The sequence below is a fragment of the Streptomyces sp. NPDC091287 genome (assembly GCF_044768525.1).
Lineage (GTDB): Bacteria > Actinomycetota > Actinomycetes > Streptomycetales > Streptomycetaceae > Streptomyces.
This window is the reverse complement of sequence record NZ_JBIVUV010000016.1, coordinates 1-104,194: the sequence shown is the minus strand read 5'-3', so window position 1 is coordinate 104,194 and position 104,194 is coordinate 1. Positions and strand designations below refer to the sequence as shown.

At 69.8% G+C, this 104,194-nt stretch carries 89 protein-coding genes, 1 tRNA gene and 6 pseudogenes; 51 read left to right on the top strand and 45 right to left on the bottom strand.

The annotated features are described in order from the left end of the window. Window positions 1-258: 258 nt before the first annotated feature. The gene (locus tag ACIQRW_RS26235; protein ID WP_403764564.1) at window positions 259-1,968 is read left to right on the top strand and encodes a serine/threonine-protein kinase; all 1,710 of its coding nucleotides are present in this window, start codon (window positions 259-261) and stop codon (window positions 1,966-1,968) included. Here the strand turns inward: ACIQRW_RS26235 and ACIQRW_RS26230 are convergent. Then, the gene (locus tag ACIQRW_RS26230) at window positions 1,950-3,224 is read right to left on the bottom strand and encodes an MFS transporter (RefSeq protein ID WP_403764562.1); all 1,275 of its coding nucleotides are present in this window, start codon (window positions 3,222-3,224) and stop codon (window positions 1,950-1,952) included. The two genes, ACIQRW_RS26235 and ACIQRW_RS26230, sit on opposite strands and share 19 nt — an antisense overlap. A 162-nt stretch (window positions 3,225-3,386) precedes the next feature. Between ACIQRW_RS26230 and ACIQRW_RS26225 the strand changes: the two genes are divergently transcribed. Together ACIQRW_RS26225 and ACIQRW_RS26220 are read left to right on the top strand one after the other, a co-directional pair. After that, complete coding sequence (locus tag ACIQRW_RS26225; protein WP_403764560.1) at window positions 3,387-3,962, top strand: TetR/AcrR family transcriptional regulator; 576 nt, start codon at window positions 3,387-3,389, stop codon at window positions 3,960-3,962. A gap of 79 nt (window positions 3,963-4,041) precedes the next feature. After that, window positions 4,042-4,488: a MarR family winged helix-turn-helix transcriptional regulator gene (locus ACIQRW_RS26220; protein ID WP_403764558.1), complete on the top strand. Its 447-nt coding sequence runs from the start codon at window positions 4,042-4,044 to the stop codon at window positions 4,486-4,488. A gap of 161 nt (window positions 4,489-4,649) precedes the next feature. Here ACIQRW_RS26220 and ACIQRW_RS26215 read toward each other — a convergent pair whose 3' ends face one another. Together ACIQRW_RS26215 and ACIQRW_RS26210 are read right to left on the bottom strand one after the other, a co-directional pair. Beyond that, a complete protein-coding gene (locus tag ACIQRW_RS26215; protein ID WP_403764556.1) occupies window positions 4,650-5,063 on the bottom strand; it encodes a DMT family transporter in 414 nt (137 codons plus the stop codon). Window positions 5,064-5,179: 116 nt separating this feature from the next. Continuing rightward, entirely contained in the window at window positions 5,180-5,500 is a 321-nt protein-coding gene (locus ACIQRW_RS26210) for a multidrug efflux SMR transporter (RefSeq protein ID WP_274031743.1), read from the bottom strand. A 319-nt stretch (window positions 5,501-5,819) separates the two neighbouring features. Here ACIQRW_RS26210 and ACIQRW_RS26205 point away from each other — a divergent pair, with 319 nt between their 5' ends. Beyond that, on the top strand, window positions 5,820-6,437 hold the full coding sequence (locus ACIQRW_RS26205; RefSeq protein ID WP_403764554.1) for a GNAT family N-acetyltransferase: 618 nt from the start codon (window positions 5,820-5,822) through the stop codon (window positions 6,435-6,437). On the opposite strand, the gene ACIQRW_RS26200 is transcribed toward ACIQRW_RS26205, so the two are convergent. After that, the gene (locus ACIQRW_RS26200; RefSeq protein WP_403764552.1) at window positions 6,426-6,833 is read right to left on the bottom strand and encodes a hypothetical protein; all 408 of its coding nucleotides are present in this window, start codon (window positions 6,831-6,833) and stop codon (window positions 6,426-6,428) included. The two genes, ACIQRW_RS26205 and ACIQRW_RS26200, sit on opposite strands and share 12 nt — an antisense overlap. Before the next feature lie 156 nt (window positions 6,834-6,989). On the opposite strand from ACIQRW_RS26200, the gene ACIQRW_RS26195 reads away from it, so the two are divergent. Both ACIQRW_RS26195 and ACIQRW_RS26190 read left to right on the top strand, forming a co-directional pair. Then, window positions 6,990-7,826 (top strand): Scr1 family TA system antitoxin-like transcriptional regulator, encoded by an 837-nt coding sequence (locus tag ACIQRW_RS26195; RefSeq protein ID WP_403764550.1) that lies wholly within the window; start codon window positions 6,990-6,992, stop codon window positions 7,824-7,826. Then, entirely contained in the window at window positions 7,823-8,059 is a 237-nt protein-coding gene (locus ACIQRW_RS26190; protein ID WP_403764548.1) for a DUF397 domain-containing protein, read from the top strand. Before ACIQRW_RS26195 ends, ACIQRW_RS26190 begins: the two co-directional genes overlap by 4 nt. 87 nt (window positions 8,060-8,146) lie before the next feature. On the opposite strand, the gene ACIQRW_RS26185 is transcribed toward ACIQRW_RS26190, so the two are convergent. Then, entirely contained in the window at window positions 8,147-8,527 is a 381-nt protein-coding gene (locus tag ACIQRW_RS26185) for a hypothetical protein (RefSeq protein ID WP_403764546.1), read from the bottom strand. A 140-nt stretch (window positions 8,528-8,667) separates the two neighbouring features. Here ACIQRW_RS26185 and ACIQRW_RS26180 point away from each other — a divergent pair, with 140 nt between their 5' ends. Further along, window positions 8,668-9,657 (top strand): transcriptional regulator, encoded by a 990-nt coding sequence (locus ACIQRW_RS26180; RefSeq protein ID WP_403764544.1) that lies wholly within the window; start codon window positions 8,668-8,670, stop codon window positions 9,655-9,657. A 123-nt stretch (window positions 9,658-9,780) separates the two neighbouring features. Next, window positions 9,781-10,335, top strand: a complete 555-nt coding sequence (locus ACIQRW_RS26175; RefSeq protein ID WP_403764542.1) for a hypothetical protein — start codon at window positions 9,781-9,783, stop codon at window positions 10,333-10,335. Here the strand turns inward: ACIQRW_RS26175 and ACIQRW_RS26170 are convergent. Together ACIQRW_RS26170 and ACIQRW_RS26165 are read right to left on the bottom strand one after the other, a co-directional pair. After that, window positions 10,325-14,269 carry a hypothetical protein gene (locus ACIQRW_RS26170; protein ID WP_403764540.1) on the bottom strand — a complete coding sequence of 1,315 codons (3,945 nt, stop codon included), beginning with the start codon at window positions 14,267-14,269 and terminating at the stop codon, window positions 10,325-10,327. The genes ACIQRW_RS26175 and ACIQRW_RS26170 overlap by 11 nt on opposite strands. A gap of 72 nt (window positions 14,270-14,341) precedes the next feature. Continuing rightward, entirely contained in the window at window positions 14,342-15,802 is a 1,461-nt protein-coding gene (locus tag ACIQRW_RS26165; RefSeq protein WP_403764770.1) for a helix-turn-helix domain-containing protein, read from the bottom strand. A 434-nt stretch (window positions 15,803-16,236) separates the two neighbouring features. Here ACIQRW_RS26165 and dnaN point away from each other — a divergent pair, with 434 nt between their 5' ends. Next, window positions 16,237-17,364, top strand: a complete 1,128-nt coding sequence (dnaN, locus tag ACIQRW_RS26160; RefSeq protein ID WP_403764538.1) for a DNA polymerase III subunit beta — start codon at window positions 16,237-16,239, stop codon at window positions 17,362-17,364. A gap of 117 nt (window positions 17,365-17,481) precedes the next feature. On the opposite strand, the gene ACIQRW_RS26155 is transcribed toward dnaN, so the two are convergent. Further along, window positions 17,482-18,366 carry a glycoside hydrolase family 19 protein gene (locus ACIQRW_RS26155; protein ID WP_403764536.1) on the bottom strand — a complete coding sequence of 295 codons (885 nt, stop codon included), beginning with the start codon at window positions 18,364-18,366 and terminating at the stop codon, window positions 17,482-17,484. 305 nt (window positions 18,367-18,671) lie between these two features. Beyond that, the gene (locus ACIQRW_RS26150) at window positions 18,672-19,556 is read right to left on the bottom strand and encodes a glycoside hydrolase family 19 protein (protein ID WP_403764768.1); all 885 of its coding nucleotides are present in this window, start codon (window positions 19,554-19,556) and stop codon (window positions 18,672-18,674) included. 250 nt (window positions 19,557-19,806) lie between these two features. Between ACIQRW_RS26150 and ACIQRW_RS26145 the strand changes: the two genes are divergently transcribed. Next, on the top strand, window positions 19,807-21,246 hold the full coding sequence (locus ACIQRW_RS26145) for an MFS transporter (RefSeq protein ID WP_403764534.1): 1,440 nt from the start codon (window positions 19,807-19,809) through the stop codon (window positions 21,244-21,246). Between the two features lie 90 nt (window positions 21,247-21,336). Here ACIQRW_RS26145 and ACIQRW_RS26140 read toward each other — a convergent pair whose 3' ends face one another. Further along, on the bottom strand, window positions 21,337-22,620 hold the full coding sequence (locus ACIQRW_RS26140) for an adenylosuccinate synthase (protein WP_398612543.1): 1,284 nt from the start codon (window positions 22,618-22,620) through the stop codon (window positions 21,337-21,339). A 186-nt stretch (window positions 22,621-22,806) separates the two neighbouring features. On the opposite strand from ACIQRW_RS26140, the gene ACIQRW_RS26135 reads away from it, so the two are divergent. The 3 genes from ACIQRW_RS26135 (at window position 22,807) to ACIQRW_RS26125 (ending at window position 24,502) form a co-directional block, all read left to right on the top strand. After that, complete coding sequence (locus ACIQRW_RS26135) at window positions 22,807-23,688, top strand: diacylglycerol kinase (RefSeq protein WP_403764532.1); 882 nt, start codon at window positions 22,807-22,809, stop codon at window positions 23,686-23,688. Window positions 23,689-23,721: 33 nt separating this feature from the next. Next, window positions 23,722-23,994, top strand: a complete 273-nt coding sequence (locus ACIQRW_RS26130; protein WP_403764530.1) for a DUF1876 domain-containing protein — start codon at window positions 23,722-23,724, stop codon at window positions 23,992-23,994. Window positions 23,995-24,160: 166 nt separating this feature from the next. Beyond that, window positions 24,161-24,502, top strand: a complete 342-nt coding sequence (locus ACIQRW_RS26125; RefSeq protein ID WP_403764528.1) for a hypothetical protein — start codon at window positions 24,161-24,163, stop codon at window positions 24,500-24,502. A gap of 30 nt (window positions 24,503-24,532) precedes the next feature. Here the strand turns inward: ACIQRW_RS26125 and ACIQRW_RS26120 are convergent, their stop codons facing one another. From ACIQRW_RS26120 to ACIQRW_RS26040, 17 genes are all read right to left on the bottom strand, one after another. Next, window positions 24,533-25,738 (bottom strand): cytochrome P450, encoded by a 1,206-nt coding sequence (locus ACIQRW_RS26120; protein WP_403764526.1) that lies wholly within the window; start codon window positions 25,736-25,738, stop codon window positions 24,533-24,535. A 40-nt stretch (window positions 25,739-25,778) separates the two neighbouring features. Beyond that, a complete protein-coding gene (locus tag ACIQRW_RS26115) occupies window positions 25,779-26,447 on the bottom strand; it encodes a response regulator transcription factor (protein WP_018961803.1) in 669 nt (222 codons plus the stop codon). Next, window positions 26,444-27,790 carry a sensor histidine kinase gene (locus ACIQRW_RS26110; protein WP_403764523.1) on the bottom strand — a complete coding sequence of 449 codons (1,347 nt, stop codon included), beginning with the start codon at window positions 27,788-27,790 and terminating at the stop codon, window positions 26,444-26,446. Before ACIQRW_RS26110 ends, ACIQRW_RS26115 begins: the two co-directional genes overlap by 4 nt. 129 nt (window positions 27,791-27,919) lie before the next feature. After that, complete coding sequence (locus ACIQRW_RS26105) at window positions 27,920-28,747, bottom strand: NAD(P)H-binding protein (protein ID WP_403764521.1); 828 nt, start codon at window positions 28,745-28,747, stop codon at window positions 27,920-27,922. Window positions 28,748-28,934: 187 nt separating this feature from the next. Then, complete coding sequence (locus ACIQRW_RS26100; RefSeq protein ID WP_403764519.1) at window positions 28,935-29,840, bottom strand: alpha/beta hydrolase family protein; 906 nt, start codon at window positions 29,838-29,840, stop codon at window positions 28,935-28,937. Between the two features lie 122 nt (window positions 29,841-29,962). Then, a complete protein-coding gene (kynU, locus tag ACIQRW_RS26095; protein WP_403764517.1) occupies window positions 29,963-31,189 on the bottom strand; it encodes a kynureninase in 1,227 nt (408 codons plus the stop codon). Beyond that, entirely contained in the window at window positions 31,182-32,030 is an 849-nt protein-coding gene (locus ACIQRW_RS26090; protein ID WP_403764515.1) for a tryptophan 2,3-dioxygenase family protein, read from the bottom strand. Before ACIQRW_RS26090 ends, kynU begins: the two co-directional genes overlap by 8 nt. Before the next feature lie 137 nt (window positions 32,031-32,167). After that, on the bottom strand, window positions 32,168-32,581 hold the full coding sequence (locus ACIQRW_RS26085) for a DUF3151 domain-containing protein (protein WP_007452918.1): 414 nt from the start codon (window positions 32,579-32,581) through the stop codon (window positions 32,168-32,170). An 87-nt stretch (window positions 32,582-32,668) separates the two neighbouring features. Then, a complete protein-coding gene (locus tag ACIQRW_RS26080; protein WP_403764513.1) occupies window positions 32,669-34,171 on the bottom strand; it encodes a DHA2 family efflux MFS transporter permease subunit in 1,503 nt (500 codons plus the stop codon). A 246-nt stretch (window positions 34,172-34,417) separates the two neighbouring features. Further along, entirely contained in the window at window positions 34,418-35,581 is a 1,164-nt protein-coding gene (locus tag ACIQRW_RS26075; protein WP_403764511.1) for a MalY/PatB family protein, read from the bottom strand. Window positions 35,582-35,675: 94 nt separating this feature from the next. Further along, window positions 35,676-36,707 (bottom strand): class II fructose-bisphosphate aldolase, encoded by a 1,032-nt coding sequence (gene fbaA / locus ACIQRW_RS26070; protein ID WP_403764509.1) that lies wholly within the window; start codon window positions 36,705-36,707, stop codon window positions 35,676-35,678. A 145-nt stretch (window positions 36,708-36,852) separates the two neighbouring features. Further along, window positions 36,853-37,392, bottom strand: a complete 540-nt coding sequence (gene pyrE / locus ACIQRW_RS26065; protein ID WP_228921781.1) for an orotate phosphoribosyltransferase — start codon at window positions 37,390-37,392, stop codon at window positions 36,853-36,855. Between the two features lie 48 nt (window positions 37,393-37,440). Next, window positions 37,441-38,247, bottom strand: a complete 807-nt coding sequence (locus tag ACIQRW_RS26060) for an aldose 1-epimerase (protein ID WP_403764507.1) — start codon at window positions 38,245-38,247, stop codon at window positions 37,441-37,443. A gap of 71 nt (window positions 38,248-38,318) precedes the next feature. Continuing rightward, complete coding sequence (locus ACIQRW_RS26055; RefSeq protein WP_403764505.1) at window positions 38,319-39,314, bottom strand: SRPBCC domain-containing protein; 996 nt, start codon at window positions 39,312-39,314, stop codon at window positions 38,319-38,321. A gap of 102 nt (window positions 39,315-39,416) precedes the next feature. Then, window positions 39,417-41,015 (bottom strand): polyamine aminopropyltransferase, encoded by a 1,599-nt coding sequence (locus ACIQRW_RS26050; RefSeq protein WP_403764504.1) that lies wholly within the window; start codon window positions 41,013-41,015, stop codon window positions 39,417-39,419. 67 nt (window positions 41,016-41,082) lie between these two features. Continuing rightward, entirely contained in the window at window positions 41,083-41,604 is a 522-nt protein-coding gene (locus ACIQRW_RS26045; protein WP_403764502.1) for a DUF2617 family protein, read from the bottom strand. 320 nt (window positions 41,605-41,924) lie between these two features. Continuing rightward, a complete protein-coding gene (locus ACIQRW_RS26040) occupies window positions 41,925-42,191 on the bottom strand; it encodes a hypothetical protein (RefSeq protein WP_403764500.1) in 267 nt (88 codons plus the stop codon). Between the two features lie 137 nt (window positions 42,192-42,328). Here ACIQRW_RS26040 and ACIQRW_RS26035 point away from each other — a divergent pair, with 137 nt between their 5' ends. Beyond that, entirely contained in the window at window positions 42,329-43,525 is a 1,197-nt protein-coding gene (locus ACIQRW_RS26035) for a pyridoxal phosphate-dependent aminotransferase (protein WP_403764498.1), read from the top strand. Window positions 43,526-43,609: 84 nt separating this feature from the next. On the opposite strand, the gene ACIQRW_RS26030 is transcribed toward ACIQRW_RS26035, so the two are convergent. Further along, on the bottom strand, window positions 43,610-44,155 hold the full coding sequence (locus ACIQRW_RS26030) for a YbjN domain-containing protein (RefSeq protein ID WP_403764496.1): 546 nt from the start codon (window positions 44,153-44,155) through the stop codon (window positions 43,610-43,612). Window positions 44,156-44,359: 204 nt separating this feature from the next. After that, a complete protein-coding gene (clpB, locus tag ACIQRW_RS26025; RefSeq protein ID WP_403764494.1) occupies window positions 44,360-46,945 on the bottom strand; it encodes an ATP-dependent chaperone ClpB in 2,586 nt (861 codons plus the stop codon). Window positions 46,946-47,078: 133 nt separating this feature from the next. Between clpB and ACIQRW_RS26020 the strand changes: the two genes are divergently transcribed. Next, the gene (locus ACIQRW_RS26020) at window positions 47,079-47,480 is read left to right on the top strand and encodes a TIGR03618 family F420-dependent PPOX class oxidoreductase (protein ID WP_403764492.1); all 402 of its coding nucleotides are present in this window, start codon (window positions 47,079-47,081) and stop codon (window positions 47,478-47,480) included. Window positions 47,481-47,604: 124 nt separating this feature from the next. Here ACIQRW_RS26020 and ACIQRW_RS26015 read toward each other — a convergent pair whose 3' ends face one another. Further along, entirely contained in the window at window positions 47,605-47,925 is a 321-nt protein-coding gene (locus ACIQRW_RS26015; RefSeq protein WP_003967571.1) for a hypothetical protein, read from the bottom strand. A 349-nt stretch (window positions 47,926-48,274) separates the two neighbouring features. Here ACIQRW_RS26015 and ACIQRW_RS26010 point away from each other — a divergent pair, with 349 nt between their 5' ends. Together ACIQRW_RS26010 and ACIQRW_RS26005 are read left to right on the top strand one after the other, a co-directional pair. Further along, the gene (locus tag ACIQRW_RS26010; RefSeq protein ID WP_403764489.1) at window positions 48,275-49,309 is read left to right on the top strand and encodes a helix-turn-helix transcriptional regulator; all 1,035 of its coding nucleotides are present in this window, start codon (window positions 48,275-48,277) and stop codon (window positions 49,307-49,309) included. A 143-nt stretch (window positions 49,310-49,452) separates the two neighbouring features. Continuing rightward, window positions 49,453-49,977, top strand: a complete 525-nt coding sequence (locus ACIQRW_RS26005) for a hypothetical protein (RefSeq protein WP_403764487.1) — start codon at window positions 49,453-49,455, stop codon at window positions 49,975-49,977. A gap of 159 nt (window positions 49,978-50,136) precedes the next feature. Here the strand turns inward: ACIQRW_RS26005 and ACIQRW_RS26000 are convergent, their stop codons facing one another. The 4 genes from ACIQRW_RS26000 to dnaK form a co-directional block, all read right to left on the bottom strand. Beyond that, window positions 50,137-50,589, bottom strand: a complete 453-nt coding sequence (locus ACIQRW_RS26000; RefSeq protein ID WP_381748323.1) for a heat shock protein transcriptional repressor HspR — start codon at window positions 50,587-50,589, stop codon at window positions 50,137-50,139. Between the two features lies 1 nt (window position 50,590). Next, entirely contained in the window at window positions 50,591-51,784 is a 1,194-nt protein-coding gene (dnaJ, locus tag ACIQRW_RS25995; protein ID WP_403764485.1) for a molecular chaperone DnaJ, read from the bottom strand. Window positions 51,785-51,880: 96 nt separating this feature from the next. Beyond that, window positions 51,881-52,531 (bottom strand): nucleotide exchange factor GrpE, encoded by a 651-nt coding sequence (grpE, locus tag ACIQRW_RS25990; protein WP_215109771.1) that lies wholly within the window; start codon window positions 52,529-52,531, stop codon window positions 51,881-51,883. Next, a complete protein-coding gene (gene dnaK / locus ACIQRW_RS25985; protein WP_359615946.1) occupies window positions 52,528-54,381 on the bottom strand; it encodes a molecular chaperone DnaK in 1,854 nt (617 codons plus the stop codon). Before dnaK ends, grpE begins: the two co-directional genes overlap by 4 nt. Before the next feature lie 675 nt (window positions 54,382-55,056). Here dnaK and ACIQRW_RS25980 point away from each other — a divergent pair. The 4 genes from ACIQRW_RS25980 (at window position 55,057) to ACIQRW_RS25965 (ending at window position 60,566) form a co-directional block, all read left to right on the top strand. Further along, window positions 55,057-55,671, top strand: coding sequence for a sugar transferase (locus tag ACIQRW_RS25980; protein WP_403764482.1), 615 nt, complete (start codon window positions 55,057-55,059; stop codon window positions 55,669-55,671). A 95-nt stretch (window positions 55,672-55,766) separates the two neighbouring features. Next, window positions 55,767-58,034 carry a (Fe-S)-binding protein gene (locus ACIQRW_RS25975; RefSeq protein WP_403764480.1) on the top strand — a complete coding sequence of 756 codons (2,268 nt, stop codon included), beginning with the start codon at window positions 55,767-55,769 and terminating at the stop codon, window positions 58,032-58,034. A 278-nt stretch (window positions 58,035-58,312) separates the two neighbouring features. Further along, window positions 58,313-59,467, top strand: coding sequence for an FG-GAP repeat domain-containing protein (locus ACIQRW_RS25970; protein ID WP_403764478.1), 1,155 nt, complete (start codon window positions 58,313-58,315; stop codon window positions 59,465-59,467). Between the two features lie 118 nt (window positions 59,468-59,585). Next, on the top strand, window positions 59,586-60,566 hold the full coding sequence (locus ACIQRW_RS25965) for a Yip1 family protein (RefSeq protein ID WP_403764476.1): 981 nt from the start codon (window positions 59,586-59,588) through the stop codon (window positions 60,564-60,566). Window positions 60,567-60,738: 172 nt separating this feature from the next. On the opposite strand, the gene ACIQRW_RS25960 is transcribed toward ACIQRW_RS25965, so the two are convergent. Continuing rightward, the gene (locus ACIQRW_RS25960; protein ID WP_026291049.1) at window positions 60,739-61,239 is read right to left on the bottom strand and encodes a phosphoribosyltransferase; all 501 of its coding nucleotides are present in this window, start codon (window positions 61,237-61,239) and stop codon (window positions 60,739-60,741) included. 6 nt (window positions 61,240-61,245) lie between these two features. Continuing rightward, the gene (gene dcd / locus ACIQRW_RS25955) at window positions 61,246-61,821 is read right to left on the bottom strand and encodes a dCTP deaminase (RefSeq protein ID WP_050358434.1); all 576 of its coding nucleotides are present in this window, start codon (window positions 61,819-61,821) and stop codon (window positions 61,246-61,248) included. A gap of 632 nt (window positions 61,822-62,453) precedes the next feature. Between dcd and ACIQRW_RS25950 the strand changes: the two genes are divergently transcribed. From ACIQRW_RS25950 to ACIQRW_RS25940, 3 genes are all read left to right on the top strand, one after another. After that, window positions 62,454-62,527: transfer RNA gene (locus ACIQRW_RS25950), tRNA-Gly, on the top strand. Window positions 62,528-63,049: 522 nt separating this feature from the next. After that, a complete protein-coding gene (locus ACIQRW_RS25945) occupies window positions 63,050-64,717 on the top strand; it encodes a hypothetical protein (protein WP_403764473.1) in 1,668 nt (555 codons plus the stop codon). Next, a complete protein-coding gene (locus tag ACIQRW_RS25940) occupies window positions 64,714-65,100 on the top strand; it encodes a hypothetical protein (RefSeq protein WP_179886932.1) in 387 nt (128 codons plus the stop codon). Before ACIQRW_RS25945 ends, ACIQRW_RS25940 begins: the two co-directional genes overlap by 4 nt. Before the next feature lie 84 nt (window positions 65,101-65,184). On the opposite strand, the gene ACIQRW_RS25935 is transcribed toward ACIQRW_RS25940, so the two are convergent. The 3 genes and pseudogenes from ACIQRW_RS25935 to ACIQRW_RS25925 form a co-directional block, all read right to left on the bottom strand. Beyond that, a complete protein-coding gene (locus ACIQRW_RS25935) occupies window positions 65,185-66,333 on the bottom strand; it encodes a tyrosine-type recombinase/integrase (protein WP_403764471.1) in 1,149 nt (382 codons plus the stop codon). Beyond that, window positions 66,333-66,551, bottom strand: a complete 219-nt coding sequence (locus ACIQRW_RS25930; RefSeq protein ID WP_070204304.1) for a helix-turn-helix domain-containing protein — start codon at window positions 66,549-66,551, stop codon at window positions 66,333-66,335. Before ACIQRW_RS25930 ends, ACIQRW_RS25935 begins: the two co-directional genes overlap by 1 nt. 188 nt (window positions 66,552-66,739) lie before the next feature. Continuing rightward, window positions 66,740-66,907 (bottom strand): annotated as a pseudogene (locus ACIQRW_RS25925) (transcriptional regulator); the annotation flags it as partial. A gap of 60 nt (window positions 66,908-66,967) precedes the next feature. Here ACIQRW_RS25925 and mobC point away from each other — a divergent pair. Beyond that, window positions 66,968-67,477 (top strand): plasmid mobilization relaxosome protein MobC, encoded by a 510-nt coding sequence (gene mobC / locus ACIQRW_RS25920; protein WP_403764468.1) that lies wholly within the window; start codon window positions 66,968-66,970, stop codon window positions 67,475-67,477. Further along, window positions 67,474-69,177 carry a relaxase/mobilization nuclease domain-containing protein gene (locus ACIQRW_RS25915; protein ID WP_403764466.1) on the top strand — a complete coding sequence of 568 codons (1,704 nt, stop codon included), beginning with the start codon at window positions 67,474-67,476 and terminating at the stop codon, window positions 69,175-69,177. Before mobC ends, ACIQRW_RS25915 begins: the two co-directional genes overlap by 4 nt. 32 nt (window positions 69,178-69,209) lie before the next feature. Here the strand turns inward: ACIQRW_RS25915 and ACIQRW_RS25910 are convergent, their stop codons facing one another. After that, complete coding sequence (locus tag ACIQRW_RS25910) at window positions 69,210-70,052, bottom strand: DUF1932 domain-containing protein (RefSeq protein ID WP_403764464.1); 843 nt, start codon at window positions 70,050-70,052, stop codon at window positions 69,210-69,212. A gap of 300 nt (window positions 70,053-70,352) precedes the next feature. On the opposite strand from ACIQRW_RS25910, the gene ACIQRW_RS25905 reads away from it, so the two are divergent. The 7 genes from ACIQRW_RS25905 (at window position 70,353) to ACIQRW_RS25875 (ending at window position 77,049) form a co-directional block, all read left to right on the top strand. After that, complete coding sequence (locus tag ACIQRW_RS25905) at window positions 70,353-71,582, top strand: helix-turn-helix domain-containing protein (RefSeq protein ID WP_266410457.1); 1,230 nt, start codon at window positions 70,353-70,355, stop codon at window positions 71,580-71,582. Between the two features lie 283 nt (window positions 71,583-71,865). Beyond that, complete coding sequence (locus tag ACIQRW_RS25900) at window positions 71,866-72,084, top strand: hypothetical protein (RefSeq protein ID WP_366846068.1); 219 nt, start codon at window positions 71,866-71,868, stop codon at window positions 72,082-72,084. Next, entirely contained in the window at window positions 72,081-72,290 is a 210-nt protein-coding gene (locus ACIQRW_RS25895; RefSeq protein ID WP_366846069.1) for a hypothetical protein, read from the top strand. Before ACIQRW_RS25900 ends, ACIQRW_RS25895 begins: the two co-directional genes overlap by 4 nt. Before the next feature lie 97 nt (window positions 72,291-72,387). Next, window positions 72,388-73,620 carry a hypothetical protein gene (locus ACIQRW_RS25890; RefSeq protein ID WP_403764766.1) on the top strand — a complete coding sequence of 411 codons (1,233 nt, stop codon included), beginning with the start codon at window positions 72,388-72,390 and terminating at the stop codon, window positions 73,618-73,620. A 106-nt stretch (window positions 73,621-73,726) separates the two neighbouring features. Next, window positions 73,727-75,049 carry a UDP-glucose dehydrogenase family protein gene (locus ACIQRW_RS25885; RefSeq protein ID WP_403764461.1) on the top strand — a complete coding sequence of 441 codons (1,323 nt, stop codon included), beginning with the start codon at window positions 73,727-73,729 and terminating at the stop codon, window positions 75,047-75,049. A gap of 26 nt (window positions 75,050-75,075) precedes the next feature. After that, on the top strand, window positions 75,076-75,405 hold the full coding sequence (locus ACIQRW_RS25880) for a MazG-like family protein (protein ID WP_403764459.1): 330 nt from the start codon (window positions 75,076-75,078) through the stop codon (window positions 75,403-75,405). Between the two features lie 516 nt (window positions 75,406-75,921). Next, complete coding sequence (locus ACIQRW_RS25875; protein WP_403764457.1) at window positions 75,922-77,049, top strand: helix-turn-helix domain-containing protein; 1,128 nt, start codon at window positions 75,922-75,924, stop codon at window positions 77,047-77,049. 136 nt (window positions 77,050-77,185) lie between these two features. Here ACIQRW_RS25875 and ACIQRW_RS25870 read toward each other — a convergent pair whose 3' ends face one another. Next, the gene (locus ACIQRW_RS25870; RefSeq protein WP_403764455.1) at window positions 77,186-78,220 is read right to left on the bottom strand and encodes a DUF4365 domain-containing protein; all 1,035 of its coding nucleotides are present in this window, start codon (window positions 78,218-78,220) and stop codon (window positions 77,186-77,188) included. Window positions 78,221-78,491: 271 nt separating this feature from the next. On the opposite strand from ACIQRW_RS25870, the pseudogene ACIQRW_RS25865 reads away from it, so the two are divergent. The 15 genes and pseudogenes from ACIQRW_RS25865 to ACIQRW_RS25795 form a co-directional block, all read left to right on the top strand. Next, a pseudogene (locus ACIQRW_RS25865) lies at window positions 78,492-78,653 on the top strand (IS5/IS1182 family transposase); the annotation flags it as partial. A 183-nt stretch (window positions 78,654-78,836) separates the two neighbouring features. Further along, complete coding sequence (locus ACIQRW_RS25860; protein WP_403764452.1) at window positions 78,837-79,085, top strand: hypothetical protein; 249 nt, start codon at window positions 78,837-78,839, stop codon at window positions 79,083-79,085. Further along, window positions 79,082-79,483 carry a PIN domain-containing protein gene (locus tag ACIQRW_RS25855; RefSeq protein ID WP_403764450.1) on the top strand — a complete coding sequence of 134 codons (402 nt, stop codon included), beginning with the start codon at window positions 79,082-79,084 and terminating at the stop codon, window positions 79,481-79,483. Before ACIQRW_RS25860 ends, ACIQRW_RS25855 begins: the two co-directional genes overlap by 4 nt. Window positions 79,484-79,877: 394 nt before the next feature. Continuing rightward, window positions 79,878-80,339, top strand: a complete 462-nt coding sequence (locus ACIQRW_RS25850) for a hypothetical protein (RefSeq protein ID WP_403764448.1) — start codon at window positions 79,878-79,880, stop codon at window positions 80,337-80,339. Continuing rightward, window positions 80,336-80,989 (top strand): hypothetical protein, encoded by a 654-nt coding sequence (locus ACIQRW_RS25845; protein ID WP_403764446.1) that lies wholly within the window; start codon window positions 80,336-80,338, stop codon window positions 80,987-80,989. The genes ACIQRW_RS25850 and ACIQRW_RS25845 overlap by 4 nt, the downstream gene beginning before the upstream one ends. Window positions 80,990-80,992: 3 nt before the next feature. After that, on the top strand, window positions 80,993-85,726 hold the full coding sequence (locus ACIQRW_RS25840; RefSeq protein ID WP_403764444.1) for a putative T7SS-secreted protein: 4,734 nt from the start codon (window positions 80,993-80,995) through the stop codon (window positions 85,724-85,726). An 80-nt stretch (window positions 85,727-85,806) separates the two neighbouring features. After that, entirely contained in the window at window positions 85,807-86,235 is a 429-nt protein-coding gene (locus tag ACIQRW_RS25835; RefSeq protein WP_403764442.1) for a hypothetical protein, read from the top strand. A gap of 277 nt (window positions 86,236-86,512) precedes the next feature. Beyond that, window positions 86,513-86,893: a hypothetical protein gene (locus ACIQRW_RS25830; protein WP_403764764.1), complete on the top strand. Its 381-nt coding sequence runs from the start codon at window positions 86,513-86,515 to the stop codon at window positions 86,891-86,893. Continuing rightward, window positions 86,785-87,761: pseudogene (locus ACIQRW_RS25825) on the top strand (RHS repeat-associated core domain-containing protein); the annotation flags it as partial. The gene ACIQRW_RS25830 and the pseudogene ACIQRW_RS25825, both read left to right, overlap by 109 nt. 1,620 nt (window positions 87,762-89,381) lie before the next feature. Further along, window positions 89,382-94,181: a DUF6531 domain-containing protein gene (locus ACIQRW_RS25820; RefSeq protein ID WP_403764763.1), complete on the top strand. Its 4,800-nt coding sequence runs from the start codon at window positions 89,382-89,384 to the stop codon at window positions 94,179-94,181. 8 nt (window positions 94,182-94,189) lie between these two features. Further along, window positions 94,190-94,561, top strand: a complete 372-nt coding sequence (locus tag ACIQRW_RS25815) for a DUF6193 family natural product biosynthesis protein (RefSeq protein ID WP_403764440.1) — start codon at window positions 94,190-94,192, stop codon at window positions 94,559-94,561. Window positions 94,562-94,711: 150 nt separating this feature from the next. Continuing rightward, window positions 94,712-94,801 (top strand): annotated as a pseudogene (locus ACIQRW_RS25810) (hypothetical protein); the annotation flags it as partial. Window positions 94,802-94,840: 39 nt separating this feature from the next. Continuing rightward, window positions 94,841-95,038, top strand: a pseudogene (locus tag ACIQRW_RS25805) (hypothetical protein); the annotation flags it as partial. 5 nt (window positions 95,039-95,043) lie between these two features. Continuing rightward, complete coding sequence (locus tag ACIQRW_RS25800) at window positions 95,044-95,343, top strand: hypothetical protein (protein ID WP_403764438.1); 300 nt, start codon at window positions 95,044-95,046, stop codon at window positions 95,341-95,343. Window positions 95,344-96,136: 793 nt separating this feature from the next. Beyond that, a complete protein-coding gene (locus ACIQRW_RS25795; RefSeq protein WP_403764436.1) occupies window positions 96,137-97,516 on the top strand; it encodes an FAD-binding oxidoreductase in 1,380 nt (459 codons plus the stop codon). Window positions 97,517-97,678: 162 nt separating this feature from the next. Here the strand turns inward: ACIQRW_RS25795 and ACIQRW_RS25790 are convergent, their stop codons facing one another. Both ACIQRW_RS25790 and ACIQRW_RS25785 read right to left on the bottom strand, forming a co-directional pair. Further along, the gene (locus ACIQRW_RS25790; RefSeq protein WP_403764434.1) at window positions 97,679-98,437 is read right to left on the bottom strand and encodes a hypothetical protein; all 759 of its coding nucleotides are present in this window, start codon (window positions 98,435-98,437) and stop codon (window positions 97,679-97,681) included. Further along, a pseudogene (locus ACIQRW_RS25785) lies at window positions 98,434-98,892 on the bottom strand (RNA polymerase sigma factor); the annotation flags it as partial. The pseudogene ACIQRW_RS25785 and the gene ACIQRW_RS25790, both read right to left, overlap by 4 nt. Between ACIQRW_RS25785 and ACIQRW_RS25780 the strand changes: the two are divergent. Then, window positions 98,801-99,376, top strand: coding sequence for a hypothetical protein (locus ACIQRW_RS25780; RefSeq protein ID WP_403764776.1), 576 nt, complete (start codon window positions 98,801-98,803; stop codon window positions 99,374-99,376). The pseudogene ACIQRW_RS25785 and the gene ACIQRW_RS25780 sit on opposite strands and share 92 nt — an antisense overlap. 188 nt (window positions 99,377-99,564) lie before the next feature. Here ACIQRW_RS25780 and ACIQRW_RS25775 read toward each other — a convergent pair whose 3' ends face one another. Then, window positions 99,565-100,737: an MFS transporter gene (locus tag ACIQRW_RS25775; RefSeq protein ID WP_403764432.1), complete on the bottom strand. Its 1,173-nt coding sequence runs from the start codon at window positions 100,735-100,737 to the stop codon at window positions 99,565-99,567. 60 nt (window positions 100,738-100,797) lie between these two features. On the opposite strand from ACIQRW_RS25775, the gene ACIQRW_RS25770 reads away from it, so the two are divergent. After that, entirely contained in the window at window positions 100,798-101,697 is a 900-nt protein-coding gene (locus tag ACIQRW_RS25770; protein ID WP_403764761.1) for an ArsR/SmtB family transcription factor, read from the top strand. Between the two features lie 162 nt (window positions 101,698-101,859). Next, window positions 101,860-102,366, top strand: a complete 507-nt coding sequence (locus ACIQRW_RS25765; protein WP_403764430.1) for an NUDIX hydrolase — start codon at window positions 101,860-101,862, stop codon at window positions 102,364-102,366. Window positions 102,367-102,398: 32 nt separating this feature from the next. Here the strand turns inward: ACIQRW_RS25765 and ACIQRW_RS25760 are convergent, their stop codons facing one another. After that, window positions 102,399-103,916: a serine hydrolase domain-containing protein gene (locus tag ACIQRW_RS25760; RefSeq protein WP_403764428.1), complete on the bottom strand. Its 1,518-nt coding sequence runs from the start codon at window positions 103,914-103,916 to the stop codon at window positions 102,399-102,401. Between the last annotated feature and the right edge of the window lie 278 nt (window positions 103,917-104,194).

The window sequence follows — 104,194 nt, the reverse complement described above, 5'->3', positions numbered from 1 at the left end:
AGTGCGGGCCCGATCCTCGAACGCCGGACGGGCTGAAGAGTGCGGGCCCGATCCTCGAACGCCGGACGGGCTGAAGAGTGCGGGCCCGATCCTCGAACGCCGGACGGGCTGAAGAGTGCGGGCCCGATCCTCGAGCGTCGGAAGCCCTGGAGGGGGGAACCAAGGGGGCGGGGTGTCGTGTCCTGAGACGGGGAGGCGGGGGCGGCGGCGAGGGGCGGCGTTATCCTCGTGCGGGCCGCACGGGGGAGGAAGCGCACCATGGACAAGCTCGGGTCCGACGACCCGCACCGCATCGGTGCGTACCGCCTCCTCGGCCGCCTGGGCGAGGGCGGCATGGGCCAGGTCTTCCTCGCCCGCTCCGACCGCGGCCGCACCGTCGCCCTCAAGCTCGTCCGCCGCGAGCTCGCCGAGCAGCCCGAATTCCGGGCCCGCTTCCGCCAGGAGGTCCGTGCCGCGCACCGCGTCGGCGGGGCCTGGACCGCACCGGTGCTGGACTCCGACACCGAGGCCCCCGTCCCCTGGGTCGCCACCGGATACGTCGCCGGGCCCTCCCTCCAGCGCATCGTCTCGGGCCGCCCCGGCGCCCCGGTCACGGACTCGGGGGCGTACGGGCCGCTGCCGTTGCGTTCCGTACGGTTCCTCGGCTCCGGGCTCGCCCACGCGCTCCAGCACATCCATGGGGCCGGGCTCATCCACCGGGACCTGAAGCCCTCCAACGTCCTGATGACCATCGACGGCCCACGGGTCATCGACTTCGGCATCGCCCGCGCCCTGGATTCCGTGCCCGAGGGCGATCTGACCCGCACCGGGGCCCTGGTCGGCTCCCCCGGCTTCATGGCCCCCGAGCAGGTGCGCGGCGAGCGCGTGACCACCGCGTGCGACGTGTTCTGCCTCGGGTCCGTCCTCGCGTACGCCGCGTCGGGCCGGCTGCCGTTCGGTACGACGGAGAGCGGCGGGGTCCACGCCCTGATGTTCCGGATAGCCCAGGAGGACCCGGACCTGACCGGGGTTCCGGAGGGGCTGGCCGGCGTCGTCCGGGACTGCCTGGCGAAGGACCCGGCGGCCCGCCCCGGCACCGGCGAGATCCTGGCCCGCCTGGGCGAGGCGGAGGCGGACGAACCCTGGCTGCCCGCGACCCTGATCGCCCAACTCGGCCGCCATGCCGTGGGGTTGCTCGACGCGGAGGACCCGGAGGACCCGCAGCACTCGCAGCACCCGCACCCGCAGGCCGCCCCGACGAGCCCGGAGACGGCGGGTAGCCCCGCACGGCCGCCCGTCGCCCCGATACCGCCCGGGCCCCACCCGTACGCTCCGCAGCACTCGCCGTACGGCACCCCCGCCGCCCCGCAGCCCGCCCCGCAGCCGACCCCCGCCCGTACCACCGAACAGCCCTTCCCCCCGGCCTACTTCGTGCCCACCCCTCCCCCACCCGCCCGGGAGCGCCGCTCCGCCGGGGCCACCGCCGCGCTGGTCGCCGTCGCCGTGGTCGTGGCGATCGGGGCGGGCGGATCGGTGTACGCGTTCATGAACGGCACCGCCCCGGGGACGACCGCCTCCCCCGGCCCCTCGGGCTCCGCCGAAACCGGCGGCGGGCAGCAGGGCGGCGAGGGAGCCGTCCCGAAGGGCTTCCTGGGGACCTGGACCGGCTCCATACCCGGCGAACAGGGCGCTTCCTCAAGGACGTTGACCATCCGGCAGGGGAAAGTGGGCGACCAGGTCCTCGTCCTCACCGCCGAGGGGCCCCTCGCCTCCGGATCCACGTACCACTGCGAGTTCACCGCCCCCCTCTCCGACCGGCCCGCCGGGGACGGCCCGGTCCGTATCGGACCCTCCACGGTGTCCTCCGGCCGCCCGGCCTCCTCCTGCACGCCCGGGAAGCCCACCGAACTGACCCTGCTCCCGGACGGGGACCTGCGCCGGTCCACGGCCGGGACGGGCGAGAGCCTGATCTACACCAGGTCGGACTGAGAGGCTCCGGGAACCGGTGCACCGGACTGCTCCACGCCCGCCCCGGAGGACGGCGTCCGCAGCGCCCGGGTGATCAGCGCCGCGCCGCCCAGCAGCACGAGCACCACCACCATCGCGTTCCGCAGCCCCACGTGGTCGGCCAGGAAGCCCAGCGAGGGCGGGCCGACCAGGAACGCCGCGTAGCCCGCCGTCGACACCGCCGCGACCCGGGCCGAAGCGTTCCGCACGCCCTCGCCCGCCGCCGAGATCGTGACCGGGAAACCGAGCGAGGCGCCGAGGCCCCACAGCACCACGGCCGCCCCGGCGAGCAGCGCGTTGTCGGAGAAGACCACCAGGGCCACGCCGGCCGCCGCCACCAGGGCGCTGGCCCGGACCACGGCCGCCGGGCCGTAGCGCACCAGCAGGGGCCCGCCGGTGAACCGGCCCGTCGTCATCGCGACCGCGAACAGCATGAACGTCAGCGAACCGGCCGTCGCACTCGTCCCGTGGCCGTCCACCATCAGCAGCGGCAGCCAGTCGTTGGCGGAGCCCTCCGCGAAGGCCATGGCCAGCACGATGAGACCGATCAGCACCAGCCGACGGTCCCGCCAGACCGCCACCTGCGCGCGCACGCCTCCGGTCCGCGCCCCGCCACCGTTCTCCCCGTCACCGGCCGCCGCCCCCTCCTGCCCCGTGCCCGCCGGCACCGCCCGTACGGTCCACACCCCGGCCGCCGCGACGGCGGCGGCTATCGCCGCCAGGTGCCAGCCGACCGGGAACCGGACCGCCGTCAGCCCCATCCCGACCAGCGCGCCGACCACGGTCCCCAGGCTGAAGCAGCCGTGCAGCACCGGCAGGACCGGGCGGCCCAGGGTCCGTTCGACGGCCGCGCCCTCGATGTTGAACGCCACCTCCGCCAGGCCCATCCCGGCGCCGAACAGCGCCAGTCCGCAGAACACCCCGGCCGACGCCTCCAGTGCCGCGCCCCCGGCGACCACCAGCAGCCCGGCCACGAGGAGCCCCGCCCCGGCGGCGATCACCGGCCGCCCGCCGCGCCTGCGCACCAGCCCGCCGGAGACCAGCACCCCGGCCATCGACCCGATGGAGAGCCCGAACAGCACGAGGCCCATCGATCCGGTCGTCACGTCCAGGGCGTCCCGGACGGCCGGGGTGCGGGCGACCCAGGACGCCATGCTCACCCCGGTGGCGAGCATGAAGAGGAAGAGCGCCGCGCGCCAGCGGCGGGTGGTGGCGTCCATGACCGGCGGGTTCTTCATGGGGGTCGGGCCTCGACAGACAGGTGGGGAGCGTTTCCGGCGTAGAAGCGTACGCCCGGAGCGTACGCTCGTACATTCCCTTCGGCGACCCGTCGGCCGCACGGCCGCCGCTCCCCCGCGCTCTATGCTGCGAGGAGGACCCGAGCCCACCGAGGAGGCCGCGTGGCGACAGGGCGCACCGACCCCGAACGGCGGGACCGCATCATCGACGCCGTGCTGGACCTCATCGTCGACGAGGGCGTCGCGGGTGTCTCGCACCGTAAGGTCGCCGCCCGCGCGGGCGTTCCGCTCGGCTCGATGACGTACCACTTCTCCGGCATGGACGAGCTGCTGCACGAGGCGTTCACACGCTTCTCCGGCACGATCGTCGCCGTCTTCGAGGAACGCCTCGGCGCCGCGAGCACCCCCGACGAGGCGCGCGGGGCCGTCGCCGATCTCGTCCACCACCTCTCCGGCGGCAACCAGCGCGAGCTGATCCTCACCCACGAGCTCTACACCCTCGCCGCGCGCCGGCCCGCCTACCGCGAGCTCACCCGCACCTGGATGGGCCGCAGCCGCCGCGCCCTGGAATGGCACTTCGACCCGGCCACCGCCCGTCAGCTCGACGCGCTCATCGAGGGCCTGTCCATCCACCGAGCCCTGGAGACCGAGCCCCACGAGCGCGCCCTGACGGTCGAGGCGATCGCGCGGATCACGGCGCCGGACCCCGCGGGGCCCCAGGGGACGGAACGCGACTGAGGCGTCCCGGCCTTTCCCGCCCAGTGTTTGCATGGGCATGTATCTTGTTGCTTATCGCAGTCAAGAAGGGGAGCCGTCCGTGACGATCCGCCAGCAGCCGCGCGCCGCCTCCGACCAAACCATGTGGGAGGCCGTCCTCGGCCTGCACACTTTCGTGGAGCGCCAGCTCGCGCACACCCTTCAGCGCCGCTTCGGCGTCGGCCTCTCCGAGTACCGCGCTCTGGAGGCCCTCACCCGGGCCGAGAGTGGCGAATACCGCATGCAGGAGCTCGCGGACCGCGTCGGCCTGAGCCAGAGCTCCGTGACCCGCCTGGTGGGGCGGCTGGAAAGCGCAGGCTACGCCTACAAGGACCACTGCGCCGACGACAAGCGCGGCGTCTACGCCGTCATCACCGACGAGGGCCGCAAGCACTACCAGGACGCCCGCGCCACGTACGCCGAGATCCTCAGTTCGGCCCTCAACACCGCGAGCGCCGACGACCAGCTCGCCCGCGCGGTGCAGGCACTGCGCGGCGCCGCCGCCTGACACGACCGCGCCGGACGGCGGGACCCGCCACCATCGGGAACGACCGCCGGGCCGGCATCGCCCCCGTACGCCGAACGACTCCGACCGGTACGCCACAGGCGCCCGCCCACCCCGTCACGAGGGGGTGGGCGGGCGCCTGTGGCGTACCGGTCGGAGAAGTGTCAGACCTGAAGTGCGCCTGTCCGGTCGGCGATCGGCCCGGAACTGGGTGCGGCCGCCGTCTCGGGCTTCGTACGGTCGGCGAGCTTGAGCCAGATGACCCCGACGATGATGACGGCGAGCCAGATGCCCTTGGCCGGGGTGAGGGTCTCGTCGAAGAAGAGCGGGCCGAGAACCGCGGCGCCGACCGCGCCGATCCCCGCCCAGACGGCATAGCCGATGCTCACGTCGATCGTGCGGAGAGCGAGGCTCAGCGCGTAGAGCGTGAGCAGGAAGAACACCACGGCGACCAGGGACCAGGTCAGGACGGTGAAGCCTTCACTGCCGCCGACGGCGAGCGCGTACCCGATCTCGAAGACTCCGGCGAGAAGGAGGGAGAGCCAGGCGTTGGTGGAGCTCTTGGCCGTGTTGGACATGGGAGGTGAGTCCTCTCAGGGATGTCTGCGATGTCGTCGGGTGGTTGCACGGTGTGCGCGAGGCGTGCGAGGTGTGCGGGGCGTGCGAGGTCAGGAGTCGGGTGCCGAGCTCCGGCTCAGGCGGAACCGCTCAGCTGGAGGCCGACGACGCCACCGATGACGAGGAGAATGCCGATCGCCTTGTTCGCGTTCAGCCGCTGGCCGAAGAACAGCGCGCCGAGGACGGTGATGCCGACGCCCGCGACGGACGTCCACAGGGCGTAGCCGACGCCGACGTCGAACGTCAGCAGCGCCTTGCTGAGGAAGAAGGTCGCGGCGGCGCCGCTGGCCAGGGTGATGCCGGTCCACTTGCGGTTCTTGAAGCCCTCGGCCTTTCCGGCGGCGATGGCGACCAAGATCTCGAAGGCGACGGCGATGGCGAGGTGGAGCCAGTGCATGGGAGGTCCTTCCGTGCGGTGAGTTGAGCGACCTGAGCATAATTGCCTGCACATGCAAGAAAATGCTGGGCGTAAGACTGCGCCGCAGCGGCTCGGCCCAGGGCATTAATATTGCATGTGCAAGTAATCAGTGTCAAGCACGTCTCTACGAAGGGGAGTTGTCCAGCGCCGAGCCTCCCCGCCGTCGCCGGGACGGCAGACAGGGAGCCGCCCGTAAGCGGCCGGAAGCGGCGGGAAGCGGCGGGAAGCGGCGGGAAGGTGCGGGAAGTGGCGGGGAAACCCCTTGCGGGAGCGCTCCCGCACCTGAAAGATCCCGCGCATGACTTCTCCGTCGCCCGTGCTGCGCCCGTACCGCCCCGAGGACCGCGAGGCCCTCTTCGACATCTGCGTACGCACGGGGCACGAGGGCGGGGACGCCCGCCACCTCTACCCGGACCCGGGCCTGCTGCCGAACATCTTCGCCGCGCCCTACGTCGCCCTGGAGCCGGAGCTGGCCTTCGTGATCGAGGACGGCGGGCGCGCGGTCGGCTACATCCTCGGTACGGCGGACACCGCGTCCTTCGTCGACCGCTACCGCGCCCAATGGCTCCCCGGCCTCGCCGAGCGCTACCCGGCCCCCGTACGCGAACCCGCCTCCCCCGCCGAGCGGATGACCGCCCTGATGCACGACCCCGAGGCCATGATCGTGCCGGAGCTGGCCGACTATCCGGCCCACCTGCACATCGACCTGCTCCCGACGCACCAGCGGTCCGGACACGGGCGACGGCTCATGGAGGCCTTCCTCGCCGCCCTGAACGAACAGGGCGTCCAGGCCGTTCACTTGGGCATGCTCACCGTCAACACCCGGGCCCGCGCCTTCTACGACCGCGTCGGCTTCCACGAGATCGCGGTTCCGGACGCGGGGCCCGTGACATATCTCGGTCGCTCAACTCAGTAACGCGTACGCCGCGTTGAACAGAATCAGCGTGTGCACGAACCGACCCGGGCGCGTGGGCGGGTACCGCCACATCAGCGGCCAGGTGTCACCCCCGATCGCCGGTACGGGAACGTAACTGATCCGGCCCGTGGCCGCGTTGAACGTCGTCACCGCGCGCGGCCACGGCCGCCCGGCCGTGGAGCCCGCCGGGACGAGAAAGTACACCCCGCGCCGGCCGTTCGACTCGGTGACGACGGGTCCCGGTTCGCCGCCGACCAACTCCTCCATCAGGTCGGCCAGCCGCCGCCCGTCGTCGCCGTCCACGCGGATTGCGTCGAATTGCACGCCCGCCTTGCGGAGATGAAATCCGGAGTCCGGAATCCACTCGGCCCTCAGCCCACCATTAAGTGCGTTCACGAGACGATTGTGACCCCGATCACCTAGCGTTCTCCGTACCTGCCGAGGTGCGTCGTACAGCCGTTGACCTGCTCGAACTTCTCTGAAGTGGGGTGGATTTCAACGACTTCGAGTAATGACCGGTTGAGTTCGGTTGAGTCGAAATGAGATCGCGTAATGGCGAGTGCTGAGAACAAGCAGACCGCGAGCCCGATGGCCCTCATGGTGGCGGAAGTGGCCCGGACGTTGCGTATCCAGCGGGGGTGGACACAGGAACAGCTCGGCCTGGAGATCGGCTACTCGGCAGCGGCCGTGAGCGCCATGGAGACGTGCGCGCAGCCGGCGAGCGACGCGATGCTGGTGGAGCTCGAACGCGTACTCGGCAACGGGACCGGCGTGTTCGAGACCGCGCGGCGGTTCATGCGGATGGAGAAGTACCCGCGTCAGTTCCAGGACTACGCGCTGCTGGAGCAGGCGGCGGTCAGCCTCCAGCTGTTCGCGACGAACGTCATCCACGGGCTGTTCCAGACGGAGGCGTACGCGCGTGCGCTGATCGGCGGCGGCTACCCGCCGCTCTCCGACCAGCGCGTGGAGGAGCTGGTCCAGCTGCGGATGGAGCGCAAGGCCCTCTTCGACCGCGACCCGCTCCCGATGATCGAGATCATCATCGACGAGGCCGTCCTGCGCCGGGTCATCGGCAGCGAGGAGATCATGCGGGAGCAGCTGCTCCACCTCGTGGAGTGCGCACGCCGCCGCAATGTAACGCTGCTGGTGCTGCCGCTGGACGCCGGGAAGTATGGGGAGTACGCAGGAGCTCGCGGATCGATGAACCTGCTGGAGACTCCGGCGCACGAGCACCTCGTCTATCTGGAGCCGCAGGACGAGAGTCTGCTGATCAGTGACCCGGCAAAGGTGAGCACGTACGCTCAGCGCTATGCGAAGATCCGGTCACAGGCCCTGGGTCCTCGTGAATCGCTGGACCTCATCAAGCGGTTGGCAGGAGTAGCGGAATGAGCAGCACCCTCCGATGGTTCAAGTCGAGCTACAGCAGCGACAGCGGCGGTGACTGCATCGAGGTCGCCTTCGCCTGGCACAAGTCCTCCTACAGCAGCGGCAGCGGCGGCGAGTGCATCGAGGTGGCCACCTGCCCCCACGCCGTCCACGTCCGTGACTCCAAGGTCCCCGAAGGCCCCGCCTTCGCCGTCGCGCCCGACGCGTGGTCCGCGTTCCTCGGCTGGACGGGCTGACAGCCCGGCGTCACCGCTCCAGTGGTCTGCCTCCCGGTGTGCATCGCCACGCCAGGAGGCAGTCCACTCACATACGGCGTGACTCCGTCACGCGGCCAGCTTCACGGAGTTGATCGGCGTGAAGTCGTAGTCGTAGTACGTGCCGGCCGCCTGGTTGCCCCCGCAGCCGGTGCCGTTGGAGCCCGTGCACCGGTACGCCTTGGCCCCGCCGGTCTGGTTGTTGAACCAGCGCTTCATGCCGATCTGGTCGTAGATCCTGTGGGTCCCGTACGAGTAGAACGCGTGGCTCGGCCTGTCGCCGTTCCAGCTTGCGTTGGGGTACAGACAGACCGCCCCGGACGGGCAGCCGTGGATCGTGGCCGCCGCTTCCACCGCGGTGGCCGATCCGCCCAACGTGAGGACGGCGCCGGTGGCGAGTGCCGTGGCGGCCATCGCTGTCCTCTTGATGGTGCTCCGAAACTGACGCATGCGCACTTTCCCCCATCTGGTCGGTCTTGGGTCCTTCTTCGCCCCTTTAGGGGCTTCTCCAACGATGATGAAGAGGCCCGTGAAGACGGGTCCAAGGGTTTTCAGCAGACGGCAAACGGATGCGTTCATTCGGGGGACCCATGAAACTCCGTATCCATTTCACAGCAGACGACCTGACACGCATCACGGTGGCTCCCCACCCCGATCCCATGTGGGAGCTGGTCACCAGCCTGCACGCACTCCGGGCCCCGCGGGCCGCCCCCGGCCACACGCCGTGGCTGGAGCACGTCCGCGGACGGCTGGCCAGAAGCGACCTGAGAGATCCGATCCGGCTGCTCACCACGCTTGTTCCGGCCCGGGGAACATTCCCCGACTTTCTGACCCCACCCCACAAGGGCGGGATGGAGGTCGCCCGTGACCTGATTCTCGCCACGCCGACGGATCGCGTGCGCGCCGAGCTTGCCGCATGCTGCAAGCAGCGGACGCCGCCCGACCGGCTCCGGCGGCTCGCGGAAGGCGACCGTGCTGCCCGACAGGAGCTCGACGCCGCCCTTACCGTCTACTTCCGCGAACTCCTCTCCCCACAAAGGCAACTGATCGACGACGCGGTGCACAACGACCGCGCGCATCACAGCCGGGACCTGCTGGAAGGGGGCGCCGAACGGCTGCTGACCACGCTGTCGCCCTGCATCCGCTGGGAGCCGCCGACGCTGGTCGCCGACTATCCGCGCGACGGCGACCTCCACCTGCGGGGGCGGGGTATCTCGCTGATCCCGTCCTTCTTCTGCACGGGGCGCCCCATCACTCTCATCGACCCCGGCCTCCCCCCGGTGCTGGTCTACCCCGCGAGCCGTCGCCCCGACCGTGCGGACACCCTCGACGCCCTGCCCGAACTGCTGGGCCGCACCCGGGCCATGGCCTTGTGCGCTCTGGCCTCACCGTGTTCGACGGGCGAACTGGCCGTGCGGATCGGTGTGTCGATCGCGAGCGCGAGCAAGCACGCGTCGGTACTGCGCAAGGCGAGGCTCATCACCAGTACGCGCAGGGGCTGCGAAGTGGTGCACGCCCTCACCCCGCTCGGGCGTGAGGTGGCGCAGGGGCGAAGGCGCGGATCGTGGTGCGGTGAGTGACGTCCCGTTGTGGGCACGGCTGGTGCCGGGTTGCCCGTCCCCCTGAGAATGGTGCGGTTCGATACGGCAGCTCGATACGACCAGTTCGATACGGGCGACTCTGGGCGAGGAGACGACGACACCGTGGATCCGATCACGCTGGCAGGCATCACGGCCGTGGCACTGAACGAGGGCGTCAGGTTCCTTTACGACCAGGCGGGCGAGGTCCTGCGGAACTACCGCGAGCGGCGCGCGGCCACCACGGAGCTGCCCCCGGAGCTGTTCGAGTCGTCATCGGCCGAGGCCGGGGAGTCCGGGGAGTCCGGGGAATCCAGGGAACTCGTCGCCGACCTGGACACGGTCGCCCGGCTCGAATCCGAGCTGCGTGGCCTCCGCCGCGACCTGGGCGAGTACGGACAGGGCGTGGACCTCGTCGACCCGCGGGACTCCGAGGTCCTCGCGCTCGTGGACGGGCTGCGCCGCACCCTTGAGGCGGTCTACGGGGCGCCCATCGTGTTCCTCGGGGAGCCGCGGCCGGACGCGGTCCGGATCCGCGGTGGGGTGGAGGTGCAGGAGGTCCGCGGTTACGTGGCGGGGGTCCGCGGCCTGCCCGCCTCCGGCGGGGACATCACGGGCACGGTGCGTGCCGACACCGTCGAGGAGGGTGGCCGGGCGATCGGCGTCGACCTCACGGAGTGACCCCGGCCCGGTACGACGGATCGCCGGGGCCGACGGGCGTGCCGGGTCCGGTGAGCAGCCGCGCCTCCACCTCGGCCCCCGGGACGAGGACCGCGAACGCCGCGATCAGGTCCACGTGGTCGAGGTCGGCCAGCCGCGGTGAGCCCAGGATCCCCTCCAGCGCCCGGCGCGCGTCCGCGGCGTCCGGGCCGCCGCGCAGCACGGTCACGACGAGGGTCTCGGCCACGTCGCCGAGGGAGGCGCCGTGCGTCCGGGCGGCCTCGGGCCACAGCAGCCGCAGGTCCTCGTACCGGCCCAGGCGCGCCGCCGTCCCGGCCAGTTCGGTGAACGCCTGGGTCCGCTGTCCGAGGCCTTCGATCTCCCAGGCGCTGCGGACGGCGCCGGCCAGCTCGGACGTGGCCCGCCTGTCGTCGCCGGCCTCGTGGAAGGCCTCGGCCAGTCCGGCCGACGTCTGGACCCTGCGTCGCAGCGTGGCGTCGAAGTCGTCACGCTCCTGCGCCTCGCGCGGATGGTGGGCACCGACGAAAAGGAGGGAACTCCCTTTGAACAAGGCTCGGGAGAGGGCCTTGCCCCGCTCTCGGGACGCTTCCCGGACGGCTTCGGGCCAACCGAATCGGGTGGCCTGGAGCAGGCACCAGACCGCCCCCTCCTCGTCGCTGCCGTGGAGCCACACGTCCTCCGGCAGCCCCGCGAGCCGCCCGAGGATCCCGTCGACGGTGGAGCGCAGAGCCGCGCGGGCCTCCTCGAACGCCCAGTGGTCGTCGCCGGCCCGCAGGACGCGGGCCGCCAGTTCCTGATCGTACGGAGAGTCCCCGCGCGGCGGCGCACCTGAAGCGGGCGCCTGGTGGAGTGGCTGCGGCAGCAGCGCCAGCTCCGCGAACTCGCCGTGGACCGCCAGCACATGCCGTACGTCGCCCAGGTGCATCAGAACGGTGGGCTCAAAGCGTGACGTAGGCGTTCGGGCCACCGTGACGGCCTCGGCGGGCAGTCGGGCCCGCAGCAGGTTCTTCACGAGACGGTCGGCGTCGCGCCGGCGGCGCCGCTCCTGGGGCAGTGCCGTGAACCAGGCGGCGGCCTCGGCGCCGAGGGCCTCGGCGCGCTCCCGGTCGCCGCGTACGTGCGCCGCCCAGGCCAGCGCCGCCCGGGCCGGCCCGACCGCCTCGGTCCCGCGCCCTCCGCGGACCACCGTACGGGCCACCGCGTCCGCCAGACGGTCACGGCCGCCGTCGGCGAGGACCAGGGCGGCCTGGGCCCACAGGTGGTACGGGATCCGGTCGGCGGCCTCGCGGGCGGCGACGGTCAGCGCCTCGCGGCGCTCGGGCCGGATCTCGGCGCGGGCCGACCAGGCCAGGGCCCGGACGTGTTCGGAGGGGTGGTCCTCGCGCAGCCGGCCGGCCTCCTGCCGGGCCCGGTCGGTCTGCCCGGCAGAGGCCAGGGCCCGTACGACGGCCAGCCGTATCCCGACGTTGCACAGGCCGTGGAAGGCGTCGACATGCCCGGCGTGCAGGTCGTCGTCCCCGGTGTGCGAGGCCGTCACGAGGGCGTTGAGCAGTGCGGGGGCCGCCGGATCGCCGATGTGGGCCATGAAGGTGGTGTGGTGCAGCAGGACCCGGATGTCTCCGGGATCCTGGTGCACCAGGGCCGCTTCTCCCGCCGCGCGCGCCGTGGCGATACCGTCCGGGCCGAGGCGCGCCGCCTGGACGATCCGGGCCAGCAGGACGGCGCTGTCGGAGAGCCCTCCCCCGCCCGGGCCCCTCCGCTCGACGAGCCGGGGCAGGTGCGCCTCCAGTTCACCCCGGGCGGCGTGCACCAGCAGCACGGAGTCGGCGACGTCCGACCTGAACAGCAGCGATGACCAGGCATGCTTGTCGTCCCACGGCGGGAGGTGGCCGGCCGCCATCGAACTGCCCAGCCGGTCGAGCAGATCCGGGTCCCGCTCCCCGGACGCCGTGAACGCCGCGAGCGCCGCGTGGGTGAGGATTCCGGTGAACGCGCGGGCGCGGGCGATGTCTTCGCGGATCCGCAGTGCCGGTCCCGTAGCCGCCTCGGGTCCGGCCTCCTCCAGGAGGAACGCCGCGAGGTGGCCGAGGAACTCGTCGTCGGCGACGTCCAGGACGGGGGCGAACTCCTCCTTGCCGAACCGGACCGCCAACGGGGCCAGCAGCACGGCGACGGCCGGGGACCAGTCGTCGCCGGTCTCACCGAATCCACCGTGAGCGACCTCGTGCAGGGCGGCCGCGGCGTCGCCGGGCGAGCGGGCCCCCAGAGCGGCCACGATCATCAGCAGCCACAGCAGGGCGGCATCCTGCGGATAGGTGCGGGCCTTGGCGATCCCTGCCGCCGTCCCCCACCGCAGGGCGGCCCGCACCGGGGTCACGGCGTCGGCCTCCCGGCGGGCGCGCACCAGATCGAGGGCCAGAGCGGCTGCCCGGGGGTGGGTGTGGGCGGCCAGGGCGGCCTCCAGCGCGAGGCGGAGCGTGTCCAGGTGCGGCTCCCTGCCGGGCGCGTCCGCACGCTGCGCGGCGAGGTAGGCCGGGGAGCTCGCCAGAGCGTGGAGGCGGTCCCGGGACACCCTGCTCCGGGCCGGGCTGCCCGCCGCGGCCTCGACGGCGGTCATCAGGTGGTCGGGGAGGTGCCGCAGCAGGTACGGGTCGTCGCAGCCGCCCCAGTCGTCCGCCCACACGGCGAACGCGTGGTCGGCGATGCGCCGATGGCCCTCGCCCGCGTCGATGAAGGGGTCGTCCCCCGCGTGCAGGAACTCCGCGAACGACCGGTGGAAGAGCGTCCACGGTCCGCGCGGTCCGCCGGCCCGCAGGAACTGCCCGAGGACGCCGACGGCGTCGAGCACCTCCTGCTCCGTGCGGTCGAGCAGATCAGCCAGCCGTGCGGCGGTGAAGCCGTCCTCCCGGGCGGCGGTGAAGCCGTCCTCCCGGGCGGCGGCCAGCAGCGCGAGGACCGGACGGAAGACGGTACGCCAGCGTTCCTCGGCTTCCATGCTGCCGGCCGGACGGACCTCCCGGACCATGAACTGGCGGTAGACGCCATGGAGTTCGCGCGGGAGCGCCCCCGTGCCGCCCGACCCAAGCTCCTGCCCGATGTCGGCCGGCGGCTCCTCCGTGAGGTGGCGCACGTAGAGGTAGTTGCCCGCGCCGAAGTCGGCCAGCTTCCGGGCCAGGGCCTCCTGCTCCGGCCCGGCGAGCCCCGTGCCCCGTAACCGCACGCGGGCGTACGCCAGGAGGTCGGCGGTGGGATCCGGGGCATCGTCCACCAGGTCGAGCACGACGGCGTCGGGCAGGGTCCGAACGGCGGCGGTGACCCGGGTGTCGTGCCGCGAGGTGAGCACGAAGCGCAGCGGGATCCGGTCCGTGCCGTCGAGGACGAGCTCGGCGATCGTCCGGCGGCCCCGGTAGGTGAGCGATTCGTCCAGCGCGTCGACGACGGCCACCGGCCGGTCCGTCGGGGCGAGAAGTTCGAGCGGCCGGCACACCAGTTGCTCGAAGGCCTCGTCGGCGGTGGTTCGGGAGAAGGTGACTCGCATCCCGATCACGCTCGCGCCCGGATGGACCGTACCGGCGCTGGCGGTGCCTTTGATGATGCGCAGCTCCCCGGCACTCCCCGAACGCTCCTGCGCCACCCTGGCCAGGGCGTCGGCGAACCCCGGTACCGTCACGCTGAACTGCTCGGCGAGCGACTCGGCGAAGCGCACCGGATCGCAACTGCTGCGGCTGGCCGCGCGGCACCGGTACACCGCCGCGCCCGCGACCGGCGTGTCGCCCCAAAGATGTTGTACGGCAGCGGACTTGCCGGTTCCGGGTGCTCCGGTGAGGAACAGATGGCCGGACTCGGTCGCGGTCCAACGCCGTACGGCGTCGGAGAGCCAGCCACGCCCGACGAACGCGGCGACACCATCGCGCGACGACGGATCGGCAGCCATGCCCGAAGGGTACGCGGGGAGTGTCCGGCGTGTCCGGCGCGTCCGACGGATCAGCGCCGGGCGGCACAGCCCTCAGGCCGCCGCGGCCAGGTCCCGGGCCCTCAGCGCCAGCCACAGGTCGTAGCGGGCGCTCGGGGGCCGGAGCAGCGAGCGCTGGAGGACCGTTTCGAGGCGGGTCAGGCGTTTGCGGGCGCCGGGCACGCTGATGCCCAGCTCGGCGGCGGCCGGCCCCAGGCGGCCCTCGCAGCGCAGCCAGGTGCGCAGGGTCTCCTCGGCCCCGAGGACGGGGGCCAGTTGCTGGTCCGCCCAGTGCAGTACGGCGGGGCAGAGCAGGACCTCGTCGAGAGCCCGCTCCGCCTCTCGCGCACCGGATCCGGTGGGGGCGTACGGGGCGGGCTCGGGGGTGCACGCCGGGGCGGGGGTGGCGCGGACGCGCAGCGCCAGGTCGAGGGCGGCCTGGTCGGCCAGCCGGTGCAGGTCGAGGCCGAGCAGCTCGCCGATGAGCCGCAGCCGGGCGGCCAGGGTGTTGCGGTGGACCTTGAGGTGGTCGGTCGCGTGCGACGAGAACGCCAGCCAGGAGCCGGCCGTGGCCGCCAGCTCCTGGGCTCCGGGGTCCTGCGCGCGGCGCGGCAGATGGGTCAGCAGCGGGGCCAGCAGGTCGTGCGCCCACTGCCGCCCGGCCGGTCCGACGACGAACGCGGGATCCGGCGAGATCCCGAACCGGGCGTGCCGGGAAGGCAGTTCGCGGGCGACGGCCAGGGCGTGGAAGGCCTGGCGGTAACCGGTCGCGGTGTCGGCAAGCGGCACGGGTTCGCTGACGCCCACGACGCAGTCGCCGACCTGGGCGGCGACGGCCTCGTCGGTCGGGGCGGCCCCCTCCGCCGGCTCCTCCGCGGGCATCACCAGGATGAGGTGGCGGGCGTAGACGGGGCACCGCACGATCCAGGACCGGGCGCCGTCCGCGTCCACGCAGACCCGGGCCACCTCGTCGCGGCCGTCGCCCGAGCACTCCACGACACACACCCGTACCGGATCGGGCAGCCGCGGGCGCAGCGCTCCGGCGACCTGCCGGGCGGTGGAGAGCTGGCCCGTCATCAGCAGGTGCAGCACCGCCTCCCGGCCCCGGGACTCGGCGAGGTCGACCCGGCGGCGCTTGCGCTCCAGGGTCTCGGCCTGCCGGCACACGGACAGCGGCAGGACCACGTCGGCCAGCAGCGTGGCGAGCCCGGCGGCCACGGGCCGGGGGGTGACGACGGCGAGCACGGGGGCCGCGCGGTCGTCGGCGCTCAGGGGGAACAGCAGGGCGGTGTGCGCGCCGGTGTCGAGGGAGTACGCCTGGGCCCCGCGCTCCGTGAGGGCGCTCGCGCCCTCGGCGACGAGCCCCGCGATGTCGGGGACCACCGCCCGTGCCGTACGGGCCGCCGCGTGCAGCACCGTCCCGTCCGGGCCGACGAGCCCGGCCCAGCCGCCGGCCCGCCCGGCCAGCCAGCGCAGCAGCTCGGCGGTTCCGCCGGTGCGGGCCAGCCGGTGCATCAGCAGAAGGTCGTCCGCACGCTCCCGTGCTCGCACCTGTTTCCCCGTTCCCGCCCTGGACACGGCCGTAGCGCCGGTGGACCGCCCCGCACGACTGACTGTGCGGACCGATACCCCCGCGGCCGCCCCACTGGGCGCATTGAATCTCCCGTCTCCCTACCCTGCGTTCTATCGTCCGAACGTGTTCCAGCCCGTCGGGGGGCGGCTCCGGAAAACAGGGGGACGCGGGGGCGCGGGGATACGGGGACACGGGGACACGGGGACACGGGGGCACGGGGATACGGGGGCACGGGGGAAAGCGGCGGCAGCGGCTCACGGGGGTGGTCGCTGTCGTCGGCTCCCGCCCCGCGTCGATTGTCAGTGGTGCCTCTTATCGTCGTCGTCATGGGAGCCGGTCTCCGGCTCCGGCTTTCGACGTGCCAGGAAAGGCCCCCATGGAGTTCCGTATCGAACGCAGTGCCCTGACCGACGCCGTGTCCTGGGCGGCCCGTGTCCTGCCCGTGCGCTCGCCCGTCCCCGTGCTGGGCGGGCTGCTGCTGGACACGGAGAGCGGGGGCCGGGGCGAGGGCGGGCCGCTGAGGATCTCCGGGCTCGACTACGAGGCGTCCGCGCGCATCGACGTGGACGCCGAGGTCGTGCGGCCCGGGAAGGTGCTCGTCATGGGGCGGCGGCTGCTGGACATCTGCAAGGTGCTGCCCGAGGGGCCCGTGGAGTGCTCTGTGGAGGGCTCGCGGTTCACGGTGTCGGGCGACGGGGCCCGGTTCGGCCTCTCCGTGCTGCCGCTGGACGACTACCCCGCTCTGCCCCCGCTCCCGCAGGTCCGGGGCGCGGTGGACGCGGGGCTGTTCGCGGCGGCCGTGGCCGATGTGGCGGTGGCCGCGGGGCGCGACGACACGCTGCCCGCGCTCACCGGAATCCGGCTGGGGCTCGACGGCGACACGATGACGCTCGCCGCGACCGACCGGTACCGCTTCGCCGTACGGACCCTCCCGTGGAAGGCGACCACGCCCGGCGAGGCCGCCGACGTCATCGTCTCCGCCCGCCGCCTCACCGAGATCGCCCGCTCGCTGGGCCGGTCCGGGCTCGTGAGCGTCGCTCTGGACGCCGGTTCGGCGGGCTTCGAGCACTCCGGGATGCGGACCACGGTGCGGCTGCTGGAAGGCCGACTGCCGCGCCACGAGAAGCTGTTCGCGATGACGGACCCGTCGGTCGCGGTAGTGGACCGGGCCCGGCTGACGGAGGCCGTCAAGCGGGTCTCCGTCGTCGCCGACGGGGACAGCCCGGTGCAGATGACCTTCTCCCGCGCCGACGCGTCCGTAACTCTCCGCGCGGGTTACGAGGACGACGTGGCGTCCCAGCGGCTGCCGGCCGCCCTGGAGGGGGCCGAGGAGCTGACCGTGGCCTTCAACCCCGGCTATCTGGCGGACGCCCTGACGTCCTTCACGGACCCGTCCCTGCGGCTCCTGCTGCTGGGGGCCGGACAGCGCGCGATGATCACGGACGAGGCGGGCACGGACGTCCACCGGCACCTGCTGATGTCGGTGAAGCCGCAGTTGGGGTGACGGGCATCGGACACCGAAGCGGGGGCGCGCCCGGCGTGAGCCGGACACACCCCCGTTCGGGTGGGGTCCTCGGGGATCCTCAACGGCCCTCACGGGCAGCTGAGTCGGGGTACGGAATCAGCAGCTCAGGTTCGGGCCGGTGGTGGTGCCGAGGATCTGGGTGAACTGCGTGAACTTGTTGATGCGGCTCTGGACCTGCGCCGGGTTCCCGCCGTTGCACTCCAGAGCGCCGTTGATCGAGCGGATCGTCTCGCCGAAGCCGGCGTTGTTGACGATGGCGTTGTGCGGGGTCATGGTGCCGGGGCCGTTCTGGGTGTTCCAGTACCAGAGGCCGGTCTTCCACGCCACGGCGGCGTCCTGCTCCACCAGGTACGGGTTGGCGAGCAGGTTGATGCCCAGGGCGTCACCGGCGGCCTTGTAGTTGAAGTTCCAGCTCAGCTGGATCGGGCCGCGGCCGTAGTAGGCGGCCTGGCCGGCCGGGCAGCCGTACGACTGCGTGGTGTCGCAGTAGTGCGGGTAGTTCGCCTCGTTGACTTCCTTGATGTAGAACAGCCCGCCGGTCTCGTGGCTGACGTTGGCGAGGAAGGCCGCGGCCTCGCGCTTCTTCACTTCGTCGCTGCCGGTGTTGGCGAAGGCCGGGTAGGCGCTCAGGGCGTCGGTGAGGCCCTTGTACGTGTAGAAGGCGTTCCGGTTCGGGAACATCTGGTTGAACTGCGCCTCGCTGACGACGAAGCCGTTGTTCTCGCCCGGGTTCTCGCCGCCGGTGCCACAGGCGCCCTTGTCGGCCCAGACGTCCGACGTGCCCGGACGCTCGTTCTGGGTCCACCACTTCGCGGTGTAGTTGCGGCCGTTGTACGAGACCGCGCCACCGTTCGTGTAGACGGAGGAGGAGCTCCAGGCCGTGGCGCAGGTGGCTGCCTGCGCGGTGGTGGCGGGAAGAACGATGAGCGCCGCGACGATCGCGGCGAGCGCGACCAGCAGACTCATGACACGTCGGATCACGTGATCACACTCCTTGGACGCGGCGCGACGTCCGGCCTGCGCCGCAGTGGGGGTGCCGACACTCAAGCGAGGATGGTCTGGACCTGTCAAGGTCTAGACCATCCTCGAAGAAGGTGGTGGTCCCACCGGTTTCGGCCGCCGCCGCGCGGGGCGATCGCGTCAAGAGGGCCCTCAACAGCGCCTATTCCGGAGGGAGTCCATCCGGATCACCCGCGAACAGGAAGGGAACCGAAGGTAAAATCTTCCGGCCCGCCCAGCATGCGGACGGTTCCGGATGCCCCGTGGACACCCCGGAACCGGCGCGCTCAGCAGGTGAGTCCGGCTCCCGGGGCCACCCCGACGATGCCGGTGATGCGCTCGTACCGCTCCACCCGCGCGGTCACCGACCCCGGGTTGCCGCCGTCGCACTCCAGGGCCCCGTTGAGCGAACGGATCGTCTCGCCGAATCCGGCGCCGCCGACCATCGCGTCGTGGGACGTCATGGTGCCGGGGCCGTTCTGGGTGTTCCAGTACCAGAGGGCGGTGGCCCAGGCGACGGACGGATCCCGCTCGACCAGCCAGGGATCGTTCAGCAGGTCGAGCCCGAGGGCGTCCCCGGCGGCCTTGTAGTTGAAGTTCCAGCTGAACATGATCGGGCCGCGCCCGTAGTACGCCTCGCGCCCCGCCGGGCAGCCGAAGGGCTGGGTGTCGTCGCACTTGCGCCAGTAGTTGGCCTCGTTGATCTCCTTGACGTACTTCAGCCCCACCGACTCGAAGTCCGCGTGCGTCAGGAACGCCGCCGCCTCCCGGGCCCGCGTCTGCGGCGTACCGACGTTGGCGAAGCGGGGGTAGGCGTGCAGCGCGTCGATCAGACCCTGGTACGTGTAGAAGGGGTCGCGGTCCGGGAAGATCTCGTCGAACCGCTGCTCGCTGATGACGAAGTCGGAGACCCCTCCCGTACAGGCGCCCCGGTCCGACCAGGCGGATCCGGCGCCCGGATTCTCGCCCCGCGTCCACCACTTGGCGCTCCAGTTGCGCCCGTGGTGGGAGACGGTGTCCCCGGCGCGGTAGTCGGCCGAGGCGCTGTGGAGCGGCGCGCAGGGCCCCTCGGCGGGTGCGGCGGCCGACGCGGCGGGGGCCGCCGTCACGAGAGCGGCGGCGAGGGTGACCAGGGCCGCCGGGACGGTCAGGAACCTCTTGGCACGAGCGATGTGATCGATGCGGTTCAGGGCTGCTCACTCCTTCGGCGCGGCACACCGAGCACCCCGGCAGGCCGACATGACGGGCCACCACCCAAGCCCGCCTGGTCTGGACCTGTCAAGGTCTAGACCAGCCACGGCGAAGCCGCGCCCGGATCCCGCCGGAACCCCGCCCGGCTCCATCCGGGGCTGGATACCCACCCCGGGTATATGGCCGGTCAAACCATTGCGGCGAGTGACGCCCCCTCCATAGCGTCATCGGGTGATAACCGCGCACCCCCGCCGACAGGCCGCACTCGTCGTTCTCTGCTTCGTCCAGTTCATGCTGGTGCTGGACGACACCGTCGTGAACGTCGCCCTCCCCAGCATCAGGAGCGACCTCGGCTTCAGCACCACGGACCTGACCTGGGTCGCCAACGCGTACTTCCTCGCCTTCGGCGGACTGCTGCTGCTCTTCGGCCGCCTCGGCGACCTGATCGGCCGCCGCCGGGTCTTCCTCTGGGGCGTGACCCTGTTCGGCGTCGCGAGCCTGCTCTGCGGACTCGCCCAGGAGCCCTGGCAGCTCGTGGCCGGACGGTTCGCCCAGGGGGCGGGCGCGGCCATGGCCAGCCCGGCGGCCCTGGCACTGATCACCCTGCTCTTCCCCGGCCGCAAGGAGCGCGCCAAGGCGCTCAGCATCTGGGGCGCCATCGCCGGTCTGGGCGGCACCACCGGCGTGGTGATCTCCGGGGCGCTCACCGGGCTGGCGTCCTGGCGCTGGATCTTCCTGATCAATCTGCCGGTCGCCGTCCTCGCCCTGGTGCTCCTGCCGCGCCTGGTCGGCGAGAGCCGCACCGACCGCCCCACCCGGCTGGACGTCCCCGGCGCGCTGCTGGGCACCGGCGCCGTCGTCTCCCTGGTCTACGCCCTGCTCCAGACCGAGCAGGCGGGCTGGAGCGACCTGCCGGTCCTGGCACCGCTGCTGCTCGGCATCGCCCTGGGGGCCCTCTTCCTCGTGGTCGAGGCACGCACGGCGGATCCGCTCATCCCGCTGTCCTTCCTCGCCGTCAGGATCCGCGTGGTCTCCAACGCCGCGGGCCTGCTCTTCGCCGCCGCCTTCTTCTCCCTGTCCTTCCTGCTGATGCTGCACTTGCAGACGGTGCTGGGATACGGCCCGCTCAAGGCCGGCTTCGGCTTTCTGCCCTACGGCGCGGGCATCCTCACCGGCGTCTGGTGCTCCTCCCGCCTGGCGGTCGGGCTCGGGCTGCGGTGGGCCCTGGTGCTGGCGTTCCTGATCAGCGCGGGCGGACTCCTGCTGCTCTCCGGGGTGTCGCCGAACGACAGCTACGCGACCGGTGTGCTGCCCGGCATGCTGGTGGTGAGCTTCGGCTCCGGCCTCGGCTTCCCCGCCCTCGCCATCGCCGGGGTCTCCGGCACCGACGAGGAGAACGCCGGCCTCGGCTCGGCGATCCTCAGCTCGGTGCAGCAGATCGGCGGCGCCGTGGGGCTGGCCGTCCTGGTCTCCGTGGCCACCCGGCGCAGCGAGGAGCTGACCGGTTCCGTCGGCCCGTCGCGCGCGGCGACGGAAGGGTTCTCCCTGACGCTCACCATCGCCGCCGGGCTGCTCGTTCTCGGCGCCGCGCTCATCGCCGTACTGCTCGCCAAGGACAGCGCGGCACAGCCGGAATCCGCCGCGCGGGAGCCGTCACCGAAACCGGTGTAGCGCTGGAGCGGGAGGGCGTGAACGCGCGCGGCGGCGGACAGCGGGTCATCCCCGTCGTCCGCCGCCGCCGCGGTGTCGCTCGCCCGTTCCCTACAGGAACGAGTTGATCTCGATGGTCTCGGTCCGGCCGGGGCCGACGCCGATCGCGGAGATCGGAGCGCCCGACATCTCCTCCAGGGCCTTCACGTACGCCTGCGCGTTCTTCGGCAGGTCGTCGAAGGTCTTGGCCTTGGTGATGTCCTCGGACCAGCCCGGCAGGTTCTCGTAGATCGGCTTCGCGTGGTGGAAGTCGGTCTGGTTGTACGGGAGTTCCTCGACGCGCTTGCCGTCGATCTCGTACGCCACGCAGACCGGGATCTGCTCCCAGCCGGTGAGGACGTCCAGCTTGGTGAGGAAGAAGTCGGTCAGGCCGTTGACCCGGGTCGCGTACCGCGCGATCGGGGCGTCGAACCAACCGCAGCGGCGGTCACGGCCGGTGGTGACACCGCGCTCGCCGCCGATGCGCCGCAGCGCCTCGCCGTCCTCGTCGTGCAGCTCCGTCGGGAACGGACCGGCCCCGACCCGCGTCGTATAGGCCTTGAGGATGCCGATGACCCGGCTGATCTTCGTCGGGCCCACGCCGGCGCCGGTGCAGGCGCCGCCCGCGGTCGGGTTCGACGAGGTGACGAAGGGATACGTGCCGTGGTCGACGTCGAGCAGGGTGCCCTGGCCGCCCTCGAAGAGGACGACCTTGCCCTCGTCGATGGCATCGTTCAGGATCAGGGTCGTGTCGGCGACGAACGGCTTGATCTGCTCCGCGTACTGGAGCATGTCCTCGACGACCTTGCCGGCCTCGATGGCCCGGCGGTTGAAGACCTTGGCCAGGAGCTGGTTCTTCTGCTCCAGGGCCGCCTCCACCTTCTGCACCAGGATCGACTCGTCGTAGAGGTCCTGGACGCGGATCCCCACCCGGTTGATCTTGTCGGCGTACGTCGGACCGATACCCCGGCCCGTCGTGCCGATCTTGCGCTTCCCCAGGAAGCGCTCGGTCACCTTGTCGAGCGTGACGTTGTACGGAGTGATCAAATGAGCGTTGCCGCTGATCAGAAGCTTGGACGTGTCGACGCCTCGCTCGTTCAGACCGCTCAGCTCGGAGAGCAGGACCGCCGGGTCGACCACGACACCGTTCCCGATGACCGGGGTACACCCCGGCGACAGGATTCCGGAGGGGAGGAGATGCAGTGCGTACTTCTGGTCGCCCACGACGACCGTGTGACCGGCGTTGTTACCGCCTTGGTATCGCACGACATAGTCCACGGATCCACCGAGGAGGTCGGTGGCCTTCCCCTTGCCCTCGTCACCCCACTGAGCACCGAGCAGCACAAGTGCGGGCACAGGCGTACACCCCTTCCGGGCGGGGCATGTCCAAGGTCAGGGGGCGTACGTAAAGGTCGTACCTGCCGTACGACGATGTACGACAAAGCCTGAGCCGTCGAACCGGGTGCCCCGGAATAGACGAAGCCCCTGGCGCAATAGCGCAAGGGGCTCTTGCACCAAGATGCTACCCGAGGAAGGACCGAGGTGTCGGCTGCAGAGCCCCCCGGCGACGGCGACGACCAGCTCCTGGTGGTCATCGACCCGGTCGCCCGCCGGACCGACGGCGAGTCCGTGCGCATCGCCAAGGACGTGCTGAGCGCCGGCTCGCACGCCAAGATCTGCCTTCCGGACACCCCCGAGGAGTTCGCGCGGGCCCTGTCCCGGCGGGGTTCGCGCAGGCCCGTGGTGGTCGGCGACGATCACGCGCTGCTGCGCGCGGTGGCCCAGCTCCACCGCGAACGGGAGCTGGCCGACGGCGTCCTCTCCCTGATCCCCGTCGGCGCGGCGCACGCCCTGGAGGTGGCCCACGCCCTCGGCGTCCCCCGGGGCCCGGTGGCGGCCGCACGGACCGCGCTGGACGGCGCGGTGCGACGCCTGGACCTCCTGGTCGACGACAGCGACGGCGTCGTCCTCGGCCGCCTCCGCATCCCCGCCCCGGCCCCGCCGTCCGGCTCGGGGGGCCCGCACACGGGCGTCACGGCCGTCTGGGACACCTGCCGCTCACTGATGACGTCCCTGGTCCGCCCGGCCCCGGTCGCCGCCAACACGCACCCGGGCACGCACCGGCTGCGCGTCGAGGCGGACGGGGTGCTGCTGAGCGACCTGGACACGCCGGTACGCGGCGTCCAGGTGACCTCCCAGGGCGGCGGGGGCCTGGCCGACGTCGTCGTCCGCACCACCTCGGGCGAGGACGTCACGGCGGAGGCCAAGGCCGTCACGGTCTCCGGCGCGGACTTCCGCTACCGGGCGGACATACAGACCGCGGGGCCGGTGCGCACCCGGACCTGGACGGTCCGGGCGGGCGCCTGGGGGCTGATGCTGCCGGACCCGGCGAGCGCGGACGGGACAGCGGGCGCACGCTGGTAGAAGACGGCCCGAGACGTCCCGGAGGTGACCGTCATGACCAGGATCGCTGTCGGATGGCACATCGACCTCGCATTCGAGGAGGACACCCACCGCACCCGCGCGGCGGCGCTCGTCCGCCTCTCCGACGGAACAGAGGTACGCGCCCACGGCTACGCCAGCCGCCACCCCACGGACTCCGACCAGCAGCGGGTCGGCGAGGAGATCGCGGGGGCCAGGGCGCTCAACGAACTGGCGATGAAACTGCTGACCAAGGCGCACGACGAGATCGACGAGGCGTCGGGCAGGTCGTCGTACCCGCTGACGTGACACCGGGGCTCCGCCCCGCACCCCGCTCCTCAAACGCCGGAGGGGCTGAGTGGCGCAGGCGGCGGGAGACCCATTTCCAGCCCCTCCGGCGTTTGAGGAGCGGGGGCCCGGGGGCAGCGCCCCCGGAAGCGGAACCGGGCCCGCACCCCGCCGCGTCCCTCGGAGCATGGAGACCGAGAACCCGCGCCGCGAAGCCCTCGTCGGAACCGCCGGCTGCCTGACGGCCTTCGCCGGAGCGCTCGCGGGCATCGTGCTCTGGGCCCCGCACGGCAAGGGCGGCCTCCTCGACGGCTTCGAGGGCGCCTCCAACTGGAACGTGCTCTGGGTCGGCCTGCCCCTCATGATCCTGGGCGGGATCGCGGCGGCCCTGGCCGTGTTCTTCCTGGTCCGGGGCGACTGGAAGCGGGCGGTCGGTCTCGTCGCGGCCGTCGCCGTCCTCTTCGGGCTCGGCGTCGGTGTGGACGCGCTGGCCGGAGCGCCGAGACCGGAGTGCTACGACCCCTGCTGAGCCCGGGGCCGTAGGAGCCGCAGGCACGCGCTACACCTCCGCCCGCAGCTCCTTCAGCCCCCGGATCACATACCCCGGCTGCCACTCGGGTTCGGCCGTCATCCGCAGCGCGGGCGCCTTCCGCAGCAGCTCTCCGAAGGAAGCGGCCAGCTCCAGCCGGGCCAGCGGGGCGCCCAGGCAGAAGTGGATGCCCGCGCCGAAGGTGATGTGCGGGTTGTCCTCCCGGGACAGGTCCAGCGTGTCCGGGCGCGCGAACCGCTCCGGGTCCCGGTTGGCCGAGCCGAACAGCAGCGCCACCTCCGCGCCCCGCCCGATCACCTGGCCGTCGATCTCGATGTCGTCGAGCACCCAGCGCTCGAACATCTGCAACGGGGTGTCGTAGCGCAGGAGTTCCTCGACAGCGGTGGGCAGCAGCGCGGGGTCGGCGCGCAGGGCGGCCAGCTGCTCCGGGTGGTGGAAGAGCGTGCGCCAGCCGTTGACGGTGGTATTCACCGTCGCCTCGTGGCCCGCGTTCAGCAGGAGCACACAGGTCGAGATCATCTCCTGCTCGGTCAGCCGCTCGCCCTCGTCGTGGGCGGCGATGAGCGCCGAGACCAGGTCCTCGCCGGGGTCGGCGCGCCGCTCGGCGATGAGCCCGCGCAGATACGCGGAGAAGTCGACGGAGGCCCGGACGGCGGCCTCGGCCGTCTCCTCGGAAGGGTTCAGCTCGAACATCCCGCAGATCGCCGCCGACCAGGGCCGCAGCAGGCCCCGGTCCGCCTCCGGGACACCCAGCATCTCCGCGATCACGGCGACCGGCAGCGGCTCCGCGACCTCCGCGAGAAGGTCCCCGCCGCCCTTCGCCACGAAGGCGTCGACCAGCTCGGCCGCCAGCCGCCGTACGGTCGGGGCGAGGTTCTCGACCGTACGCGGGGTGAACGCCTTGGAGATCAGCCGCCGGATCCGGGGATGGTCCGGGGCCTCCAGATCGAGGATGCCCTGCCCGTTGAGCGTGGTGAACGGCTCGTGCGCGGCGGGCGGCGGGGTCCGGCCGAACTCCTCGTGGCTGAAGCGGTGCAGATACGTCCGGCCGAGGCGGCGGTCGCGCAGCAGAGCCGATACGTCGGAGTGGTGCGGGATCAGCCACTGCCCCGTCGGCTCGAACCAGTGCGCCCGGCCGGCGGCGCGCAGCGCGGTGTAGGCGGGGTAGGGATCGGCGACGAACGCGGGCGACCAGGGGTCGAAGGACACGTGCATGACCCGACGCTACCCGCGCCCGCCGCCACCGCAAGGGGTGCTACCCGGGTGTCACCAGCCGCGCCTCGTACGCGAACACCGCCGCCTGGGTCCGGTCGCGCAGCCCCAGCTTCACCAGGATGCGGCTGACGTGCGTCTTGATCGTGGACTCGGCGACGATCAGATGCGAGGCGATCTCCGCGTTGGAGAGCCCCTGCGCGATCAGGACGAGCACCTCCGTCTCGCGTTCGGTGAGATCGCCGATCCGGGCCAGGGCGGGCGGGCGCGGGGTCTCCGCGAGCTTGGAGAACTCGGTGATCAGCCGCCGGGTCACCGTCGGGGCGAGCAGCGCCTCGCCCGAGGCCACCACCCGTACCCCGTCGGCGAGCTGCCGGGCGGACGCGTCCTTGAGGAGGAAGCCCGAGGCCCCGGCCCGCAGCGCCTGGTAGACGTACTCGTCGAGGTCGAAGGTCGTCAGCACCAGCACCTTCGCGTCGGCGTCCCGCGCGACGATCTCGCGGGTCGCCTCGATGCCGTTCATCTCCGGCATGCGGATGTCCATCAGGACCACGTCCGGGCGGAGGGCGGCGACCTGGGCGAGGGCCTGACGCCCGTCGACCGCCTCGCCGACGACGGTGATCCCCGGCATCGCGTTGAGCAGGACCGAGAAGCCCTCGCGGACCATCATCTGGTCGTCGACGATCAGGACCCGGATGTCGGTGTCGCTCATGCGCCGCCGCCCCGTTCGACGACGACCGTGTCCGCGTCGCCCGTGGCGTCCGTCGTGCCGCCGGCCGTCTCCCGTGGCTCCGGCCCGTCCGACAGCGGTACGGGGAGGAACACGGCGATCTCGTATCCGCCGTCCTCCGTCGCCCCTGCCGTCATCTCGCCGTTCAGCATCGCGACCCGCTCCCGCATCCCGGTGATCCCGTGCCCGGCCCCCGGCGAGGGCTTGACCAGGCCGCGCGGGGGTCCGTTGACCACGCGCAGGCCGAGCCCGCCGAGGACATAGCCGAGCTCGACCCGGGCGGAGGCGCCCGGCGCGTGCCGCAGGCTGTTGCTCAGGGCCTCCTGGACGATCCGGTACGCCGACAGCTCGACGCCCTGCGGCAGTTCGCGGACGGCCCCGGTGATCACCTTCTCCGTCTCCAGGCCCGTCTCGCGGACGTTGTCCAGGAGCCCGTCGAGCGCGGCGAGGGTGGGCTGCGGGGCGTCGGGGGCCTCGTAGTCCTCCGCCCGGACGACCCCGAGGACGCGGCGCAGCTCGGTGAGGGCGGCCACCGCGTTCTCCCGGATGGTGACGAAGGCCTGCTCCAGCTCGGGCGGCGGGTTCTCGACCCGGTAGGGGGCGGCCTCGGCCTGGATCGCGACGACCGACATGTGGTGGGCCACCACGTCGTGCAGCTCCCGGGCGATGGTGGTGCGCTCCTCCAGCAAGGTGCGCCGGTCCCGCTCGACGGCGGTGACGGTGCGCTGCACGGTGACCTCGCGCTCGGCGTCGCGCCGGATCTGGACCACGGCGACGACGAGCAGCGCGAAGGCGGAGAGCGTCGCCAGGGGCGCGGTGATCGACGGGTCGCCGGCCTCCACCAGCACCCCGAACAGCAGGGTCAGGAGCCACATCCAGGCGGCCGTACGGGGCCGGGTCCGGGCGGCCACGACCACCATGACCACCACCTGGGCCGCGAAGGTGCTCGGCCCCCAGAGCTCGCTGCCCAGGATCCCGCAGAAGACGGTCGCCAGCATCGAGGCCCAGAACGCGGCGACCGGCCTGATGAGGGTCATCGCGACCGGGATCGCGGGCACCACGCCCATCAGGAAGCGGTAGTCCCACTCGGCGAACCCGGCCATCATCACGAGGAAGGCGGCGAACAGCACCAGGGCGTGCGGGGTCCAGACGACGAGCCTGCGCATTCCCTCGGGCAGCCGCCGGACCACCCGTCCGTCGGGACTGAGCGGTGGCAGGGGGCGGTAGGCGAACACCTGGCGCAGGAGGTCGTTCCGCAGGCCGTCTATCGCCCCTGCGGCCGCCCGGAACTCCGGGCTACTGGTCTTTGTCTGGGTCTCGGTCACGCTTCCACGGTAGGCGGCGGCGGACGGCGGGTCGTCAGCATCGCTACGGATTCCGGGGCGTCCGTCTCAAGGACTACCCGCCTCCGCCGTACCGCTCCAGGGGCCGGAAAACCCCTGGTGGCAACCTTCTCAGGCTCCCGCGCGGAAGTGGTCCGCGTGCTCCTCGGCCCACTGGGCGAAGGTCCGGGCCGGCCGCCCGGTGACCTTCTCCACCGTGTCGGTCACGGTCCGGCCCTCCGGCGGGGTGTCCCGGTAGACGTCGATCAGGAACGCGATCACGTCCTCCGTCATGCCCTGGCCCCGCCAGGTCTCCAGCGCCTGCTCCTCGGTCAGCTCGACCAGCTCCACGTCCGCGCCCCGCGCCGCCGCGACGGTCGCCGTCTTGTCGCCGACGGTCAGCACCTGCGGCCCGGTGATCAGGTACTCCTGGCCGCCGTGACCGTCCTCCGTGAGGGCCGCCGCCGCCACCGCCCCGATGTCCGCCTCGTGGACCATCGCGCTCAGCCGGCCGACGAAGGGCTCGCGCACCACGCCCTCGCTCCTGATGCCGGGCGCCCACTCCAGGGCGTTCGCCATGAACTCCACCGGCATCACGACGGCCCAGGCGAAGTCGCTCGCGCGCACCGCCGCCTCCATGGGGGTCTCGCCGCCGCCGTGCAGCACGGTCACCCTGCGCACGCCCGCCTTCCGGGCCAGGGCGAGGATCTCCTCACCGGTCCCCAGCGGGGCGAAGAACTCGCCGCCGAAGGTGATGAGGTGCAGCCCGCTCACCCCGTCCAGCGCGGGGCCCAGCGACGCCGGGTCCGTGAGGTCGCCTCCGACGACGTCGACCCCGTCCGGGAGCTCCGCCCGCGCCGGGTCGCGGGTCAGCGCCCGGACGTGCTCGCCGCGCTCCAGCAGCTGCTCGACCACGCGGCGGCCGACCGTTCCCGTGGCTCCGGTCACCAGGATCGTCATGAGGTTCCCCTTCGTCGGTACCAGCTCCGTCCGAGCGGCAACAGGACCAACGTAAGGACCCTTGCGGACACCTTCCGGCCGCAATCACCTTCCGGCCGCGATCGCGTCCCGTCCGGATCACGCCCAGTCCGGATCACGCCCCGTCCGGATCACGCCCCGTCCGCGATCGGGCGGGGCCCGAAGCGATTCACCAGGCGAGCTGGGTGATCTCCTCGGCCACGACGGCGCAGGCGTCGGCGGCCGGATCGATCAGCGGGAAGTGCCCGACGCCGCCGAGCAGCGTCAGCCCCACCATCTCGCCGGACCTGGCCGCCGCGTCGACGTACGCCTCGGAGACGGCCTGCGGCACGACGATGTCCTCGACGCCCTGCACGATCGCGGTGGCGATCCCGGTCGGCACCAGCACCCCGGGGTCGGACTGCGCCGCCCGGCCCCCGAAGTCGTCTTCCCCGCCCAGGAGTTGAGCGACCGCACCGCCGCACACCCCCAGCTCGACCGCCGTCGTGAAGTCCGCGATCGGGGCCAGGGCGACGACCCCGCGCAGCGGCGGCGGGGCGGGCAGCCGCCATGGCGACCCCTCGGGCAGGACGTGCCGCGCCGCCGCCCACAGGGCGAGGTGCCCGCCCGCCGAGTGCCCGGTGACCACGATCCGCCGCACATCGGCCCCGGGCAGCTCGCGGGCGGCCAGCACGGGCATCGCGTCCATCGCCGCGGCCACGTCGTCAAAGGTCTCCGGCCAGCGCCCCGCGACGGGGTCGGCGCCGCCCGGCCGGGCCTTCTCCCCGCCGCCGCGCTGCTGCGGGATGTCGTCGCCGCCGCGCCGGTACTCCACGCTCGCCACGGCGAAGCCCCGGCGGGCCAGGAAGTCCGCGAGCGGGGAGACATGGGCCCGGTCGTACGGGGCCCGCCAGGCGCCGCCGTGCAGGAGGACGACGAGCGGGGCGCCGGTGCGGCCGTCGCGCGGGGCGTAGAAGTCGATGACCTGGTCGGGGTGGTCCCCGTAGGCGGCGGACCGGTCGGGCGCGACCTCCGGATGCGCGAGCGCCGACTCCGTCTCGGCGACGTCCCGATCACGCGCGGCAGAATCCGACATGCTGCTCAACCGTCCTATGCCTGTGTCCAGTGCCTGTGTTCTTGCCCAACTGGGCTGACCTGCGGGGACGGTACCAGCACTCGGCACCGTCCCCGCCCGGTCGAACAGACCGTGACGGCCCGTCAGCCGACGGTATCCCCGGCGAGCACCTCGGCGAGAATCCGCGCCGCCCGTTCCGCGTCGGCGAACCCCACGTACAGCGGGGTGAAGCCGAACCGCAGCACGTCCGGCCGCCGCAGATCGCCGACGACGCCCCGCTCGATCAGCCGGCGCATCACGGGCTCGGCCGCGTCGCAGCGCAGGGCGACCTGGCTGCCGCGTTCGGCGTGCGCGGCCGGGGTGACGGAGGTGACCCGACCCGCCGGGACGTACGCCTCGACGCACTCCAGGAAGAAGTCCGTCAGGGCGAGGGACTTGGCCCGCACCACGTCGACGGAGACCCCGTCCCACACGTCGAGCGCCGCCTCCAGCGTCAGCATGGAGACGATGTCGGGCGTGCCGACCCGGCCCCGTACGGAACCGTCCGCGGGGGCGTAGTCGGGGGTCATGCCGAACGGGTCGGCGTGCGAGTTCCAGCCCGGCAACGGCGAGTCGAAGGCGGCCTGGTGGCGCTCGGCGACGTACAGGTACGCGGGCGAACCGGGGCCGCCGTTCAGGTACTTGTAGGTGCAGCCGACCGCGAGGTCCACCCCGTGCTCGTCCAGTCCGACGGGCAGCGCGCCGGCGCTGTGGCAGAGGTCCCACACCACGACCGCCCCCGCCGCGTGGACGGCGGCGGTCAGTCCGGGCAGGTCGTGCAGCCGGCCGGAGCGGTAGTCGACGTGGTTGAGCAGCACGGCGGCGGTACGCGGCCCGAGCGCGGCCGGGACGTCGGCGGGGGCGACGGGCACGATCCGGTGACCGGTGAGCCGGGCGGCGGACGAGGCGATGTACCCGTCCGTGGGAAAGGTCGTCGCGTCAACCAGGATCTCGTCGCGTCCCTCCCCCGCGAGCCGGCCCGCGGCGACGACGGCCTTGAAGACGTTCACGCTGGTCGAGTCACCGACGACGATCTGCCCGGCGGCGGCCCCGACGAGCGGGGCGATCCGGTCGCCGATCCGCTCGGGCGCGGTCCACCAGCCGCTCTCGTCCCAGGACCGGATGCGCAGCTCGCCCCACTGGCGGGTGAGGACGTCCTGGACGCGGGCGGGGACGTGGACGGGCAGCGCGCCCAGCGAGTTGCCGTCGAGGTAGACGCCGTCGTCGAGGGCGAAGAGCTTCCGTCGCGCGGCGAGCGGATCGGCGGCGTCGAGAACGGCGGCGCGCTCGCGGAGGTCTGCCGTCGTGGTCGTGGTCGTGGTCTCAGACATGGCTGCGCGCCGTCCACAGCTCGGGGAACACGTTCTTCGTGGCGCGCTTCTCCAGCCAGGCCACCCCGGCGGAACCGCCGGTGCCGGTCTTGGAGCCCATCGCGCGCCGGGTGGCGACGAGGTGATCGTTGCGCCAGCGCCAGACGAGCTCGCCGACGTCGGTGAGCAGCTCGCCGAGGCGCACCAGCTCGTCGTTCTGGTCATCGGAGGCGTAGATCTCCGCCCACACCGCCTCGACCTCGGGCGACGGCTCGTACCGCTTGGTCAGGTCCCGGCCGGTGACCGACTCGGGGATGGCATAGCCGCGCCGGGCCAGCAGGGCGAGGGTCTCGTCGTACAGGCTGGGCTCCCCGAGCGCCTTCTCCAGCTCGGCGTACACGCGGGGCGCGCCCCGGTGCGGCACCAGCATGGAGGCGGACTTGTCGCCGAGCAGGAACTCCATCCGCCGGTACATGGCCGACTGGAACCCGGAGCCCTCGCCGAGGGAACCCCGGTAGGAGTTGAACTGGGCGGGCGTGAGTCCGGCCAGCGGCCGCCAGGAGTCGTTGAGCGCCTCCAGCTCGCGCAGCGAACGCTTCAGGGCGTCGCGCGCGACGGGTATGCGGTCCTCGCGCAGGGCGCGGGTCGCGGTCTCCCACTCATGGACGATGACCGTGAACCACAACTCCATGACCTGGGTGGTGACCAGGAAGACCATCTCGCCGGGATCGTCCGAGCACAGGTGCTGGAGGTGGGTCAGGACATCCGCCTGGACATAGTCCTCGTACGGAGTCGTTCCCTCGAAGTCCAGGTGCGGGGTGTCCGCACCGGTGGCTTCGGGGTCGGGGTGATTCGTCGACATTTCTGTCTCCTCGACACGAGCTTCCGGGTAGCGGTCCGCCCCTTCCGTGAGGTGATGGAGCTCCGGTCCCCTGTTCGCATACTAAGCCGCTCCCCGCCCGATGTGCTTGGGCAGGGAGCGGCTCAGGGGAGGACTGCTCAGCTCAGGATGTCGGCGGCGGTCGGCGAGGAGTCGCGCAGGAACGTCGAGCAGCGCTCGTGCTCCTCGGTCTCCCCGATCGACCCGGCGGCCCGCGCCAGGGCGTGCAGGGCGCGCAGGAAGCCGCGGTTCGGCTCGTGCTCGAACGGGACGGGCCCGTGGCCCTTCCAGCCGGCCCGGCGCAGGGAGTCGAGGCCGCGGTGGTAGCCGGTACGGGCGTACGCGTACGACTCGACGACCCGGCCGCCCTCGAACGCCTCGTCGGCGAGCTGCGCCCAGGCGAGCGAGGAGGTGGGGTACTTCGCGGCGACCTCGGCGGGCGGGGTGCCGGCGGCGAGCAGCTCGCGCGGCTCCGGGTCGTCGGGGAGGTGGGTCGGGGCAGGGCCCCCGAGCAGGTTCTCGTGGATGGACATGGCTCAAGTGTGCCTGCCGCGACGCCCCGGCGGCACCGCACCCCGACTCGGCCGCCCGGGCTCCGGGGCCTGTCCCGCGGGCGTACGTCATCCCTCGCGGCGCTCCGGCTCCAGTGGTGGGGCGACCACCCCGCAGTGCACCGCGCACTCGGGCCGCTCGCCGCGGACGGCGGCGGTGGCCGGGGTGCGCACCGTCCACCAGGCGATGACCGCGCCGACCACCAGCAGCCCGGCGCACATCGGCATCGCCCGCCGGAAGGTCGCGGCGAACTCGCCCGCGTCCCGGTACGCCTCGGGCCCCATCCCGGCGAGCAGCGGCAGGGCCGCCACCGCGATGAGCCCCGCGGCCCGCGCGGCGGCGTTGTTGATGCCGCTGGCCAGCCCCGCCCGCCCGGCGTCCACGGCGGCCAGGACGGTCGCGGTGAGCGGCGCGACGACCACGACGAGCCCGGCGCCGAGCACCGATACGGCGGGCAGCACCTCACCGACGTACGAACCGACGGACGGGGTGCCGGGCCCCACCCGCAACATCAGGAGCATCCCGGCGGCGGCCAGCAGCGGCCCCACGGTGAGGGGGATACGCGGCCCGATCCGCCGCCCCAGCTCCCCCGACCAGGCGGAGAACAGCAGCATGAGGACCGTGGTCGGCAGCAGCGCGGTACCGGCCCCCAGCGCCGAGTATCCGGCCACCACCTGGAGCTGGATCGCGGAGAGGAAGAAGAAGCCGCCGAGGGCCGCGTAGACGCAGAAGGTCACCAGGTTGACCGAGGTGAACAGCCGGGAGCGGAAGATCGACGGCGGCAGCATGGGATCCGCCCGCCGGCGCTCGACCAGGACGAACGCCACTCCGAGGGCCACCCCACCGAGGGCCGACCCGACCACCACCGGCGACGCTCCCCGCCCCGGGGCCTCGATAAGGGCGTACGTCACCCCGGCGAGCGCCAGCGCCCCGAGAACGGCCCCCAGCACGTCGAACCGGCCGTGCGCCGCAGGATCCCGCGACTCCGGTACGTGCCGGAGCGCGACGGGCACGCAGATCGCGGCGAGCGGCAGATTGAGCAGGAAGACCCACCGCCACCCGGGCCCGTCGACGAGCCACCCGCCCACGAAGGGCCCCACAGCCGCCCCGACCCCACCGAACCCGGACCAGAGCCCCACGGCCCGGGCCCGGTCGTCCGGATGGAAACTCGCCTGGATGAGCGCGAGGGACCCCGGAGTGAGCAGCGCGCCGCCAACCCCTTGCAAGGCCCGGGCGGCGATGAGAACCTCCGCGTTCGGCGCGATCCCGCAGAACAACGAGGCCACCGCGAACCACACCACCCCCACCACGAACACCCGCCGCCGCCCGTACCGGTCCCCGAGCGCCCCGCCGAGGAGGATCAGCCCGGCGAGCGTGAGCATGTACGCGTTGACGGTCCACTGGAGCGCGGCCATGTCGGTGCCGAGGTCCTCGCCGATGCGAGGCAGGGCCACGTTGATGACCGTGGAGTCCAGCATCGCCATGCTGGAGCCGAGCACGGTGGTCAGCACGACCCACCGCCCGACGGACGAGGCGACCCGAATCTCTCCGGGTGCGGGGGCAGCAGCCATGGGAGCAGCATGCCCCGATTCACGCCTTTCGGCGCATTCCCAGCCCCTCCGGCGATTGAGGAGCGGGGGCGCGGGGGCAGCGCCCGCACTCCACGGACCCGGGCAAATCCAGCCCCTCCGGCGATTGAGGAGCGGGGGCACGGGACCGAGGCCCGCATTTCCAGCCCCTCCGGCGATTGAGGAGCGGGGGCGCGGGGGCAGCGCCCCCGCAACGGGGGCACGGGGGCAGCGCCCCCGCAACCACCCCTACCGCACGGCCCCCACCGCCCGCACCAACGCCGCCACCCCCCGCACCACCTTCTCCCGAGGACACCCCACGTTCAGCCGGACGAACCCGGGCGCCCCATAAACGGAACCCCCCATGATCGCCACCCCCTCCCGCTCCACCAGCACCCGCTGCAACGCGGCGTCGTCCACCCCCAGCGGCCGCAGGTCGATCCAGGCCAGGTACCCGGCCTGCGGCGGCGCCCATCCCAGCTCCGGGAATGCCTCGCCCAGCCGCTCCGCGACGTAACCGAGGTTCCCCGCCACATACGCCCGTACCGCGTCCAGCCACGCCGCCCCCTCCCGGTACGCCGCGATGTGCGCGGTCAACGACAGAACGGCCGGCGACGCCAGCCCCTCCCCCGTCTCCATCCGGCGCACATACTCCGCCCGGTCCGCCGGATCACCGATCAGCCCGTACGACCCGGTCAGCGCTGGAAAGTTGAACGCCTTCGACCCGGAGGAGATGAGCGCCCAGCGCCCGGCGCCCGCCACCCGCGTCCACGGCACATGGCCACGCCCCGCATGCTCCTCGTGCACGAAGTCCGCGTGGATCTCGTCGCTGATCACCGCGACCCCGTGCCGCTCCGCGAGCTCCGCCGTCCGGGCCAGCTCGTCGGCCGTCCACACCCGCCCCGTCGGGTTGTGCGGCGAACACAGCACCAGGACCTTCGCGTCCGCCCGCGACAGCTCGCGCTCCAGCGCCTCCTCGTCCCCCACCGGCACCCCCCGCAGCTCGCGCCCGAGCCCGGTGATCGCCTTGCGGAAGCCGTCGTACGTGGGGGTGTGGACGACGACTCCGTCCCCTTCCTCCGTCCACATCCGGAGCAGCTGGGAGAGCTGGTTGAGCACGGACGGACCGTAGACCAGCTGCCCGGTGTCGATCGTGGTGTCGTACCGGGTCGCGTACCAGTGGGCTATCGCCGAGCGGAAGTCGTCCTGCTGCCAGGTGGTGTAGCCGAACACCCCGTGTTCCAGGCGGTCCCGGAGCGCGGCCAGGACCTCGGGGGCCGTGGCGAAGTCCATGTCGGAGATGGTGAACGGCAGCAGCCCGTCGACCCCGAACCGGTCCGCGACCCCGTCCCACTGGACGCACCAGGTGCCCCGGCGGTCGACGACGGTGTCGAAATCGTAAGTCGCACCCACAGCGGGGCCTCTTTCTCTCTCCCGGTACGGCGACGGGCCCGGCCCCCTGGAAGGAGGACCGGGCCCGACACCGTACGTCCGTGCAGACGGGTGATTACTTCAGCTTCGTACCCGTGGAGCGCAGGTGCCCGCACGCCTCGGTGACGCGCTTGGCCATGCCCGCCTCGGCGGCCTTGCCCCAGGTACGGGGGTCGTAGGTCTTCTTGTTGCCGACCTCGCCGTCGACCTTCAGGACACCGTCGTAGTTGCGGAACATGTGGTCCACGACCGGGCGGGTGAAGGCGTACTGGGTGTCGGTGTCGAGGTTCATCTTCACGACGCCGTTCTCCAGCGCGGTGGCGATCTCCTCGGCGGTGGAGCCGGAGCCACCGTGGAAGACGAAGTCGAACGGCTGGCTGCCGGCCGGCTTGCCGTACTTCTCGGAGACGCCCGCCTGAAGGTCCTTCAGCAGCTCGGGACGGAGCACGACGTTGCCCGGCTTGTAGACGCCGTGGACGTTGCCGAAGGAGGCGGCCAGCAGGTAGCGGCCCTTCTCGCCCAGGCCGAGCGCCTCGGCGGTGCGCAGCGCGTCGTCGACGGTCGTGTACAGCTCGTCGTTGATCTCGTGCGTGACGCCGTCCTCCTCACCGCCGGTCGGGGTGATCTCGACCTCAAGGATGATCCTGGCGGCGGCGGCCTTGGCCAGCAGCTCCTGGCCGATGGACAGGTTGTCGGCGAGGGTCTCGGCCGAGCCGTCCCACATGTGGGACTGGAACAGCGGGTTCAGACCCTTGGCGACGCGCTCCGCGGAGACGTCGAGCAGCGGACGTACGTAACCGTCCAGCTTGTCCTTGGGGCAGTGGTCGGTGTGCAGCGCGATGGTGACGTCGTACTTCGCGGCGACGATGTGCGCGAACTCCGCCAGGGCGACCGCACCCGTGACCATGTCCTTGCTGTACTGGCCGCCCAGGAACTCCGCACCGCCGGTGGAGATCTGGACGATGCCGTCGCTCTCGGCCTCCGCGAAGCCGCGCAGGGCGGCGTGCAGGGTCTGGGACGAGGTGACGTTGATGGCCGGGTAGGCGAACTTGCCCGCCTTTGCCCGGTCGAGCATCTCGGCGTACGCCTCGGGGGTTGCGATGGGCATCTGACCGCTCCTTGGGATGTGCGGGTGTGCAGGCTTTGAGTCCCTGACCTGGGGGCGACGTCATCGTCGCCCCCATCTTCCCAGACTCCTCATCCGGCTCCACTCGGCGGACCCGGTTTCACGTGAAACCGGGTCCGCCCCGGGGTCAGCCCAGGTCGAGGTCGGCCACCGAGTAGACGTGGATGTACGGCAGACCGGCCTCGGCGACGGCCGGGGCGGCACCGCGCTCGACGATCACGGCGACGGCGACGACCTCGCCGCCCGCCTCGCGCACCGCCTCGACGGCGGTCAGCGGCGAACCGCCCGTCGTCGAGGTGTCCTCGACGACCAGGCAGCGGCGGCCCTTCACGTCGGTGCCCTCGATCCGGCGCTGCATCCCGTGCGCCTTCTGCGCCTTGCGGACGACGAACGCGTCCAGGCTCTTACCCCGGGCGGCGGAGGCGTGCAGCATCGAGGTGGCGACCGGGTCGGCGCCCAGGGTCAGCCCGCCGACGCAGTCGTAGTCCAGCTCGGCGGTGGCGTCGAGCATGACCTGGCCGACCAGCGGCGCGGCCTTGCCGTCCAGCGTGATCCGGCGCAGGTCGATGTACCAGTCGGCTTCCAGCCCCGAGGAGAGGGTCACCTTGCCGTGCACCACGGCCTTGTCCTTGATCTGCTGGAGCAGGTCAGCGCGTACGTCAGTCATGACCACGAGGGTAAGCGGTACCGCACCGGCCCACCGCCGGGCACCGGCTCAGAGCCGCGTCCAGCTCCAGGTCGTCGTCATCTCCAGTGGGTCGATCGGGGTCACCAGCCGGGGCGCGGTGTTCAGCCCGTTCGGCGGCCCGGACTGCGGCTCGACGCAGACGGCCTCGTCCTGCTCGTCGTAGACGACCACCCACTCGCTGCGGCTCTTCACCGTCAGCTCCAGCCGCTCCGGCCAGGTGAGCTTCACGTCCACGCCGTCGGGCATGCCGAAGCAGTCGTCCCACGGCCCGGGCAGGGGGTCGACGCGACGGCCGGTGGGCAGATGGTCCGCGCCGCGTTCCTCCTGCCAGGCGGCGTCGAAGGAGAGCTCGGCGGCCACGCCGTCGATGGTGCGGTGGAACCAGGGGTGCCAGCCGGCCTGGGCCGGGAAGGAGTCGCGTGACGTCTCGACGGCGAGGCCCAGCGTCAGCGCGTCCCCGGTCAGCTCGAAGGTCTGCGTCACCCGCCCCCGGTACGGCCAGGGCTCGGCGAGGTCGTAGTAGAACGCGGCCCGCCCCTCCTCCAGGTCGGCGGCCGTGAACGCCGACTGCCAGGAGGTGTCGCGGCCGGTGCCGTGGATGGCGTGCGGCGGGGAGTTCAGCGGCAGCCGGTGGAGCTCGTCGCCGTTGCGGAACTCCCCGTTCCCGGTGCGCCCGCACCAGGGCACCATCGGGAAGCAGCCGTACCGCTCGCCCTGGCGGAGCAGTTCGGCGCCCCCGATCCGCAGGCTGCTGATCCGGCAGCCGTGCCCGGGGTCGACGGTCAACTCGGCCTCGCCGACGGTCAGCCTGACGTTCTCTTCGCTCCTGCTCACCCGACGACCCTACTGGCCCGCCCCCGCCTCCGGCGCCCGTTACCTCCGGTGCCCATCGGCTCCGGCGCCCGCTACCTCCGGCGTCGCAGCGCCCGGCTCAGCACCACGGCGGAGGCGAGCGCGAGGGCGGCGGCGGGGGCGACCCACCGCAGGGTGGTGCTCGCACCGCCCGCCTCCGGGGAGGGCACGGGGGCGTAGCGGCCCCGAGGGGGCGCGTGGTCGACCTCCTCGGCGCTGCGCCCGATCATGGTGCGGCGGGCGTGCGCGGCCTCGGCGGGCGGTTCGTCCGGAACGGTGAACTCCACGCCGGCGACGGGGTCGAGCGAGGGCGGCGGCACGGGCGAGTCGAACACGGACCCGGACTCCTCCGCACCGGGGACGCCGACCTCGGCCTCCGCCCCGACCTCGGCCTCCGCCCCGGCCCCGGTCTCCGCCCCGGCCCCGGAAGAACCACCTTCGTCCCCGACGCCTTCGTTCCCGACACCCTCGACCGCGTCCTCATCGCCCGAGAGCCCCTCGGCGACCACCGCCCCGTCCCCGTCGCCGCTGTCACCGCCGCCGTCGCTATCACTGTCCAGGCCATCGCCCTCGGCCTCACCCTCACCCGTGTCCCGCACCGCCAGCGACTCCGTCACCAACTGCTGGGTGAAACGGTCCAGGAGCCGGTGGGCAGCCGCGAGCGCGGCGCCCTCCTCCAGCTCGACCAGCCGTCCGTCCCCGCTCGCGGTGCCGCTGTAGGCGAGCGCCGTCCCGCCGTCCGCCTCCGTGAGGCCGATGGTCAGGGCCAGCTCGACCGCACCGGCACCCCGGGCCTCGACACCTCGCCCGGTCACCGAGAAGCGCTGTCCGCCCGAACCGTCGGGCTCCTCCGGGCCGGTGAGCCGCAGCTCGCCCCGGTAGGTGATGGTGTGGCCGCCGGCCCGCAGCTTCAGCCGGCCCGCCAGGGGCGACGCCGACGCGTCGGCGTCCTGCTGGAGGCCGGGGACGCAGCGGGCGACCCGGGCGGGATCGCCCAGCGTGCGCAGCAGGGTCGGGACGGGAACCGGAACGAACACCTCATGCTCCATGGAAACCGAGCCTAATCGGCCCCGGCCCGAACGTCAGCGCTTCCGCCCGCCGAAAGCCGGGCCGCCCGCCGAACAGGGGCCCGACCGCGCCCCCGGGCGCGCTCACGCGTCCTCCCAGTACCGGGGATGGATCAGCGTCGAGGGAATCAGCCCGAATAGCCGGGCCTCGTCCGCCGCCCGCGCCCCCTCGCGCAGCTCCCGGCCGCCCAGCGACCGCGGTACGGGCCCGCCTGCGGCCAGCGCGAGCTGCGGAGCCACGCCCGGTCCGGCGAGGAGGAAGCCCCAGTCCTCCCGCTCCCGGTCCTCGCCGCCGCCCCGGTCCGGGCTCGCGGCGAAGCCCGTGTACCGGCCGGTGACGCGGTACGGGCGGGTCGCGAGGCCGCCCGCGCGCATCGAGGCCTCCACCGTCCAGAAGGTCCCCGGCCGGGCGCCCAGCGGCCCGGCGTGCACCACGAGCCGCCCGTCCGGGGCCAGGGCCTCCGCGACCAGCCCGTAGAACTCGGCGGAGTACAGCTTCGTGCTGGCGGTGATGCCCGGGTCCGGAAGGTCGGAGATCACCACGTCGTAGCGTCCCCGGTCGGCCCGGAGCCAGGTGAACGCGTCCGCCCCGACCACCGAGACGCGGGGGTCACGGAAGGCGTGGTCGTTCAGCTCGGAGAGAGCGGGGTCCGTGCGGGCCAGTCGGGTGACGGCCGGGTCCAGCTCGACGACGGTGACCGAGCGGACATCCTCGTAACGCAGCATCTCGCGGGCGGCCAGTCCGTCGCCGCCGCCCAGGATGAGGACGCGGGCGCGGGGCCCGTTCATCGCGGGGTGCACCAGCGCCTCGTGGTAGCGGTACTCGTCGCGGGCGCTGACCCGCAGCCGGCCGTCCAGATAGAGGTCGAGGGAATCGCGGTCGGTGCCGGTCAGGACGACCTCCTGCACCCCGGTCTGCATGGCGACCCGCACCTGGTCCCCGTACACCGCCCGTCGCGCGGCCCGCTCGAAGTCGTCGACCAGCACCGTGGCCGTGGCCAGCACCGCGATCACCGAGCCGTTGACCAGGACGAGGAGCCACCGGGAACGGGAGGTGAGATCGCGCCGGAACACCCACAGGACCAGTGCGCCGCCCGCCGCCGCGTTGACCGCGCCGGTGAACAGCGCACCGGTCAACTGCCCCAGCACCGGCAGCAGCAGGAACGGGAACGCGAGCCCGCCGACCAGCGCGCCCACGTAGTCGGCGGCGAAGAGATCGGCGACGGCCCCGCCCGCGTCCTGCCGGTCGACGCGCTGGATCAACGTCATCAGCAGCGGGATCTCCGCGCCGATCAGCACCCCGATCGCCAGCGAGAACCCGACCAGCGCGTACTGCGAGTCGCCGAGCCAGGCGAACGAGGCGTAGAGCACCAGCGCGGAGGAGCCGCCGATCAGCGCGAGGGCCGCCTCGACCATCCCGAAACCGACGGCGGCGCGGCAGCGCAAACGTTTCGCGAGAAGGGAGCCGATGCCCATCGCGAACACCATCACGGAGAGCACCACGGAGGCCTGGGTAACCGAGTCGCCGATCAAGTAGGAGGCGAGGGCGACCAGTTCGAGCTCGTAGACGAGACCGCAGGCGGCGCAGACGAAGACCGCGGCCAGCACGAGGAACCGGCCGGTCCTCGGCCGTACAGGAAGCCGCGCCGCGCCCCCTCGCAGCGGTATCTGCTGGTCGATCATGAGGCGAACGCTACGTCACTGCATCATCGCAGCCTGTCACCCACACGGGTGTAAGTGCCCCTTCCGGTCAGGCCGCGGGCGCGGTAATCCGCACCCCCACCCTGGTCCGGGTCACCACCAACTGCCCTTCCTGCGGGTACGCGTGCCAGGTGCGCCACCGCACCTGACCCTCGGTCCGCTGGGCGAGCATCGCGGTGAAGGCGTACGGGCTGCCGGGGAAGGTGCCCGCCAGACCGTGCGGATGGTCGCTCACCAGGGCGAGCAACTCCTGCGCCCGCCCGGCGAACTGCCCCTGCGTCAGGGTCTCGACGCGCGCCGCGAATGCGTACTCCCAGTCCCCGAGCCGCTTCGCGACGCCGAGAGGCAGGGGGGTGCTGCTGCCGGGCATACAGGCCACGGTCTCGGAGCAGACGCCGCGGTCCTCCTGGAGGAGGACCTGATGGGAGGCGCCGAGCAGTCTCAACTGGAGTTCGGCGCCGCCGAGCTGGAGATCGAGGACCGCCAGGGCGGGCAGCGGCTCCCGCCCCAGCATCCAGGCCAGGTCGGCGGCGCGGGTATCGGAATAGGCCGTCTGGAGGGTGGTGAGCATGGGTGGGCTCCGCAAACACACATGGACACATGGACAGCAGGACGCCCCCGAGTTGCTGCGCGTGGGAGGTGGGGAGCGCCCGATCTGGTCCGACTGGGGTCCGAGGGCTGATTGTTCTCTTCGACGAGGGAATCACGAAGTACGCCCACTCACAGCGTTTTCGCCCAACTTGCCGTGGTTTCCATCCCCCCGGGGGCCCACCGGTTCACTTGTTCAACCAAAAACGTCCGCGTCGCTCAACAAAAGAGCGTCCGGAGGGAGTTCACCCTCCGGACGCCCGGCGTCACGTCACCTTCGGTGACCGTGCGGCGGCGGCCCGGTCAGCTGCCGCCGCCACCGCAGCCGCCACCGCCGCCCCCGCACGACGAGCCGCCGCCGCAGGAGTGCCCGCCGGAGCCGTCGCTGCCGGAGTCGCCCCCCGACCACCAGCCGCCGGAGCTGCCACCGCCGTCGGCCGAGGCCCCGCTCGCGGAACGCCGGCGACCGGCGCGCGGCTTCGACGGCCCGCGCCCACCGGTGACCCGCAGACCGGCCAACAGCGCTCCGATGACGACCACGGAAACCAGCACCGCGATGAAGACGCTCATGCTCCCCACCCGCCTTTCTCTCCCCCGAAGCGAGGTCCCCCCTCGCTTCCCCGTTGTTGTGTGAGGGGGATTCCCCGGCACTCCGCGCGCCAAAGCGGACTTGAGCAACTCCAGAGCTTCGGCCCAGGATGGCGCCCATGACACAGGGACGAGCGACACAGGGAACCCCAGCAGAGGGGCGGCCACTGCTCAACCGCCGCCTCGCCGCGTTCGGCACGACGATCTTCGCGGAGATGTCCGCGCTGGCCGTGCGGACCGGCTCCATCAACCTCGGCCAGGGCTTCCCCGACACCGACGGCCCCGAGGAGATCCGGGAGGCGGCGGTCCGGGCGCTGCGCGCCGGGCACGGCAACCAGTACCCGCCGGGCCCCGGTGTCCCGGAGCTGCGCGCCGCCGTCGCCGCCCACCAGGAACGCTTCTACGGCCTGACCTGGTCGCCGGAGACGGAGGTCCTGGTGACGACCGGCGCCACCGAGGCGATCGCCGCCTCGCTGCTCGCCCTCCTCGAACCGGGCGACGAGGTCATCGCGTTCGAGCCGTACTACGACTCGTACGCCGCGTGCATCGCCATGGCGGGCGCGAAGCGCGTACCGCTCACCCTGCGCGCCCCGGACTTCCGCCCGGACCTCGACGAACTGCGCACCCTGATCACCCCGCGCACCCGCCTCCTGCTCCTGAACACCCCGCACAACCCGACCGGCGCGGTGCTCACCCCCGACGAACTCGCCGGGATCGCGGCCCTCGCGGTTGAGCACGATCTGCTGGTGGTCACCGACGAGGTGTACGAGCACCTGGTCTTCGCGGGGGCGCACCACCCGATCGCCGCGCTCCCCGGGATGCGGGGGCGCACGGTGTCGATCTCCTCCTCGGGCAAGACGTTCTCGTACACCGGGTGGAAGATCGGCTGGGTCACCGGGGACGCGCCGCTGGTGGCCGCCGTGCGCGCGGCGAAGCAGTATCTGACCTTCGTCAGCGGGGGTCCGTTCCAGTACGCGATCGCCGAGGCGCTCGCCCTGCCCGACGCCTTCTTCACCGACTTCCGGGAGGGCATGCGCCGCAAGCGGGACCTGCTGGCGAAGGGGCTGCGCGCCGCGGGCTTCCGGGTGTACGAGCCGGAGGGGACGTACTTCATCACCACCGACATCTCCCCGTTCGGCGACGAGGACGCGGGCGCCTTCTGCCGCGCGCTCCCGGAGCGCTGCGGGGTGGCGGCCGTGCCGGTCTCGGTCTTCTACGACGACCCGGAGGCGGGCCGCAGCCAGGTCCGCTTCACCTTCTGCAAGAAGGACGAGGTCCTGGAAGAGGCGGTGGAGCGCCTGGCACGGCTGGGCTGAGCACGGAGACGGCCCGGGAGACGGTCGTGCTGACCGCCTCCCGGGCCGTGCCCGTCGCTGTGCCGTGCCCGTCGCGATGAAGAACTAGGCGCCCGCGGGCTCCTCGCCCTCCGTCTTGTCCTCGGCGGGCTCGATGCCGAGGCGCTCGACGAGCCACTTGTCGAACTCGATCGAGGCGCGGACCCAGCTCACCGTCGAGGAGACGAAGTGCTCCAGGCTGACGCCGGTGCCGATGAGCATCTGCGCCTCACCGATCAGCCGGACGGAACCCGCCTCGCCCTCCTCGCCCTCGTGGGCGTGGGTGTAGACCTTGGGCCACAGGGTGCGGCGGTTCCAGTCGTCGATGGCGTCCAGCAGGACGGGACGCTGGTCGAGCTCGTGGGGGCGGTCGTAGAACGTGCGGACCGAGAAGACCTGCTGCTCGTCCTCGCCCCGGAACATGAAGTACGTCCGGAACTCTTCCCACGGCGCCGCGAGGTCGCCCTCGTCGTCGACGACGTACTTCAGCTCCATCTGGTCGAGGAGCTGCTTGACGAGGTCCTGGTCAGGGACGACGGGGCCCTCCGGTCCTGCCGCCTGCGGTTCGGGCTGGCCCCCGAAATTAGGAATCGAGGACGGATCGATGCTCACCGTTATTTCCCTTCGTGCGGTTGCGGCCATCCTCTCCCATGGCGGGCGGGGCATGGCAAGCCCGGGCGGTCCCGATCCGCCACAAGCTGACAGACAGCGTGTGCGGACGGGACCCGCCGGGCGTCGGCCGGACATCGGCCGGACCCTCCACCGACAGACTGCGACGCTCCGTGACCGGCGGTTACGGCCTCACCCGGGAGGCCGTTACGCGGCGGGGCCGACGATCAGCCCGTCCTCGGTCCGCTCCACCCGTACGGTGTCACCGTCGCGGACCTCGCCGGACAGGATCTCCTTCGCGAGCCGGTCGCCGATCGCCGTCTGGATGAGCCGGCGCAGCGGCCGCGCCCCGTACGCCGGATCGTTGCCCTCCTCGGCGAGCCAGGCCAGCGCCTCCGGCGAGACCTCCAGGGTGAGCCTGCGGTCGGCGAGGCGCTTCGCCAGCCGGTCGATCTGGAGCCCGGCGATGTGCGCGAGCTCGTCGCCGGACAGGGCGGAGAAGACCACCAGGTCGTCGAGCCGGTTGATGAACTCCGGCTTGAAGGAGGCCCGCACCACGTCCAGCACCTGCTCCTTCTTGACCTCGGGCTTGACCAGGGGGTCCATCAGGAACTGGGAGCCGAGGTTGGAGGTGAGGACGAGGATGGTGTTGCGGAAGTCGACCGTGCGGCCCTGGCCGTCGGTGAGCCGGCCGTCGTCGAGGACCTGGAGCAGGACGTCGAACACCTCGGGGTGGGCCTTCTCGACCTCGTCCAGCAGCACGACGCTGTACGGGCGGCGGCGGACGGCCTCGGTGAGCTGGCCGCCCTCCTCGTAGCCGACGTAGCCGGGCGGGGCGCCGACGAGGCGGGCGACGCTGTGCTTCTCGCCGTACTCGCTCATGTCGATGCGGATCATGGCCCGCTCGTCGTCGAACAGGAAGTCCGCGAGCGCCTTGGCCAGCTCGGTCTTGCCGACGCCGGTGGGCCCGAGGAAGAGGAACGACCCGGTGGGCCGGTCGGGATCCGCGATCCCGGCCCTCGTACGGCGTACGGCGTCGGACACGGCCTGCACGGCCTCGCTCTGCCCGATCAGCCGCTTGCCCAGCTCGGACTCCATCCGCAGCAGCTTCTGGGTCTCGCCCTCCAGCAGCCGTCCGGCCGGAATGCCGGTCCAGGCGCCGACGACGTCCGCGATGTCGTCCGGGCCGACCTCCTCCTTGACCATGGTGTCCTTGGATGCCTCCTGCTCCGCCTCGGCGGCCTCCTCCAACTCCCGCTCCAGACCAGGGATCTCGCCGTACAGCAGCTTGGACGCGGCGTCGAAGTCGCCGTCGCGCTGGGCGCGTTCGGCCTGGCCCCGCAGCTCGTCGAGGCGCTCCTTCAGCTCACCGACCCGGTTGAGGCCCTGCTTCTCCTTCTCCCAGCGGGCGTTGAGGCCGCGCAGCTCCTCCTCCTTGTCGGCGAGGTCGCGGCGCAGCTTCTCCAGGCGCTGCTTGGAGGCGGGGTCGGACTCGTTCTTGAGGGCCAGCTCCTCCATGCGCAACCGGTCGACGGAGCGCTGGAGTTCGTCGATCTCCAGCGGCGAGGAGTCGATCTCCATACGGAGCCGGGAGGCGGCCTCGTCGACGAGGTCGATGGCCTTGTCGGGGAGGAAGCGGGAGGTGATGTAGCGGTCGGAGAGGGTGGCGGCGGCCACCAGCGCCGAGTCCGCGATCTGCACCTTGTGGTGGGCCTCGTAGCGGCCCTTGAGCCCGCGCAGGATCGCGATGGTGTCCTCGACGGAGGGCTCGGCGACCAGCACCTGCTGGAAGCGCCGCTCCAGGGCGGGGTCCTTCTCGATGCGCTCGCGGTACTCGTCGAGCGTGGTCGCGCCGACCATGCGCAGCTCGCCGCGGGCCAGCATGGGCTTGAGCATGTTGCCCGCGTCCATGGCGGAGTCGCCGCCGGCGCCCGCGCCGACGACGGTGTGCAGTTCGTCGATGAACGTGATGATCCGGCCGTCGCTCTCCTTGATCTCGGAGAGGACGGTCTTCAGGCGCTCCTCGAACTCGCCGCGGTACTTCGCGCCGGCGACCATCGCGCCGAGGTCCAGCGAGACGAGCCGCTTGTTCTTCAGGCTCTCGGGAACGTCGCCCTTGACGATGCGCTGGGCGAGCCCCTCGACGACGGCGGTCTTGCCGACGCCGGGCTCACCGATGAGCACGGGGTTGTTCTTCGTCCGGCGCGACAGCACCTGCACGACGCGGCGGATCTCCTGGTCGCGGCCGATGACCGGGTCCAGCTTGCCCTCGCGTGCGGCGGCCGTGAAGTCGGTGCCGAACTTCTCCAGGGCCTTGTACTGGCCCTCCGGGTCGGGTGTGGTCACCCGGCGCCCTCCCCTGCTCGTCTCGAATGCGGCCAGCAGCTTCCTGGCACTGGCGCCCTGCCCGTCGAGGATCTCACCGGCACGGCCGCCCTTGGCCGCGATGCCGATCAGCAGGTGCTCGGTGGAGATGTAGTCGTCGCCCAGCTCCTTGGCCCGCTGCGCGGCGTCCTGGATGACGGCCAGCAGCTCGCGGTTGGGCGCCGGCGGGGCGACGGTGGAGCCGGTGACGCTGGGCAGGCCCCCGAGCAGCCGCTCGGTCCCGCCCCGCACCGCGGCCTGGTCGGCCTCGACGGCGGCGAGCAGGTCGATGACGTTCTCGTTGTCCTGACCCTCCAGCAGCGCGAGGAGCAGATGCCCCGGGGTCAGATCGGCGTGCCCGCCCTTCACGGCCCTGCTGGTGGCCGCGTTGATGGCGTCCCGGCTCTTGTTGGTCAGCTCGGCGTCCACGTGTGGTCACTCCTCCTCGCGCCCGGTTTCCTGTGTTGACTTAATCAACCTACACAAAGTTGAGTCTATTCCACTCAAGGCATTGCGCGCACGCGCTGCGGGCCCTCGGCGACGCCCCTCGTACGCTGCCCTCATGGCAGACGTACACCACCCCACTCACGCATACGCCGCGTTCTGGCGCGAGAGCCACCTCTCCACCCTGACGACGCCCCGCCCGGACGGCACGCCGCACGTGGTGCCGGTGTGCGTGACGTACGACCCGGAGGCGGGGGTGGCGCGCGTGATCACCGACGGGGGCAGCCGCAAGGTCGCCAACATCCGGGCCGCCGGCCCCGGCGGGGCACGCGTGGCCGTCTGTCAGATCGACAGGGCCCGCTGGGCGACCCTGGAGGGCCTCGCGGTCATCCGCACGGAGCCGGAGGCCGTCGCGGACGCGGAAGCCCGTCACGAGGCGCGCTACGGCCGCGCCCCGCGGATCAACCCGACCCGGGTCGTCATCGAGATCACCCTCGACCGGGCGCTCGGCAAGGCCTGACCCACGACTTCCCCGGAAGCCGCCCCCGTACGGGAACAGCACAACGGCGCCACCGTGTTCAGGTCACGGTGGCGCCGCTGTGTGGGGGAAGCGCCGGAGCGATAGGTGACGACGGGGGAATCGCTCAGGCACTGCGGGGGGTGGCGGAAAGTGGTTCTGCGTCGAACAGCTCGTGGTCCCGCTGATCGAGATTGACGAAGATCATGCCGTACCTCACGGCACAGCGGACCGGCTGCGGCGCACCGCGCGGCCGACGGAGACAGCGATAGGCGCGGACGTCCTCGTCCTCTTCCATCACCACGACGATCGGCTCTCCGAACAGGGTGACCATCAACGAGTCGCCACGGCGGGGGAGTGCCGTGAGCAGATCGATGAAATGCCACCCTGAGCGATAGGCGGTTGCCATCTCGCGCCGGAAGGTGCGGTCGTCCGGCGGGGTACTCATACCCGACCCCGTGCGGCAGGGGCGTTCTCCGACAGCGACCCGGGGGCTGCTTCCGCCCCCGTCGTCCGTGCGGGCATCGAGTCCCAGGCCAGGTCCGGAGGCGGAGCGGCCTGCACCTGCGCGCCGGCCGCACCGTGGGTCACGCCGCCCTCAACGAGGTCAAGAACACTCAGCGCCCCGGTCGTCAGCCCAACGGAGAAGGCAACAGCAAGCACCGAGCGAAGCGTTTTGTTACTCATGATGGGCTTCGTCCTCACTTCCAAGGTTTCCTCTCCCCCGCAGAACAAGACGATGGCCTATCCAGGCACGTCAACGCCACAGAAGCGATGCATCATGTTCCTGCTGATTCATGTTCCTGGGGGGTGGAGAATTGACCACAGACAGCACCAAAGCAGTACATCCCCACTCGGTTAGTGCCTTGTGTGACGAGGGAGCACGGCTCTACGCCAGTGCGCTGAGTGTGGGCAAAATAGCTCGCGTCGAGGCGGAAGACGCGCCGTGTCTGCTGGAATTCGCCCTGCTCCATCCCGATCCCGACGACCCCACCTGGCTACGGCCGGTGCCGCCGTCCGCGGCGCTCACGCAGCGGCTCCACCCGATCGAGCGGGAGATCCAGGAGCGAAGGCGGCTCTCGGTGGAGCTCACCGAGGCGTTCGAACCCTTCATGGCGATCAGTGCCCAGGCTCCGCCGACCACACACGCCATTACGGTTCTCGAAGGCATCGGCCGCATCAACGCCTCGATCGAACTCGCCCTCGCCGAGTGCCGTTCGGAAGTCCTCACCATTCAGCCGGGCGGCGGGCGCAGCGAGAACGCGCTCACCATCGCCATGGAACGCGGCAAGATGCTCACGGAACGTGGCGTCGGCATGCGCACTCTGTATCAGCACACCGTGCGCCACAGCCATGGAACCCTCAATTACGCGGCCCGAATGGCCGAGAGCAAGGTGGAGATCCGCACACTCGAGGAGCTGATAGAGCGGCTCATGATTTTCGACCGCACCGTCGCCTTCATACCGGCCACCGACGACCGCACCGTAGCCCTTGAGCTGCGACACCCCGGCATCGTGGAGTACCTCGCCAAGGTCTTCGAGCAGTTCTGGCATCGCGCGGTACCCCTCCAGGAACAGATTCCGTACGACTCCACGACGGACGGCATTTCCGGGGTAAGACATTCGATCGCCAAACTGCTCGTCGAGGGCCACGTCGACGAGGCGATCGCCCGCCGCCTCGGCATGAACGTACGCACCTGCCGGTCGCACATCGCCAAACTCAGCGTCGCGCTCGGCAGCAACAGCCGGGCCCAGCTCGGCTATTTGATCGCACGATCCGGAATCCTGGAATCAGGCCCCGATCACGCGCTCACCCCCGAGCCCGGAGCGTGACCGCGCCCGGTGGCGGACGACCGGTGACAGGGCGGACGGCCGGTGGAATCCCGAACTCCCCTGCCGCCTGCGAGAATTCCGTACGTCAGGCCTGACCGACCTGACGCGTTCCCGCCACGCGACAGAAGGACCACGAAGACCGGATGAACGACACCACCCCCATACCCGCCGCCGTCGAGGACGACCACCACGGGGAGATCCTGGTCGAACTCGCGGGCGAACAGGGCGAGACGCTCGTCGTGAGCGGCGAGAGGATCCCCCGCGTCGTCCTCACCCGCGCCCCCGGCGCGGCGGTCGACGACCACATCACCATCGGCACCCGCGACCCCCGCCACCTCACGCTCACCGTGGACGGCCGGGAAGCGACGATCACGCCCGCCAAGGGGAAGCTCAGCCGCCGCTCCTACCGGGTCGACGTCCGCTGCGCGGGTACGTCCTACCGGCTCGTGCCCGACTCGATCCCGAGCAGCCGGCTGACCCGGAACGGCAAGCGCCTCGGGGACTTCTCCTCGGACGGCGACCGGCGGGTGCTCGCCGAGTGGCGGTCCAAGGTTGCCGTCGAGCCGCGCGACGCGGCGATCGGCTACGCGCTGGCCGCCGCGTTCGGCACCGGCGGCCAGCCGATGTGGATGATGGTGGTCGAAACCGTCAGCGAGTTCCTGCCGTAGTCCCCACGCCCCGCACACGCCATGGGGCCGGGAGAGCGTTCATCCGCTCTCCCGGCCCCATGGGCGTACGAAGGGACCCGCCGGACGCCGGTCCGTCGGCCGCTTCCGGTCCGTCGGCCGCTTCCAGTCCATCGGCCGCTTCCAGTCCATCGGCCGCTTCTAGTCCATCGGCCGCTTCGGCTTCGGCCGCCAGACCACCAGCGCGCTGGTCTGCTGCACGTCCTGGTACGGCACGAGGTCCCGACGGTACGAGGCGTGCACCTGGGCCTCGCGCTGCTGCATGGCGACCGCCGCGCCGTCCACCGCCGCCGAGAGCTCGGCGACGCGCTGCTGGAGGGCCGCGACCTGGTTCTCCAGCTCGATGATCCGCTTGATGCCCGCGAGGTTGATGCCCTCGTCCTGCGACAGCTGCTGCACGGTGCGCAGCAGCTCGATGTCACGGGCCGAGTAGCGCCGACCGCGCCCGGCCGTACGGTCCGGGGAGACCAGGCCGAGACGGTCGTACTGGCGCAGTGTCTGCGGGTGCAGGCCCGAGAGCTGGGCCGCGATCGAGATCACGTACACCGGTGTCTCATCGGTCAGCTGGTACGGATTGCGTCGACGGCCGTCCATCTCAAGCTCCCTTCGCAGCCTGGAACAGTTCCGCCCGCGGGTCCTCGTCCGCGGTCGCCTTCCGGTAGGCCTCCAGGGCGTCCCTGGCCTCCTGGCCCAGGTCCCTGGGGACCGCGACCTCCACGGTGACCAACAGGTCGCCGCGGGTGCCGTCCTTGCGCACCGCGCCCTTGCCCCGGGCGCGCATCGTACGCCCGTTGGGGGTGCCGGCGGGAAGCTTCAGGGTGACCGGGGGGCCGCCGAGCGTGGGGACCTTGACCTCGCCGCCGAGCGTCGCCTCCGGATAGGTGACGGGCACGGTGACCGTGAGGTTGTCGCCCTTGCGGCCGAAGACCGGGTGGGCGTCGACGTGGACGACGACATACAGATCGCCGGCCGGACCGCCGCGTTCGCCCGCACCGCCCTTGCCGCGCAGCCGGATCCGCTGGCCGTCGGAGACGCCCGCCGGAATCCTCACCTGCATGGTGTGCGCCGACTTCGCCCGGCCGCTTCCCTTGCAGACGTCGCACGGGTCCTGGGCGATGAGGCCCCGGCCCTTGCAGTCCACACAGGGGTCGGTGAGCGAGAAGCCGCCGCCGCTGCCGCGCGAGACCTGGCCGGTGCCGACGCAGGTCGGGCAGACCCGGGGGGTGCCGTTCTTGTCGCCGGTGCCGGAACACGCCTTGCAGGGCGCCTGGCTGGACATCCGGAGCGGGACCGTGGCCCCGTCGACCGCCTCGGTGAAGCTGAGCGTCACCTCGGACTCGATGTCCTGGCCGCGCTTCGGCTGGACACGGGTGCCCGTGCCGCCGCGGTTGAACAGCCCGCCGAAGACGTCGCCGAGACCGCCCCCGCCGCCGAAGCCGCCGCCCGCGCCGCCCTGTCCGCCGCCGCCCGGGGCGCCGCCTCCGAAGAGGTCGCCCAGGTCGAAGTTGAAGTTGCCGCCGGCACCACCGGGGCCGGCCCGGAAGCCGCCGTTGCCGAAGAGGGCGCGCGCCTCGTCGTACTCCTTGCGCTTCTTGGGGTCACCGAGGACGTCGTTCGCCTCGGAGATCTCCTTGAAGCGCTCCTCCGCCTTGGCGTCGCCCTTGTTGGCGTCCGGGTGGAACTCGCGGGCGAGCTTCCGGTACGCCTTCTTGACCTCGGCGTCGGTGGCGTCCTTGGGGACGCCGAGGACCTTGTAGTAGTCCTTCTCGACGAAGTCCTTCGTGCTCATCGACGTCCCTCCTTCCGGACGATCGGCCGAGCGGCCGGCCCGTGGGCCGGCCGCCGGGCCGGTCGGTGGGCACCGTGGTGGTCAGACGCGTTGCCGTCAGACCTCCTCGGTGCCACCGCTCTCCTCGTCGTCTGTCTTCTCTTCCTTGGCCGCGGCGGGCGTGGCGCCCGGCTGCGGCTCGGCGACGGCCACCCGCGCGGGGCGGATGGTGCGCTCGCCGATGCGATACCCCGGCTGCAGGATCGCCACGCAGGTCGTCTCGGTGACGTCCGGCGCGTAGCTGTGCATCAGGGCCTCGTGGATCGTCGGGTCGAAGGGCTCGCCCTCCTTGCCGAACTGCTGGAGGCCCAGCTTCGCGACGGTGGTCTCCAGCGATTCGGCCACCGACTTGAAGCCGCCGACCAGCTCGCCGTGTTCCCGTGCGCGGCCGACGTCGTCGAGGACGGGCAGGAGCTCGGACAGGAGGTTCGCGACAGCGATCTCCTTGACCGTGACCCGGTCCCGCTCGACGCGGCGGCGGTAGTTCTGGTACTCGGCCTGGAGCCGCTGGAGGTCCGCGGTGCGCTCACCGAGCGCGGTGCGTACCTGGTCCAGCTGTGCGGTCAGACCGACGGTCGGGTCGAGGTCCCCGGCCGGGGCCGCCGCCTCCTCCTCGGAGGAGTCGGCAGCCTTCGGCTCGGCGTCATCAGGGGTGGCGCCGGAGGGGACGTCGGGCTTCTCCTCGAAGCCCGGAGTCTCCTCGGTCACGCCGCACCGCCCTTGGTGTCCTTCTCGTCGTCCACGATCTCGGCGTCGACGACGTCGTCATCGGCCTTGGCCTGACCGTCGCCCGGGGCGTCGGCGCCCGGGGTGGCTCCCTCGGCCTGGGCGTTGGCGTACATCGCCTGGCCCAGCTTCTGGGAGACGGCCGCGACCTTCTCGGTGGCCGTGCGGATCTCGGCGGAGTCCTCGCCCTTGAGCTTCTCCTTCAGCTCGCCGACAGCGGTCTCCACCTCCGTCTTCACGTCAGCCGGGACCTTGTCCTCGTTGTCCTTGAGGAACTTCTCCGTCTGGTAGACGAGCTGCTCGCCCTGGTTGCGCGACTCGGCGGCCTCGCGGCGGGCGTGGTCCTCCTCCGCGTACTTCTCGGCCTCTTCGCGCATCCGGTTGACCTCGTCCTTCGGCAGCGAGGAGCCGCCGGTGACGGTCATCTTCTGCTCCTTGCCGGTGCCGAGGTCCTTGGCGGCGACGTGCATGATGCCGTTGGCGTCGATGTCGAAAGCGACCTCGATCTGCGGCACACCACGCGGGGCCGGCGGCAGACCGGTCAGCTCGAACATCCCGAGCTTCTTGTTGTACGCCGCGATCTCGCGCTCGCCCTGGTAGACCTGGATCTGCACGGACGGCTGGTTGTCCTCGGCCGTCGTGAAGATCTCGGAACGCTTGGTCGGGATCGTGGTGTTGCGCTCGATGAGCTTGGTCATGATCCCTCCCTTGGTCTCGATACCGAGGGACAGCGGGGTGACGTCGAGGAGCAGGACGTCCTTGACCTCGCCCTTGAGGACACCGGCCTGGAGCGAGGCGCCGATGGCGACGACCTCGTCCGGGTTCACACCCTTGTTGGCCTCCTGGCCGCCGGTCAGCTCCTTGACGAGCTCGGCGACGGCGGGCATACGGGTGGAGCCACCGACGAGAACGACGTGGTCGATCTCGGAGAGCTGGATGCCCGCGTCCTTGATGACGTTGTGGAACGGGGTCTTGCAGCGGTCCAGGAGGTCCGCGGTCAGCTGCTGGAACTGCGAGCGCGTGAGCTTCTCGTCCAGGTGCAGCGGGCCCTCGGCGGACGCCGTGATGTAGGGCAGGTTGATCGTGGTCTCGGTCGAGGACGAGAGCTCGATCTTCGCCTTCTCCGCGGCCTCGCGGAGACGCTGGAGAGCCATCTTGTCCTTGGACAGGTCCACGCCGTGCCCGTTGGCGAACTGCTTCACCAGGTAGTCGACGACGCGCTGGTCCCAGTCGTCACCACCGAGGTGGTTGTCACCGTTGGTGGCCTTCACCTCGACGACGCCGTCGCCGATCTCCAGGAGGGACACGTCGAAGGTGCCGCCACCGAGGTCGAAGACGAGGATCGTCTGGTCGTCCTTGTCGAGGCCGTACGCCAGCGCGGCGGCGGTCGGCTCGTTGACGATGCGCAGGACGTTCAGGCCCGCGATCTCGCCGGCCTCCTTCGTCGCCTGACGCTCGGAGTCGTTGAAGTACGCCGGGACGGTGATGACCGCGTCGGTCACCTTCTCGCCCAGGTAGGACTCGGCGTCGCGCTTCAGCTTCTGCAGGATGAAGGCGCTCATCTGCTGCGGGTTGAAGCTCTTGCCGTCCAGGTCGATCTTCCAGTCAGTGCCCATGTGGCGCTTGACGGAGCGGATGGTCCTGTCGACGTTGGTGACCGCCTGGCGCTTCGCGACCTCGCCGACGAGCACCTCGCCGTTCTTGGCGAAGGCGACGACGGACGGCGTGGTCCTGGCGCCTTCGGCGTTGGTGATGACGGTGGGCTCGCCGCCTTCGAGAACGCTGACGACGGAGTTAGTCGTGCCCAGGTCGATGCCGACCGCACGTGCCATTTCAATTCCTCCAACTGACTACTTGAGTGGATCTGACTCAAGGATGCATGACGCCGACGCCGGAGTCAACAGACCTGAGTCTCTTACGCTCAACTTAAGTGCTCACATAGAGCACACCCAAGGCGCGTCCGCCCTCCGCCCGCCCTCCTCGGCCACCCCACGACCGCACCCGCGCACGCCACACCCCTCGCGCACCACCCACCCCACCGTCTCACCGTGGGATCGTTCTGTCACAAAATGCCGTGAGACGGTCGTAACCGTCACCGACCGGCAGGTTTCACCGTGGATCGTCACACCATCGAACCTCGAACCCGGGCGGGCGCGATGCAGAACGCGAGGAAGCCGCGCGTACGGCGGAAGAACCAGAGAAGCCAGAGAAGCCAGAGAAGCCAGAGAAGCCAGAAGAGCGAGAAGAGCGAGAAGAGTCAGAAGGGCCGGAAGAGCCGGCAAGGCAACCAGGGCCGACAGGTCCAGCAACCGCGACAGCCACTCCCCCTCCCGGCCCGGCCCCGCCCGGTGCCGCCCGGTGCGGAGCCGCACAGCCCGGCACCGTACGAGGCGCGCCCGCGCCCACATCCGCACGCGGGCCCGCACCCACCCCGACACCCATCCCCGCACCCGTCCCCGTACAGGACAGTGACAGGGACGGTCAGGGGCCAGTTCCCCTCGCGCCCCGTGGCACACCTGGCCGGCCTCGCCGACCGGGCCGGGCGACTCGCGGACCACTTCCTCCCGCGCACACCCGCCGAACGCGTCCTGGACCTGACCCTCGGCACCGCTCTGCTGATCCTGACCGCCCCCGCCGTCGCCGCGGCGGCCCTCGCCCTGAGCGTGCGGCGCGCCCCGGGCGGCGCCTGGGACCACCGGCCCCGGGCCGGCCTGGGCGGCCGGGTCTTCGAGCTGCGCACCCTGCGCACCCGGAGGCTCCGGCTGGACCTGTTCTCCCGCCTGCCCCACGTCGTACGCGGCGACCTCTCCCTCGTCGGCCCCGCACCGCTGGCCCCGGGCGACCCACGGGCCACAGGGTCCGGCGCCCGGCAGTGGCGACAGGAACTGCGGCCGGGACTGACCGGTCTCGCGCAGGTGCGCGCCCGCTCCGGCATGCCGTGGGACGACCCCGCTCTGCTGGACCAGCACTACGCAGAGCACCATGGAGTGGTGCTCGACCTGGCGATCCTCGCCGAAGCCGCACGCGATCCCCTGCGGACGCGGCTCCGGAAGGCCCGTCGAACCAAGGCACACCTGAGCGACGCAGATCACCGACGACCCGACTACAGCCCGGTGGAATAAGTGGATAGTGTCAGCACAGACTAATTAAGTTACTGCTTAGTAGTAGCGGGCAGTAGTAACTGGATCCCGCTCTCGCAGGCCCGAGGAGCCCCGAAATGCAACTCGCCGCGATCATCGTGTCGCTGGTGCTGACGGTCGTCGGCGTTGCGCTCATCACCCGAGCCGTCGCGCAGATCTACCGCTTTGTCCGCCTGGGACAGTCGGTACCAGCAGGCAGCCGCACCGACGACCCCAAGCAGCGGACGATCACCCTGATCAAGGAGTTCGTCGGCCATACCCGCATGAACCGCTGGGGAATCGTGGGCGTCGCCCACTGGTTCGTCGCGGTCGGCTTTCTGACCCTGGGCCTGACGATCGTCACGGCGTACGGCCAGCTGTTCAAGGCCGACTGGGTGCTGCCGTACATCGGCACCTTCCTGCCGTACGAGGTCTACATCGAGTTCATCGCACTCGGCACGACCCTCGGCATCCTCGTCCTGATCGCGATCCGCCAGCTGAACCTGCCCTCGCGGGCGGGCCGCAAGTCGCGCTTCACCGGTTCGAAGATGGGCCAGGCGTACTTCGTCGAGGCGATCATCCTGATCATCGGCGCCGCGATCATGCTGCTCCGCGGCCTCGAGGGCGCGCTGCACCACGTGGACAGCTACGGCCCCGCGTACTTCGCCTCGTACCCCCTGGTGCTGGCCTTCAAGGGGCTGAGCGTCGAGACGCTGCAGAACCTGGTCTACCTGTTCGCGATGATCAAGCTCGGTACGACGATGATCTGGGCGATCACGGTCGGGCTGAACACCAACATGGGTGTCGCCTGGCACCGCTTCCTCGGCTTCCCGAACATCTGGTTCAAGCGGAACGCCGACGGCGACGTCGCGCTCGGCGCGCTCCAGCCGATGACGTCGGGCGGCAAGGAGATCGACTGGGAGGACCCGGCCGAGGACGCGGTCTTCGGCGTCTCCCAGGTCGAGCAGTTCTCCTGGAAGGGCATCCTCGACTTCTCCACCTGCACCGAGTGCGGCCGCTGCCAGTCCCAGTGCCCCGCCTGGAACACCGGCAAGCCCCTCTCCCCCAAGCTCCTGATCATGTCGCTGCGCGACCACGCGCACGCCAAGGCCCCCTACCTCCTGGCCGGCGGCGGCAAGGACATGGAGGGCAACGAGAAGGCCACCGAGGAACAGCTCAAGGACGTTCCCGCGGCCGCCCTCGCCGAGGCCGAGCGCCCCCTCATCGGCACCGCCGAGGAGAACGGCGTCATCGACCCGGACGTCCTGTGGTCCTGCACCACCTGCGGCGCCTGCGTCGAGCAGTGCCCGGTCGACATCGAGCACATCGACCACATCGTCGACATGCGCCGCTACCAGGTGATGATCGAGTCCTCGTTCCCGTCCGAGGCGGGCACGATGCTCAAGAACCTGGAGAAGAAGGGCAACCCCTGGGGGCTGGCCAAGAAGGCGCGCGTCGAGTGGACCAAGGAGGTCGACTTCGAGGTCCCGATCGTCGGGAAGGACGTCGAGGACCTCACCGAGGTCGACTATCTGTACTGGGTCGGCTGCGCGGGCGCCCTGGAGGACCGGGCCAAGAAGACCACGAAGGCCTTCGCGGAGCTGCTGCACATCGCGGGCGTCAAGTTCGCGATCATGGGCGGCGACGAGAAGTGCACCGGTGACTCCGCCCGCCGCCTGGGCAACGAGCCGCTGTTCCAGCAGCTCGGCCAGGAGAACGTGGCCATGCTGAACATGGCGTACGGCGAGGACGATGAGGACACGGCGACGAAGAAGCCCAAGTCGTCGAAGAAGATCGTCGCGACCTGCCCGCACTGCTTCAACACGATCGCGAACGAGTACCCGCAGCTCGGCGGCGAGTACGAGGTCATCCACCACACGCAGCTGCTCCAGCACCTCATCGACGAGGGCAAGCTGATCCCGGTGACCCCGGTCGAGGGCCTGATCACGTACCACGACCCGTGCTACCTGGGCCGTCACAACAAGATCTACACCCCGCCGCGCGAGATCATCGCGAAGGTCCCGGGGCTGCGGAACGAGGAGATGCACCGCCACAAGGAGCGCGGCTTCTGCTGTGGCGCCGGTGGCGCCCGGATGTGGATGGAGGAGCGGATCGGCAAGCGCGTCAACAACGAGCGCGTCGAGGAAGCCCTCGCCCTCAACCCGGACATCGTCTCCACCGCCTGCCCGTTCTGCCTCGTCATGCTGACCGACTCGGTCAACGGCAAGAAGAACGACGGCCAGGCCAAGGAGTCCATCCAGGTCGTGGACGTCTCGCAGCTCCTTCTGGAGTCGGTGAAGACCCCGGCCGATCCGGCGGGCGAGCCGGAGCGGGTGGACGCACCGGAGCCCGAACCGGCAAAGTGACCTGACGCATCAACGCGATGAGCGGCCGGACCTGCCTCGGGGGCAGGACCGGCCGCTTTTCCGTGGGGCACAGGGGCTCCGCCCCCCGGACGTGACGACCGCCGCACGCGAACGGTGAACTCGGGCATGTACGCGACGACGTATCTGGAGCATCATGTGCCCCGGATGAAGTCCGCCACGGCTCCCGGAACACCTTCCGGGACATCTCCCGGAGCACCTCCCGGGACGCCTCCGCGACGCCGACGGACACCGGATGACGAACGACGAACGAGGCCCCCGTGCGCCCACGCACCCGCACCCGCACCGAGCACCCGCAGGCAGCGGTCACCAGCAGGGTGACCCCCGCCCTCGCCGCAGGCTGTACGGCCCTGCTGCTGGCGCTCACGGCCTGTACGGGCCAGTCCCCCGCGTCCGACGGCAAGAACGGCGACACCCCGCCCCGGGCGCAAGAAACGCAGGCACAGTCCCAGACCCGGGCGGGCACGGCGCGCGTCCCCGTACCGCGAGGATCCGGCAGCCGCGTCCCGTACGACTTCAACGGCGACGGCCACCGCGACCTGGTCATCGACGACCTGGTGAAGGCCCCCGAGGAGAGCCACGGCGACGACGCGGGCATCGGCGTCGTCTACGGCTCCGACGACCGCCCCCTGGACCCGGCCGCCCGGCAACTGCTGAGCGCCCGGGCGAACGCGGCGAAGTCCGGCGACACCCTGCCCGCCGCGTTCGACGCCGAGTCGGCCTGCGACCTGGACCGGGACGGCTTCACCGACCTGATCGTCTCCACCGACCCCCCGTACAACGGCATCGGCGCCCCGCCCGTCCCCCTCCAGATCCTCTTCGGCTCCCCGCAGGGCCTGACGGGCAAGGCAGTCACCATACGCATCCCGCAGAAGGCCCGGTTCGGCAACGAGTGGCCCGAGCAGCCGGTCTGCGGCGACTTCGACGGCGACGGCAAGGCCGACCTCGCGGTCACCGCCAGCGCCGGCCAGGTCACCTTCCTGCACGGCCCCTTCACCCGCACCGGGGCCCCGCGCAGCGCGGATCTGCTCCCCGACGGCGGCCCGTACCTCTACGCCCCCGAGCCCCGGCCCGACACCGACGGGGACGGTTACGACGACCTCGTCGCCGCCGCCCGCCCGCACGCCCCCGGCCAGGCGGCCAAGGGCACCCTGCTGCTCGGCTCCGCGAAGGGCCCGGCCCGGCCGGGCGGCGCCTACGCGTTCAGGGCGGAGAAACTCCCCAACGCGCCGTTGAACGCAACGGGCACCACCCGCACCGCCCTCCTGGACCACGGCGACTACGACGCCGACAAGAAGCAGGACACGGTGGTGCGGACGTACCGGGGCGAGCGCCAGGACCTGATCGCCCTCTACACGGCGGGTAACACGGACAGGCCGGTACTCACCTTCTCCACGGCGCTGTTCCTTCCCTGAACTCTCCCTCCCGGGGCCCGAGCTGCGGCCCCTAGGGGATGTCACAGCTCGGCCGCAAAGGCGGGCGGGTTCCCCCGGCCCCCACTCCCCGCCCCCGGGGACCAGGTACGTTCGACGGGTGGCTGGATTCAGGATCGGACGCGGCCGGGACAACCGCACCCCGCAACAACCGCAGCAGCAGCAGCCGTACGGAGGGCAGGCACCACAGCCGCCGTACGGTGCTCAGCCGTGGCCGACGGCAGGAGGCCCCGGCAACGGCGGAGCGCCACCGCCGTACGGCCCGCCGCAAGGCGCCCCGTACAACGCGGGCGGCGGCTACGCGGGCCCCGGGCCAGGAGGACACGGCGGACGGCCCGGACACGGCCAGGGCCCCCACGGCCACGGCGGCCACGGCGGCCACGGCGAGCCGGAGTACTTCGGCGACCCGTACGCGGACCCCGCGCCCCATGACCCGTACGCCAACAACCCGGGTCACACGCAGGCGTTCCGCGTCGACGAGGACCCGTACAACGGCGGCAACACCTACCAGGCCGGTTCCGCCCCCGCCCAGCCGCCGGGCCCGCGCCTGCGCTGGAAGGAACTGCTGACCGGCATCGTGGCGCGCCCGGGACCGACGTTCTGGCAGATGCGGGACTACCCGGTCTGGGGCCCGGCGCTGGTCGTCACGTTCGTCTACGGCCTGCTCGCGCTGTTCGGCTTCGACCAGGCGCGTGAAGAAGCGATCAACGCGACGATCTCGACGGTCATCCCGTACGTCCTCTTCGCCGGCGTCGGCTTCGTCATCGGCGGCCTGGTCCTCGGCGCGGTGACCCACACCCTGGCCCGCCAACTCGGCGGCACGGGCTCGTGGCAGCCGACGGTGGGCCTGTCGATGCTGATCATGTCGATGACCGACGCCCCGCGCCTCCTCTTCGCCCTCTTCCTGGGCGGCGAGAACTCCCTGGTCCAGATCGTGGGCTGGCTGACCTGGCTGGCGGCCGGGGCGCTGTTCACGTCGATGGTCAGCAAGTCGCACGATCTGCCGTGGCCGAAGGCGCTGGGAGCATCGGCGATCCAGCTGATCGCGCTGCTGTCGATCATCAAGCTGGGCACGATCTAGAAAGCCCCGTACGCACGAGAAGGCCCCCGGAGCGCGGAACACACACGCACGCGGGGGCCTTCTCACGCACCCGACCAGACGGGTACACAGGCCTGTGGGGCCATGGCGCTACGGCGCTACGGCGCTACGGCGCTACGGCGCTACGGGTCTACGGGTCTATGAGGGAGGGGCCCTACGCGTCGAGAACCTGCCCGTCCCGCCGCACGACGGGCTTCTCCACGCTCCACGGGAAGTTGATCCACTGATCGGTCTTCTTCCACACGTACTCGCACTTCACGAGGGAGTGGGACTTCTCGTAGATGACGGCGCTGCGCACCTCGGCGACATGGTCGACGCAGAAGTCGTGGACGAGCTTGAGCGTCTTGCCCGTATCAGCGACATCATCCGCGATCAGAACCTTCTTCTTCGAGAAGTCGATCGCGTTGGGCACGGGCGCCAGCATGACGGGCATGTCCAGAGTGGTGCCCACCCCCGTGTAGAACTCCACGTTGACCAGATGGATGTTCTTGCAGTCGAGCGCGTAGGCGAGCCCACCGGCGACGAAGACACCACCCCGAGCGATGCTGAGCACGACATCGGGCTCGTACCCGTCATCGGCGACGGCCTGCGCCAACTCGCGCACGGCCCGCCCGAAGCCCTCGTAGGTCAGGTTTTCCCGCACGTCACTAGCCATGGTTGATCACACCTGGGTCCGATGGAAGTTCTGGAACGACCGCGAGGCCGTCGGCCCCCGCTGCCCCTGGTACCGCGACTCGTACCGCTCGGAGCCGTACGGGAACTCGGAGGACGAGGTCAGCTTGAACAGGCAGAGCTGCCCGATCTTCATGCCCGGCCAGAGCTTTATCGGCAGGGTCGCGAGATTCGACAGCTCCAGGGTCACGTGCCCGGAGAACCCGGGGTCGATGAACCCGGCCGTCGAGTGCGTCACCAGCCCGAGCCGCCCGAGCGAACTCTTGCCCTCCAGCCGCGAGGCCAGATCGTCGGGGAGCGAGATCACCTCGTACGTGGACGCCAGCACGAACTCCCCGGGGTGCAGGATGAACGCCTCGTCGCCCTCCGGCTCGACCGTACGGGTCAGATCGGGCTGTTCGACGGCCGGATCGATGTGCGGGTACCGGTGGTTCTCGAACACCCGGAAGTAGCGGTCCAGCCGCACGTCGATGCTCGACGGCTGCACCATCGAAGGGTCGTACGGATCAATACGGACTCGGCCGGCGTCGATCTCGGCCCGGATGTCCTTGTCTGAGAGAAGCACGTCCCGAGGATACGCAGAACGCGCGAGCCCGCCCCAACCGGACCACCCGCGCGCCTGCAGAACACCTCCGCCCCGCTACCTACGCACCCTCTCGCACCCACCGCCACAACAGCCGACCACGACGCACGTGCCCACAACTGCTTCCGCCGCCTGCTGACCCACGACTACTGCGACCGCCGCTTGCTACCACCACGGCCTACCGCTGCTTATCACCCCTGTGCCCTACCGCTTCTCGAACGCCACCGGCACGGCCTGCCGCAACCGGGCACACCGAGGACACCGGATCAACCGCCCGGGCCCGATCCGGTCGGCCCCGAGCTGCTGCAGCGGGAACGACGAGGTAGCGAAAACATGCCCTTCGGCACAGCGGACGACGGTGCGCTCCATCGACTCCATCAAGCCCCTTCCCCAACCACATATGGACGAGAAAGCCACATTAGGGGATGAACGGGACGCCGCTCCACGCGGCACTCCGACCACCCACGCTACGCCCCCAACTCCCGCCCATCACACCCCCGTCCACACCCCCTCCCCCACCGGACACACAACACGGAGACCCCACGGCTCATCAGCCGGGGGCCTGACATGGGGTAGAGTGTGGAACGATGCAGCGCCGGTGATCGGCACGCTTCGCGGGTGTAGTTTAATGGTAGAACATGAGCTTCCCAAGCTCAGAGCGCGAGTTCGATTCTCGTCACCCGCTCCACATGAAAGCCCCAGGCCAGTGGCCAGGGGCTTCTTTGTTGTCTAGACCTCTTGCGGTGCGGCGTGCCCTCCGCGTGCCCCATCTATGAGGCCCGAAGGGCTTGCGCCCATACCGCCGGCGGGACCAGCGGACGGTTGAAGCATCCGCTCAGCACGTCCGGCGTCGGCTTTCAAGACGTTACCGATCTGCTGCGTGTCGGCCGAGACTGGGGCGCTTCTGAGACAGAGATAGCCATTCGCCAGCGGAGGAGATCCGACGTGGTCGAAGGTGGGGCCTTCATTGGACGGCCCTCGGGGGAGGTGGCAGGTGCCGCTGCTGTCTTGGAAGGCGGGAGTGCCCCGCGGACGCACACCGGACTCTGATGCCGGACAGAAGTCGGAGCCCGTTCCCCAAATACCAGTGAACGGCAAGACTGGTCGGCCGCTGGCCTACGTACCCGGCCAGCGCCCCGTCCGGTCGGAGTACGCTCGACGAGATCCAGCGCCAAGCAGCAACTCCGTCATTCGGGGGTTGGCTGGCTCCGTGCACGAGCGAGTCAACAGGATAATGCAGGCACGGGACTGGGTCGGGCGATGGCAGGACAAGATCCAGGGAAGGCCCCAGCGCCCCATTCGGGGTCTAGACGAGTTCACCGGGGAGCCTCTCGCGCAGTGGGCTCTGACGAATGTGCTGTACGCGCGAAAGCGGCCGGTGCCGTCCTTTGGATTCGCGTTGGCTCCGGTACTCACCCACAGCGTGGCGGCACGACGACAACGTCGACTCCGCTTCACTCTGTTGCTGGCCACGTCCCTCTATATGGCAAGCACTCACCCACTGGGACTTGCGGCGCTCATCCTCGCCATGCTGGTCTGGCAGTTCCTCACCGGGCGGGCCGGTCGAGCAGTCATCCGCTGGGGTTTCAGCGCACTGGTTCCGACTGTCCTGCTTGCTGCAGCCCTGCTTGCCCTCTGGACCTTCGTCAAGCCTCATCAGCCGATGCTGCGCGATGCCGTGGTGGAAGCTCTTATCGTCGCTCCTCACCTTCCCATCGGCACCACTAGCATTCATCTTCTTGACCGTTTGGTGTGTCACGCCTATATGCAGTCACTACGGCCTAGCCGCACACAACTGGCCAAACGCCCCTTCCTCGCCCCTTACGCTGCTAAGAAGATTGCTTCGCACGAAGTCTCAGAGCAGTGGCAAAGCATTGCCTACCGCCGGGAAGGCAATGTAGACCGCTTCGTGGGAGCCGGCCTCGATTCGTGGATGAGGGGTGCTACCCGCATCCAGCTAACGTCAGCTCGCACCAGCGATGAGGAAGAAGACAATCTTTCGGCCACCGGTACGTTCGATCTCGATGCGAGCCAAAAGTTTGAGGCGGACGAACTCCTGGACAAGGTGCGTGACGAGCTAGAGGAACTTCGCGGAGCTCTGGTTGAGACCCACGCCCTACCCAACTGCGATGTGGCCGAATTCCTAGGGGTTCCAGAGAGTCGATGGAAAACCTTGGGGCAGAGTAGGGGCGGTGTCAGTAAGTCAGAGTGGCCGGAAGCTACTGAAATGTGCACCGAGGCCCGTGACGCGCCAACCGGCCACTTCTCTCGTAGATACCTGGCTGCGCAGGTCATCGCATGGGACGGGCAGATTGTGGTGACAGTCTTCGCGCACGCTGCGTTGGAAGGCAACACCCTTCACTTCGTTACCCGTCCGCATGTCCACGCCCCATTGACCCCTTCGGCGAACGTTACTCCCGCGAAGGGTTGGGACCTCGCCAGGAAGCTGGCGGAAGCGCCGCTTCACGCGGTCGGAGACACCGTCGCACTAGCTGCCTTGACCTACACAGCAGTCGGCCGTGGCCTCGGACTGCTGAGCGCGGCAACCACAGCCGCATCCGCTGTTCGCCATAGGGACGACGGCAAGCCCGTAAGCCTTCGAGAGCACTGTGGCCGGGCGACGACTGATGATATGCACCAGACCGAGGACGTGCAGCGGTACGTTTCGATCCTCCAGTCGAGGATGTTCAGCACTGTGAGCGCCTTTCTCGCTGACCACGGTCTGGCCACCGGAGACTTCAAACGCCAGGCCATTGCCATCACACAGAACTTCATCAGCGGCGACAACAACCAGGTGAACACCGGAAATATGGGCGGCGGCATGCAGCAAGGCTCCGCGCCTGGCAGTCCGGCGAACAGAACCGAGAAGGCGGGATGACCATGCGTTTTGGACGAGCGAACACAAGTGGCGGCACCCACGTCACCGGCAGCGGCAATCAAGTCAACACCGGCAGGGTCGGCGGCGACATGCGCCAAGTCCAAGTTTCGGGACGGGAAGCAGACGATCCCAGGCTTTTGGCCGCGCAGGCCAAACTCGCCGAGTTGGCAGCCGCCCTGGACACGCACGCTGGCGAAGTCCACAGCATCGACAGCTGCCGACAGGCCGTGGCCAGAATCGACGAGGAGCTTCGCGAGCCGACGCCGGACGGCCGCCGCCTTACCGAAACCTTGGAGATGCTTAGCCTCGCGCTTGGCTCTGCCGCGTCCTTGAACTCGCTCGCCGACTCGCTTCGAAGCGCGATCCAGGTGCTGCTCAGCTGAATGTGTGGCCTGCCGATCGGCAGGCCACACATGTGGGACACGCGAGCTGGGCGAGGAAAAGGCTGCCGCCCCGCCCAGCTATTTCTACCGCTCGGCCAGGCGGCTCGCCTCCTTGGCCCTTTGGCGTCCTTCCCGCACCCGTACGTCGATGCCCTCCGCCACCTCCCGCTGCCGCTCCCCGTCGGAGTGCTGGTAGATCAGCGCCGCCTTCTCCGAGGACTGGCCGGCGCGGACCATCGTGTCCTTGAGGGTGGCGCCCGACTGGGTGGACAAGGTGTGGCTGGTATGGCGGAGGTCGTAGAAGCGGAAGTCCTCCGGCAGGCCCACCTTGGCGCGGGCCCTGCGCCACTTGCGGCCGAAGGAGGACCGCCGGAATGGCGCGCCCCGCTCACCGACGAACAGGAGGCCGTTGGGTTCCTTCTCCGCGTACCAGTCCAGGTGGCGTTTCACCTCGATGTGCAAGAAGGCCGGGAGGAAGACGGTTCGGCGTCCGGCGGTCGACTTCGTGTCGCCCTCGACCCGGCGGCCTGTGGTCAGCTCCGGCGCGGCGTCGCTGATCCTGGCCGCGAGCGGTTCGAGCGTGACGTCGGGCCGCCGCAGTGCCGCCTGCTCCTCCGGCCGCATCGGCCCGTAGGCACCGAAGTAGACCATCAGCCGCCACCTGGGGCCCATGGCGTCCGCGAGCGCGTCGACCTGTTCGACGGTGGCGGTAGGGCGTTCCTTCGCCCTCTCGCTGCCGGCGCCCCTGATCCGGCAGGGGTTGCGGCGGATCAGCTCGTCGTCGGCGGCCGTCTCCATGATGGCCTTGAGGAGGCGGTACGACTTGGCGACGGTCGTCGCACCGGTTGCCTCCAGCCGCTCGGCCCGCCAGGTACGCACACCGGGCGGTGTGATGTCGTCCAGGTTCACCGAGGCGAACGTGGGCAGCAGGTGCAACCGCAGGAGCCTGCGGTACAGCTCCTCCGTGGTGGCCGAGAGGCCGCGCTCCTCGACCCACTGGACCGCGTAGGCAGCGAAGTTGAGCGCCCCGGCGTCCGGGTCGACCCAGTGCTTGCGCTCGATGTCGGCCTGGGTGAGCGTGAGCCAGGTCTGGGCGTCCGTGCGCGTCGAGAAGGTCTCCGGGGCGGTACGGCGGCTGCCGTCCGGGGCCCAGTAGCGTGCCTGCCAGCGCCCCGAAGGCAGTTGGCGGACCGTGCCGAATTCACGCCGCCTCTGCGGCTTGCGGGTGGCCATCAGGCGGCCTTCCCGTAGCGGGAACGCTCATCGCGGAGAGTCGGCACGGTGCGCTCCTCGATGTATGCGGCGATGGCGCTCTCGGGTATCCGCACGGGCTTGCCGAGCTTGACGTAGCGGATACGGCGCTCCTGGACGAGTCGCCGGATGAAGCGCACGCCGGTGCCGAGGCGGTGGGCAGCCTGCTCCACGGTGAGGAGGGGGTCGGTAGTGGTCACCTCCTCCGCCTGGAGTGTGCGCTGAGCAGGGACGTGCGGTATCGCCGAAGGGCGCAAAGTTGGTGCTCCGGTTCTGGCCGGCGGGCAGGGCGGCAACCCTGGGCTGGCCTGGTGTCGTTCAGGGATGGGACGGGTGATGCGTCCGCAGCGGGGGTTTGCGTTCCCACTGCGGCGGCTGGATCGGTTCGCTACGCGTCGGAAGCGGGACCGTACTCATCGTTGACCTTGATCAACTCGGTCGCGATGGCGTTGGAGACCATCACGTCGGCTTCCTCCCGGATGTCCGGGTGGTCGGCAAGGTAGGCATCGAGCTGGTCGCGGGCTCTCCGTGCCTCGTGGTTGGCGCGGTTGGCGGAGCAAGGTATGGCGTTGGACCGTCCAAGGGCCGGTCCAACGCAGGTTCCTCCGCCCCGGGGGTGGCGGAGGGTCTCGGGCACCAAGGGGCGCCCGAGCAGGATCAGCCCATCGACACCTCCAGCGCTGCCGTGCCGCAACCGCGTGCCTCCGAAGCCGCCGCGCTCCACCGCGATCGCAACGAGACCCAGCGCACCGCGCGCGTCGATGTCCGCTACAGCACCGAAGAGAAGGCGGACATCGTCGCCAAGGCCCGCTCGCTGAACATCGCCGCCGCCCACTACGTCGGTGTCGTCGTCATGGCCCACCTCGACGGGGACCTCGCCTTGCCCGGTCAGCGCACCCCGCTCGACGACTACGTCGACGAACTCACCACCCTCCGTGGCGAGGTCGCCAAGATCGGCCACAACATCAACCAGATCGCCAGGAAGCTCAACTCCGGCGACCTCCCTCACTCCGGCGACACCGCCACCCTGGCCCAGGCCGAACGCACCCTCGCCTCGGTCGGCACCGCCGTCCACCACATTGCGGAGGCCACCAACCAAGCCGTCGCCACAAAGAGCCACCGATGATCGCCAAGATCAGCAGCGGCAAGAGCACAGCCGGCCTCATCCGCTACCTCTACGGACCAGGCCGCGCCAACGAACACACCGATCCCCACCTCGTCGCCTCCTGGGACGGCTACGCCCCCGACCCCGGCCGCGCCGACGACATCACGGCGGCCAGGAAGCAGCTCGTCGACGACCTCGACCTGCGCGTCAAGCAAGCTGATCGCCTGGGCCGCGCCCCGAAGCAGCACGTGTGGCACTGCTCCCTACGTGCGGCACCCGGCGACCGCCTCCTCGATGACGGCGAGTGGGCGGACATCGCTCGTCGCGTTGTCGCGGCCACCGGCATCGCACCGGCAGACGCCCCGGACGGCTGCCGCTGGATCGCCGTACGCCACGCCCCCGATCACATCCACATCGCCGCCACAAAGGTCCGAGGTGACCTCCGCTCAGCACGTCACTGGAACGACTACCTCACCGCTGACCGCGAACTCGCAGCCATCGAGGGGGAATACGGGCTGCAACGGGTCATCCGCGGTGACCGCACCGCCGCCAAACGGCCCCATCGCGCCGAACAGGAGAAGGCCCTGCGAAACGGCCAGGCCAAGGCTGCCCGCGAACGCCTGCGCACCGTGGTCCGCACAGCGGCGGCTGCCGCCACCGATACCGACGAGTTCCTCGGTCTGCTCAGCCACACCAAGGGAGTCCTCGTCGAGGTCCTGCACTTCCCCTCGGGAGAACCACGCGGCTACAAGGTCGCCCTGGAGAACGACCGGAACGCCAAAGCAGAATCGGTGTGGTTCTCCGGCTCCACGCTGGCGCCGGATCTCTCCCTCCCGAAGATCCAGAGCCGTCTCGCCGCAGTAGAGGTTCCAGCGTCCGCCGCCGAGGGGCGTCTCAGGCCGCACCCATGGCATCAAGCCACCGCAGCCACCGAGCGCATCCCCCACCACCTCGACCAGCCGGACGCCGGAGCCGCCCAGGCCCACCTGGCCGCCTTCGGCGAAGCGCTCGACGCCGTAGCTCTCACCGCACCGCCAGACATTCGTACCGAACTCCGCTCAGCAGCCTCAGCTTTCGAGCGGGCGACCCGTTCGCGCGTCCGCGCCGAGCACCACCACGCTCGTGCTCTACGCGGCGCGGTCAAGGCGATGCTTCGCGAGCCGGCACCGAAAGACGGAGCCGCCTTGGCGATGTTCCTCGACGCTGCGCTACTCGCCGTCATCGCCGCCGCACGCTGGCACGACCGACGAGAGCACGAGCAACAGGTCGTCGCAGCCCACAAGAGCCTGCTCCACCTCCAGGCCGCCTACGACCACACGGCAGCCACGCCCCTACTGGTCCTCGGCCAACGCCGACCGTCCCAGAATCTTGCGGACCAATACGTCCGGCTCATCCGCCAGGCCGCCCCGGCGCACGCCGACCAGATCCTCGCCGACTCTGCCTCGCAGGCGCTCACCACCGCATTGGCCGAAGCAGAGGCAGCGGGCCATGACCCCAAACGCCTGTTGCAGCAGGCAGCAGAAGAACGAGCCCTCGACGACGCACGCTCCCCGGCACGCACCATCGCCTGGCGCGTACATCGGCTCTCGCAGAGGCCGGCTCCCAGTCGACGAGCTCTGGCGGCACAGGCTCGCAGCACCGGACTACGCCACATGCCCTCGCCCGAACCTGCGGCGACGGCTTCACCCACCATTCCCGCGTCTCGCACTCGGCGGAGGTGATCGTCCAGCGGCTACCCCTCAGCGTGAACGAATCAACGGCTCTGTTCTGACCGGAGCTGGGAGAGGGTGTGCACGACCGGCAAGTCGTACTGGTCCTTGTCCTGCTCCCAGAAGGCGAGTACCCGAGCCGTGGCCTCGGCCATGTCCGTGGGCAGGTCAGCCGCACGGAGAGTATCGGCGACCTCTTCCATCTCAGGTGCCCAGCGCCAGGCTCGGGCTGCAACACTCGGCAGGTACTCCGGATCGGAGAGGATCGCGGAGATCATGATCTCGGCTTCGGCCGCGAGCTGATCACCGACTCCATGGGTGTCGGCGAGCGCGTGAGCGATGCCGGCGAGGGTACGAGCGGCCTTCTGGTAGCTGGCAAAGGCCATCTTCAGCGCGGAAGCGGAACCGGGTGTGTCCCCGACCTGGCACACGTGCAGCGCAGAGTCCGTGAACAGCGACGCCACCAGGTCGACGGCAGAGTCGGCCCCTGCGAGATAGAGCCGTGTGGCACGCCCCTCGCCTGGCGGCTGACCGAAAACGGCTCCGTCGACGACTGCGGAGCCGGGGCGGATCTCGTCGGCGATGCGCCGTACGCGTTGAGGGCTGATGGCGTTGACATCGGCATACACCCCCGCGAAGCCGTGCGCGGCCACCGCCGCCGCAACGTCCTCCGCCGCCTGCGGTGGGCAGACTGAGAGAACGACTGCGCTTCGGGACAGCGCTTCCGCAAGCGAGTCGCAGGGCGTGGCACCAGCCTCCCTCCCGCGGAGCCAGGTGTTCTCACTGCGGCCCTTGGTCACCGACAGCGCCTCATGGCCGCCGGCGGCGAGCTCGGCGGTGATCGCCGCGCCCATGGTTCCAGGGTGGAGGACGGTCACGGTGATCACTGGCTGCCTCCGGCGGTGCGCGACGTGGAATGTTCCTCATCCCCATGATCCGCTGTCTCTCGGCGCCGGCGGCTTCGGGCTCAATGCCTGATGGCAGTCCGGGCGCTGATGGCGGACAGAAGTGCCTCCGGTCTCGGACTCGCCGTTCAGGACGGGACAGCGGTACACGGGCCGCGGCCCCGACTGTCCTTGCAGCTCGTCTCACGCTGAAGCCGCGTCATGGGTACCGTGCAGGAGACGAACTCTGTACGGACAGACCGGCGGTCGCGCCGGATCGTCCGGCGGCCGGGAGGTGTCCTGATGCTGGAGGAAGCCGAGGAGATCGGCAAACGCGCTCGCAGGGCGAGGCTGCGACTGGGCATGCCGCAGGCCGACCTGGCGACGGCCCTCGGGAAGTCGCAGGGCTGGGTGTCGAAGATGGAGCGTGGACTGATCGAGCTGGACCGGGTCGGCCTGCTCAACCAGGTGGCCGCAGAGCTGCACGTCCATCCGAACGACCTGATCGGACGCCCGTACAGCAGCTCCCCCGACGACAGCCAGTGGCAGATCGCCGCCTCGTCGATCCTGCGCGAGCTGCGTCGCTACGACCTCGTTCCCGTCTTCGACGGGGATCCCCGACCGGCCTCACAGCTATGGCGTGAGGTGACCCGGCTACACCGCCTGCGGGACACCGCCTCCAACGTCGCGATCCTCCGAGTTCTCCCGGACCTGTTCCGGGAAGCGCGCGCCCTGGCGGAGGACTCGGACGGGCACGAGCGGGAAGAGGCGTATGCCATTTACGCCGTGTGCTGCAAGTTCGCGCACACCGCCGCGCACGCCCTCGGACACCCGGAGTTGGTGGCCATGGCGTGCGAACGGGCCGCGTGGTCTGCCAGGTTGTCGGGAGATCCGGTGCTGCCTGCCGTCGCCGACTGGATGCGCGTCTGGGACATGTGGGCGACCGCTGACTGGACCGACGCTCTGACCCTCTCGGACAAGGCGATCGCCTCGGTGCAACAGCCGTACGAGCATGGTGATCCGCTGGCTGTGCGGGCTTGGGGCACGCTTCAGCTTCGCGCGGCCATCTCCGCCGCTCGGGCCAACCGTCCATCGGAAGCGGAGGACCGGATCGGACATGCGAAGGACGCGGCTGAACGCATGGACGCGTACGTCGGGGCACCGGTGTACGACCGGCATTCGCTGACGTTCTCCGCCGGAAACGTGCAGATCCACGCGATCAGCGTGGCCCTGGAAATGGGCGAGCAGGGCAAAGCTCTGGAGATAAACCGCCGCACCAGCCCGAGCTTGGTCGGGGCACTGCCCAACTCCCGTCAGGGTCACCACCACATGGACGTCGCACGGGCCTGGCTGTGGGACGGGAACCGGGCAAAGGCCCTCACCGAGCTGGAGACGGCTGAGCGGATCGCGCCGCAGCTCGTACGGAACCACCCCATCGCCCGTTCAACGCTTCGCAGCATCGTCTACGCGGAACGGGCAGCCACGAGGGAGAAGCTGCGGCACATGTCCGACCGCTTTCACCTGGACGGATAGGGGTCGTATTCCTCCGGCTCATATTCGAGGCCCGTCCTGTCCCTAACTTCGGGGCATGACGCGACGACGTTCTTCTCATCTTCCCTCGCAGGAAGCCGAGTTAGGTACGGCAGCACCGTTCGTTCCACGGCTCGGCGACCTCGCAACGGACAGCGCTCGCGATGGCCGTGTCGGGGTCGTGGTCGCTCTCCCCGGTGAGGGCTCCGCTACGACGTACCACCTGCGTCCGCCCGGGGGCGGGGCCCCGTGGTCCGCGCCCGCCGACGGGACGACGCTCAGTCCCGTGCCGGTGAGGGCCACCCACGCCACGCTCTCGGCCGGACGGGACGCGGTCTACGACCCGCGGGCCCGGCAGGGATCGGTTCCCATCGAGTTCCACTTGGATGACGGCTCGACCCTCGATGGCGCGCTCATCCTCACCTCTGTCGAGCTGGAGTGGCTGCACCAGCAGACCAGCCGTCTCGTCGACGCACACGGACATGCCCTCGGCGGCACCCCGTGACCGGGGCTCGGCGACGCCACGCCCGAAAGGCCGCGCCGCGCTCCGTACGCCCCGAAGGCGGAGGCATCGCGCTCACGCTTCTGGCCGTCGCCGGCCTGGTGGGCCCGGCCTGGGCACTGCGTGAGCAGGCCGCCCCGCTCCTCAACGGTCTCGGTCACCAGACCGCCGCCGTCTCAGCGGACGCGAGCTCGCCCTCCGACCACTGACTCCGCTCCGCTGTCCGGGACGTTCACCCCACCTTCCCGGCAAACGGAGCCTGCCATGCACCCAGAACATCCAGGCGTGATTCTCCAGGGAGAGATCATGGACATCCCGTACATCGTCATCGACCAGCTCACCCCCGACCAACAGCAGGTCTGGAAGACCTACTTCGGCGACGCCGACCGACCCCGCTACATCGAGGAAGGTATCTGGCGCCGTACGCAGGAGAAGGCCACGGCTGACCAGAGCGGCTGGACGGCCGCCGACGACGCCCGGCGGCGGATCATCCACTACCGCTACCGGTACGGTCTGGTCCCCACCACCGCCGCGCCGGCCATCGGCCTGACCGACCTGTACCTCTACCACTCCGCTACCGCTCCAGCGGATGAGATCGACGCGCACCACGACGCCCTGTGGGACTCGCTCGCCACCGGCGGCTGGAAGGAGGCTCCCGGCGGATTCTTATGGACACGCCGGGATCTGAAGTGCCGGATCACCGAGCACGACGCCCACCCCCAGGACGCGGCGGCGGGCCGTACCCTCCCCGTCGGCTACCGCAGCCTGGACGTGCAGATCGCCTCGGTGTCCTACGCACCACCGCCCGCTGTCCGGCAGCTGCCGTGGAACGTCCTCTCCACCGGGATCAGGTGCAAGGACCGCCCCGGTACGCCGACCCGCGTCCCGGACCTGTCCGTCCTCGCGGACCTGCTGCCGTTCCAGGTGGAGATCGGCTGCGGTACGTCGGTCGAGGCGGGTATCCCGCCCCTGCACCGGCTCCACGAGATCTACCGGGTGACCGACCGCCAGGGCCACGAGCCTCGGGAACACCGCTTCACCCTCTCCCCGACAGCGGACACGCTCCTCCACGAGGTTCTGACGGAGCCGGAGGAGAAGACTGCGGAGTTCGTGGAGATGTTCCGCGCCTGCTTCCTGGCCGAACCGACCCCGGCGATGTGGGCGCTGAAGGAACTGAAGGACGCCGGTCACCTCGTCGGCCCAGTCATCACCAACAACTTCGACGTGCTCGCGGCGCGCGCCGGGCTCGACGAGTGCTTCATGCGCCGCTACGACCAGGCCGTACCCGATGTCGAGTGGGTGGACGGTGCCAAGGCCCTCCTCGTCGTCGGCCTGCACGCCGACCGCCGCAAGGTCCAGGCCCGAGCCCGCGCTCGCGGCATGCAGGTCGTCTACCTGGACCCGGAGGGCTTCTGGCGCGACGGACAGTTCATGCCGTACCCGCTGGAAGGGCCCCAGGACAGCGACCTGGTCTGCCGGGCGACCGCCGCCGAGGCCCTGCCCGCCCTCGTCAACCTGCTCAAGCAGCACGCTGGTTGAGCCACCTGCACGAAGAGGGCCGCGCCGGGTGTTGGCGCTAGCGTGACGCACCCGGCCGGCCCGGACTCCCTGGGCGGGCAAGGGACAAGGAAAGGAGCGTCGACCCATGCGCGTATCCGTCATCGGCTGTGGTCACCTGGGCATCCCCCACGCCGCTGCCATGGCCGAGATCGGCCACGAGGTCATCGGCGTGGACCTGGACCAGGCGAAGATCGACCGCCTCAACGCCGGCGAGTGCCCGATCTACGAGGACGGCCTGCCCGAACTCCTCAGCACCCACACCGCCACAGGACGCCTGCGGTTCACCACCAGCCTCGCCGAGGCAGCCGAGTTCGCCGACATCCACTTCCTCGCCGTGGGCACGCCGATCGACGCGGACGGACGGAGCTATGACACCGGACAGGTCTTCGGCGCAGCCCGCGCTCTCGCCCCGCACCTGACCCGCCCGACCGTCATCGTCGGGAAGTCCACGGTCACCGTCGGCACCTCGCGCGACCTCGGTGCTCTTCTCGCCCGGCTCTCCCCGGCCGGTGAGGACGTGGAGGTCGTCTGGAACCCCGAGTTCCTGCGCGAGGGCCATGCCATCGACGACACCCTGCGCCCCGACCGCATCGTCGTGGGCGTGCCGTCGGCTCGCGCCGAGGACGCGGTACGGCAGGTCTACGCACCCCTGCTCGCGAACGGCATCCCGCTGTTCGTGACCGACCCCGCCACCGCCGAACTCATCAAGGGTGCCGCCAACGCCTACCTCGGCATGAAGATCTCCTTCATCAACGGCGTCGCCGACATGTGCACCGCCGCCGGAGCCGACGTCCAGCAGCTCACCGAGGCCATCGGCCTGGACCCCCGCATCGGCCGCGGTGGCCTGAACGCCGGCCCCGGCTACGGCGGCGGCTGCCTCCCGAAGGACGTCCGCGCCTTCACCGCCTCCGCCCGCACCTTGGGTGCCAACGAGGCAGCGACCATGCTGCGGGCGGCGGAGGAGGTCAACGAATCCCGCCCCACCGCCGCGCTGAGTCTCATCGAGCAGACGCTCGGCCGACCCGTCGGCGGCGTACGCATCACGGTCTGGGGCGCTTCCTTCAAGGCCGGAACCGACGACGTCCGGGAATCCCCGGCCTTGGCGATCTCAGCGCTCATGCACCAGCGCGGCGCGACCGTCACCGTCCACGACCCGCACGCCGTGCCCACAGCACTGCGCCGCCACCCCGAACTCGACTACTGCGAAAGCCTCGAAGACTCCGTCGAGGCGGCCGAGCTGATCGTCCTGGCCACCGAATGGCCCCACTTCCGCGAGGCCGACCCCAAGGCCCTCGCCCCACTGGTCGCGGACCAGGTCCTCGTCGACCTCCGCAACCTCATCGACGCCGACGCCTGGCGCATGGCCGGATGGACCGTACGCCAGCTCGGACGACCCGCACAGGAATAGCCGAACCCATCGATCGGAGGTCCGACGTGGACACCCTGTGGGACAACATCGAGAAGCTCGCCGCCGTCTGCCGAGCAGCCGGCGCCCACCTCCCCGACGAGGAGCTCAAAGCCCTCCAGGTCGGCAAGGTCGCCGAGGAAGCCGGCGAGGCCATGCACGCCCTCCACGGCCTGAAGGGACTCACCACCTGCGGCGACGACCACACCTGGTCCGAGGTCCAGAACGACCTGGTCGGCGCGGTCATCGCAGTGCTCCTGGCCATGCACTACATCGACCCCACGGGCGCCCGCGCCACCTTCGACGAGATCCTCCACCGGCGGACACGAAGGGGCCGCAAGGCCGCTGCGGCGACCTGACCTTCTCCGGACGTGGCCGTCAGACCGCTCCCGATAAGCACGGTTGACGGCCACGTCCGATACACAAGCTGCGTCAGACACCTGCTACCAACGCGGTAGAACTTTCCCTACTTCATAAAGGCGGCTCGCTCCGCTCGCCGCGCACTCCCCAGCTCATCGCCGGGGCCCGATACCCCTGCCCTTCCGCCCTCTCTGGCCACGACTACGCCGGTCGCGCGGCTAGAGCGAGCACTGCGGGGCGGGAAGAAGCCCGCTGTGGCTGGAGCGTCGACTCCACGACTTCAGCCACCTCCCCGGTTCCGGTCCCGCGTCGAGCATGACCAGGGGGCCACTCGTTCACAATCCGGGCAGGGTCACAGCCTGCCCGAGTTGCTGGCCAGCGCGTGGCCCCCTGATCATGCTCGACCCAACCCGGGCAGTACACCGGCCAAACCCGCTCCGCCGACCTTGCTTTGGCGATATCCTAATCGCAAGATCACAAAGAATTCAACGATCCGAATAGGGTGGCGCAAGTCGATGGAAATTATTGAATCGGGGAGTTTCGACGGAACTTGGGCCAAATTCAAAGTGCGGGGAGGAATGGAACTCAAAGCCCACGTATGGCGCGGAGACTCACATCACTACTGGGAGGCGGACGGCACATTCGACAAGCTGCTCGATTTCCCGATTCTGGCGGTACTGCGCGCGGTAGGGCATTTCATTGAGACGGAAATTCCCCTCATCAGTGAGAAGCAAACTCAGAATGAGGCATCCTCGATCTTCATCAAAGGAAGGGACGACGAGCCTAGCCTCAACTTCAGCGTCAACCGTGACGGTAACCCCATGGTTGAGCTTTCAGTGCAATCTCACCCCAGAATTACCTTCAAGCAGTTCTATTCCGATGCCGCCAAAGTCTTGGAATCGATCGATGCGAAGCTGGTGAAAACTAAATACTACGACAGCCCCCAAGAACAGTTGCACGAGCTCACGACGACCTGGTCGACAGGAGACCGCACAGTCTGGCAGTTATTGAACTGTGCGCACTTGATCGAAATGATCGGGTGGCCGGGAAACGCGACCGCAGAGCATGTTACGGCGCAGCACGCCACTCGCCTGATCGTCAACGGGAACATTAACTCGCTTCTAGGACTGCGAGAAGATGGCCAGCTTGAGGCAAAATCAGCCTTGTATGAGATCGACACGAACGCCGGCAAGTTCGAACTGGCTAAGGATGTGGCACAGTTTGCAAACTCCTCCAGCGGAGGAATCCTAATCATAGGGATGAGAACGAAGGGAGATGGCACGGGAGACGTGTTTGCTAAAATCACACCTCTTGAAATTCAGTCCAAAACCGATTTGCGGTACAAGTCAGTGCTCGAATCCCGGATTTATCCAGCCATTGAAGGTCTCGGAATCGGCCTTACGCCTCACGATGGCGGGCATGTAATGTATATCACCATCCCACCCCAAAAAGATTCCCTGAAACCATTTATCGTGCAGGGAGCCGCCATCGACGAGACTGTAAGAGATTCGTTTTTCCTTATTCCGCAGCGGCGCGGGGACAGCATTTCCAGCATTCCCGGGAAGGCGCTTCACGCTTTTCTTGCCGGAAAACTATTTGGGGCAAACGAAAAGCGGGGATTTGGCGAGAGCGAACGCGAATAGAGTCGAGCGTCCGACAGATACAAGAATGACCTACCGATGAACGCAGGAGGCGCTGACGGTCAGCGTTTAATAGCGCCTCCCCATCGTGACGCTACTATCGAACGCAGCAGACGAGTGGAAAAAGCGACTGGAGAATTCACTCCTTATAGTCCGACAGATACTCGACCAGATCACCATATTCGGGACCGAGATCCCCAAGAGACAGGTTATACATCCCATTGTAGGTGGGCAGACCCCACTCGCGCACCAGGTCTTCATATGTGGGACCCAAGGATCTTAGCCCTTTCCAGGCGAAGTGAATTTTGGTGCGCAAATCAAGCATCAGATCATCGGGATTTTCAATGTATTTCCATCCAATTCGATTGATTGCAGCCTTGTCCCCTGCGAACAAGTCCCTATAGCCGATAAGAATGCCATGATAGAACTGCAAAATCGACCAGCTGTTTTCACTCCACACGTCGAGCGCGAGCAAGCGATCGCAGAATTGACTCGCCAGCGCTTCAACTTCCCTCTCTGGATTATCAAGCAGATCAGAAATTGCATCACATTGATAAGATGACACATTAAACAGATGCATAAGTTTCGCCCTCTTTCCATACTGCCTCAGGAGCGCCATGGCGGGAGGGGTGGGAACTTTATTGACAACAGGAATGTAGATACGCTTAGTCCCTTTGTTTCGCCATCCTGGATCATCGAAATTGAGAACTCTATCAATGTAGTCGGTTAGGCTGACAATATAAACCTCATTCTCATCTAGGGGCACCAGGAATAGAACCACCGCGACACTAGCACCCATAGCTTCGATGGTGAGCAGTTCATCGACTTCCATGTCGTAAGTGATCGCGTCGAAACGTGCGGCCCATTTTCCGCCTACATTTCGCCTTCCAGGCGGAAACTCCTTACCTAGCAGCGGGTTATAGCGCTGGACGGCAACCTTTTTCGTTACGTTTCTCTTTTTGATCGACTTTAGCTGAAAGAAGATGTGTTCACCCAGGGTCTCAAAGCTCTCCCCATCGTCACCCACTGGCTCAAAAATCTCTACGGTGCCGTCAATTCCGTAGTCGGGTGCATATTCGTGAAGAACCCACTCGCGGGGCAGTTTCGTGCGCAGAAGCACACCTGAATCTTCTTCCATAACGTGCCTGAAGTTACGACGCTTCTTGTGGGCCATATCAGAGACCTGCCGTCCGGTAATCTTCCTGTGGTCCCGAAGGGGTTAGGATTTCGGGGCCGTCCTCTACGTACCCGATCATGCCTAACGGGACGGTCCGGTAACAGGGTTTTCTGCGCTACAGTCCCAGTGCTCCCTCGGCCGTACCCCGAGTTGCTTCGAAACGGAAGCCACACCACCTCAGTGCCACCCCGGCCATGGCCCCTCTGAACAACAACCAGCATGAAGCTGTGAGGGAGGTCCGGGGTCCTGGCGACATCCATGCAGGTCCACCGAGAAGACTCTTGTTTGGGCCCTGGCCGAAGCACGGGTGCCGGTCGAACGCAGTGTCGCGCGACTGAAGCTCTGGCGCGCCTTTCGCAGGTCCCGATGCAGTCAGAACCGCATGACGTCAATCGCCAAAGCCCTCCTCACTCTGGAGCGTCACCGCTGAAGAAGCTCAATGGCTGGGGGCTTTTGCTTGCCGTCCAACGGCCCGGGCCCGGAGCCTCACTCGCCAGGGACGGCCGGCGAGTGACCGCCCCTCCGGTCCACACCCGGAGCACGTAGTCGCGGTCGTCAAGGCCGGGGCCAATGACCCGAGCCGATATACGCATACTCCAGTATGCTTGGACTCATGTCCTCAACGACTCGCATCACCGTCACGCTCCCCAGCGACCAGGTGGCGGAGCTCCGCAAGCTCACGGACAACGTCTCCGGCTACGTGGCCGAAGCCGTAGCCCGCCAGATCCGGCACCAGCTCCTGGGCGACGACCTCCGCCGCCACGAGGAGGAGCACGGCCCCTTCAGCGACGAGGAACTCGCCGAGGCCCGCGCAAAGATCTTCGGTCCCACCGGCACCTCCACGGGCGCGGATGCCGCGTGAGCGAGCGCATCGAAACCGTCGTCCTGGACTCAGAGGGGCTCTCCGCCTGGATCGCGCAGGACCGCAAGTTCCTCGCGATGCTGCAGGTCTTCCACGACATGGGAGCCGACCTGGTCATCGGGGCCAACACCATTGTGGAAGTCAGCCACTCCCGCACCAACATGCCTCGCCTGAATTGGGCCCTGTCCCGCGTCAAGGTAGAGCCCGTCACCGAACAGGCAGCGAAAGCAGCAGCGGAACTTCTCAGAGGTGCCGGACTGCACGGGCACAAGTACGCCATCGACGCCACGGTCGCCGAAGTTGCCCTGCGCCAGCCGAAACCCGTCGCCCTCCTGACCTCCGACAGCGACGACATGACGAAACTCTGCGGAAACCAGGTCCGCATCATCCCTCTCTGACTCGCCGGCCCACCCCGAGCACGCCCCATGGCAGGGTCCGCTGTGCAGCCCTCCCGTGCCCCACCCGTGCCCAGCAGAGCGGACAACAGCGGTCAGGTACAGCCTCCAGAGACCATGGCGCCCCCGACTTCCTCGCAGGAAAGCGCAGGTCAAAGCCCTTCCAGAGGCTCAAGCACCGCTGATTCCCAAGCTCAGAGCGCAAGTTCGATTCTCGTCACCCGCTCTTCGATAAAGGCCCTGGTCGATGACCAGGGCCCCTTTTGCGTTCGGCGTCGGCTCGGACTCGTGTGTGGAGGCCGTGCGGACAGCTGGAACCGCGTAGTTGCGGGTGGGCGTGGTGTCCTAGCGTGTGCGGAAGTGAACGGCGACGACTCGCGTACGGGGGAGGCTTCCAGTGGGTGACGAGGCAGCGCTGGCGGATCGGATTGCCGAGCGGCGGGCCGGGGTCGGTGATCCGGGGGCTCTGGTGGGTGAGTTGCGGCGGGCGTTGGTGCTGGTGCCGTTCGACCGTGGTGGGCTCTGGACCGCCGAGTTCGGTGGGGTGCGGTGGGTGTGCGGGTTCACAGATGAGGCGGCTTTGGCCCGGTTCGCCGAGGCTCGGACCGGTATGGACGAGGCCGGGGCTACGGAGCGGGCCTGGGAGTACGCCACGTTCCGGGGGGCCCGGTTGCTGGATGAGGTCATTCCGGCGATGGGGGTGCCGGCCGGGGTCGCGGTGAACGTGGCCGATCCGGACGGGTCGATGCTGTTCCCGCCGGTGGTGGGGATCGTCCCGGATGCCGTCGCCGTCGATGCGGACGTATCGGATGCACGGGCTGTCCGTGGGGACGCGCGAGACGAGGGGGCAGGACTGTGAGCGGTGGCGGGGCGGAGGACCTCAACGTCGATCCGGTCAGTGTTCAGCTGATCACCACCGGGCTGCGGGGGGCCGTGGCGGAGTTGAAGGAGGTCGGGGACGGTACGGGGGCGGTGCTGGGCAAGGGTCTGTCGGATCTGTCGATGACGGGGATGGAGGCCGGGCATCACGGGTTGTCGGTGGACTTCGAGGACTTCTGCGAGCGGTGGGAGTGGGGGGTGCGTGCGCTGGTCCAGGATGCCAACGCGATCGCGGCGAAGCTGGGGCTGGCGGCGGGGATCGTGTGGGAGGAGGACCAGTACGTCCAGGGCACCCTCAAGATCGCCGTGAACGCCGGTGTGGGGAATCCCCATGCGTCCGAGGACGAGATCGTCAAGCAGGACTGGGGCGATGTGTTCACCCCGGACTATCTGAGCCCGGACTACAGCCGCGAGTCGTTCGAGCGGACCGCGGACGAGGCCGGGCAGACCTGGAAGGACACCGGGCGGGCGCTGGTGACCGAGGGGAACGGCGGCCGTCAGGCGGACCAGCTGAACGAGATGTTCGGTGTGGACCAGGAGGCGTTCGACCGGTCCGTGGACGACACGTTCGGGCCCTCGCACCAGGAGCGGGCCCGGCAGCAGCAGGAGCAGGGCGGCGGGGGGAGCTAGGTCATGGGGTTCGGGGATTTCGTCAGTGACATCACGCCCGATGTCGTCGAGGACGCGGTCGAGGACGGTGTCGAGTGGGCCGGTGACCGGGTCGAGGACGCCGGGAACTGGACCGGTGACCGGCTGGAGGACGCCGGCTGGGAGTCCGGGGCCGACTGGGTCCGCGAGAAGTCCCGGTCCGTCGCGAACCGGATGGGCGCCGAGGTCGACGAGATGGACCTCGGGCAGACCGAGGACAAGACCAAGCTGATCTACGGCAGCCCGTCCAAGATCCGGTCCAGCGCCACCCATCTACGCAACCTCCAGGGTTCGTTCGACAAGGTCGGCGGCGGGCTCAAAGGCGTGGACTCCTCGGCGATCAAGGGGCAGGCGGCCGACGCGTTCCGGGACTCCGTGTCGATCGAGCCGCCCAAGTGGTTCAAAGCCGCCGACGCCTTCGAGAAGGCAGCCGGCGCGCTCGACTCCTTCGCCGGGACCGTCGAGTGGGCGCAGGGGCAGGCCCAGACCGCCATCGACAAGTGGAAGGCCGGGACCAAGGCGTCCGAGGACGCCAGGGACGCGCACAACGAGAAGACGACCACGTACAACAAGGCCGTCGAGGTCTACAACGCCAAGCCCTCCGACGAGCGCGATCCCGCCACGCTGCCGCCCAGGCCCGGCACCTTCAGCGACCCGGGCGCCGCCCGCATGGAAGAGGCGCAGTCGCTGCTCGCCGAGGCCCGTAAGCAGCGCAACACCGCCGCCGACATCGCGCGCAAGGCGGTGACGGCGGCGCGGGACACCGCACCGGCGAAGCCCCGGTACGCCGAGCAGGCCATGGACGGGCTCGCCGAGTACCAGGTGATCCAGACCCACATCGCGGGCGGCGTCGTCAAAGGCACCGCAGGGATCCTGAACTTCGCGCGCAGCGTCAACCCCACGGACCCGTACAACATCACTCACCCCGCCGAGTACGCGCTCGCGCTGAACAACACCGCCGCCGGGCTCGTCCGGGTCGCCAACGACCCCTGGGGCACCGGCAAGCAGATGATCGACGGGTTCATGAAGGACCCCGCCGAAGGGTTCGGCCGGCTCCTGCCCGATGTCGCCCTCACCGTCGCCACCGGCGGCGCCGGGGCCGGCGTCAAGGGCGCCCGGGTGGTCAAGGAGGCCGCCGACCTCGCCTCCGACGCCCGCAAACTGGAGAACGCCGCCCCCGAGGGCACCCACAACCGCCCCGACGGTGAACGTACGAGCGAGGGCACCGACCCGGTCGACCTCGCCTCCGGCCGTATGTACCTGCCCCAGACCGACGTGGTCCTGCCCGGCGTGCTCCCCCTCTCCTTCACTCGCCGGGCCGAATCGGGCTACACCGCGGGCCGGTTCTTCGGACCCTCCTGGTCCTCCACCGTCGACGAACGCCTGGAGATCGACGCCACAGGCGTCATCCACGTCACCGACGACGGACTGCTGATCACCTATCCGCACCCCGTCCCCGGGCTACCCACCCGCCCCGAGAGCGGGACCTCACGCTCCACCCTGAACCGCGACGAAGGCGGTGACTACACGCTCACCGACCCCGAGAGCCGGCTGACCAAGCACTTCGTCGGCCCTCCCGGAACGGAACCCGGCGAGGACGGCGAAGCGTGGCTCGTCCAGATCGCCGACCGCAACAGCAACATCATCAGCATCGACCGCACCGACGACGGCACACCCCTGGCGCTCGTCCATTCCGCCGGCTATCACCTCGTCCTGGCCACGGTCGAAGCGCGGGTCACCGAGGTGTCCCTACGGGACAAGGGCGGGGCGGCGCTCCCTGTCAGGTCTTACGGCTACACGGACGGCAACCTCACGACCCTCACCAAGCCCTCTGGCGCCGCACTCACCTTCGCGTACGACGACCGCCGCCGGATCACGGCCTGGATCGACTCCAACCATCGTCGCTACGACTATGCCTACGACGACCGCGACCGCATCATCGCCGAAGGCGGCGAGGACCGACACCTACAGGTCGTCATCGGTTACAGCGAACCGGAGCCGACCACCGGCCACCGCGTGACCACGGTGACAAGCGCGCAGGGGCACACCACCCGCTACCGCATCGACGACCGTTGCCGCGTTGTGGCCTCCACGGATCCGCTCGGGTACACCACACGCTTCGCGTACGACGAGCACGGCCACCTGGTGTCCCGCACCGATCCGCTGGGCCGCACCACCTCCTTCGCCCATGACGACGAAGGCCGGGTCACCACCGTCGTCCGCCCCGACGGCAGCGAACTCCGCAGCGAGCGGGACGCAGCGGGCCTTCGGTCCACCTACACCCTTGCGGACGGCACGCGCTGGCAACAGGAGTTCGACGACCGCGGCAACCGCGTCGCGCTCACCGGCCCGTCAGGTCACACCACGCGTTTCTCGTACGATGACCACGGCCGGTACGTCTCCGTCACGAACGCACTGGGAGCCGTGACCGAGGTTCGGTGTGATGCTGCGGGTTCCCCCCTCCGTGTGACCGATCCACTCGGGGCCGCTACGTGCTTCCAGTTGGATGCGTTCGGCCGTCCCGTACGGATGGAGGACCCACTGGGAGCCGTCACGGAGTTCGAGTGGACGGCCAACGGTGAGCTGGCGCGCCGCACGGGCCCCGGTGGCGTACTGGAGAGCTGGAGCTATGACGGCGAAGGCAACCGCCTCACCCACACCGACCCCGTGGGCGGCACAAGCCGCTTCGAGTACACCCACTTCGACCTGCTATCCGCCCGCACGGGGCCGGACGGCGCCCGCCACGAGTTCGTCCACGACACCGATCTGCGTCTGACAGAGGTCGTCAACCCGCAGGGACTGACCTGGTCGTACACCTACGATCCGGCTGGGCGGCTCATGGCCGAGACGGATTTCGACGGTCGCACCGTTGCGTACGGCGTCGACCCGGCCGGTCAGGTGACCAGCCGGACGAACGTGCTGGGCGACAGAGTGGACTACGAGCACGATCCGCTGGGCCGCGTGATCCGCAAGGACGTGGCGGGAGAGATCACGACGTACGCCTACGACAAGGCCGGGCGCATGATCCAGGTGACCGCCCCGCAGAGCGAGCTGATCTACCAGTACGACCGAGCGGGTCGGGTCAAGACGGAAATGGTCGACGGCCAGGCCATGACGTACGCCTACGACGCCCTAGGCCGTCGCAGCCGCCGCATCACGCCCACGGGGCGGGTCACGGCCTATGGATACGACGGCGCGGACCGTCTCGTCGATCTCACCACCGACGGTCGCCGGATCGACTTCGCCTACGACGCGAACGGCCGCGAACTCGAGCGTTGCTTCGGTGACATGCTGACGCTCACGTCGAGCTTCGACGAAGCAGGCCGGCTCCGTGCCGAGCACTTCAGCAACGCCGCCCGAACGCTCATCAGTCGTACTTACAGCTACCGGCCGGACGGACATCTCCTAGGTCTGGACGACACCGCACGTGGCGCGAGGACGTTCGGACTGGACGCCGCAGGCCGGGTAACCGCAGTCAGCGCAGCGGGCTGGGCAGAGGCGTATGTGTACGATTCCGCCGGCAACCAGACTGCGGCTTCGTGGCCGGCTTCCCACGCGGGCGGCGCGGCCGACGGCCCCCGCTCCTACGAGGGCACTGTCATCACCCGCGCGGGAGACACCCGTTACGAACACGACGCGCTCGGCCGCATCACCCTGCGGCAGAGGACCAGGCTGTCCCGGAAACCCGACACGTGGCGGTACACCTGGGACGCCGAGGACCGCCTCACGGAGGCGATCACTCCGGACGGCACCCGCTGGCGCTACGCCTACGACGCGTTGGGACGGCGCACCCGCAAGCAGCGGCTGGGCGGCGACGGGCGAACGGTGGTGGAGGAGACCAGGTTCACCTGGGACGGCTTCACCCTCTGCGAGCAGACCACCACCTCGGCGGACGTGCCTCACAGCGTCGCCCTCACGTGGGACCACCAAGGGGTGCGGCCACTGGCACAGAGCGAGCGCATCTTGGCCGGGGATGCCGCGCAGTCGACCATCGACCAACGTTACTTCGCCATCGTCACCGATCTCATCGGCTCTCCGACCGAGCTGATCGACGAGGCCGGCGAACTCGCGTGGCGCACGCGGACCTCTCTCTGGGGAACGACCACCTGGGCCAAGAACAGCACAGCTCACACCCCTCTGCGCTTCCCCGGCCAGTACCACGATCCGGAAACGGGTCTGCATTACAACCTCAACCGACACTACGACCCGGAAACCGCCCGTTACCTCACTCCGGACCCGCTCGGGCTCGGGCCCGCTCCCAACGCGGTCGCCTACGTAGACAACCCCTTCCGGTGGTGCGACCCGCTCGGCCTCGCCCCGTACGAACCGCTCCGCGAGGGTTACACCTCGTCCCCGGGCTTTCAGAAGGACCCGTACCACCCTGACGTCGTCGAGAGGCGCATCGAGGCGAATCGCGAGCTCTACGGCATCAAGGACCCCGATGCCAAGGGGATGATCGGGGCCAACGGCACCCAGATCACCAGCAAGACGTTGTGGAACCATGGGCCGTACCGGATCGACGTGGAAAACCCCGACCCCGGCGGACGAGCGGGGCAGCTCCACTTCCAGGACCAGAGCAACAAGGGCGCGAAGTACCAGTACGACTTCGACACAGGAAAGTTCGAAGGGCTTCCACGCAGCGTCGAAAAAGCCGTCGGAAGCAGTCCGGGCTTCATCGCAGGAATCAGAAAGGGGCTCGCCGCACTCGGCGAGGGATAGGCATGCGAAGCAATCCTCGAATGCGGGAGATCCTGCGGACGACAGACGTCACCGACCTGAGCGATCGGGACATTCCCCCCATGTTCCTTGAGGTCGTGGAGCTCGGGTGGTCCCTCACGGCCGCCGGTGGGCGCGTGCTGACCGACCTCTGTCCGGAGGCGCCTGGCACCTACGTCGACCGGCTCACGGAGGAGACGACGATCAACGGGAGGGGAATGACCGACTACGACCTCCCGGCCTCGCCGGACGAACGTACGCCCCTCCTCGTCCGGAGGTGTCTGGCGTATGTGTGCGCCTGCCTTCGGAAGGCGCAGGAGGAGTTCGGTGACACTCAAGTGAAGGCGTACGTCTCCCTCTCCTTCGCCGATACCGAGGAGGCCCTCCTCACCTCCAACGTCACCTTCTGCACGCCGCTTCCCGACGTCCGCCCCTATATCCCGGGCCTGGGAGCTGTTACGGACGCGGCCGTCGCGGAGATCTCGCTGGAGGACTGCTCGGCCTGGTCATGAGGGTCCCTTGGCCCCTCTCTGCTCGTGCCCCATCCGTGCCCAGCAGAGCGGACAACAGCGGGCAGGTTCGGCCTCCACAAACCATGGCCATCTAAACCGTCCCATGGGAAAGCGCAGCTCAGGACGTCTTTGGTGGCCCAAGAACCGCTGATTCCCAAGCTCAGAGCGCGAGTTCGATTCTCGTCACCCGCTCTTCGATAAAGGCCCTGGTCGATGACCAGGGCCCTTTCTGCGTTCGGCGTCGGCTCGGACTCGTGTGTGGAGGCCGTGCGGACAGCTGGAACCGCGTGGTTGCGGGTGGGCGGGGTGCTCTAGCGTGTGCCCGTTCGACAGTGGTGGGCTCTGGACCGCCGAGTTCGGTGGGGTGCGGTGGGTGTGCGGGTTCACCGATAAAGCGGCTTTGGCCCGGTTCGCCGAGGCTCGGACCGGTATGGACGAGGCCGGGGCTACGGAGCGGGCCTGGGAGTATGCCGTGTTCCGGGGCGCGCGGTTGCTGGATGAGATCATTCCGGCGATGGGCGTGCCGACCGGGGTCGCGGTGAACGTGGCCGATCCGGACGGGTCGATGCTCTGGGCCGGGTCACCGTTCGCCGGAAGACACGGCTGTCCCGCAAGCCCGACACCTGGCGGTACACGTGGGACGTCGAAGACCGCCTGACAGCGGTGACCACCCCGGACGGCATCACGTGGCGCTACCGCTATGCCCCCCTTGGCCGCCGCACAAGCAAAGTCCGACTGACCGGCACGTGTGACCCCATGGGTGAGGAGCTCCGCTTCTCCTGGGATGGCACCACGCTCTGCGAGCAGACCACGTTGAATCCGGAGCTTCCTCGTCCGGTCACCCTCACCTGGGATCACGACGGCATTCGCCCTCTCGCCCAGACCGAACGCATCCTTTCCTCGAACACGCGGCAGGACGTAGTCGACGAGCGATTCTTCGCGATCGCCACCGACCTGATCGGCACCCCCACCGAACTCATCGATGAGACCGGGAACGTGGGGTGGCAGTCCCGCACGGCTCTCTGAAGCAGCACGACAGGCGAGGGACAGCACGACCTACACGCCGCTCCGCTTTCCCGGCCAGTCACTACGACCCGGAGAGCGGCCTGCACTACAACCACCATCGGCACTACGATCCGCAGACCGCGCGCTACCTCACAGCCGACCCTCTCGGTCTCTCGCCCGCGCCCAACCCCCGTACCTACGTCCACAACCCCCACACCTGGTCCGATCCGCTGGGGCTCGGCCCCTGCCCCCGAGGAGGGTGGGAAGAAAAGGCCGACTTCTCCAGCCAGAGCGTGATGAGCAAGAAGTTCCACGCACATGCGGGAGATTTCCTGGACGAGCCGGGTAATCTCAAAAAAGCGAATTTCCAAAGGTTCGAAGACAGTATGCGCGCTCACATCAAAGCGGATGACACGAAGATTTACCGTTTCGACTACAGAGGCCAAGGGCAAGCGATCGGCTTCATCGACCCGACCACTCAGAAGATGGTCATGCTGCACGCGGACACCGGAGAATTCTGGTCAGGTTATGAACTGGGCGACAAGCAATTTCAGAGCATCATCGATAAAAGGGTTCCTATGGTGATCGGGTCGAACGAGGCCGGAGCTGGGGACGCCATGACTGTTCTCGACGGTCAGGGCACCTTCAGCGGACAATGGCTCGCGGCAGGAGAAAAGAAGATCGTCCCGGTGCCGACAGGGAGCCGAACCGACGGCTCTCTCGTCAGGCGTATCACCGAAGGATGCCGGACTGCGGGAGCCGACACCGTCCTGGTGATGCGCCCCTCCGCCGGGGCAGCCGCCCCTGCAGACACTCTCCCGCCGACCGATCCCGGCCTTGTCGCGCTACCCCCGCCTCTTCTGCTCGCCACTGCGAACCTGGAAGGCGCGATCCTGTTTTCCGGACCGGGCTACGCCTTGGTCGCCGGCACGTCGGCGTTCCTCGCGGGAGCGGCGCCAGAGGGAGTGGACCAGGCGCGGGCTCGCTTCGCCCGTTACGCACGGGCAGCAGCACGGAAATGGCCCGTTCTGGATTCGACCGCGCGATCGTTCCCTCCCGGACACATCGCCTGGAAGTACCCGAGGGACGTTCCTGAGGCCACCGCCACGGGCCAGCAGCTGGCACTTATGAGAGATGTAGCAGCCGGACGCTGCACGGGGGCGGAATTCGCCGTCGGTTGGCTGGACGCACGTCGTCGTTCGCAGCAGCGGGGCGAGCGGGTCCGCGATCCGTTGGAGACTCTTCTCGATCATGTCTTCTCGCTGCTGGAGGACTACTCCATCGACCCGCAGTTCAAGGAGCCAGACGACCTGTCGGACGACGAACTGAAGAACGCCGTCATCGAACTGCTACGCGAAGCGGAGTGACCAGCGACAGAAATCCTTCGGCCGACGCGGGCGCTCCAGGTGTCATCTCATGGACGAGGGAGGAGTGGGCACCCTGTCGGCGCAAAACCGCAGTAACGCGGGGTATCCCGTGCCTCTGAGGGCCGGCCGCCGTGGAGGCTGGTGGCGGGGCCGGCTCCCCGCGGGCGAGAGCCAGGCGCCTCCGCACATGGCGTCCGATCTCTCCAGGTCGCGTGCCCCATCCGTGCCCAGCGGAGCGGACAACAGCGGTCAAATACGGTCTCCAGAGACCATAGCTATACAGCTCGCCGAACAGGAAAGCGCAGGCCAGATCCCCTTTCATAACCGGAGAGCCGCTGATTCCCAAGCTCAGAGCGCGAGTTCGATTCACGTCACCCGCTCCATGAGAAAGCTCCAGGCCAGCGGCCAGGGGCTTCTTTGCTGTCTGGACCAGTTCAAGGGCCGCACCAGATCCGCACGAGGTGGCTCGACCTCCGCGCGCCCCGGACCGCCAGCGGCCTCGACCCTCCGACACGTCGCCTTGACCGGGGGCACCGGCAGCCGCCCGCGGAAGGTGCAGGCCACACTCCGCCACCGCCTCGCCGCGAGAATCTGTCGCCAGACGTCAACGGTTTCACCTCGCAGCTGCCCTCCCGCCCACGCACGCCGGAGTTAGACGATCTTGGTATCGCGGTGCAGGAATGAGATCCTGTTCGCATCTGCATGCAGTGAACGCAGCTTTGCACGGGGGGACTTCGCACTGTGGCTGTAACCGTGCCCGATTGGGCCGACACCATGCTTGACCTGATCGGGATCAACTGGCCGAACGTCGACGAAGACGCGTACCGGGACATGGCCGACGCACTCCGGGAGTTCGCCGACGATGTCGAGGACGACGGTCACCTTGCCAACCAGCACGTGCAACGTTTGCTGTCCTCCGGCAGCGGTGAAGCCCTCGACGCGCTCAAGGGTCACTGGGGCAAGGTCAAGAACAAGCACGTGAAGGACCTGGCCAGTGGCGCTCGCACGATCGCCGGCGCACTGGACAACGCGGCCACGGCGATCGAAGCAATGAAGTACGCGGCAATCGTCCACCTGGGCGTGCTCGCCGGCAAGGCGGGCATCTCCATGGCGTTGATACCAGTGACCGGCGGGCTGTCCATGCTCATCGGCGGGGCAGCCATCGCGGTCGCCCAGCAGGCCATCCGCCGGATCATCAAGGAGTGCATGGAGGAGGTCGTCGGATACATCGTCTCCGCCCTGACCGAGCCGGCCGTCGCCGCGCTGGAGAACATGGCCGCGGATCTCGCTGTGCAGGTAGGCGCCAACATGCTCGGCCTTCAGGACGGCGTCGACATGAACCAGGTCGGCCAGTCGGGCAAGGAAGGCTTCAACGAAGGAGTGGCGGGGGCCAAGGATTCCCTTCAGCTCGCCTCGGCCGACGGCCCTGGCCCCGCACCCGGCAAGGGCGTGCACATCGAGCACGCGGAGCACACCCGCGCGGGCACCAAGCTCAACCTGGTCAGCGTCGACGTTCACGGCAAGACCGCGGGGAAGTTGTCCAAGGCCAGGACGTCTCACGGACGTACCCGCGGCAGGGACGACATCGCCGGCGCCCTGGACCCCGTGATCGACAAGGCCATGAAGGCACTCGGCAAGGCCAACAAAGCGATGGGCGACCACTTCGGCAAGACACTGCCGAAAGCGGTCAAGGAGATCTCCGAGAACCAGAAGAAGATCGAACTGGACATCAAGGAGATGATGTCCAAGGGCGTCAAGGTGCGGAAGGGCGACAAGGAAGACGGCCCACGCCCCGATGCTCCCCGGAACTCCGCCCGCACCAAGGCGGACGCGCTGAAGAACGCCAAGGACGAGTCGCGCCGTAACGCGATCTCGCTGGAGAAGAAGACCTGCGAGAACGACCCGGTGGACGTCGCCACCGGCGAGATGACCCTGCCGCAGACCGACCTGGCCCTGCCCGGAGTCCTTCCTCTCGTCCTTCGCCGGACCCATCTCTCCGGCTATCGCTACGGCCAGTGGTTCGGCCGCAGTTGGGCCTCCACGCTGGACGAGCGGATCGAACTGGACCCGCTCGGCGGGGGCGCGGTGTGGTCGCGGGAGGACGGTTCGCTCCTCGTCTATCCGCGGCTACCTCTGCCCGAGGACGACGACGGGGTGCTCCCCGTGGAAGGCCCCCGGCTGCCCCTCCGGCACGGAGGCCAGGCCAACAGCGAAACCAGCTACCTCGTCACCGACCCCCGCTCGGGACTGACGCGTTCCTTCCGCGGCGGCCCGTACAACGCGTCCCCCGCCTACTGGCTCAGGGAGATCGAGGACCGCAACCTCAATCGGATCGACTTCGCCCGCCTCGGGGACGGCAGTCCGACCGCCGTCGTCCACTCCGGGGGCTACCGGCTCGCCCTGGCCGTCGAGGACTCCCGCATACGTGAGCTGTCCTTGCGTACGCAGGACGGTCCCGTCACCGTCATGCGCTACGGCTACGACCCTCTCGGCAACCTCGACGCCGTCATCAACTCGTCCGGTCTGCCGCTGCGTTTCACGTACGACCCGGACGACCGCATCACCTCGTGGACCGACCGTAACGACTCCACGTTCCGCTATGTGTACGACGACGCCGGCCGCGTGATCCGCACGGTCGGCCCGGACGGCTATCTGTCGTCCACGTTCGCCTACGACGTCCATCCGGAGACTGGCGACCGCGTCACCCGGTACACGGACTCCCTCGGCGCGACCAAGGTCCACCAGTTCAACGACCGGCTCCAGGCCGTCGCGGAGATCGACGCGCTGGGCGGCGTCACCCACCGCAGCTTCGACCGGTACGACCGGCTGCTGTCCCGGACCGACCCGCTCGGTCGTACGACCACGTACACCTTCGACGATCGCGGAAATCCGGTCCGGGTCGTGCACCCCGACGGCAACGGCGCCCGGATCGAGTACAACGAGCTGAACCAGCTAGCCGCCGTCATCGGCCCCGACGGCGCGACCTCACGCCAGGAGTACGACGACCGGGGCAACCCGACGCTCTTCACCCGGCCGGGCGGGTCCATAACCCGGCTCACCCATGGCCCCAAGGGAGAGCTCATCGGTGTCGATGACTCCCTGGGCGCGCTGGACCGGCTGCGCTGCGACGCGGCCGGTCTGCCGCTGGCGGTCCGCGGACCGCTCGGTGCGGTCACCCGCTACGTCCGGGACGCGTTCGGACGCCCAGTGCGCATCACCGACCCGCAGGGACGCACAACCGAGTTGGAGTGGACGGTCGAGGGCAAGCTCGCCCGCCATACGGACCCCGAAGGCTCGCAGCAGTCGTGGACGTACGACGGCGAGGGCAACTGCCTCGTGCACACCGACGCGGCAGGCGGCGAGACCCGCTTCGAGTACACCCATTTCGACCTGGTCTCCGCCCGCACCACACCGGCCGGCACACGCCAGGAGTTCACCCACGACACCGAGCTACGCCTGACCCGGGTCACCAACCCCCAGGGTCTGACCTGGGACTACACCTACGACGCGGCAGGCCGTACCAGCGCGGAGACCGACTACGACGGACGCGCCCTCCGCTACTCCCACGACTCCTGCGGCCGACTCATCTCCCGTACGAACGGACTCGGCCAGACGGTCCGCTACGAACGCGACCTCGCGGGCCGGGTCACCGCCAAGGACGCCGACGGCAGCGTCACGCGCTTCGCCTACGACTTCCACGGCCGTCTGGCCTCGGCGACGGGCCCGGACAGCGAGCTGTCGTACGTACGCGACAGCTCGGGCAGGGTCCTCCGGGAGGTGTGCGACGGCCGCGAACTGGTCAACGCCTACGACGAGACCGGGCGGCGCACCCGTCGTGTCACCCCGTCCGGTGCCGTCAGCTCCTGGTCCTTCCCGGCCGGCCGCACCGCCGATCTCGATGCCTCGGGCCACCGTCTGAGCTTCCGATTCGACGAGACGGGACGCGAGACCGACCGCCGGATCGGTGACGCGCTGACCGTCGACCTCGCGTACGACCCGGCGGGGCGCCTGATCGACCAGCTCGTCCGGACGACCGGTGACCGGGTCCTCCAGCGCCGCACGTACACGTACCGTCCCGACGGCCATCTCGCTTCGTCCGAAGAGCTGACCGGAGGCCGCAAGCGACTGGAGGTATCCGGTGACGGCCGGGTCACCGGCGTCACGGCGGCGAACTGGTCGGAGCGGTACACGTACGACGAGGCCGGGAACCAGACCAGTGCCTCCTGGCCTGGCGCGGGCGACGCCTCCGGGCCGCGCGAGTACGCCGGAACGCGCATCACCCGCGCGGGCCGTGTCCGGTACGAGCACGACGCCCAAGGCCGGGTGATCCTGCGCCAGAGGACCCGCCTCTCCCGCAAGCCCGAGACCTGGCACTACGGCTGGGACGCGGAGGACCGCCTCGTCTCGGTCACCACACCGGACGGTACGCGCTGGCGCTACCTCTACGACGCCCTGGGACGGCGCTCGGCCAAGCAGCGCCTGGCCGAGGACAGGGCGACGGTGGTCGAGAAGGTGACCTTCACCTGGGACGGCGACACCCTCTGCGAACAGACCACTTCCACGACGGGCTCCCCGGATTCCGTCGCCCTCACCTGGGACCACGACGGCGTGAAGCCGGTGACCCAGGTGGAACGCCGGCTGGTGGACCAGACGGAAGTCGACAGCCGCTTCTTCGCGATCATCACCGACCTCATCGGCACGCCCCGTGAACTGGTCGATGAGCACGGCGAGGTGGCGTGGCGCACCCGTTCCGCCCTGTGGGGAGCCACGTCATGGAACCGCGACGCCGGCGCGTACACCCCCCTGCGCTTCCCCGGCCAGTACTTCGACCCGGAATCTGGCCTCCACTACAACCGACACCGCCACTACGACCCCGAGTCGGGCCGCTACCTCTCCCCCGACCCGCTCGGTCTGACCCCGGCCCCGAACGCGGTCACCTATGTCGACGACCCGACGCGGTGGATCGACCCGCTGGGGCTGGCAGGATGCCCCCACCGGAGCGGGGAGCACGAGCACAGCGTGGTGCTGGGCATCAACAAGAAGCCCGATTTTGCCTCGAATTCCCTCGCCGAGTATCTCCGCGCCAACGGCGATCCTGGAGCACACACCTACAACGGGGACAACTATGCCGGAGTCGAGGAAAGCGGGCCGGTCTGGATGACCAACGTGATGGGGGCCATCGGGGATCGCGGTACCACTCTGTCGATCACGCTCGACGGCATGCCCAACAGCAGTGGCAGGGTCGGGAACTGGAGCTCACCCGAGGATATTGTGGACGCTTTCCAGAACGCGGCACAGAATGGAGCTCCGTTCAACACCCTGCACGAGGACAACTACCCGGGCCAAGGCCACGGCACAGCATGGGAGATGAGCGAAGTCGCCTACGCAGTACGCAATTATGATGGGGCAGCCGCGTGGGGAGACCCAGATGACGAACGTCCTGGGCGACCGTGGGAGGAGATAAAGTGGTACACCCGAAACGAGGAGGGGGGATACGAGGAAGTCACCGTACTCAAGCCGAACATTCCCGAGATACAACCAGACCTGTCGAACCTGCCGACACACTTGAGGTAACGAAAATCATGGCGAGCAACGAAAAGTCCCGAAGTGCGGCTGAGGTCGTGGCAGCAGAGTGGTCCGATACCCTGTCCTACGGCAGGGACCTCATCAATCCGGCCGTTCCCCGGGCTGCTTACCAGCACGCGTCGCTGCGCGAGCTCTGGCCCATGGTCAGCCACGGCGTCCTGTACCTGAGCCGGTGCACCCGGTGGCCCTGGACAAACGATGTCGGTACGGCCTACCCGCTGGCCAAGGGTGGATACCGAGTGCGTCGCGAGTCCGACAAGTCTCTCCTCGGCGAGGTCGACACCGTCGAAGAGGCATACGCGTTGATCGCCGCCAGCCTTCCCGACGGTTGCGGGCCGGCCGTCGACGGAACCCCTGACGATCTGTGATCACACCACGGCGAGCAACGGTATATCCCGAAGCGCGGCCGAGTTCGTGGCGGCAGCGTGGTCGTTGTGCTGTCCTACGGCAGGGACCTCATCAATCCGGCCGTTCCCCGAGCCGCTTACCAGCACCCGTCGCTGCGCGAGCTCTGACTTATGGTCAGCCGCGGCGTCCTGTACCTGCGCCGGTGCACCCGATATCCCTGGTCTCGTGGCATCGGTACAGCCTTCCCTCAGAGTGGGGGCGGTTACCGAATACATCAAGGATCCGACAACGCTCTCCTCGGCGTGGTCGACACCGTCGAGGCTGTCAACTGGAACGAGTCGTACGCCTACGACCCCGCCGGCAACCAGTCCGCCACCGAGTGGCCTTCCTCCCACCGGGGGCACGCAACCACCGGCCCCCGTTCGTACACCGGCACCACCATCACCCGTGCTGGGCAGGCGCGGTACGAACACGATGCCGCCGGACGCATCACCCTGACTATGTGGAAAAGGGAGTGAATCGCGGCGTGTTCCGCAGTGCGGACGGCATCATGCACGTCGGCTTTCCGGGAGAGCAAAAGACGATCAAGATCAACAGGGTCGGAAAAATCACCGCAGGAGACGAACTCGGAAAGTTCGTCAGGATCAACGAACTCCCTGACAACCCACCGAGCTACTTGATCCTCCTCGCCGAGGACTCGGAGTTCTTCAACGGATGTGGGGATTACTGGGTGGAGAACCGTGAGGACTTGGATGGATTCTTCGCCGAAGCGCAGTGGGAAGTCGAATGGTCTCACCGGTGAAAAATCCTTCGCTATACGTGTACGCGCGAACGGAGATCACCGGCGTGGGTTAAAGGGCGCCGGACCGCACGGACGCACGTACGCCTATGCCATCAACCGCCACGGTCGCCCTGCGGCAAGCAAGTCCGCACCATCGCTCTCTGACCCGTCGCCCCACCCCGCGCCTGCACCTCGGGAGGGAGTCGCGCGGCCGACCCCGTGCCCCATCCGTGCCCAGCAGAGCGGACAACAGCGGTCAGGTACAGCTTCCAGAGACCACGGCGACCCCAGCTTCCTCGCAGGAAAGCGCAGGCCAGAGCCCTTCCGGAGACTCAAGTACCGCTGATTCCCAAGCTCAGAGCGCGAGTTCGATTCTCGTCACCCGCTCTTTGATGAAGACGCTGGTCAACAACCGGGGTCTTCTCGTGTTCGCCGTCGGCCTGTCGTGTAGGGGCTGTGGGGACGGCTGACCCGCGTGGTTGCGGGTGGGCGTGGTGCCCTAGCGTGTGCGGCAGTGAAGGGCGGCAACTCGCGTACGAGGAGCGTGTTTTCGGTGACACGTTGACGCTCACGTCGAGCTTCGACGAAGTGGGCCGTCTCTGTGCAGAGCGCTTCAGCAACGCTGGCCGCACGCTCATCAGCCGTACTTACAGCTATCGGACCGAGGCTGTCGAGTTGAGCATCCGACTCATCGGCGTAGCGTGGAAAACGCATGGGTCGGGCGCAGCCAGGTCGTGGAGTGGCCGGGGGACCATGCGGCAACCGGCGTCGAGGGCTGGGTATCTCAGGGAATCGCGGCAATGGCGCGCAAGGAGTGAGGTTGGTGAACAACTCATCGATCGAACGGTTGCGGGACCGCGTACGGGGGCCGGTGGTCACTTCTGACAGCGATGGCTACGACGAGGCGCGCAGGGTCTACAACGGCATGATCGACCGGTTCCCGGCGGCGGTGGTGCAGTGCGCCAATGCGGGCGATGTCATGGCTGCGGTCGACTTCGCACGTGACAACGAGCTGGACCTCGCGGTGCGTGGTGGTGGGCACAGCGTGCCCGGCTTCGGGACCTGCGACGACGGTGTGGTGGCCGATCTGTCCGGCATGCGAGGCGTCCGCGTCGATCCCGAACGACGGACCGCGCGGGTGGACGGCGGCGCGACCTGGGAAGACTTCGACGCGGCGACGGGCGCGTTCGGTCTGGCGACCACGGGTGGGATCGTCTCCACCACCGGCGTCGCGGGACTCACCCTCGGTGGCGGCATCGGATACCTCGCCCGCAGCCTGGGCCTGAGCTGCGACAACCTGATCTCGGCCGATGTGGTGACTGCGGACGGCAGGCTGCTCGTCGCGAGCGAGCACGAAAACGACGACCTGTTCTGGGCCATCCGCGGCGGCGGCGGCAACTTCGGCGCGGTGACATCGTTCGAATTCCGGCTCAGTCCGGTCAAGGACGTCTATGGCGGGCCCATCCTCTACGAGTTGGAAGACGCCGGCACGGTTCTGCGTTCGTTCCGCGAACTCATCGCCCACGCCCCGGAAGAACTCGGCGGCTTCCCCGCGTTCCAGATCGCCCCGCCACTACCGTTCATCCCGGAGAACCGGCACGGCGACACCTTCATCCTGATCGTCGCGTGCTGGGCCGGTCCCATGGATGAGGGAGAGCACGCCGTCCAACGGTTCCGCGATATCGCACCGGTGGTCGCCGAGCACGTCGGTCCGATGCCGTATTCCGCGCTCAACAGCGCGTTCGACGCGCTGGTACCGCCCGGCCTGCAGCACTACTGGAAGGCCAACTTCGTGACCGAGCTCAGTGATGCGGCGATCGCGGCCCACCTCGATCACGGGCCTCTCCTGCCTGCCATGAATTCGACGGTGCACATCTATCCGATCAACGGCGCCTGCCACCGCGTGGCGCCGGGGGACACGGCCTTCGCCTACCGGGATGCCACGTTCGCCACCGTCATCGCCGGAATGTGGCCGGACCCTGCCGACAACGAGACCAACACCGCCTGGGTGCGTGACTACTACGAGGCCACCGCTCCGCACTCGGAGGAGGGCGGGTACATCAACTTCATGGCCGAGGACGACCAGGACCGGATCAGAGCCAACTACCGGGGCAACTACGAACGCCTCGTCGAGGTGAAGAGGGCTTACGACCCCAGCAACCTGTTTCACGTGAACCAGAACATCAAGCCGTAGCGGCGACCCCGGCGCTCGTACGGCGGGGCCGTTACGTCCACGACGCTCGGGGCGCCCGGGTGGAGCGGCGGCTCGTGGGCCGGCCGGAGGTAGGTCGACAGCCGCCTTCTCACGATCCATCACCGACCTCGTTCGTCCCGGTTTCAGTGGGCGAAAGCTGCGTCACCCCTTCTTCTTGGGGTCTCGCGCCGCGTCTGTGCCGGGCGATACCGGCCGATCCTTTGGCCCTGGCTGTGCGGGACGTTCCGGGGTCTTCTCGGTCCTGTTGGCTCCCGTCTTCTCCTGCTGCTCTCCCGCCAACAACCGCTCGCAGTAGCCCGGTACGGCCTCCCGGCCGCCCGCCGCATTCTCAAGCAGGCCTGTTGCCGCCTCCCCGGGCGGCTTGCTTCGCCCCTCGGTTGCCGCAAGGTAGACGCGGCAGTGCGCGACGGTGTCCCGCGCCGTGTCCGGGCGCTCCTTGGGCGACGCCTGCGAGGCCGGCGGGGTGGGCGAGGCCGGCGGGGTGGGCTTCGACGCATGCTGTGGCGGCCGTCCCACGCGCCCCTCACCAGCCGATTCTTCGGCCGCGCCGGGTACCGTGGGCGCGTTCTGCCCGGGCTTCGGCTCCGCGCCACCACCGAACGGCGACGGGATGTCACCGGCACCCGCCGCCACCGCGACCCCGCCGAGTGCCGCCGCCGCGACGAGAGCCGCCAGTAGAGCCTTGAACGACCGTGACCAGCGCCGCTCATCGACCGGTCGCCAGTCGTCCCGTCTGCGCCGTCGGGGCGGCGGCGTCGCGTGCGCGCCTTCCTCGTGCGCCGTACGGAAGGCATGGAGCGCCTTCTCCTCGGCAGCCGGGCTGAGGGCGCCGGGGCGGCTCGCGACGTCGAGCAGCGTCTCCAGCTCAGGGGTACGGGGATCCACCGGTTCGGGATTCATGTCCCATCCTTCAGCATGCGGGGTGTTCCAGGCGTCGCACCGCGTGCTCCGGCCCGGGTGAGTTGCCCCGCCAGTCTCTTCAGCCCCCGGTATGCCGCGGTGCGAACCGCGCCGGGGCGCTTGCCCAGCACCCGTGCGCTCGCCGGCCCGTCGAGCCCGACGACCACGCGCAGCAGTACCGCCTCCGCCTGGTCGCGCGGCAGGCTCCCGATCAGTTCGAGCGCCTGCTCCGTGCAGAGCTTCTCCAGGACCGCGGCTGCCGTGTCGTGTCCGCCCGGCAGTTCCAGCATGTCCTGTTCCAGCAGTGATGTGCGCGGTCGCCGTTTCTGCCTGCGGAGATGGTCCAGGGCACGGTGACGGGCAATGGTCACCGTCCAACCCCGGAAACCCGCGCCGTCACCGCGGAAGCGGCCCAGGTCGCGCGCGATCTCCAGCCAGGCTTCGGACACCGTCTCGCACATCGCCTACGGGCCCCACGGCTACATCCGTGAGATCGACGCCACCTTCGAGCGGACCTGCAGCGGATCCACCCTGCCCGTACGGGGCGAGCTCCACGCCCGTATGCCCGAGCCGCCCGCGGAACTCGCCATCGGCGTACAGCTGAACACCACGGGCACGGTGGCCACCCGTACCGGTGAGATCACCGTCGGCACCACCACCACCACCTGCAACAAGCCGGCCCGCATCAGCATCAACGTCAGCGCCTACCAGACGCAGAAGCGCACGACGGCGACCGGTTCGCACGAGAACCTGATCGTTGTCTGCGAGCCCGGCTCCCCGGTTCCGTGGACCACCTCCTTTCCCAGCGACATCGATCCCACCGCCTCCTTCCAGCCCGCAACCGCCGTGCTCCGGGGGCTGGCCACCGCGGACGACCGTGACTACCCCGTGAGCGTCACCGACTTCCGGAGCGACGACATCACGCTCGTCAGGTCCTGACTCCGCGGCGGGCCCGGCTCGGCCGGGCCCGGCCTGCCCCTGTCCCGGGGCTTCCTTGCTGTGTCGGAGCCAGATCCTTCGCAGTGGGCGTACTTCACGGCTTGAGGCCCTTGCCCGTGTCGGTGAGCCTGCGGCCGAGGTCGGCCCCGGTCGACGCGTCTTCGAAGGGCACGTCCTCGGCCGCAGGCTCAGGCCGGAGGCCCGGGGCGCCCGAGGCCGGGCGTGAGGGCGAGGGTGGCCGCGACGGAGGCGGCGGCCATCACGGTCATGGCGGTCGCCGGCGACGTGAGCTGCGCGATGCCGCCGGCGATCGCCGCTGCTACACCCTGCATGGTGAACATCCCTGAGTGGTGCAGTCCGAAGGCGTGTCCCCTCAGCTCGCCCGGGACCATGGTCATCAGGCGTTCCTGGAGCAGCAGGTTGGCGGAGAAGCCGACCGAGGCCAGGGTCACGGCGGCGAGCGCCACGGGCAGCGCCGGGTGGAGGGCGAAGATCAGGTAGGGGGCGGCGAGCAACAGCAGCAGGGGTGGCGCACCGAGTCTCTCGCGCCACCGCGGGGACAGGAAGCGACCGGTCATGGTGTCTCCCGCCAGCATGCCCACCGCGGCGGCGGCGAACAGGAGCCCCGCGTGGCGTGGGGCGTGGGAGATGAAGAGCGACTCGCAGCCGACGACGAGACCGTTGGGCACCCACAGCGCCAGGTAGACGCGGCGCCGCGGCTTCGATGCCCACAGGCGCGCGTTGCTCCGCCAGGTCTCCCGCACGGACGGACGCCCCTGTGCGCGCGGCGGCCGGCTCGCGAGACCGATGCGGGCGACGGACGCGGCCACGACGAAGAGCGCGGCGCCTGTCAGCAGGGCCCCGCGGGGCGTCAGGACGTTGACGAGCACGGCGCCGACGGCGTACCCGAAGATCTGCAGGGTTCCCGCGCACATGTTGAGCACCGAGCGGCCGAGCAGGTAGCCCTCCGCGGGGACGATCTCGGTGAGCAGTCCGTAGCGCACCCCGCCGCCGACCGAGCCGAGCATGCCCTGCACTGCCAGGATCGCGAAGATCGTCGCGACGGACAGACCGGGCAGGGCCAGGACGGTGGTGACCGCTGCGAAGAAGAGTGCCAGGCCGGTGGTCGCGGCGCGCGGCGGCAGACGGTCCGTCGCCGACAGCAGGAAGGTCGCACCGATGATCTGCGCCAGCAACGGGCCGAACATGCTGAGGGTGGTGAGGAACGGTGAGCCCGTCGCGTCGTGGACGAGGGTCCCGATGGCCATTCTGCTGATCGTCTGGGCCGCCATGTGCGCGGCGGTGGCCGAGAGCAGCGGGGAAAACTCCGGAGCCCTGAAAAGCTCCTGGTAGGTGCGCATGGCCGGAATGTCGGCACGCGTTCCGGCACGGAGGTAATGTTTCGCGGGGTGGCGAAACCATTGGGCTGCTGGGAAGTCAACGCGGATACGGTCGCGAGCAGCCGGTTCGTCGTCCGTGAACGGCTGGCCGCCGATCCGGTCACCGCCCTGCTGGTGCGCGTCGCCCTGGGCAGGTATCGGTGGATCGCCGACTTCGTGACACCGGTGCCCTTCCGGGAGGGTGAGGCGCAGGGCGGTGCGGAGTGCCATGACGAGTTGGCGCGGATCCGTGAGACGCTGGCCGACACCGCACGCACGGACCTGGAGATCGCTCACCGGGGGCCGTTGCCGGATCCGTTGCTGCGCGCCGATCTGCCGGAGCGCATCACCGACCTGCTGGAGTGGGTGTGGCGGGAGACCGTGGCGCCCGACTGGTCGCGACGGCGGCGCGTCATCGAGGCCGATGTGGTCGCGCGTACACGCCAGTTGAGCCAACTGGGCTGGGCAGCGGCTCTGGACGGCATGCATCCGGAGATGCGTTGGCTGGGCAGCAACCGGCTACAGATCAACACCCGCGCCTTCCCGCCCCGGCAACTGATGGGCGCACAGCTGCTGTTCGTGCCGGTCACAGCGCGCAGAGGGTGGATCTCCACGGACCGTCCGGACGACCGCGGCGCGGTCCACCGCAACGCCGTGGTGTACCCCTGCTCGGGCACGCTGGCGGAGCAGGGGCGAACCTCCGCTCCGGAGGCACTGGCCAAGCTGCTCGGTGCCGGGCGGGCGAGCGTTCTGATGCTCCTGGACAGCCCGATGAGCACGACGCACCTGGTGGCGATGACGGGCCAGGGTCTCGGTTCGGTGGGCCGCCACTTCAAGGTGCTCCTGGATGCCGGACTGGTCGGCCGACGCCGTGCGGGACGGTCCGTGCTCTACTACCGCACCCCTGTCGGCGACGGGCTGGTGCGGGCACAGGACTCCTGAGGGCCGTCGTCACCCCTCATGCCTCATGCTCGTACGCACGCCTGTCCATTACGGCTCTCCCCCATGTCCACATTTCCCCATCGACGACCGGCCCGAAAGCGTCACTTGATCGGCCGGGCAAGTCCTGGATGTCACCGCCAGTGAGGGAGGAGTATGGGGGGCATGGGAGAACTCGTGGATCACGTCGACGAGCGTGACAGGGTCATCGGCGTCGTGGACCGGAGCGAGGCGGTGGCGGCCGGGTGGCTGTACCGCATGTCCATGGTGGTGTGCCGGGACGGGGAGGGTCGCTATCTGGTGCACCGGCGGCCCGAGAGCAGCTCGCGCTTTCCCGGCGAGTACAGCTGGCTGGTGGCCGGTGCGGTGGGGGCGGGAGAGTCGTATGCGGAGGCCGCCGCCCGTGAGCTCCGTGAGGAGATGGGGGCCCGGGCGTCCGTCCGCCCGCTGTTCACGTTCCTGTGCCGGGGCGAGCTGAGCCCGTACTGGTTCGCGGTGCACGAAGCCACCGTCGATCAGGAGCAGATAGCACCGCAGGCCGCCGAAGTAGCGTGGCATGGCTGGCTGTCCGGCGACGAGCTACGGGATGCGATGGCGAGCTGGAAGTTCGTCTCGGACAGCCGCGATGCCTACAACCGCTACATGCGACTCGCCACGGACCGCCCGCGCTGAGCCCGGGCGCCCGGTGGGTTTCGGCGGCCCGTTCATATCGGGCGTCGTTCCGTGGTCCGGGCGGGCCGCGCCCGGACCCCGCCGCCCTGGCGTCGCAGGTCCAGAGCCGCGAGGACCGTGCGCTCCAGCGCCAGCAGCAGGGCGAGTCCGATGGCTGCCACCACGCCCCATCCCAGGTCGGGAAGCCAGAGCAGCGCCATTTCCACCGTGCCGCCGAGCGTCGAGGGCAGCCACCACAGGAGCGCCGCCAGGGCCGTCGCGGCGGTGACGGACGCGGTGGTGGTCGCGACGATCCTGCGGCGGGAGCGGGCGCGGGCCGCCGCGCGTCTGCCGGGCAGGCGGCGCAGGGCCGGGGCGGCCACGGACAGCAGGAGCAGTACGGCGAGGGCTGCCGTGGCCCAGGGCAGGGCGGTGGCCACCGGGTCGGTCGGCGTGGTGCCGGGGTCCACTCCGGAGAGCAGCTGCGCCACCCCGAACGCGGCGTCGTGGAACTCCTTGGCCCGCAGCAGGTGGAAGGCGTTCTGCAGGACGATCACGGCCCGGTCGCTGTCCGGCAGCATGATGACCATGGCGTCGTAGCCGGGCAGAGATCCGTCCTTCCAGACCATGCGCTCCCCCGTGCCCCTGAGCGTGCCGACCGACCAGCCGAGGCCGAAGCGGTCCACGTCGCTTTCGACGTGGCCGCGCTGGCTCTCGGCGGTGCCCTTCGCCGAGAGCACCCGCCGGCCGTCCAGCCGGCCGCCGTCGAGCTGCGCGAGGGTGAACCGGGCCAAGTCCCTTACGGTGCCGCCCACATGTCCGTACGGCACGCCGGAGGTGTCGTAGGGCGCGTCGAAGGGGACGGTGACGCCGAAGACGGAACGGTGGCCGGGCGCCACCCGCTCGCGCTCGAAGTCCCGCTCGGTGGACACGGCGTGGTCCATCCCGAGCGGATCGAAGACCTTCTCGTGCAGATAGGCGCCGAACGGCCGCCCGGACACCTCCTCGACCAGTGCGCCGAGTACGGCGTAACCGGCGCTGGAGTAGGCGTAGACCTCGCCGGGCTCGGCGGCCGGGGCGATCTTCGCCAGGTCGCGCGCCGCGTCGGCGAGGGCGCGCGGCGCGTTGTCGTAGCGGTCGGCGATCTCGCCGGAGGCGGATGCGGGGATACCGCTGGTGTTGGTGAGCAGGTGCCGGACCGTCACGCGGTCGGATACGTCCCGGTCCGCGAGCCGGAACCAGGGCAGATACGTCCGTACCGGTGCGTCGAGCTCCACCCGGCCCGCCTCGACCTGCTGCATCACGGCGAGGCCGGTGACCGGCTTGGACACCGAACCCCACAGGAACGGCGTGTCCGGTGTGACCGCCCGGCCCCGGGCATCCTCGCCGAAGCCCCGTTGGTGCACGACGCGTCCGCCTTCGATGACGGCGAGCGCGGCACCGGGCGTGCCCGTCGCTTCCAGCCGGTCGCGGACATACGCGTCCAGCCGGGACCGGTCGGTCGCGTCAGCCTCGTCGGTCGCGTCAGCCTCGTTAGTTGCGTTGGTCGCGTCGGTCGCGTCGGTCGCCACCGTACGTAACTCCGATTCCTGGCCGTCGGGGGGGGGGGGGGGGGGGGTGTGTACACCCCCCCCCCCCCCCCCCCCCGGGGGGGCGCCCCCCCCCCCCCCCCCCCCCCCCGCGGGGCGCGGGGGGGGGGGGGGGGGGCCCCCCCCCGGGGGGCCCCGGGGGGGGGGGGCGGGGGGGGGGGGGGGGGGGGGGGTTCCCCCCCCCCCCCCCCCGCCGCCACGAGTGCGGCCCGGACCAGCCTCCCCGGCCCCGGCCCTGTGAGCCATCGGTGTCCCCGCGT

What these genes read in the sequence shown, in the direction of transcription:
- ACIQRW_RS26235 (WP_403764564.1), top strand. Translation starts at nt 259, where the DNA reads ATGGACAAGCTCGGGTCCGACGACCCGCACCGCATCGGTGCGTACCGC.
- ACIQRW_RS26230 (WP_403764562.1), bottom strand. Translation starts at nt 3,224, where the DNA reads ATGAAGAACCCGCCGGTCATGGACGCCACCACCCGCCGCTGGCGCGCG.
- ACIQRW_RS26215 (WP_403764556.1), bottom strand. Translation starts at nt 5,063, where the DNA reads ATGTCCAACACGGCCAAGAGCTCCACCAACGCCTGGCTCTCCCTCCTT.
- ACIQRW_RS26210 (WP_274031743.1), bottom strand. Translation starts at nt 5,500, where the DNA reads ATGCACTGGCTCCACCTCGCCATCGCCGTCGCCTTCGAGATCTTGGTC.
- ACIQRW_RS26205 (WP_403764554.1), top strand. Translation starts at nt 5,820, where the DNA reads ATGACTTCTCCGTCGCCCGTGCTGCGCCCGTACCGCCCCGAGGACCGC.
- ACIQRW_RS26195 (WP_403764550.1), top strand. Translation starts at nt 6,990, where the DNA reads ATGGCGAGTGCTGAGAACAAGCAGACCGCGAGCCCGATGGCCCTCATG.
- ACIQRW_RS26190 (WP_403764548.1), top strand. Translation starts at nt 7,823, where the DNA reads ATGAGCAGCACCCTCCGATGGTTCAAGTCGAGCTACAGCAGCGACAGC.
- ACIQRW_RS26185 (WP_403764546.1), bottom strand. Translation starts at nt 8,527, where the DNA reads ATGCGTCAGTTTCGGAGCACCATCAAGAGGACAGCGATGGCCGCCACG.
- ACIQRW_RS26180 (WP_403764544.1), top strand. Translation starts at nt 8,668, where the DNA reads ATGAAACTCCGTATCCATTTCACAGCAGACGACCTGACACGCATCACG.
- ACIQRW_RS26170 (WP_403764540.1), bottom strand. Translation starts at nt 14,269, where the DNA reads ATGGCTGCCGATCCGTCGTCGCGCGATGGTGTCGCCGCGTTCGTCGGG.
- ACIQRW_RS26165 (WP_403764770.1), bottom strand. Translation starts at nt 15,802, where the DNA reads ATGCACCGGCTGGCCCGCACCGGCGGAACCGCCGAGCTGCTGCGCTGG.
- dnaN (WP_403764538.1), top strand. Translation starts at nt 16,237, where the DNA reads ATGGAGTTCCGTATCGAACGCAGTGCCCTGACCGACGCCGTGTCCTGG.
- ACIQRW_RS26130 (WP_403764530.1), top strand. Translation starts at nt 23,722, where the DNA reads ATGACCAGGATCGCTGTCGGATGGCACATCGACCTCGCATTCGAGGAG.
- ACIQRW_RS26125 (WP_403764528.1), top strand. Translation starts at nt 24,161, where the DNA reads ATGGAGACCGAGAACCCGCGCCGCGAAGCCCTCGTCGGAACCGCCGGC.
- ACIQRW_RS26120 (WP_403764526.1), bottom strand. Translation starts at nt 25,738, where the DNA reads ATGCACGTGTCCTTCGACCCCTGGTCGCCCGCGTTCGTCGCCGATCCC.
- ACIQRW_RS26115 (WP_018961803.1), bottom strand. Translation starts at nt 26,447, where the DNA reads ATGAGCGACACCGACATCCGGGTCCTGATCGTCGACGACCAGATGATG.
- ACIQRW_RS26105 (WP_403764521.1), bottom strand. Translation starts at nt 28,747, where the DNA reads ATGACGATCCTGGTGACCGGAGCCACGGGAACGGTCGGCCGCCGCGTG.
- ACIQRW_RS26100 (WP_403764519.1), bottom strand. Translation starts at nt 29,840, where the DNA reads ATGTCGGATTCTGCCGCGCGTGATCGGGACGTCGCCGAGACGGAGTCG.
- kynU (WP_403764517.1), bottom strand. Translation starts at nt 31,189, where the DNA reads ATGTCTGAGACCACGACCACGACCACGACGGCAGACCTCCGCGAGCGC.
- ACIQRW_RS26090 (WP_403764515.1), bottom strand. Translation starts at nt 32,030, where the DNA reads ATGTCGACGAATCACCCCGACCCCGAAGCCACCGGTGCGGACACCCCG.
- ACIQRW_RS26085 (WP_007452918.1), bottom strand. Translation starts at nt 32,581, where the DNA reads ATGTCCATCCACGAGAACCTGCTCGGGGGCCCTGCCCCGACCCACCTC.
- ACIQRW_RS26080 (WP_403764513.1), bottom strand. Translation starts at nt 34,171, where the DNA reads ATGGCTGCTGCCCCCGCACCCGGAGAGATTCGGGTCGCCTCGTCCGTC.
- fbaA (WP_403764509.1), bottom strand. Translation starts at nt 36,707, where the DNA reads ATGCCCATCGCAACCCCCGAGGCGTACGCCGAGATGCTCGACCGGGCA.
- pyrE (WP_228921781.1), bottom strand. Translation starts at nt 37,392, where the DNA reads ATGACTGACGTACGCGCTGACCTGCTCCAGCAGATCAAGGACAAGGCC.
- ACIQRW_RS26055 (WP_403764505.1), bottom strand. Translation starts at nt 39,314, where the DNA reads ATGGAGCATGAGGTGTTCGTTCCGGTTCCCGTCCCGACCCTGCTGCGC.
- ACIQRW_RS26050 (WP_403764504.1), bottom strand. Translation starts at nt 41,015, where the DNA reads ATGATCGACCAGCAGATACCGCTGCGAGGGGGCGCGGCGCGGCTTCCT.
- ACIQRW_RS26045 (WP_403764502.1), bottom strand. Translation starts at nt 41,604, where the DNA reads ATGCTCACCACCCTCCAGACGGCCTATTCCGATACCCGCGCCGCCGAC.
- ACIQRW_RS26040 (WP_403764500.1), bottom strand. Translation starts at nt 42,191, where the DNA reads ATGAGCGTCTTCATCGCGGTGCTGGTTTCCGTGGTCGTCATCGGAGCG.
- ACIQRW_RS26035 (WP_403764498.1), top strand. Translation starts at nt 42,329, where the DNA reads ATGACACAGGGACGAGCGACACAGGGAACCCCAGCAGAGGGGCGGCCA.
- ACIQRW_RS26020 (WP_403764492.1), top strand. Translation starts at nt 47,079, where the DNA reads ATGGCAGACGTACACCACCCCACTCACGCATACGCCGCGTTCTGGCGC.
- ACIQRW_RS26015 (WP_003967571.1), bottom strand. Translation starts at nt 47,925, where the DNA reads ATGAGTACCCCGCCGGACGACCGCACCTTCCGGCGCGAGATGGCAACC.
- ACIQRW_RS26010 (WP_403764489.1), top strand. Translation starts at nt 48,275, where the DNA reads ATGTTCCTGGGGGGTGGAGAATTGACCACAGACAGCACCAAAGCAGTA.
- ACIQRW_RS26005 (WP_403764487.1), top strand. Translation starts at nt 49,453, where the DNA reads ATGAACGACACCACCCCCATACCCGCCGCCGTCGAGGACGACCACCAC.
- ACIQRW_RS26000 (WP_381748323.1), bottom strand. Translation starts at nt 50,589, where the DNA reads ATGGACGGCCGTCGACGCAATCCGTACCAGCTGACCGATGAGACACCG.
- dnaJ (WP_403764485.1), bottom strand. Translation starts at nt 51,784, where the DNA reads ATGAGCACGAAGGACTTCGTCGAGAAGGACTACTACAAGGTCCTCGGC.
- dnaK (WP_359615946.1), bottom strand. Translation starts at nt 54,381, where the DNA reads ATGGCACGTGCGGTCGGCATCGACCTGGGCACGACTAACTCCGTCGTC.
- ACIQRW_RS25975 (WP_403764480.1), top strand. Translation starts at nt 55,767, where the DNA reads ATGCAACTCGCCGCGATCATCGTGTCGCTGGTGCTGACGGTCGTCGGC.
- ACIQRW_RS25960 (WP_026291049.1), bottom strand. Translation starts at nt 61,239, where the DNA reads ATGGCTAGTGACGTGCGGGAAAACCTGACCTACGAGGGCTTCGGGCGG.
- ACIQRW_RS25940 (WP_179886932.1), top strand. Translation starts at nt 64,714, where the DNA reads ATGACCATGCGTTTTGGACGAGCGAACACAAGTGGCGGCACCCACGTC.
- ACIQRW_RS25935 (WP_403764471.1), bottom strand. Translation starts at nt 66,333, where the DNA reads ATGGCCACCCGCAAGCCGCAGAGGCGGCGTGAATTCGGCACGGTCCGC.
- ACIQRW_RS25915 (WP_403764466.1), top strand. Translation starts at nt 67,474, where the DNA reads ATGATCGCCAAGATCAGCAGCGGCAAGAGCACAGCCGGCCTCATCCGC.
- ACIQRW_RS25905 (WP_266410457.1), top strand. Translation starts at nt 70,353, where the DNA reads ATGCTGGAGGAAGCCGAGGAGATCGGCAAACGCGCTCGCAGGGCGAGG.
- ACIQRW_RS25890 (WP_403764766.1), top strand. Translation starts at nt 72,388, where the DNA reads ATGGACATCCCGTACATCGTCATCGACCAGCTCACCCCCGACCAACAG.
- ACIQRW_RS25885 (WP_403764461.1), top strand. Translation starts at nt 73,727, where the DNA reads ATGCGCGTATCCGTCATCGGCTGTGGTCACCTGGGCATCCCCCACGCC.
- ACIQRW_RS25875 (WP_403764457.1), top strand. Translation starts at nt 75,922, where the DNA reads ATGGAAATTATTGAATCGGGGAGTTTCGACGGAACTTGGGCCAAATTC.
- ACIQRW_RS25870 (WP_403764455.1), bottom strand. Translation starts at nt 78,220, where the DNA reads ATGGCCCACAAGAAGCGTCGTAACTTCAGGCACGTTATGGAAGAAGAT.
- ACIQRW_RS25860 (WP_403764452.1), top strand. Translation starts at nt 78,837, where the DNA reads ATGTCCTCAACGACTCGCATCACCGTCACGCTCCCCAGCGACCAGGTG.
- ACIQRW_RS25840 (WP_403764444.1), top strand. Translation starts at nt 80,993, where the DNA reads ATGGGGTTCGGGGATTTCGTCAGTGACATCACGCCCGATGTCGTCGAG.
- ACIQRW_RS25835 (WP_403764442.1), top strand. Translation starts at nt 85,807, where the DNA reads ATGTTCCTTGAGGTCGTGGAGCTCGGGTGGTCCCTCACGGCCGCCGGT.
- ACIQRW_RS25820 (WP_403764763.1), top strand. Translation starts at nt 89,382, where the DNA reads ATGCTTGACCTGATCGGGATCAACTGGCCGAACGTCGACGAAGACGCG.
- ACIQRW_RS25815 (WP_403764440.1), top strand. Translation starts at nt 94,190, where the DNA reads ATGGCGAGCAACGAAAAGTCCCGAAGTGCGGCTGAGGTCGTGGCAGCA.
- ACIQRW_RS25790 (WP_403764434.1), bottom strand. Translation starts at nt 98,437, where the DNA reads ATGAATCCCGAACCGGTGGATCCCCGTACCCCTGAGCTGGAGACGCTG.
- ACIQRW_RS25780 (WP_403764776.1), top strand. Translation starts at nt 98,801, where the DNA reads ATGGTCACCGTCCAACCCCGGAAACCCGCGCCGTCACCGCGGAAGCGG.
- ACIQRW_RS25775 (WP_403764432.1), bottom strand. Translation starts at nt 100,737, where the DNA reads ATGCGCACCTACCAGGAGCTTTTCAGGGCTCCGGAGTTTTCCCCGCTG.
- ACIQRW_RS25765 (WP_403764430.1), top strand. Translation starts at nt 101,860, where the DNA reads ATGGGAGAACTCGTGGATCACGTCGACGAGCGTGACAGGGTCATCGGC.